Raw genomic sequence first — 88,526 nt, 5'->3', positions numbered from 1 at the left:
GAGACAACACAGCAGTGATCGAATAGTGTCAGGGATCAGCCCGGTCCAAAATGTCAGGGATCAACCCGGTCGGTCAGGGCGCTGACTTCAGTGGCGTGAACGCCGGGCGAACAGCAAGCGGCGCTATCGCCGATATCAGGGCATGGGCTTTGACTCTCATGTCGAGCATGATTCGTGGACCCCCACCCCCGACCCCTCCCCGCAAGGGGGAGGGGAGCGCACCGCCGCTGGCGTCAAGGCGAGATTCCAACGCTCGCAGATCAATCAAGCCTGCTTCATCCGCACTCAGAACGACGTGCCGCCGCCGAACCTGAACTCCTGGACGGTGTCGTATTTGCCCTTGGACAGCGGCACCGCGTAGTCGAAGCGGAGCGGGCCGAAGGGCGAGGCCCAGATCAGGCCGACGCCGACGGAGGAGCGCACCACCTTGCTGTCATCGTACAGCAGGCCGCATTTGCAGGTCGCGGTGTTGACCTCGCCGGTCGCCGCCCAGGAGGTCGGGCCCTGATAGCCCCACAGCGAACCGGCATCGGCATAGACGGCGCCCTTCAAGCCCACTTCCTTCGGCAGGAACCAGAACGGCATCTGCAGCTCCGCCGAGGCGCCCCAATATTTGGTGCCCCCGAGCGCGTCGCCAGTCGCGCCGAGGCTCGCATAAGTGATGTCGCGCGCCCCGATTCCGTTCGAGGCGAAGCCACGCACCAGGCTCGGTCCCATCTGGAAGTGGTCGAGCATCCGCAGATCCTTGTCGCCGATCTTGTTCAGCATGCCGCCCTGCAGGTGGATGATGCCGACGATATCGGCCACCAGCGGCGAGTAATACTTCGCGTCGACCGCCGACTTGAGGTAGCTGACGTTGCCGCCGACGCCGGCGAAATCCTGCTTCCAGTCGATCAGCAGACCATCCGTCGGGTTCTTGTTGTTGTCGAGCGTGTTGTAGCTGAGCGTGTAGCCGAGCGCGGAGGTCAGCGCGGCGCCGTCGCTCAGCTCCTTGCGGACCGGCAGGCTCGATTCGCCATCGCCGTAGCAGCCCCAGCCATAATAGCCCGAGCTGGTCGAATTGGTCGGATCGACGCCGCCGAGCACGCTCTTGATGTAGGCCGGGGTCGGGTTGAAGGCGAGCAGGCTGTTGGCGGCGTTGTTGTTGCAGTTCTTGTAGTAGGACGGCAGCGATATCTCCTGGCGGTAGAGCGAGTATCGCAGCTGGAGCGAGAGGTCTTCGCGCAACTGGAAGCCGAGCCGCGGGCTGAAGCCGATCGTCGTCACACCATAGCTCGTATAGCTGTTCGCCAGCTGCTGCTTGTAGTAGACATCCAGGCCGAGCGCGATCCGGTTGTCGAGCAGATAGGGCTCGACGAAGGACAGCGAGACGCCCCTGCTGTATTGGCCGTAGCTCACGGACGCCTTGGCGTACAGACCGCGGCCGAGGAAGTTGCGCTCCGAAACCGAGACCTCACCCAGCGCGCCATCGGTGGTCGAATAGCCGCCGGAAACGGAGAGGTCGCCGGTCGACTTCTCCTCCAGATTGACCACGATGATGACGCGGTCGCTCGACGACCCCGGCTCCGCGGTGATCTTCACCTCCTTGAAGAAGTCCAGATTCTTCAGCCGGCGCTCGGCGCGGTCGACCAGCGCGCGGTTGTAGGCGTCGCCCTCGGACAGATCGAACTCGCGCCGGATCACGTAGTCGCGGGTGCGGGTGTTGCCGCGGATGGTGATGCGCTCGATATAGGTGCGCGGGCCCTCGTCGACCTGGAACACGATCGCGACCGTATGCGCTTCCAGATTGCGGTCGCCGCGCGGACGCACGACGGCGAAGGCAAAGCCGCGACGCGAGGCTTCGATCTGCATCTCCTCGACCGATTTCTCGAGCTGCTCGACGTTGTAGAGCGCGCCGACATTGACGCGCGAATAGCCGCGCAGCGTGTTGGCGTCGAGCGCCGCGACGCTCGACTGGAACTGCACCGAGCTGACGCGGTATTGCTGGCCCTCCTCGATCTGGAACGTGACCAGGAAGCCCTTCTGGTCCGGGTCATATTCGCTGAGCGCCGCGACGACCTGAACGTCGGCGTAGCCGTTCTTCAGATAGAAGCGGCGGATGAGGTCGCGATCGGCCTCGACGCGGTCGGGGTCGTAGACGTCGTTGTTGCCGAGGAAGCTGAGCCAGTTCGTTGCGTGCGTCTTGATGACGTCGCGCAGGCGCGCGGCGGAATAGGTGTTGTTGCCGACGAAGCTGATCGACTTCACGCCCGTCTTGACGCCCTCTTCGATGGTGAAGACGAGGTCGACGCGGTTGTTGGGCTGCTCGATGATCTCCGGCGTGACGCGCACGTCGTAGCGGCCGGAGCGGCGATAGATCTCGGCGATGCGCTGCGCGTCCGACTGCACCATCGGACGGGACAGCGTGCCACGCGGCTTCGACTGCACTTCCGCCGTGAGCTGTTCGTCCTTGACCTTCTTGTTGCCCTCGAAGGCGACGCGGCCGATCACGGGATTCTCGACCACGCGCACGATCAGCCGGCCGCCCTGCCGGTCGATCTTCACGTCGGCGAACAGGCCGGTCTGGACCAAGGCCTTGAGGCCGTCGTCGACCTGGCCGGCATCGAGCGTGCCGGTGGGACCCGGCTTGAAATAGGAGCGGATGGTGTCGGATTCGACGCGCCTGTTACCCTCGACGGTGATCGCGCTGGCGACGGCGGGTGCCGCCGCGGCCATGCGGGGCAGCGAGGAAACGGGCATGGCCAGCAGCATCAGGGCAAGCACGCCCGGCAGTCTCAGACGCATCATCGACGCTCTTTCGAAAGTCAGAGTCCTCGGCGCGCAGACGTTCGTCGGCACGCCACCGGAATCGCTGATGCCCGTCAAAGATGGTCGCGATGCGCCGATCTCGTTTCGTGAAATGTCTGATGATGCTGGATGTGACTGAGTGTTTCCGGTCAGACAAGATTCTCGGGCCAACCGAGCGGCAGAGGGCATGAGCAGCTAATAAGTGCGTCGCCCGCGCTGCGACCAGAAAGCCACGGCTGAGACGGACATCTCCGTTAAGCAATCGGCCCGGCCGCGCCGCATTCGGTGGCTTCCGAAATCAAATTCTACAAATCTTCGGAAGTTGGCAATACGAGGGAAAAACGAGGGTGCTAATTGATCGTCATCCGAACTAAGCCCCCAAGTAGTTCGGCCAAGGCCCGGTGCGCGTAGATTCCCATTGATATTCCGGCGCACCGGGCCGCCCTTTTCCCTCGCGCGCGAGCCGATGGCCCGTAGGATGGGCGGAGGCGGTAGTGCCGCGGCTCCATCCGAGGTCGCGGCAGCGCCATGCCCACGGTCTGACCGCGGATGCGCTGCTCGGCGGTCGCCTTGCCCTCCTACGGTTCCCGCCGCCCCACCCGAATCACCACAATGTCCGCCGCTGTTGCGAAATTGCCTCTGGATCGGGCCGGAAAAACCGATCAAAACGGGCGGCAGCGCCGATGGTTAATCGCGTCTTAACCTCGCCCCACCTATGGTGACCACAAAGGCACCGGTTCATGGGCGATCGGCGGCTTCCACTGGTTTGGCGCGCGTTTTACGTATGGCAATGACCGCTTCATCCCCCGCGCCCGCTGGCGCCAGCCATTCGGAGAGCGAACGCTCGCCGTTTGCGCGGCTGAACGAGCTGCTCGCCCCCTACAAGCCGGGCAAGCCGATGATCACGCTCGCCGTTGGCGAGCCGCAGCATCCGGTGCCGGACTTCGTCGGGCCTGTATTGGCCCAGCACATCGCCGAGTTCGGCCGCTACCCGGCCGCCAAGGGCATCGAGCCGTTCCGCAAGGCGGCCGCCGGCTGGCTGGCGCGGCGATTCGCGCTGCCGCGCGCGATCGATCCCGAGCACGAGGTTCTCGTCCTGAACGGCAGCCGCGAGGGCCTGTTCTTCGCCGCCCATGCCGCGCTCCGCCATGTCGGCCCGCGCCGCGGACGATCGGCGATCCTGATGCCGAACCCGTTCTATCCGGTGTATGGCGTCGGCGCCCGTACCGCCGGCTGCGACTCCATCTATCTGCCGACCACGCGCGACAACGGCTTCCTGCCCGACCTCGATGCGATCGACGAGGCGACCTTGGCGCGCACCGTCGCCTTCTACATCGCCACGCCAGCCAACCCACAAGGCTCGGTGGCCAGCCCGGACTACATGCGCAAGCTGGTCCGGCTCGCCGACCGCTGGGGCTTTCTGATCTTCAGCGACGAGTGCTATTCGGAGATCTACACGCGACAGGCGCCCGGCAGCATGCTCGAGCATGCCGGCCCCGACTACGCCAACGTCGTCGCGTTCCAATCGCTGTCGAAGCGCTCCAACGTGCCGGGCATGCGCATCGGCTTCGCCGCCGGCGACCGCAGATTCCTCGCGGGCTTTCACGAGCTGCGCAACGTCGCGGCGCCGCAGGTGCCGGTGCCGCTGCAGCACGTGGCCGTCGCCGCCTATGGCGACGAGGCACATGTCGAGGACAACCGGCGGTTGTACCGGGCCAAGTTCGACCTCGCCGACCAGATCATCGGCAACCGTTATGGCTACAGGCGGCCCGATGGCGGCTTCTGCGTCTGGCTCGACGTCGCCGATCGCGGCGGCGACGAGGAGGTGACGCTGCGGCTGTATCGCGACGCCGGCGTGCGGGTTGTGCCCGGCAGCTACCTGGCGCGGCCGCAAGCCGACGGCTTCAATCCAGGCGTCGGCTATATCCGGCTGGCGCTGGTGGCCGATGCCGACTCCACCGGTGAGGCGTTGCACCGGCTGGTCGAGGTCCTGGGATAATCGCGGGGCTGATGCAGATGCCGGCGATCGAACGAGTCATTCCCCTGGTCAACCACCTGCCGACGTCGCTGCGCGACGCGCTGGTGCGGCGGCTGCGCGAGCTCGCGGGCCTCGCGCTGATCGGCCTGTCCGGCATCGCCGCGGCGGCGCTGATGACCTGGTCGGTGCAGGACCCGAGCCTGAGCCACGCCACCTCGCGCGCGATCCGCAACATCGTCGGCTATCCCGGCGCGATCGGCGCCGATCTCCTGATGCAGATCTTCGGCCTCGGCGCCATCATGGTCATCCTGCCGATCGCGATCCGCGGCTGGCGCATGATGACGCACCGGCCGTTCGATCGCGAGGCGCTGCGCTTCGGCGCCTGGGTGCTCGGCGCCGTCATCGCCGCCGGACTTGCCAGTTGCTGGCCGCGCTCGCACGCTTGGCCGCTGCCGACCGGTCTCGGCGGCGTGGTCGGCGACGCCCTGGTGCGCGCACCGGCCGTGGTGTTCGGTCCGCCCGGTATGATCTATCGGCTGGTGCTCGGCGCCCTTCTTCTGGTTGCGATGATCGGCTGCCTGCTGGTAGCCGGCGGCATGGGCGCGAAGGAAGCCGATCCGAGCCTGCTCGCGGATGAGGACGACGACACGCCGCTGGCCGACCCCGAGGACGACGACGACCGCAAGGCGATCCGGCTCGGCTGGGTGTTCCACGCCATCATGAGCGCCAAGGCGCAGGTCGTCTGGTTCCTGAGCACGGCCTACCGCGCACTGGTGTCATCAGGCCCGCAGCCGCGCGCCGCCGCCGCAAGCCGGCAGGAGCCGAGCCTGGGCCGCGGCCAGGGCAAGCCGACGCTCGCGCCCGAGATGGACGAGCACGGCGGCGACGAGGACGAGGCCGACGAAGGCGAGGACGAAGAAGAGGAGGAGGAGCCCGCTCCCCGCGCCCGCAAGAAGCCCGCGGCCAAGACGCCGGCGCGCAAGTCCAACGACAAATACGACCTGCCCTCGGTCTCGATGCTGGCGGCGCCGAAATCGTCCGACCGCCAGCCGCTGTCGAAGAGCGAGCTCGAGGCCAATTCGCGCGCGCTGGAAGGCGTGCTGCAGGATTTCGGCGTGCGCGGCGAGATCGTCAAGGCGCATCCCGGTCCGGTCGTCACGCTGTACGAGCTGGAGCCGGCACCGGGCATCAAATCGTCGCGCGTCATCGGCCTCGCCGACGACATCGCCCGCTCGATGAGCGCGCTGTCGGCGCGCGTCGCCGTCGTGCCCGGCCGCAATGCCATCGGCATCGAGCTGCCCAACGCGCATCGCGAGAAGGTGTATTTGCGCGAGTTGCTCGTCGCCAAGGAGGCGACCGAGAGCGTCGCCAAGCTGCCGCTGTGCCTCGGCAAGAACATCGGCGGCGAATCCATCATCATCGATCTCGCCCGCACCCCGCACATGCTGATCGCCGGCACCACCGGCTCGGGCAAATCGGTCGCCATCAACACCATGATCCTGAGCCTGGTCTACCGGCTCCGGCCGGACCAGTGCCGGCTGATCATGGTCGACCCGAAGATGCTCGAACTGTCGGTCTATGACGGCATTCCGCATCTCCTGACGCCGGTCGTGACCGATCCGAAGAAGGCCGTCGTCGCGCTGAAATGGGCCGTGCGCGAGATGGAGGAGCGCTACAAGAAGATGGCCAAGCTCGGCGTGCGCAACATCGACGGCTACAATGCCCGTCTCGGCGAAGCGCGCGCCAAGGGCGAGGAGCTGACGCGCACCGTCCATACCGGCTTCGACAAGGAGACCGGCAAGGCGATCTACGAGGAGGAGAAGCTCGACCTCGATCCCCTGCCCTACATCGTCATCATCGTCGACGAGATGGCCGACCTGATGATGGTCGCCGGCAAGGACATCGAGGGCACGGTGCAGCGCCTCGCCCAGATGGCGCGCGCCGCCGGCCTGCACGTCATCCTGGCGACGCAGCGCCCGTCGGTCGACGTCATCACCGGCACCATCAAGGCGAACTTCCCGACCCGCATCTCCTTCCAGGTCACCTCCAAGATCGACAGCCGCACCATTCTCGGCGAGATGGGCGCCGAGCAGCTGCTCGGCCAGGGCGACATGCTCTACATGGCCGGCGGCGGCCGCATCAGCCGCGTGCACGGCCCGTTCTGCTCCGACGAGGAGGTCGAGAAGGTCGTCAAGCACCTGAAGGCACAGGGCTCGCCGGAATATCTCGAGGCGGTCACCGCCGAGGAGCCGAGCGAGGAGGATGGCGCCGTGTTCGATGCCACCGGCATGGGCGGCGGCGGCGACGACCTGTTCTCCCAGGCGGTCGCGGTGGTCAAGCGCGACCGCAAGGCCTCGACCAGCTACATTCAACGCCGGCTGCAGATCGGCTATAACAAGGCCGCTTCACTGATGGAGCGGATGGAACAGGAAGGCATCGTCGGCCAGGCCAACCACGCCGGCAAGCGCGAGATCCTGGTGCCCGAGGAGGAAGGCGGATTCTGACGGCCCCGATGGCCGCAGAAACGCCGCTTCGGTGCCCGATCTTCACGCGATTACGATCACGCTGCCCGCCCGATCCGGGATAGAACGCGTAAAACTCAGGACGTCGTTTTGAAAAGCTCCTTGTTGAACAGCACGTTTTCGTATCACGCAGCTTCGCGCGGGCGCCGGATCTGCGCCTGGCTGGTCGCCTGCGCCGTGACGACATGCTCTGTCGCCGGTGCGTCCGGTCACGCCGCCGCGCAGGGCACGCCGGCTCCGAAATCAGGCCCGAAGAGCGGCTCCCAGCTCAGCGCCTCCGACCAGCAGCGCTCGGGCCAGAGCCCTTCGACCACCCAGACCGCCCCGCCCAATCCGATCATTCCCGATCCCCGGCGCAACGTGCCGGCCAGCATCTTCACCTCGTTCGACGCCAACCAGAAGGCGCAGGCGGCCAAGGTCAGCGCCTATCTGTCGTCGCTGCAGACGCTGGTCGGGAACTTCGTCCAGGTCGGCCCGGACGGCAGCAAGACCAAGGGCGATTTCTACATCCAGAAGCCGGGCAAGGTCCGCTTCGAATACGAGCCGCCGACGCCGATCGACATCATCGCCGACGGCTCCTCGCTGGTCGTGCGCGACCGCAAGCTCGCGACCCAGGACGTCTACCCGCTGTCGCAGACGCCGCTGCGCTATCTGCTGTCGGACCGCATCGACCTGCTCAAGGACACCAACGTGATCGCGGTCGCGGCCGACGACCTCTACGTCACGATCACGATCGAGGAGAAGCAGGCGCTGATCGGCACCAGCCGGCTGATGCTGATGCTCGGCGTCAAGGACGGCCAGCTCAAGCAGTGGACCGTGACCGATCCGCAGGGCTACGACACCACGATTGCCGTCTACAATCTCGATACGACCAAGAAGCTCGATCCGGCGATGTTCAAGATCGACTTCACGGCCTATCCGAGCACGCCGCCGGGCTGACGCCGCCTCTCGCGCTCGCTCAGCGCGATTCGAGGCCGCGCACCTTCCATTGCGCTTCGGACAGTGCAAGCTTCTCGAAGCGCTTGCGCGCCTCCTCGAGGTCATCGGCCGGAAGCACGTCGCAGCCGGGCCGGCCGCGCAGGATCATCGACGTCGTCGCCCAACTCAGCCGCGCCGCCTTGCAGGCCAGCAGCAGATCCGTGAGACGATCCTCCTCCAGCAGCGCTTCGATCGTCTCGATGGTGACGACGCAGAGCAGCGCCAGCGCTGCGATCACGGCAGGGAAATCGCCGGTGGCGCAGAAGCGGTTGACGGCGGAGTCGCCGAGCTTTCCGGTGCGGCTGAGGGCGGCAACCTCGGCCTTGACCTGCTGATAATCCCAGATCGCGCGCATTGCCGCGCCGGGCGAGCGGGTCGGCGTCGCCTGCAGGGTGGCGCGGGTCGCCGGCGGCGCGGCCTTGATGAAGCGGGCGCGGGCGCCCTCGCTGGCCGCGGCGACGAAGGCCCGCGACAGCTTGGCCGGCAGATCTGTGCGCAGCGCGAGCTTTTCGGCGAGATCCTCGTCGCGCTCGGCGATCTTGAACAGGCTGCGATAGCCATCCTCGGACAGCCGGGCGGAGAGGTTCTGTGCCAGCGCCATACGCACCGCCGGAAAGCCGCGTGCGATCAGCTGCGTCGTGAGGCTGTCGCCGATGCCGCGTCGGCTGGCGAGCGCGACGAGATGGGCCGGACTGCCGGTCCGGATGAATTCGGCGAAGTCGCGCTCGGTCAGCACCGCCGCCTTGGCCAGCATCGGCCCGGCGACGCGCAATTCGGGGTGAACGGCGAGCAGCCGCGCGGTGGCGTAAGGCGCGCGCTCCACGCCGGCGAGCGCCATGCTCAGCTCGGCCAGCAGCTCGGTCGCGACCTGCGGCATCAGCCGAGCGAACATCTGATCGTAGAGATCGAGCTGCTCGTCCGATGCGGGCCGCGGACCGGCCAGGAACAGGCTGGTCGTCCGGCGCAGCAAGTCGGTGGCGAGCTCGGACACCGTCCGCGCATCACCGGCGGGCGTCTTGGCGGTCGGAGCTGCCGCAGGCGCTGGAGGCATCGCACGTCCCTCGTTGGGCGCCTCCCTCGGCTTTTGACGGAGGCGCGGGTCGATCATCAATTGAGGAAGAATGCGAAGGCCGGACTAAAGGGGCGTTAAGCCCGGCGGACGGAGCTGCAACCCGCGCGGCTGTCGTTAATGGACTGCAACAGAGCGTGGCAACGACCGTGTTCCTGTATTGTTCTTGCGAACAATCCCTGCTTCCGCTAGCTTGGTCGCTGGGAGGGGCATCATGGTCCAGCGCGTTTCCACCGTCGCCTTCGAGGGGATCGAGGCCCGCGCGGTCGACGTGCAGGTCCAGGTCGCACCCGGCCTGCCGGCGTTTGCGATCGTCGGCCTGCCGGACAAGGCGGTGTCGGAAGCGCGCGAGCGGGTGCGCTCGGCGCTGATCGCCTCGGGCCTGGCGCTGCCGGCGCGGCGCATCACCGTGAACCTCGCGCCGGCCGACGTGCCGAAGGAAGGCAGCCATTACGATCTGCCGATCGCGCTGGGGCTGATGGCCGCGATCGGCGCCATTCCGCCGGATGCGCTCGGCGGCTTCACCGTGCTCGGCGAGCTCGGCCTCGACGGCTCGATCGCGCCAGTCGCCGGCGTGCTACCGGCGGCGATCGGCGCCAATGCGCGCGAGGAAGGATTGATCTGCCCGGCCGCCTGCGGCGCCGAGGCGGCATGGGCGAGCCCGGACTTGCAGATCATCGCGGCGAGCTCGCTGATCCAGATCGCCAACCATTTCAAGGGCACGCAGGTGCTGTCGCGGCCGCAGCCGAAGATCCAGGAGGCACCCGCAAGCCTGCTCGACCTGCGCGACATCAAGGGCCAGGAGAGCGGCAAGCGCGCGCTCGAGATCGCGGCCGCCGGCGGGCATCATCTGCTGATGATCGGCTCGCCCGGCGCCGGCAAGTCGATGCTGGCGGCGCGGCTGCCCTCGATCCTGCCGCCGCTGTCGCCGGCGGAGCTGCTGGAAGTCTCGATGATCGCCTCGGTCGCCGGCGAGATCGAGGGCGGCGCGCTGACGTCACGCCGGCCGTTCCGCAGCCCGCATCATTCCGCCAGCATGGCGGCGCTGACCGGCGGCGGCCTGCGCGCCCGCCCCGGCGAGATCTCGCTGGCGCATCAGGGCGTGCTGTTCCTCGACGAGCTGCCGGAGTTCGATCCACGGGTGCTGGATTCGCTGCGCCAGCCGCTGGAGAATGGCGAGGTCTCGATCTCGCGCGCCAACCACCGCGTCACCTACCCTGCCCGCTTCATGCTGGTGGCGGCGATGAATCCGTGCCGCTGCGGCAATGCCTTCGAGCCCGGCTACGCCTGCAAACGCGGCCGCATCGACCGCTGCACCGCCGACTATCAGATGCGCATCTCCGGCCCGCTGATGGACCGTATCGACCTGCGCATCGAGGTGCCCGCGGTCACCGCCGCCGACCTGATCCTGCCGCCTTCCAAGGAAGGCTCGGCCGAGGTCGCGGCCCGCGTCGCGGCCGCGCGCGACCTGCAGCGCGCCCGCTACGCCAAAGCCGGCCTGCCGCACATCCGTACCAACGCCGAGGCGCCGGCCGCCGTGCTCGACGAGATCGCCAGGCTCGATGCGCCCGGCCAGAAGCTGCTGCGCGAAGCCGCCGAGACGATGCGGCTGTCCGCCCGCGGCTATCACCGCGTGCTGCGCGTGGCGCGGACGCTCGCCGATCTCGACCACGCCGAGGCGATCGGCCGGCTGCATCTGGCCGAGGCGCTGTCGTATCGCGCGCTGGCGGAGGACAATCGCCATGCGGCGTAAAGGCGCCCCGCCCCCTCAACACTCTGGTAACGACTTCTCTTTACGCTCCGACAACCATAGGGCCCGCGTTCCGTCATCAGGCCTTCCGCGTCGGTGCGTATCATGTTGCGTTTCAAGGTCCTCGTCTCGGCCGTGCCGCTGATCGCGGCGGCGGTCATTGCCAGACTCGAATTGGCGCCCTCCCCGCAGCCCTGCATTGCCGTCGGTGCCGACAGCGTCTCGCTCGGCTCCGCGCCCTTTCACGCCGATCTCCATGTCGACTTCACCGATGATCCCGCGCGCGCAACCACGCCTCATCACCGACCGATCCGGTTCTGTGAGCCGGGCTAACGCCCGGTTCACCATCTCTGCACGGCAGAATCGCGCGTGCACGACCTTTCAAAGTCTCAGCAATACCGACGCCGCATGGTGCGGGCCGGCCATGACATTGGGATCGAAAATCGTCGGGGGTGATCGAGATGGGACCGATTTTTCACGTCAGGCTACGGCTACGCCGGTTCATGCGCCGTCATCGCACCATCTTCGCGATCCTGCGCTCGCTGATGATCTTCTCCGCTGGCTTCGGCGGCGCGTACGGCTTCATCAAGGCCAGCATCTCCGACAACTCCGGCTATAACCCACACACGTTCGCGATCGGAGCCAGCTTCCTGTTCGCGCTCGCCTGCGTCGGCCTGGCCACGCTCAGCATGCGGCTGCGCTTCGTCGCCAGGAAGATGCACAAGATTGCGCTCCACAACGAAGTGCTGGCCGACCGGAACTGGGAGCTGCAGGAAGCCGAGCAGCGCGCCCGCAATCTGTTCGAGCAGCAGGGCGATCTCATCGTCATGCGCGAGCACGGCGGCACCATCATCTTCGTCAACGACGCCTATTGCCGGATCGCCGGCCTCGATCGCGACAAGCTGCTCGGCAGCGCGTTCACCTTCGAGCTGATCGAGCAGGGCGACAGCGCGCTGGAGCCGAACGGCACGCGCGTCCACGACCAGCGCATCGAGAGCGCGATCGGGCCGCGCTGGATCGCATGGCGCGAGGCACTGGTGCGTTCCGACGCCGGCCAGCCCGCCGTGCTGCAATGTGTCGGCCGCGACGTCACCGACCGCACCGAGACCGAGCGCGCGCTGGCGGAGGCGCGCGACCAGGCCAATGCCGCGAACCGTGCCAAGTCGCGGTTCCTGGCAATGGCGAGCCACGAGATCCGTACGCCGCTGAACGGCATCCTCGGCATGAGCGGGCTGCTGCTCGAGACGCAGCTGACGCCGGAGCAGACCACCTACGCCAAGGCGGTTCGCACCTCGGGTGAAGCCTTGATGTCGCTGATCGACGAGCTGCTCGACTATTCCAAGATCGAGGCCGGCAAGCTGGCGCTGGAGGCGCAGCCCTTCTCGCTGGCGACGCTGATCGAGGAGATCACCGAGCTGCTGGCGCCGCGGGCGCAGGCCAAGCAACTGGAGATCGCGGCCTATCTCGACGAGCGGCTGCCGACCTGGGTGACCGGCGACGCCGCGCGGCTGCGCCAGGTGCTGCTCAACCTCGCCGGCAACGCCATCAAGTTCACGGCTTCGGGCGGCGTCGCGCTGATCGCCGAGCCCGGGATCTGGCCGAACGAGATCAGCTTCCAGGTGCGCGACACCGGCATCGGCATCGCAGCCGACGCGCAGGAGCGCATCTTCCGCGAATTCGAGCAGGCCGATGACAGCGTGGCGCGCAGCTTCGGCGGCACCGGCCTTGGCCTGGCGATCTCGGACCGGATCGTCAAGCGCATGGGCGGCCGCATCGCGCTGCAGAGCCGGCTCGGCGCCGGCTCGACCTTCGAGGTGTCGGTGCCGCTGCCGCCGGCGCTGGAGCGCGGCGAGCAGAACAGTTTCCGTGGCCCCGACCTCGCGGGACAGTCGATCATGCTGGTCGCGCCGGCCGGGCTGCAGGCCGAGCTGATCGAACGGCGCCTGCAGAACTGGGGCGCGCAGACCTGCCTGGTCGCCGAGGCCGAGGTGGCGGAAGCCCTGCTGCCCGAACGCGCCTGGCACGCCGTGCTGGTCGACGACGCCATCGGCAGCGACGCGTCGCTCCGTCTGGGCGGGGCCGCGCAACATCACACGACACGGCTGATCGTGCTGGTCACGCCGGCGAGCCGCCACGAGCTGACCCCAGCGGCGCCGTTCAACGGCTATCTGGTCAAGCCGCTGCGGGCCGCCTCGCTCGCCGCGCGCGTGAGCTTTGACACCGATGGAACGGTCCCGGCGCTCGCTGACGATCCGATCCCGATCGCGCCGCCGATTGCGGTTCAGGCCGGCGGGAGCCTGTCCATCCTCGTCGCCGAGGACAACGACATCAACGCGCTGCTGATGCGCTCGCTGCTGACCAAGCTCGGCCACCACGCCGACATCGCCGTGCATGGCGAAGCCGCGCTGGACTCCTGGCTCGCGGCGCGCTCGGCCGGCGCGCCCTATGATCTGATCCTGATGGATGTGCAGATGCCGAAGCTCGACGGCATTGCCGCCGCCAAGCGCATCCGCGCCATCGAGGCCAGCGAGCCGGGCCGGCGCACGCCGATCCTGGCGCTCACGGCCAATGCCCTGGTCGAGGACCGCTACGCCTGCTTCGAGGCCGGCATGGATGGCTTCCTGGTCAAGCCGATCGATCGCGACAAGCTGGACGAGGCGCTGGCGAATCTGGCGGCGGCGCGACAGGTGGCGGCGTAAGTAATTAGTTGGAGCGGATCAGTTCAGCGCTACGCTCGCGGGCCACGCTCACAACCGCCTGAGCGCCACCGTCTCGACCTCGTGGTCCGCGCCCTTCTTCAGGATCAGCGTCGCGCGCGGCCTTGTCGGCAGGATGTTGTCCTCGAGATTGGCCAGGTTGGTGCGCTCCCAGATGGCGATCGCAGTGGCGATGGCCTCCTCGTCCGACAGCAGCGCGTAGCGGTTGAAGTAGGATCGCGGATCATGGAACGCCGTGTCGCGCAGCGACAGGAAGCGCTTGACGTACCATTTGCGCAGGATCGCCTCGTCGGCATCGATGTAAACCGAGAAGTCGAAGAAGTCGGAGACGACCGGCACGGCCTTGCCGTCACGCGGCAGCGGCCCGGTCTGCAGCACGTTGACGCCTTCGACGATGAGGATGTCCGGCTGGTCGATCTCGACCCACTGATGGGGGACGATGTCGTAGGTGAGATGCGAGTAGACCGGCGCGCGCACCTGATGCCGGCCGGCCTTGATGTCGGAGAGGAAGCCGAGCAGCCGCGGCAGGTCGTAGCTTTCCGGAAAGCCCTTCTTCTGCATCAGGCCCTGCCGCTCCAGGACCGCGTTCGGATAGAGGAAACCGTCGGTGGTGATGAGATCGACCTTCGGCCGCGGCGACCAGCGCGCCAGCAGGGCCTGCAGCACGCGCGCGGTGGTGGACTTGCCGACCGACACCGAGCCGGCAACGCCGATGATGTAGGGCATCTTGCGGTCGCGGATGCCGAGGAACTGGCGCTGCGCGTAGTACAGCCGCTGCGCCGCGTCGACATACATCGACAGCAGTCGCGACAACGGCAGATAGATGTCCTCGACCTCCTTGAGATCGAGGCGATCGTGCATCGAACGCAGCTTGGAGAACTCGCCGGGCTCCAACGTCATCGGCGTGTCGTTGCGCAGCTCGGCCCATTGCTCGCGGGTGAAGACGCGGTACGGATTATATTGTTGTTCGGTGGTGCGCATATCCATGACGCTGCCCTTCGTTTCCCCGGCCGACGCGCCCTACTCCGTCTTGCGCGACGCCTTTTCTTCCAGCCCCGACTGACCGGTGCGCTTGCCGAGCGCCGCCTCGACCTCCTCGAGCCGGACGTCGCGCGACTTCAACAACACCAACAGATGAAACAGCAGATCGGCGCTTTCGGAGATCAGATGCTCGCGGTCGGTGCCAACAGCGGCGATGACCGTCTCGACCGCCTCCTCGCCCATCTTCTTGGCGCATTGCGCCGGGCCCTTGTCGAGCAGCTTGCGCGTATACGACGCCTCGCCGCCCGCCGCGGCGCGCGCGTCGATGATGGCAGCGAGATCGTGAAGCGTGAAACGGGACATCAGCCGGTACTCGGAACGCCTGCCCGAACCACGGCGGCCGGACCAGCGTTCATCTAACATTTTTGCGGCGCAATGTCGTCAGGGATCGAGCCGCATCGGCAGGCCCTGGCGCGCCATGTGCTCCTTGGCCTGCCGGATGGTAAATTCCCCGAAATGGAAGATCGAGGCGGCCAGAACCGCAGTCGCGCGGCCGTCGCGGATGCCGTCGACCAGATGGTCGAGATTGCCGACTCCGCCGGAGGCGATCACCGGCACCGGCACGCTGTCGGCGACCGCCCGGGTCAGCGGCAGGTCAAAACCCTGGCGCGTGCCGTCGCGGTCCATCGACGTCAGCAGGATCTCGCCGGCACCGAGCGCGACCACCTCCTGGGCGTATTCCAGCGCGTCGATGCCGGTCGATTTGCGTCCGCCATGGGTGAAGATCTCCCAGCGGCTGCCGCCGCCCGGCCGCGACACGGACTTGGCGTCGATCGCGACCACGATGCACTGCTCGCCGAACTTCTCGGCCGCCTCCTTGACGAATTCGCGCCTGCTCACCGCGGCCGAATTGATCGAGACCTTGTCGGCGCCGGAGCGCAGCAGGGTCTTGATGTCGTCGATGGTGCGCACGCCGCCGCCAACCGTGACCGGCATGAAGCAGGCCTCCGCCGTGCGCCGGACGACGTCCAGCATGATGCCGCGGTTCTCATGGGTGGCGGTGATGTCGAGGAAGCAGAGCTCGTCGGCGCCGGCGGCGTCATAGGCGATCGCGGCCTCGACCGGATCGCCGGCGTCGCGCAGATTGACGAAGTTGACACCCTTGACGACCCGTCCGTCCTTGACGTCGAGGCAGGGAATGACACGGACTTTGAACATCCTGTTCTCTCCTACGCGCGCGCCGCGCGGATCAGCGCCAGCGCCTCCGCCGGGTCGAGCCGGCCGTCATAGAGCGCGCGGCCAGCGATAGCGCCCTCGAGCTTTTTCGCACGCGGTGTCAGCATCGCCCTGACGTCCTCGATCGAGGCAAGGCCGCCGGAGGCGATCACGGGAATCGAGATGGCATCGCCGAGCGCGATCGTAGCGTCGAGGTTGAGGCCCTTGAGCAGGCCGTCGCGGGCGATGTCGGTGAAGATGATCGCGGCGACGCCGGCGTCCTCGAAGCGTTTGGCGATGTCGAGCGCGGTGACCTCGGACGTCTCCGCCCAGCCTTCGACCGCGACCTTGCCGTCGCGGGCATCGAGGCCGACGGCGACGCGGCCGGGAAAGGCCTTCGCAGCGGTCTTCACCAGTTCGGGATCGCGCACCGCTGCGGTGCCGATGATGACGCGGGTGATGCCCTTGCCGAGCCAGGCCTCGACCGTCTTGAGATCGCGAATGCCGCCGCCGAGCTGCACCGGCATCTTGACGACCTCCAGCATCTTCTCGACGGCCTGCGCATTGACAGGCTTGCCGGCGAAGGCACCGTCGAGGTCGACGACGTGGAGATATTCAAAGCCCTGGTCGGCGAAGCTCTTGGCCTGCGCGGCGGGATCGAGGTTGAACACGGTGGCGCGCGCCATGTCGCCCTGCTCCAGGCGCACGCACTGGCCGTTCTTCAGATCGATGGCGGGAAACAGGATCATATCAGTTGTCTTTCACGAGCGCGCCCTGTCCGCCTCTTGCGGCGAACAGGACGGAAGCGCTCACGGCTTCCATTTCAGGAAGTTGGAAATGAGGGCGAGACCGAAACGCTGGCTCTTCTCGGGATGGAATTGGGTGCCGATCGCGGTGTCCTTGCCGACGATCGCCGTGATCGGACCGCCGTAATCGGCGCGCGCCAGCACATCGTTCTCGTTGACCGCATTCAAGTGATAGGAGTGCACGAAATAGGCGTGCAAGCCCTTCGGCCCGAGCGGCAGCCGCTCCAGGACCGGATGCTCCTGCACCAGGTCGAGCGTGTTCCATCCCATGTGCGGGATCTTCAGGCTCTCGTCACGAGGGGCGATCTTCTCGACGTCGCCGGCGATCCAGTCGAAGCCGTCGGTGGTGACATGCTCCTTGCCGCGCGTTGCCATCAATTGCATGCCGACGCAGATGCCGAAGAACGGCCGCGCCTTGTGGCGGACGGCTTCGGTCATCGCCTCCAGCATGCCGTTGACGGAGTCGAGGCCGCGGCGGCAATCGGCGAAGGCGCCGACGCCGGGCAGCACGATGCGGTCGGCGCGATACACGGTGTCGGGATCACGCGTGACGACGACCTTCTGCGGATCCGCCATGCCGCGCGCCGCGCGCTCGAACGCCTTGGCGGCGGAATGCAGATTGCCGGAGCCGTAATCGATGATTGCAACACTCATCGTCCACCTCCGGGTTCGGGAAACAAGCCAATGATGCTGGCGTGCGGCAGCGGCGGCGGGTGCAGGCCATTGCCGTTGTCGCGGGTCGGCGGCGCCGCGCCGCGATCGACGGTATGATTGTCGTAGCCGAGCGTGCTGCGCCGGGCGGCCCAGCGCTCGAAGAAGCGGCGCTCGGCGGCATCGAGATCATCGGCGACGACGACGTCGAGCTGGCGCCAATTGCCGCGCGAGTAGCTCCAGCGCTTCAGGCTGGAGGCTTCGAGCCCGAGCAGGATCGCGAACAACAGATCGATGCCGGCAATCGCACCGCCGTTGACGCCGACGCGCACCAGGATCACGTCGAGCGCGATCATCAGCACGGCCCAGACGAGCATCGCAAGCCAGAGGCGATGCCAGGCCAGCCAGACGGCGCCGAGCACCGCGGCCCAGAAATGGAAGCCGTCGCGGATGAAGACGAAGCGGTCGGTCGAACGCAGATCGACCCCGGCGGCCAGGGGAGCGTGAACCGTATAGACAGGCATGTCGATGATCCCTTGAGGGAAGCGGTCAGCCGCCGAGCTGACCCTTGGTGGATGGCACTTCGCCCTGATTGCGCGGATCGATCGAAAGCGCTGTCCGCAGCGCCCGCGCCAGACCCTTGAAGCAGGATTCGGCGATATGATGGGCGTTCTCGCCGTACAGCGTCTCGACATGCAAGGTGATGCCGGCGTTCATGGCAAACGCATTGAACCACTCGCGCACCAGCTCGGTGTCGAACTCGCCGATCTTGTCGCGCGCGAAGGTCGTGCGGAACACCAGCATCGGCCGGCCCGACACGTCGATCACGACGCGCGTCAAGGTCTCGTCCATCGGCATGTGGATCGAGGCGTAGCGGGTGATGCCGGCCATGTCGCCGAGCGCCTGCCGCACCGCTTGGCCGAGCGCGATGCCGACATCCTCGGTGGTGTGGTGAAAGTCGATATGCAGGTCGCCGACCGCCTTGACCGTCATGTCGATGCGGGAATGCCGGGCAAGCAGATCCAGCATGTGATCGAAGAAGCCGATACCGGTCGCGATGTTCACGACGCCGGTCCCGTCGAGGTTCACGGACACCTCGATGTCGGTCTCTTTGGTCTTGCGCTTGATGGCCGCGCTACGCATGGGGTCAGCTTTCCCTTGAAAACGCGGCCCTTTTATCAGGCGGATGTCGGCTTAGCTACTGCGGGATAGCGCCCCGTACGCCTGATCTCGGGCCATGGTGAGCGGATTTCAAGACCGGGTCGGGCAGGGCAGGGACCCGGTAATTGTATCCCGACGCCTGAGCGCCTAAATCAGGGCATCAACCAGGGATCCCCCATGCACGCATCCTCGAACGAGCCCACCGTCTGGCACGGCACCACGATTCTGACCGTCCGCAAGGGGGGCAGGGTGGTGATCGGTGGCGACGGCCAGGTCTCGATCGGCCAGACCGTGATCAAGTCCAATGCCAAGAAGGTGCGCAAGCTCGGCAAGGGCGACGTTATCGGCGGCTTCGCCGGGGCCACCGCCGACGCCTTCACCCTGTTCGAGCGGTTGGAGAGCAAGCTGGAGCAGTATCCGGGGCAGCTGACCCGGGCGGCGGTCGAACTCGCCAAGGACTGGCGCACCGACCGCTATCTGCGGCGGCTCGAAGCCATGATGATCGTGGCCGACAAGGAGGTCTCGCTGGTGCTGACCGGGACGGGCGACGTCCTGGAACCGGAGTCCGGCGTGATGGCGATCGGCTCCGGCGGCAACTATGCGCTTGCGGCTGCGCGTGCGCTGATCGACACCGACAAGGACGCCGAGAGCATCGTCCGCCGCTCGCTCGACATCGCCGCCGACATCTGCGTCTACACCAACCGCAACATCACCATCGAAGCATTGTCGGCCGAGTAGACCATGACCGCGGACGAGATCGGCGCCCCGTCCCGGCAGTCGTCCGGACCCTGGCTCATCCCGGTGCTCTGTCTGCTTTCGCTGCAGGCCGCACTGTTGTTCGCGATGGGCCGGCTGCCGATCTGCGCCTGCGGCACCGTCAAGCTGTGGCATGGCGTGGTGCAGAGCTCGGAGAACTCCCAGCATCTCACCGACTGGTACACGTTCTCCCACATCATTCACGGCTTCTTGTTCTATGCGCTGACCATGCTGGTGGTGCCGCGGCTGCCCTGGCAGGGGCGGCTGATCCTGGCGATGCTGATCGAGGGCGCCTGGGAGCTGGTCGAGAACTCCAGCTTCATCATCGAGCGCTATCGTGCCGCCACGATCTCGCTGGACTATTTCGGCGACAGCATCGTGAACTCCGTCGGCGATACGCTGGCGATGATGACCGGCTTCCTGCTGGCGCGGGTGCTGCCGGTCTGGCTGACCGTCGTGATTGCAGTCGCGCTCGAGATCGGGGTGGGCCTGCACATCCGTGACAACCTGACCCTGAACATCTTGATGCTGATCTATCCAACCGAGGCGATCCGGCAGTGGCAGGCCGGACCGCCGCTCCTGTGACGGCGGAAATCCGGCTTGCCCTCATCCCCGTCCGACCCTAGCTAGAGCCTCATGACAGACTTTTCACCCCGCGAAATCGTCTCCGAACTCGACCGCTACATCGTCGGCCAGGCCGACGCCAAGCGGGCGGTGTCCATTGCGTTGCGCAACCGCTGGCGCCGGTTGCAGCTCGATGCAGGCCTGCGCGAGGAGGTGCTGCCGAAGAACATCCTGATGATCGGGCCGACCGGCGTCGGCAAGACCGAGATCGCGCGGCGGCTGGCCAAGCTCGCGGGCGCGCCGTTCCTGAAGGTCGAGGCGACCAAGTTCACCGAGGTCGGCTATGTCGGCCGTGACGTCGAGCAGATCATCCGCGATCTCGTCGAGGTCGCGATCGTCCAGGTGCGCGAGCGCAAGCGCAAGGACGTCGCCGCCCGGGCCCAGCTTGCCGCCGAGGAGCGCGTGCTCGATGCGCTGGTCGGCGCCAGCTCCAGCGCCGCCACCCGCGACTCGTTCCGCCGCAAGCTGCGCGCCGGCGAGCTGAACGACAAGGAGATCGAGATCGAGACGCAGTCGTCCGGCGGTGGCCTTCCGATGTTCGAGATCCCGGGCATGCCGGGGGCGCAGATGGGCGCGATCTCCATCGGCGACATCTTCGGCAAGCTCGGCGGCCGCACCAAGACGCGGCGCGTCACGGTCGAAGCCTCGCACGACATCCTGATCGCGGAAGAGTCCGACAAGCTGCTCGACAGCGACCAGCTGGTGCAGGAGGCGATCAGCGTGGTCGAGAACAACGGCATCGTGTTCCTCGACGAGATCGACAAGATCTGCGTGCGCGAGAACCGCGCAGGCGGCGACGTCTCCCGCGAGGGCGTGCAGCGCGACCTGCTGCCGCTGATCGAGGGCACCACGGTCTCGACCAAGCATGGCGCTGTGAAGACCGATCACATCCTGTTCATCGCGTCGGGCGCGTTCCACATCGCCAAGCCATCGGACCTCTTGCCGGAGTTGCAGGGCCGGCTGCCGATCCGCGTCGAGCTGCAGGCGCTGACGCGCGACGACATGCGCCGCATCCTGACCGAGCCGGAGGCGTCGCTGATCAAGCAATATGTCGCGCTGATGAAGACCGAGGGCGTGACGCTCGACATCACCGACGATGCGATCGACGCGCTCGCCGACATCGCGGTCGCGGTCAACTCCACGGTCGAGAACATCGGCGCGCGTCGGCTGCAGACCGTGATGGAGCGCGTCCTCGACGACATCTCCTTCACGGCCTCCGACCGCAGCGGCGAGACCATGCGGGTCGACGCCGCCTTCGTGCAGCAGCACATTGGCGATCTCGCCAAGAACACTGATCTCAGCCGGTTCATTTTGTAGCGGCTACCCGTATGGGTCGAGGCCGAGCTACAAATTCCGCCGTCGTCCCCGCGAAAGCGGGGATCCATAACCACCAAAGCCAATTGTGACTCTCGATGGCGGCTCCAGCCCTGCCTCAGCGTGTACAGCGGTGGCTATGGGTCCCGGCTCAAAGCCGGGACAATGTTGGATGTCGTGGCGACAGTCTCCCCGCCGGCCATCGCTCGGTCATGGCATGACCGGCGCCTACAACAAACATTGGCAGGCGATGCTCGCCGTCAACGCCGCCGTGATGCTCGGCGTGCTCCTGCACAAGATCACGCTGCCGCCCTACATCCCCTACATCCACCTGCTGGTCGACTATCACCACGGCTTCATCAAGCGCGCGCTGGTCGGTGCCATCGTCGGACTGTTCACGGCGAAGGTGCCGGTGTGGCTGGTGTTCGCAATCGGCGGCAGCGTCTGGCTGATCACGCTCGCTCTGTACCTGCAGCTGTTCCGACGCACCTTTGGTCTTGATCGCGCGCGGCTGCCGCTGTTCGTCTTCACGGCGGGCTCGCCGTTCGTCTTCAAGAACTTCCTGTTCACGCTCGGTCATTTCGACATCTATGGCTGTCTCGGCGTCATCGTCCTGTTGCTGGTCCCGGCGAGCTCACTCGGCTACGTCCTGCTCGCCACGCTCATCTCGGCGGTGCTGGTGCTGATCCATCACATCCATCTGCTGATGTATGTGCCCACCATCGTCGCCATCGTCGTGCTGCGCTACTATCTGGCCCGCCCCATCGCCCGGCTCGATCTTGCCGTGGGCGCAAGCGCGCTGCTGGGCCTCGGCATCCTGTTCCTGGCCGCGCAATTCCTCGGAACCATGCCGCTGCCCGAAGCCGATTTCGTAAGTTACTTGCAGACACGAATGGCCGATCCATCGCGCACCGAGCTGCTTCAGTTCGCCTATGTCTGGTACCAGCCGCTGTCCAAGGAAGTGCAGGACACCTGGGCGCGCATGCCGTCCAATCTGCTCGGCGTGCCCGTATATGCGCTGCTGCTCTGGCTGCATGCACCGCTATGGAGCTACTACAGAGATCTTGTCGGCGCATTGGAAGAGCGGCGCCATCGCCAGATCGTCATCGCCGCGCTGATCTTCATCAGCCTCGCCTACGTCGTGATGTTCGCGATGGTGTTCGACTATTCGCGCTGGATCTCGAGCTGGGTCGTTTGCATGGTGATGATGCTGCACGCGGTGAAGACGCTTCCCGCGACCAAGCCGATTGCACCGATTGATCCCGACGATCGCAGGACCACGATCCTGGGCTGGATCGTCACCGCCGTACCGCGCGTCGGCATCATCCGGCCGTTCTGAGCCTCAGCCTCTTGGGCGCCTGATACGGACGTAGAGCGCGCCGGCGCCGCCATGTCCGACGTGGGCCTCCTCGAAGCCGACGATCAGCGAGCGGAATTCCGGCAGGCTCAGCCAATGTGGCACTTGGCGCCGGAGCACGCCGCGTTCAGGGTCCGCGCCGATGGTGCCCTTGCCGGTGATGACGAGCACGAAGGTCAGCCCATCATGCTGCGCGCGATGCAGGAAATGATGCAGCACTTGGTGCGCCCGGCTCTGGGTCATGCCGTGCAGATCGAGCCGCGCATCGATCTCATTGCGGCCGCGCGACAGTTTCGAACGCTCCTTCCGGCCGAGCGAAACCAGCGGCGGAATCGCTGGCCGGACGGGTTTCGGCGCGGCAACCGGCGCGACCGGCCGCTGCGTCATCGCGGGTTTGTCCGGCTGCGGTTCGGACGTCGTCATCGGCGGATGCAGCCGCACCGGGCGCTGTGTCTTGCGCAGCGGCTTGACCTGGCGCGCGACCGTTTCCCACAGCGTGCGCTCGTCCTCGGAAAGGCCGCGCTTGCGACGGCCGCGCGGCGGCTCGGGATCATGCGACATGGAAACGGCTTGTCATCGGCGGTTGCGGTGGCGTCTGCCATAACGCAATCGGCGGATATTGCGATCACTTTCGAGTCGCGGTCGGGCCTCGGGCAGGGGCACTGGCTGTGGGGCCACCACGTTCTGCGCCACCGTGGTCGCGGGTTTTGCGACGGCGATCGCGGAGGTAGCCGCGACGGGAGCAGCGGCCTTTGAATCCTTGGCCGCGGAGGGCGCCGCCGCCGTCTTGGCCTGGTCCTGCTCCTTCGCTTGATCTTTGGCAGCCTCCTTCGCTGCCTGCTTCGGCAGCGCTTGCGGAAACAGCTTGGCGATCTTCTCCGACGGACGCGCATCCGGCAGCGGCATCTTGCGGCCACGCGCGACCGGATCGAGGCTCTTCGGCACCAGCATCACGAACTGGATGCTGTGCTTGAGGCGGCCGGAGACTTTGCCGGCGTCCTGTCCCGCGCCGAAGTAGAGATCGGCGCGCGCAGGTCCGACGATCGCCGAGCCCGTATCCTGGGCAATCATCAGCCGGTGGAAAGCCGTCTTCGACTTCTCGGATTCGATCGGCAACTCGCCGGTGATGAAGAACGGCGTGCCATAGACGTGCAGCGACTTGTCGACCGCGATCGAGCGGCCCGGAGTCAGCGGGATGCCCTGGGCGCCGACGGCCTCGTCCTTCTCCGACAGTTGCACCTCGCGGAAGAAGATGTAGGAGCGGTTGGTCCGCCGCAGTTCGTTGGCACCTTCCGGGTTCTGCTCCATCCAGTCGCGGATGCGCTGCATCGACATCTGCTCGCGCGGAATGATGCCGCGCTCGATCAGGACACGACCGACCGGCGTATAGGGATGGCCATTATAGGCATCGTAGTTGATGCGGACGGTCGAGCCATCGTCGAGACTGATGCGCGCGGATCCCTGGATCTGGGCAAACAGCAGGTCCGTCTGGTTCCTCAGCCACGCGATCTCCAGGCCGCGGCCCTCGATGGCGCCGTCCTCGATCTCCGCGCGGTCGTAATAGGGGACCAGCTTGCGCCGTCCGATCTTCCGGTAGACGGGACCCTTGTTGGGCAGACTCGTCGCGTCCTGCTTGAAGCCGCGAACGAACAGATTGGAGGGGCGGCGATAGACCGGAACGTTGTAGACCTCGTTCTGGGTCCGCGAGCCGTCGATCACGGGTTCGTAGTAGCCGGTGACGAAGCCGTCGGCATCGCCGAGCTTGGAGATCTTCAGCGGCTCGAAGTGCCGTTCGAAGAACGCCCTTGCCGCGGCATTGTCGGCGAGATCGGCGGCCCGGGCGTCGCGGCAAGGATCACGCAGGGAATCGCCTAGCGCCTTGGCGTCCGGCGTGACATCCGTCTTGGCGGCGATCGGCCTGCAACTGGCGCGGAACGTCCGGTACGCCGCGAGCTGATCATCGTCGTTCCAGCCGGGCACGTCGTTCCAGGCCAATGGCAGGTACTGGCTGTTGTTGATTTCGAGCGGCCAGTCGAGCTGGGGGTAGGGCAGGTGGCGCACCGATGCCGCCGGGGTCCGGTGGCGCGAGCGCACCGCCTCGGCCGCGTAAGGGGCGAGCGCCACGGCAACGACGCTCAAGGCGAGCGCCGATGTCCAGTACTTCACGCGATGAGCGGTGAAACCCCGCTTCCAAATTTCGCGAACCATGCTTGCACCATCAAAGTACCACTCAACGCGAAATTCGGAGAAAACGGGATTCTAAAAAATCGACGTCACAATTCAAGAATGCGCCTCGTCGTCCTCCTGACGCAGCCGGCCGACACCGAGAGCGGTGCCCTCCAACGTAACGCCGGCGGCGGCAACCTATTCCATCAATGGCTGCCAGTGCCGACCAGCTTCCAGTTCGGATCGCGCGAGCCGGTGTCGCGGGCGAAGGTCCAGATGTCGGTGATGTCGGCCACCTTGTCCGGATTGCCGTCGACGATGTTGCCCATCTTGTCGCGTGTCACCGAGATCATCTGCGAGACGAAGCGCACCGTGACCTGCGCGGTGCGGTCGCGCAGCTCGGCACCGACCAGCTCGGCGGTATCGATGGAGACGAAGCGGGTTTCGGTCTTCTGCTCCTGCTTCTCACGCTCCTTGATAACGGCGTCGAAGCTCTCATAGACCTCGGACGACAGCAGGTCGCGCAACGCGCGGCGATCGCCATTGGCAAACGCCAGCACGATCATCTCGTAGGCGCTGCGCGCACCGGTCAGGAAATGGCGCGGGTCAAACGAGGAGTCGTCGGCGACGATCGCGTCGAGGCCGCGCGCGAGCGGCGTGCCCGGCTCGGCCAAGCCGCGCCAGCGATCGCCCGCCGCCGGCATCTCGCCGCCGGGGACCGAAGCCGAGGGGTCGACGGGCTTGTTGGGAACCGGCATAACGTGGTTGTCCGGCGCACCCTGGACCGCGTTTCTGGCGGCGTGATCGAACGGCGTCCGCTCGCTTCCGGTGCGCTGCCCGAGCACGGCGCGCAGGCGCACGAAGATGAAGACCGCCAACGCCAGGAAGATGATGGTATAAATGTCCACGTCGTGTTCGCTTTCTGACCTGTCGAGCCGAACGCGGAGCCCGGCCACCGGACACCCGTTCTACAGGATCCAGGTAAAGACCCGTGAATCCCTCGGTCGACCCGGATGTAGTCATCGAATTGGGCCCGGCCAATGGCACATTGTGGCGTAGCGATCCTAACCCTTTTCCCTCTCAAGGGGAAATCCGATCGCCCCCTGATTGGAACGGGGTAGGCCGGTCGCTGGTTCCGTCCGGGGGTCGATGCGACAAATAGAGGCATGCCGGCCGGATCAATCCTTTGCCTCGGCCTTTTGCGGCGTCCGTGGCTCGTCCTTGTGGAACAAGCCGGCCCTATGGTAGCCACGCGCCGCAACGACCCGCCCTTTTTGCCTGGAGAACACTGCGATGACCAACGGTAACGGCGCCACTCCCGAGGCGGCTGCTCCTCCTCAACTGAACGTGCTGGCCCAATACATCAAGGATCTCTCGTTCGAGAATCCGAACGCTCCGCAGTCCCTGGCACCGCAGGGCCAGCCGCCGCAGATCAATATCCAGATCAATGTCGGCGCCAACGCGCTGAATGACACGGAATACGAGGTGACGCTGACGATCGAGGGCAAGGCCGAGAGCGGCAGCCAGGTGATGTTCAGCTTCGAGCTGGTCTATGGCGGCGTGTTCCGGCTGGTCAACATTCCGCGCGAAAACCTGTCGCCGATGCTGCTGATCGAATGCCCGCGCCTCTTGTTCCCGTTCGCCCGCGAGATCGTCGCCAACTCGGTGCGCGACGGCGGCTTCCCGCCGCTGATGCTGGACCCGGTCGATTTCGTTGGCCTGTACCGCCAGAACATGGAGCGCCAGGCAGCGGCCCAGGGCGGCCAGGTGCTGTCGAGCTGATCTGGTTCAGCTTTACGATTGATGTTTGCAGGGCGTGATCCGCTGCCGATCCGGCGGATCACGTGCCGGCGAGAAACTCCATCCAGATCGGCTTGTCGCCGAGGGTGGCGATGAAGGCGCGATGCGCCTCTCGCTCCGCATCCGTGACCCGTGGCAGAAGCGGCTGCTCGCGCTGACGGCGCGGCGTATCGCCGGCCCCCCCGATGCGGATCTCCTGGCTGTCCTGGGTCAGGATCAGCTGCGACTGCCGCGCCCCGACGAGATCGACATAGACCTCCGCCAGCAGTTCGGCGTCGAGCAACGCGCCGTGCTTGGTGCGGCGTGAGTTGTCGATCGCATAGCGTGAGCAGAGGTCGTCGAGGCGGTTCGACACGCCAGGATGCTTGCGACGTGCGAGCAGCAGCGTATCGACCAGACGATCCCTGGGAATGGCCGCGCGCTTGATCCGGTCGAGCTCGGCATTGATGAAGCCGATGTCGAACGAGGCGTTGTGGATCACCAGCGGGGCATCGCCGATGAATTCCAGGAACTCCTCCACGATCTCGTGAAACAGCGGCTTGTCCGCCAGGAACTCGCTCGACAGTCCGTGAACCGCGAACGCCTCCGCCGGCATGTCGCGTTCGGGATTGATGTAGCGGTGGTAGACTTGGCCGGTGGGCATGCGGTTGATGATCTCGACACAGCCGATCTCGACCAGGCGGTCGCCGCGCAGGGCGTCGAGGCCGGTGGTTTCGGTGTCGAGAACGATCTCACGCATCTGATCTGATCCGTCGAATTCCGCGCCGCCGGCGTTCGCGAATCAGCCCCGGCGCTGCGGCATTCTAACGACCTCCGCCAGGATGTCGCGGATGCGTGCCCGCACCAGATCGAGCCCGTGCGAGGTATCCACGACGAAATCGGCGCGCTTGCGCTTCTCGGCATCCGGCATCTGCCGTGCGAGCAGCGCATCGAGCGCTTCTTCCGTCATCGTGCCGCGCGCCAGGATGCGTTGGCGCTGGATCTCGGGCGACGTCGACACCACCACCACGGCATCGACGCGCTTGTCGCCGCCGGTCTCGAACAGCAAGGGGACATCGACGACCGCAACCGGCACGCCGGACTGCTCGGCGTCATCGAGAAACTTCTGGTGGTAGGAGCGCAGCATCGGATGCACGATCGCTTCGAGCCGGCGGATCGCGGCGGGATCGCCGACGACCTTGGCGGAGAGCCTGGCCCGATCCACCTTGCCGTCCACCGTCGTCCCAGGAAATTCGGCTTCGATCGCCGGCGCGGCTTCGCCCTCATAGACCTTATGAACGGTCGCGTCGGCGTCGTAGACCGGTACACCGGCTTCGGCGAACAGCTTTGCGGTCGTCGACTTGCCCATGCCCATCGAGCCGGTCAGACCCAGCACTCTCATCCGCGGTCACTCCCCCTTACGCGTGGCTGCGGTCGGCATCAGATCCTGAGCAGCTTCGCTTCGCGAAAATAGGCGAGCAGCGGCAACAGCGGCAGGCCGAGTATGGTGAAGTGATCGCCGTCGATCCGGTCGAACAGGTGCACACCGAGCCCTTCCAGCTGATAGGCGCCGACGCTGGATGTGACGGCTTCGCCGGCGACATCGAGATAGGCCGCGATCTCGGTTTCGGTGAGGGCGCGCATCGTCATCCAGGCAATTGCGACGTGCGAGAACAGCACCTCACCGTTGCGGACCACGGCAATGGCCGAGTGCAGCGCATGGGTGCGCCCGCCCAGCGCCAACAGTTGCTGCATGGCATGCTGGCGGCCGGCTGGCTTGTTGAACATGCGCTCACCCAATGCGAGCGTCTGATCCGCGCCCACCACATATGAATTGGGCCTGCTTGCCGAGACCGCAGCGGCCTTTGCGTTGGCAAGGTGTAACGCGATCTCGTAGGGCGCCACCAGGCCGGCTTCGGCCTGCACCGCGCGTTCGTCGATATCGGCCGGAAGGGCCTCGCACGCGAGGCCTGCGTTCGCGAGCAGCATCCGCCGCGCGCGGCTTTGCGATGCCAGAATGAGAGGCTCGTCACTGCACCAGATGGACATTGATCCGCTCACTAGTCCGGAAGCCGCTGCCGCTGCCGGTCGGTATAGAGTTTCAGGATCGCGGCCGCCGTCTCCTCGATCGAGCGCCGCGTCACGTCGAGCATGACCCAGTTGAACTTCGCACTCAGCTTGCGTGCATAGGCGACCTCGTCCGTCACCGACTGCTTGTCGACATAATTCTCATTGCCGGATTCCGCACCCATGCTGAGCAGGCGATTCTGCCGCACCTGGATCAGCCGCTCCGGGGTCGCATGCAGGCTGACGACCAGCGGCTTCTTCAATGTCTCGAGCTGATGCGGGATCGGAATGCCCGGGACCAGCGGCACGTTGGCGGTGCGCACGCCGCGGTTGGCGAGATAGATCGAGGTCGGAGTCTTCGACGTCCGGCTGACGCCCACCAGCACCACTTCGGCGTCTTCGAGGCCGTCGACCATCTGCCCGTCATCGTGGAGCATCGTGTAGTTCAGCGCATCGATGCGGGCGAAATATTCGGCATTGAGCACATGCTGCGCACCGACGCGGCCGGCGGTCGATGCGCCGAGATAGGCCTCAAACAGCTGCATCACCGGACCGATGATCGACAGGCTCGGGATGTTGATCTGCTGGCACTTGCCTTCGAGCCGGCTGACCAGGTCCTTCTCGAGCAGGGTGAACAGCACGATGCCGGGGGCTTCCTCGATCTCGTCGAGCACACGGTCGAGCTGCTTCTGGCTGCGAACCAGCGGGTACACGTGCTCGACGGGGGTCACGTTGGTGTACTGCGCGGCGACCGCTCGCGCGACCGTGATCAAGGTTTCGCCCGTCGAATCGGAAACCAGATGCAGGTGAAAGTAATTGCCGGTGGTGGGCATCAAATCCTTAACGATCTGTGAATCCCTGTGAAGGATGGGACCAAAAAGCGGCCTCGGACCGCTCCCTTTGTATAACCCCGATAGTTCTGCACATGGTCGCCGTCCGGGACGGCGCCAGGCAGCAGCGCGATGATATCGGGACGAGGTCGGTTTGTCTCTGGATAAGCTGTCGAAGGATTTCGGCAAGCGTTTGAATCACATTGAACTCTGCGGCGATCCGGCGCGTGCAGCTCACATGTTGAGGGATGTGAACAAGCTGCGGGCACACTGCGGATGACATTGCATGAGTCCAATCCACCGCTACCTAGACTCAAACCTTAAGATTCTAAAATTATTTGGTTTGGAGGGGACTGAGCGAGCGGATATGTCTCGGCACGCAAGCTGATCACCAGCCGAGAGGATCACGCGTCTCCGATGTATGAGTGGATCAAGGCCCTGCACGTCATCGCCGTCATCGCGTGGATGGCCGGCATGCTGTATCTGCCGCGGCTGTTCGTCTATCATTGCGACGCCGAGATCGGCTCGAAGCAGTCCGAGACGTTCAAGGTCATGGAGCGGCGCCTGCTCAAGGCGATCATCAATCCGGCGATGACCGTGACGTGGCTTGCCGGGCTCTATCTGGTCTGGGCCGGCCACTGGTATACCAGCGGGTGGTTTCATGCCAAATTTCTGCTGGTGCTGATCATGTCCGGAGTCCACGGACTGTTCACCCGCTGGGTCAGGGAATTCGGCGCCGACAAGAACACCCGCAGCCAGAAATTCTACCGCTACATCAATGAGGTACCAACGGTACTGATGATAGGCATCGTGATTCTCGTGATCGTCAAGCCGTTCTGACCGTTTCCCTCGGAATACCGCTGCGCTGCAGACGCCTTGCAGACGCCGGCGCGATTTTCTATATTGTAGATATCCCACCCCACGCAGGCGGATGTGGTTGCGTTCCGGCTTGACCGGCCGCCGCATCAGGTCTGGTGCCTCATCGGCGCCAACCTTGCTCAGACCTGCGGACCTCATTTTCGTCCGCCTTCCCACAGCCACCTCGCATCCCTCCCAAGTCGCTTCCACAGGACCACCCCAATGCGGGAAATCAAACTACAGGACCTCAAGTCAAAGACGCCGGCCGAGCTCGTCTCCTTCGCGGAGGAAAACGGGGTCGAGAACGCCAGCACGATGCGCAAGCAGGAGCTGATGTTCGCCATCCTCAAACAGCTTGCGATCCAGGAAATCGACATCATCGGCGAGGGCGTCGTCGAGGTGCTCTCCGATGGCTTCGGCTTCCTCCGCTCGCCCGATGCCAACTACCTGCCGGGTCCCGATGACATCTACGTCTCGCCCTCGCAGATCCGCCGCTTCGGGCTGCGCACCGGTGACACCATCGAGGGCCACATCCGCAGCCCGAAAGAGGGCGAGCGTTATTTCGCGCTGCTCAAGGTCAACACGCTGAACTTCGAGGATCCCGAGAAGTCCAAGCACAAGGTCAATTTCGACAATCTCACGCCGCTGTTTCCGGACGAGCGCTTCCGGCTCGAGCTCGAGGATCCGACCCGCAAGGATCTGTCGCCACGCGTGATCGACATCGTCGCGCCAATCGGCAAGGGGCAGCGCGCGCTGATCGTCGCGCCGCCGCGCACCGGCAAGACGGTGCTGATGCAGAACATCGCGCACTCGATCACGGCCAATCATCCCGAGTGCTACCTGATCGTGCTGCTGATCGACGAGCGTCCGGAAGAAGTCACGGACATGCAGCGCTCGGTGAAGGGCGAGGTCGTGTCCTCGACCTTCGACGAGCCGGCGGCGCGTCACGTCCAGGTCGCGGAGATGGTGATCGAGAAGGCCAAGCGCCTGGTCGAGCACGGCCGCGACGTCGTCATTCTGCTGGACTCGATCACCCGCCTCGGCCGCGCCTACAACACGGTCGTGCCGTCCTCCGGCAAGGTGCTGACCGGCGGTGTCGACGCCAACGCGTTGCAGCGGCCGAAGCGCTTCTTCGGCGCCGCCCGCAACATCGAGGAAGGCGGCTCGCTGACCATCATCGCGACCGCGCTGGTCGACACCGGTAGCCGCATGGACGAGGTCATCTTCGAGGAATTCAAGGGCACCGGCAACTCCGAGCTCATCCTCGACCGCAAGGTCGCGGACAAGCGGACCTTCCCGGCGATCGACATCGCCCGCTCCGGCACCCGCAAGGAAGAGCTCATCACCGAGCCGCAGAACCTCAAGAAGATGTACGTGCTCCGCCGCATCCTCAATCCGATGGGCACGATGGACGCGATCGACTTCCTGCTCGACAAGCTCCGCAGCACCAAGAGCAATGCCGAGTTCTTCGAATCCATGAACACCTGATCGGCCCACGGTCTTGATTTGGAAAGGGCGCTCTTTGGAGCGCCCTTTTTGTTTGACTTGTTTGTCGCTGCGCCGGGCGAGAAGTCCTCGATGCTTATCCGCCCGCCATGGTTCGTCGGCGTAAAGCATGCCGCTGCAAACCGATTGTCTTTCGCTGCCGGTGAGCCCAACTGAGGATCATGCATCCTCACGACCAGACCATCTTCGCGCTGTCCTCCGGACGCCTGCCGAGTGCGATTGCGATCGTCAGACTCTCCGGGCCTCACGCCGGCATCGCCCTTCAGATGCTTGCGGGGAAACTGCCGCTGCCGAGGATGGCGACGCGCGCCTTGCTGCGGGATGGCAATGGCGAACCAATCGACGATGCCGTCGTGCTGTGGTTTCCCGGCCCAGCCAGCGCCACCGGCGAGGATGTTGCCGAGTTGCATGTCCATGGCAGCCGCGCCGTCATCGTGGCGGTGTTCTCGGTCCTGTCGGCGATGCCGCAGATGCGCCCTGCCGAGCCGGGCGAGTTCACGCGGCGCGCGTTCGAGAATGGCAAGATCGATCTGACCGAAGCCGAAGGCCTCGACGATCTCATTCATGCCGACACGGATCGGCAGCGGCGCCAGGCGTTGCGCCAGCTCAAGGGCCTGCTTGGTGACAAGGCGCGGGGCTGGCGTGAGCAGATCATCGAAGCTACGGCGCTGATCGAGGCCGGGATCGATTTTGCCGATGAAGGCGACGTGCCAACCGAGCTGATGGCGCCGGCGCTATCGCGGAGTGAGCAGCTCCTGGCAGAGATCGAGACCGTGTTGTCGGCGCAGGGCCGGGCCGAGCGACTACGCGACGGCCTGACTGTCGTCATCGCCGGACCTCCAAACGCCGGCAAGTCGACATTGATGAACCAGCTCGCCCGGCGTGAGGTGGCGATCGTCTCGCCTCATGCCGGCACCACGCGCGACGTCATCGAGATCCAGCTCGATCTCCAGGGCTATCCCGTCACGGTGATCGATACCGCGGGGATCCGGGAGACGGACGACCCCGTGGAGCAGGAGGGGGTGCGCCGAGCCCGGGATCGGGCTGCGCAGGCCGATCTTGTGCTGTGGCTGTCCGAGGATAGTCAGCCGGAGGCAGAGCGTCGAAGCGGGGTGCCTGTCTGGCTGGTCCGGAACAAGATCGATCTGCCGAGACCGCAGGAGACAGCCACTGCGATGGTGCAGGGCGATGCTCCGGTCTTTGCGATCTCGGCCAGAACCGGAGCAGGGGTGGCCGGCCTGTTGGAGGCTCTGATAGGCTTTGCCCGTGACTTCTTCGGATCGACCGAGAACGGCCTGATCACCCGGGAGCGGCAACGAGCCCTGCTCAATGAGACCGTGGCGGCGCTTCGTCGGAGCGTTACGGCTGTTGATCTCGGTGAGGAGCTTGCCGCGGAGGAGCTGCGGATCGCCGCCCAGGCGCTTGGGCGTCTGTTGGGGCGGGTCGATGTCGAGGATGTGCTGGACGTGATCTTCCGCGAGTTCTGTATCGGAAAGTAGCAGCGTCAAGAGCCTCGCCGGACGCAGATATGCTTAATGAAATGTTGCTTGGTTAACTGATCGTCAATCGTTTCACGTGAAACAGGGGTAGAGCCCTCGTTGGACGTTTCACGTGAAACAAGTCCCAGATGGCACCGATGCTGTTTCACGTGAAACATCTCCCTGCCCGACGGTGGCGAATGTTTCACGTGAAACGTCTTCCGAGCGTTGTCCGCACGCGCTAGATAAGCCTCATGAGCGAGCATCTGACATCCTACGACGTCATCGTCATCGGTGGCGGCCACGCTGGCTGTGAAGCTGCGGCGGGCGCGGCGCGCATGGGTGCCCGAACCGCCCTGATCACGCATCAGTTCGCGACCATCGGCGCCATGTCCTGCAATCCGGCCATAGGTGGGCTGGGGAAGGGACATCTGGTTCGCGAGGTTGATGCTCTCGATGGGCTGATGGGTCGCGTCGCCGATGCCGGCGGTATCCAGTTTCGGGTTCTGAATCGTCGGAAGGGGCCGGCCGTTCGAGGTCCACGCGCCCAGGCCGACCGCAAGCTCTACGCTGCAGCGATGCAGTCGGCGATCCGGGAGACCGCGAACCTCGCCGTCATTGAAGGCGAGGCGGACGAACTGATCGTTGCCGGCGGGCGTGTAGCGGGGTTGCGGCTGGCTGATGGTCGGACCTTCATCTGTGGCGCTGTCGTCATCACGACCGGCACGTTCCTGCGTGGTCTGATCCACCTGGGTGAGAGAACCTGGCCGGCCGGCCGGGTCGGCGAAGCGCCGGCGCTGGGGCTGTCCCGGTCGCTCGAAGCCATCGGATTTCGGCTTAGCCGCCTCAAGACCGGCACGCCGCCGCGTCTGGATGGATCGACGATCGACTGGACAGCGGTCGAGATGCAGCCCGGCGACGATCCGCCGGAGCCGTTCTCCGTCCTGACCGACAGGATCACCACCCCGCAGATCCAGTGCGGGATTACCCGAACGACGATCGCGACCCATGAGGTGATCCGCGCCAACGTCCATCGCTCGCCGATGTACTCCGGCCAGATCAAGTCGACCGGGCCGCGCTACTGTCCGTCGGTTGAGGACAAGATCGTACGCTTCGGTGATCGCGACGGTCACCAGATCTTCCTGGAGCCGGAAGGGCTCGACGACACCACCGTCTACCCGAACGGTATCTCGACCTCGTTGCCCGAGGAGGTCCAGCTCGCGCTGCTGCCGACCATCCCGGGCCTCGAGCGCGTCCGGATGATCCGACCGGGCTATGCGATCGAGTACGACCACGTCGATCCACGCGAGCTGGAGCCAACGCTCCAGACCAAGCGGATGAGGGGCCTGTTCCTGGCGGGTCAGATCAACGGCACGACCGGCTACGAAGAGGCTGCCGCCCAGGGTCTGGTAGCCGGGCTCAATGCGGCGCTCGCGGCGGGCGGCGGCGAGTCGATCGTGTTCGATCGTGCCGACGGCTATCTCGGCGTGATGATTGATGACCTCGTGACGCGCGGGATCACCGAGCCCTACCGCATGTTCACCTCGCGCGCCGAGTATCGTCTCACGCTGCGGGCGGACAACGCCGATCAGCGTCTCACCGACAAGGGCATTGCGCTCGGCTGCGTCGGTGGCGATCGCGCGCGTTTCCATCGAACCAAGATGGATGCGTTGGAGGCTGCCCGTTCGATGGCGAGGTCGCTGACGATCACGCCCAACGAGGCGGCGAAGCATGGCCTCACGCTCAACAAGGATGGCCAGCGCCGCTCGGCCTTCGAGCTGATGGCCTATCCGGAGATCAGCTTCTCCGACATCAGAGCGATCTGGCCCGAGCTTGGCTCGATCGATCCGGCCATCGCCGTCCATCTGGAGATCGACGCCAAATATGATGTCTATGTCCGCCGCCAGAGCGAGGACGTCGATGCCTTCAGGCGCGACGAGGGACTGATGCTCGGCGACGTCGACTATGCGCTTGTGCCAGGGCTTTCTAACGAGGCGCGGGCGAAGCTGACAACGGCCCGGCCATGGACGATCGGGCAGGCCGGCCGGATCGATGGCATGACGCCAGCTGCGCTCGGAATTCTGGCTGCCTATCTCCGCCGTGAGGCACGGCGCAACAAGGCGACGGGCTGAGGGGGCGTTTCACGTGAAACGATCGTCGACATCCGTGGTGCCCGACGGCATCGGAGCGGACAAGGCCGCGGCGCTCGTGCTGACTCCCGTTTCACGTGAAACGGAGCAGCGCCTCGATCGCTACATTGCGCTGCTGCTGGAGTGGCAGGCGAAGACCAATCTGGTCGCGCCGTCGACCTTGCCCCATCTCTGGACGCGCCACATCGCCGACTCGTTGCAGCTTCTCGACCTCGCGCCCGACGCCAGGATCTGGATTGATCTGGGCAGCGGCGGCGGCTTTCCCGGCGTCGTGCTTGCTTGCGCTTTGGCCGATCGGCCGGGTGCACAGATTCACCTGGTCGAGCGCAACGCCAAGAAGGCAGCGTTCCTGCGCGAAGCAATTCGCGTCACCGGCGCTCCGGGGATCGTGCATTTGTCAGAGATCGGGGATATCGTGGAGAAGTGGAGCGGGCGAGTCGATTGCGTGACCGCACGCGCGCTGGCTCCACTACATCAGCTCATCGGCTTTGCGGAGCCCTTGGTGAAAAAAGGCGCGAAAGCGCTGTTTCTCAAGGGTCAAGATGTAGAAGCGGAATTGACCGAATCTACTAAGTATTGGAAAATTGAGTCGAAACTTCACTCCAGCCGGACGGGCGGGCAGGGCTGGATCGTCGCAATCGATTGCATCGAGCGACAGAGCTGAATTCCGTCAAGACGACAACCAATGGCGATCGCGCATGGCCGTAATTGATCAGATTTATCAAGAAGATAGAGCCCCGCACCCGGAGGGGCATCCGCGCATCCTGGCGCTCGCCAATCAGAAGGGCGGGGTCGGCAAGACCACGACCGCGATCAACCTCGGCACGGCGCTGGCAGCGATCGGCGAGCGGGTGCTGATCGTCGACCTCGATCCGCAGGGCAACGCCTCGACCGGGCTCGGCATCGACCGCGGCAGCCGTAACTGCTCGACCTATGACGTGCTGATCGGCGAGGCCTCGCTGCGCGACGCCATCGTTGCGACGGCCGTGCCGCGGCTGCACATCGCCTCCTCGACGATGGACTTGTCGGGTCTCGAGCTCGAGCTCGGTTCCACCGCCAACCGCGCCTTCCGTCTGCGCGATGCGATCGCCGGCCTCAACAACAACGTCTCGCCGGAGAACGACTACACCTACGTGCTGGTCGATTGTCCGCCGTCGCTGAACCTGCTGACGGTCAATGCAATGGCCGCGTCCGACGCGATCCTGGTGCCGCTGCAGTGCGAGTTCTTCGCGCTCGAAGGTCTGTCGCAGCTGCTGCAGACCGTGGAGCAGGTGCGCTCGACCCTGAACCCGAACCTCTCGATCCACGGCATCGTGCTGACGATGTTCGACTCGCGCAACAACCTGTCGAACCAGGTCGTCGCCGACGTCCGCCAGTTCATGGGATCGAAGGTCTACAACACGATGATCCCGCGCAACGTGCGCATCTCGGAAGCGCCGTCCTACGGCAAGCCGGTGCTGGTCTACGACTTGAAGTGCGTCGGCAGCGAGGCCTATCTCAAGCTCGCGACCGAAGTCATTCAGCGCGAGCGTGACCTGCGCACGAACTGACTTTGCCTCTGCTCCGGGGGACCTCGTCGCCCGGATCTCATTCGAGGACGACGGCGGGTTTCGAAATGAATCCGCTCCCTCGTTCATTGTGCCGACGGGACCGATCGGCAGCAGACGCAAGCGGAGCGTGACGTGAATCCAAAGGAGAAGGCGATGGCCGACGAGTCGCGATCGCGATTGGGCCGGGGTCTCGCAAGTCTGATCGGTGACGTCGGGCGCGAGGCGGGGGCGCCGCCGGAGCGGCCGCGCAACCAGCGCAAGGTGCCCATCGAGTTTCTGAAGCCCAACCCGCGCAATCCGCGCAAGACGTTTTCCGACGGCGAGCTCGCCGAGCTCTCGGCCTCGATCAAGCAGCATGGCGTGATCCAGCCGATCGTGGTGCGTCCGGTGAAGGGCCAGCACGACCGCTACGAGATCATCGCCGGCGAGCGGCGCTGGCGCGCCTCGCAGGCCGCCGGCCTGCACGAGGTGCCGATCGTTCCGGTCGATGTCAGCGACAGCGATGCGCTGGAGCTCGCGATCATCGAGAACGTGCAGCGCGAGGATCTCAATCCGATGGAGGAGGCGCAGGGCTATCACGCGCTCGCCAACGAGTTCAAACGCAACCAGGAAGACATCGCCAAGATCGTCGGCAAGAGCCGCAGCCACGTCGCCAACATGATGCGGCTGACCAAACTGCCGGCCGAGGTGCAGGGCTTCATCGCGACGGGACAGATCTCGGCCGGTCATGCGCGTGCGCTGATCAACCTGCCGGATCCGATGTCGGCGGCGAAGAAGATCATCGCGGAAGGATTGAACGTCCGCCAGACCGAGGCGCTCGCGCACGAGGAGGGCGTGCCGGAACGCAAGCCGCAGAAGCCACGCAGCTCTGGGGGCAGTGCGCCGGCGGAGAAGAAGGACGCCGACACCATCGCGCTGGAGAAGCGCGTCGGCGATGCACTCGGCCTTTCGGTGTCGATCAGCCACCGCGACCCCGGCGGTACGGTGCAGATCACCTACCGCAGCCTCGAGCAGCTCGACGAGGTGATGCGGCGGCTGGAGCAGGGTTAGGCCGTTAGGTCGTAATTGCTGTTCCGTTGTCGAGATACTTCCTACGAACTCCCGTCAGCTTTGTTGTGACGTCCTCACCACATCGTCATGGCCGGGCTTGACCCGGCCATCCATCTTTTAGGGGTACTCGCTCCAAGAGGATGGCTGCCCGGGTCAAGCCCGGGCACGACGAGTTACTCATTAGGCGACGGGTACGACCAGTGCTTCCTGGTCACGGTTGCCTCTGGTGATCTCGAAACTCTCCTCCGTCATTCCGGGGAGTGCGCAGCACGAACCCGGAATCCATCTCTCGGCAGATCGCTTGGCCCGATGGATTCCGGGCTCGCCGCGCTGGCGCGCGTCGCCCCGGAATGACGTCGGAGATTGGAGCAAGGCCTCGGGCCCACTCATCCCTTGCGCCGCGCGTTCACCGCGATCGACAGCAGCGTTCGCTGCGCGATGGCTGCGGCGAGGCCCGGCTGCTTGCGCATGTCGAGGGCGGCGGTGGCGAGCTGGTCGATGATCGGCAGCAGCCGCGCCGGAGAGAAATTACGCAGCGCCGTCTCGGCGCTCGGCTTTCGTGAGAAATGCAGCCGCGGAAAACCGCCTTCGAGAATGGCCGACACGGGCGTGCCGGATGCGACGGCAAGGGCCGACTTGTGCAGCCATGCCGCATGTCGCTGCGCAGCGGAGATGATGACACCGGGATAGGTGCCGGCGATCATGGCCTTGCCGAACTCGGTCTCGACCATTTCGGGCTTGCCGCCGAAGGCGCCGTCGACGATCGGGTCGAGCTTCATCTCCGAGGCGTCGGCGACCACCGCCATCACATGGTCGAGCGTCACCTCGCCCTCGCCATGAGCGAACAAGGTCAGCTTGCGCAGCTCGTTGCGCGAGGCCTGGCGGTCGCCGCCCAGCAGGGCCATCAGCGAGGCGCGAGCGTCGGGCGCGATGCGCAGGGCGGCGATGCGCAATTCGTCGTCGATCAGCTTGGCGAGATCGCGCTCGGTGTCCGGGTAGCAGCCGATCGCGACCGCCGTTTTGGCCTTCTCGCAAATCTTGCGCAGTGGCGAATCGGGGCGGATGTCGCCGGCCTCGATGACGATGCGGCAGTCCCGTACATTCATCTCGCTGAGCGTCTCGACGCCGCTGGCGAAATTGCGCGAGCCGGCGCGCACCCGGATGGCCCGCCGGCCGCCGAACAGCGGCACGGTCATGGCTTCGTCGACGAGGCGCGACGGTTCCGCGGAGAGCTCGTCACCGTCGAGCCTGACCACGGAGAAGGGATCATCGGGGTTGTCGACGGCCGACGCGATAAGGGCCTCGGCGCGCTCACGGACCAGGCCCGTATCCGGGCCGTACAACAGGATCAGCGGCCGGGCGGCGTCCGGTTTGGCCAGGAAGGCATCGATGTCTCGTCCGCGCAGCGCGACCACGGCGATGTCAGCCGAGCGTCAGGTGCCGGCGGTGAAATAGGCTGCGAGCCGCGTCTTGATCTTCTCGGCGACTTCCTCGGAGGCGCGATCCTCGGCATCACGGAAGGCGCGCTGGCGGGCGAAGCGCTGGTATGAGCCGGGGATGTCATAAGAGGTACGCGCGAAGGTCGTACCGGTCATGACCGACTTGTTGGTCGCCAGCTCGACCAGATTGTACTGCACGTCGACGCCGACATTCTCGGTCGTCGGCAGACCGGTCGTCTGCGAGACGATCAGCGAGGACCGGCTGGTCTGCAACCGCAGCACCAGCTTGTGGGTCGGGGCCGTGCCGGTCGCGGTGCCGTAGAGCTTGAATGCGAGCGCGTTGCGGATACCGACGCCAATGCGCGCCTCGGGGGAGGCGTTCGGCTTGTCGACCGGCGGCAGCTCGATGCCCATCAGCTTGTCGCGCAGGGCAGGGGTGCCGTCGGCGTGCTCCGCGTACATCGGCTGGAAGCAGCCGGCCGTCAGCCCGGCCAAGGCGGCCACGGCAACGAGGCGTGCAGCGATCCGAAACCTAGCCGACGACATTCACGATCCTCTTGGGAACAATGATCACCTTGCGAACGGCCTTGCCGTCCAGCGCTAGTTTTACTGCATCGAGGGCCAAAACGGCAGACTCAATTTCCGGATTCTGCGCGTTGCTGGCGACTGTGACTTCTCCGCGCTTCTTGCCGTTGACCTGGACGACCAGGGTCATGCTGTCCTCAACCAGCAAATCGCGTTCGATTTGCGGCCAGGAGGCCTCCGAGATCAGGCCAGTCTGGCCCAGCACCTGCCAGCATTCCTCGGCCAGATGCGGCATCATCGGCGAGATCAGCTGCACCAGGATGCCAGCGGCCTCGCGAATCGCCCAGGCCAGGTCCGGCGCCGGAGTCGCCGGCCGGCCCAGCACCTCGGCCAGCGCGTTGGCGAATTCGCGGATGTGCGCCAGGCAGACGTTGAAATGCAGCCGCTCGATGCCGCCGGTCACCTTGTCGAGAGCGCCATGCGCGGCCTTGCGCAGCGCCAGCGCGTCTGCGCCGAAGTCGGAGGGACGGGAGGAGGCGGCCTCCTGGCCTGCTGCGACCGATTCGTTGACCAGCCGCCACAGCCGCTGGACGAAGCGGGCCGCGCCCTGCACCCGTTCGTCGCTCCAGATCACGTCGCGATCCGGCGGTGAGTCCGACAGCATGAACCAGCGCGCGACGTCGGCGCCGTAGCTCTCGATGATGTCGTCGGGATCGACGGTGTTCTTCTTCGACTTCGACATCTTCTCGATCGGGCCGATCGTGATGTCCTCGCCGGTGGCGGCCAGCACCGCGCGGCGGCCGTTGCCGCCGACCTCGATCTTGACCTCGGCGGGATTGACGTAGGTGCCATCGGCCTTCTGGTAGGTCTCGTGGACCACCATGCCCTGCGTGAACATGCCGGCGAACGGCTCGTCCATGGCGACGTGGCCGGTGGCCTTCATCGCGCGGGTGAAGAATCGGCTGTAGAGCAGATGCAGGATCGCGTGCTCGACGCCGCCGATATACTGATCCACCGGCATCATCCGGTTGGCGACCGCAGGTGTCGTCGGCGAGGTCTCGTTCCACGGATCGGTGAAGCGCGCGAAGTACCAGGACGAATCGACGAAGGTGTCCATCGTGTCGGTTTCGCGGGTCGCCTTGGCCCCGCATGTCGGGCAGGTGACGTGCCTCCAGCTCGGATGGTGGTCGAGTGCGTTGCCGGGCTTGTCGAAGGTGACGTCATCAGGCAGCACGACCGGCAGGTCCTGCGCCGGCACCGGCACGACATCGCATTTGGGGCAGTGGATCACCGGGATCGGGCAGCCCCAATAGCGCTGGCGCGAGATGCCCCAGTCGCGCAGGCGGAAATTGACCTGGCGCTCGCCGACCGGCGCGCCGCCGCGCGGCTCGCTCTCGAGCCGCCTGGCGACCTCGTCCTTGGCTTGCGCGATCGTCATGCCGTCGAGGAAGCGCGAATTGATCAGGCGGCCGTCGCCGTCGAACGCGGTGTCGGTGATGACGAAGCTCGCTGGGTCCTGGCCCTCGGGGCAGACCACCGGGACATTGCCGAGGCCGTATTTGTTGACGAAGTCGAGGTCGCGCTGGTCATGCGCCGGGCAGCCGAAGATGGCGCCGGTGCCGTACTCCATCAGCACGAAATTGGCGACATAGACCGGCAAGGTCCAGCTCGGATCGAACGGGTGCACGGCGCGGATGCCGGTGTCGAAGCCCTGCTTCTCCGCAGTGTCGATCGCCTCCTGCGCGGTGCCGATCCGCTTGATCTCGGCGATGAACGCGGCGAGCTCCGGGTTCTTCGCCGCCGCGGCCTGGGCCAGCGGGTGGTCGGCCGAGATCGCCATGAACTTGGCGCCGAACAGCGTGTCCGGCCGGGTCGTGAAGATCTTCAATTCGGTCTCGCCGGCCGGCGTCGTCGCCGGATCCAGCGCAAAACGGATCAGCAGGCCTTCCGAGCGGCCGATCCAGTTGCGCTGCATCAGCCGCACCTTGTCGGGCCAGCGGTCGAGACCATCGAGCGCGTCCAGCAGCTCCTGCGAGTACTTCGTGATCTTGAACACCCACTGGTTCATCTCACGCTGTTCGACCACCGCACCGGAGCGCCAGCCGCGACCGTCGATGACCTGCTCGTTGGCGAGCACGGTCATGTCGACCGGATCCCAGTTCACCTTGCGCTTCTCGCGCTCGACCAGCCCCGCCTGCATGAAGTCGAGGAACATCTTCTGCTGGTGCTTGTAGTAGGACGGATCGCAGGTCGCGAACTCGCGCGCCCAGTCGAGCGACAGCCCGATCGAGCGCAGCTGCTTCTTCATCGCGGCGATGTTGTCGTAGGTCCACGCCTTCGGCGCCACCTTGCGCTCGATCGCGGCGTTCTCCGCCGGCAGGCCGAACGCATCCCAGCCCATCGGGTGCAGGACGTTGAAACCCTTGGCGCGCATGAAGCGGGCCAGCACGTCACCGAGCGTATAATTACGGACGTGGCCGATATGGATGCGTCCCGACGGATAGGGAAACATCTCGAGTACGTAGTATTTCGGGCGCGGATCGTCGTTCTTCGTGGCGAAGATCGCCTTCTCGTCCCACTGGCGCTGCCAGCGCGGCTCGGCTTCACGGGCGTTGTAGCGTTCGGATGTCATGGAATCGCTTATAATTTTCGAGGATTCGCGTCGTTTGAAGACGGCGGACTAGGCCACAAAAGCGGCAGCCCGGTCAATGGGGCGACAGATGATGATACCATTTTGGGCATCTGCTAAGCGACGGTAATCGTGAGTTTTTTTGCGGGCTCTGCCGGCAGTGTCGAAGGTCCGATTGAGGCACGGTTAAGACTTGAATGGGAGACTGAGTGCATACATCCAGGCATCCGCCCGCATCTGGGGTCACTCCACATCGTGTCCGGCGCTACGTTCGACGAGCTTGACTTCGAGTACGCGACGACGGTCGCGGAAAAGGCCATGAAATCCATGGCTCAACAGCGCGTGCCACCGACGCCTAACAACTTCCATCTGTGGTTCAAGTACTCACTGGGCTCGGCGTCGGACCTCAAGCGCGCCGTCGACATCCTGGTCAGCAACAAGCGCAAGTTCGACAAGACCACCAACCAGGCGCTGTTCGACACCTACATCGGCCAGCAGGGTACGGAAGCGGCCGTCGTCCACAAAGTCTCGCAGCAGTTGCATGGCGTGATGGACTCCGCCAAAAGTTATCTGACCGCCGCGATCGCCGACAACCGCACGCACATGGCGGCGATCGATGGCGTTGCCGAACGCAGCGAGCAGGGCGTCGATCCGAAGATCCTGATCGAGAACCTGGTCAGCGAGCTCGCCCAGGCGACCGCGCGTGCTGCGAAACTCGAAGTGAGCTTTGCCGAAAAGTCACGCGAGCTCGACACCATCAGGGACTCGCTCAACAAGTCCGAGCAGCGCGCGCGCACCGACACGCTGACCGGATTGCCGAACCGCCGCGCGCTCGAAGAGTTCTTCCGCCACGCGCAGATCGAGGCGATGGAGCGCGACGAGCCGCTCAGCATTCTCCTGATCGACGTCGACCACTTCAAGAAGTTCAACGACAATTACGGCCATGGCGTCGGCGATCAGGTGCTTCGCCTTGTCGCCAAAGCCTTGCGCGAGCGCGTCCGCGACAACGATCTTCCGGCGCGCTATGGCGGCGAGGAACTGATCGCGGTGCTGCCGCAGACCGACCTCGAAGGTTGCACTGTCATCGCGGAGCGGATCCGACGCACCATCGCCGACTGTCAGTTCACGCGTCGCTCGACCGGCGAGGTGTTGCCGCAGATCACGGTGTCGATCGGCGTCGGCCAGTTCCAGTTCGGCGAATCGATGGCTGATCTCATCGACCGTTGCGACCGCGCGCTGTATCTCGCCAAGAAGCTCGGTCGCAACCGCGTCGTCACCGAGCTCGAGCTCGACCGCAAGCTCGCGGTCGGCTGATTGCGGGCCGCGGCCGCAGCGCCCTATCCGGCGCGCACCACGCCGCTCCTGTCGTCAGCGAAATCCGCGAAGCCATGTGCAACCACCGTGTTGCGGCCGCGATGCTTGGCCGCATAGAGCGCGGCGTCGGCGGCTTCGATCAGGTCGGAGGGCATCAGCGATTCGTTCGGCCGCGTCGAGGCGACGCCGACGCTCACGGTGACGCATTGATGCGCCGAGGTCGCATGCGGCAGCTCGAGCTCCAGCACCGCGGCGCGCACCTGCTCGCCGATCGCGAGCGCCTCTCTGGCACCCATGCCCGGCAACAACAGGCAGAACTCCTCACCGCCATAGCGGCCGGCGAAAGCCGTCATCGCGCCGGCGATCTGCGACAGCGTCTCGCCGAGACGTGACAGGCAGGCGTCACCCTCGGGGTGACCATAGGTGTCGTTGTAGAGCTTGAAGTGGTCGACATCGATCATCAGCAGCGACAGCTCGGTGCCGGCCTGCTGCGCGCGGCTCCATTCGACGTCGATGCGGTTCTGGAAGCCGCGGCGGTTGGCGAGGCCTGAGAGCATGTCGATCGACGCCATCACCGTCAGCCGGTCATTCGCGGCGACCAGCTCGCGCTCGCGCTGGCCAAGCTTGGCGGCCATCGCATTGAAGGACTTTGCCAGCGGCACGAACTCCGACGGCAGATGCTTGGTGGTGACGCGCGCCGACCAGTGGCCATGGCCGAAGCGCTTGGCGGTCGCGGCGAGCATGCTGACGGGCTTCACGATCAGCTTCTCGGCGGCGATCAGCGCGCCGAGCAGCACGATCAGGCACACGAGGCCGGCCTGCAGATAGGCGTTGCGGATCTCGCGGTCGATGGCGGCGGTGACGCGGGTCTCATCGATGCTGACGATCAGCCGCGATCCGGTGTCGGCGATCCGGGTGAAGGTGATCGCGCGCTTGGATCCATCCGCCGCCGTGAAGCCCATCGTCTCGGTCGGCTTCCCCGAACTCAGCGCGGTCTCGGCAACGGCCGACAACAACGGCACGCTGTCGAGCGGCCGGCCGATCAGCTCGGTGCGGTCGACGGGCGCTGCCAGCACGGTTCCTTCGCTGTCGACCAGCACCGCCGTGATGCCGGGGCGGCCGCCAAGATTGTTCATGATCTTGGACATCCATTCCAGGTTCACGCTCGCCAGCATCACCGCGTCCGGCTCGCCGGTGATGGCGCCGACCGGATAGGCGGCCATGACGATCGGCACGTGCGACGGTTTCGACAGCAGGTAGTCGCTGAACACGAAATCGCGTGATTCCTGGGCGCCACGGAAATACGGCCGGTCGCTGAAATCGAGCCCGACATATTGGTTGTTGGTCGAGCACTGGATGCGGCCGTCGCGGCCGGCGATCATCAGGGTGCGGATCCAGGGCAGGGTCGCCGGCAGGCTGGCGCGCATCATGTCGCAACTGCGGCTCACGCCGGTGCTCGACGCCCGGACATAGGCGGTCGACTTCAGCACCGTCTCCACCGACATGATGACCTCGCGCTGCATGTCGGCGCTTTGCCGGGCGAGGCCGAAGAATTCCTCCGATGCGAGCGCGATCTGCCTCGTCCTGGCGCTTTCCAGGGAGCGCGCGCGTTCCAGCATCAGCGGCGCCACCAGGATCAGGGCGAGCAGCGCCAGCCGGGCGCGGATCCCCATCAGCCGGTTCAGCTTCACTCTATTGCGATTGAAGCGGATGCTTGGCATTTCTTTCCCCTACCCCGGCCGTGCAGGGTAAGGAGAAGGGCTCAAGAACCCTTTCTCGAACTCTGTAAAATTGCAGCCAAACCCGCAAATCTAACGACCGACGGACGCCATCGTGCCTGAATTGAACGCCTCATCCCCGTCCTCGCCGTCTGCGCTCGCCGCCGTCGAGCAGGAGATTCTGCGCGCCTGCCGCGATGCCGAGCGCGATCGCGCCTCGGTCACGCTGATCGCCGTGTCGAAGACCTTCGATGCCGAGGCAATCGAGCCGGTGATCGCGGCCGGACAGCGCGTGTTCGGTGAAAATCGCGTTCAGGAAGCCAAAGCCAAGTGGCCGCCACTGATGGCCGCGCATCCGGGACTCGCACTGCACCTGATCGGGCCGCTGCAATCCAACAAGGCCAAGGAGGCGGTGGCGCTGTTCGAGGCCATCCATTCGGTGGACCGGCCAAGCCTGTGCGCGGCGCTCGCCAAGGAGATTTCCGCCCAGGGCCGGCATCCGCAGCTGTTCGTCCAGATCAATACCGGCGAGGAGCCGCAGAAGGCGGGAATCGCGCCCGGCGACGCCGACGCCTTCATCGCCGCCTGCCGCAAGGACTACGGGCTCGCGATTTCAGGGCTGATGTGCATTCCGCCGGTAGAGGACGCGCCCGGTCCGCATTTCGCGCTGACCGCCAAGATCGCCGCCCGCAATGGCCTTGCGCATCTGTCGATGGGCATGAGCGCCGACTTCGCCACCGCCATCCAGTTCGGCGCCACGCATGTCCGTGTTGGCTCGGCGATCTTCGGGCATCGCTGAAGGGGGGCGCAATCGCGGCCGGCCCCTACTCGAACCGCACCGATACCTGCCCCAGATCGCCGAAATCGGCCTCCATGTGGTCCCCGCTGCCGATCGGCAGCGGCGCATGACAGGTGCCGGTCGTGACCACCTGCCCTGCCCGCGCGGGCACGCCAAGCGCGCTGAGCTCGTTGACCAGCCAGGCCAGCGCCACGCGCGGATCACCAAGCACGTTGCGGCCGTGGCCGATGAAGGTCTCGCCACGCAGCGCGATGCGCGGCCGCTCCGCGATCAGGTCGCGGCTGCGCCAGTCGGCGGTGGTGGCCTCGCCCAGCACGAACAGATGCGCGCAGGCATTGTCGGCGATCAGTTGCGCCTCGCCGGCGCTGACGAAGTCGGCGAACCGCGAATCCGGGATCTCGATCGCGGGATGCAGGGTGTCGACCGCGGCCAGCACCTCTGCGACATCATAGGGTGTCGGCCGCGGCAGCAGGTCCGCTCCCAGGCGGAACGCGAACTCCGGCTCCGCGACCCGCATCGCGTTACCGGCCATCGCTGCGGTGCCACCCGCCGGCAACACCGTCTCGGCCAGGATCCGCCCGGCCATCGGACCGGCGACATTGATATGGCGCTGGCCGGCCTCGCTGGTCGCCGCAATTTTCCAGCCGAATAGTGGCTTGGGCGAGTGGCGCTCGAGCTCGGCCTGGATGGCATAGCCCTCGGCGCGGTCCCTTGGACGCAGCTCCGGCGGCAGCGCTGCGAGCTTCCGGCCTTCGTTCCAATGCTGACGCAGAAGGCCCGCGGCGCTGGCTGGCTCATCCGGTGCGCGCATGCCGTCCTCCCCTTCTCTTGTTATTGGATGACGATCCTGGTGCGCGGGCCGATCCTTTGCAACAGACGCAGCATCGCCGGGCGGGTCATGGCCACGCAGCCTGCGGTCGGGCGGAAGTTCGGTCGCGCCAGATGCAGGAACACGGCACTGCCGCGGCCCGCGATCCGCGGCCGCGTGTTGTGGTCGATCTCGATGATGAAATCGTACAGATGGTCCTGGCGCGCCAGCCGGTCTCCGGGCCGGTCGCCGCGCAGCCGGATCGCCTGGTTGTAATGCCGGTCGGCCGGGTCCTCGCACCAGGCATCCTCCGGACCGATCGGCCGAACCGGCAGGACCGTGTGTGGGCGGGGGTGACGGTCGGCCCGCCACCACAGCCGCCGCGGCCGGAACACGCCTCGTGGCGTACCACCATCGCCTTCGCGCTTGTTGGCCAGGATGCCGCCGCGGCCGAGCGCCACCGGGATGACCTGGCCCCAGACCTGGAGCCAGCCGCGCTGCCGCGACCCGGCTTTGGTGCGAATCGAGATCCGCGATGCTGGCATGCCAAGCTTTACCTTCGATAACGACATGAAACAACGTGCCTTTTCATTGCCATGGATTGCCCGGTAATTGCCTTAATGTCGGCAAATGGTCCGCCGCGAGGGTCGAACAGGACAATCATCTCAATCCCTGCTCAATTCTGGAGTAGAGTCCCGGGCGCTTGTGAATCGGTAACAGCCCCCTACTTCAAGACGGAACAGGGCTGATGAGCCTGTTTGCCCACCGTTTGACGGCGCCACCCATCCGATCCCGCCGGCGCCACCTAGAGGATTGTACAATGGCCAATGCCCGCAAGATCCTGATCGTGGATGACGACACCGATCTGCGCGATGCCCTGATGGAGCAGCTCTCGCTGCATGACGAGTTCGAAGCCCAGGCCGTCGATACCGGCGCCAAAGGCGCCACCGCCGCAAAGGCCAATTCACCCGACCTGGTTCTGATGGACGTTGGCCTGCCCGACACCGATGGCCGCGAAGTGGTGCGGTCCCTGCGCAAGGGCGGCTTCAAGGCGCCGATCATCATGCTGACCGGGCACGATACCGATTCCGATACGATTCTCGGGCTCGAATCCGGCGCCAACGACTATGTCGCCAAGCCCTTCCGCTTCGCCGTGCTGCTGGCCCGCATCCGCGCCCAGCTTCGCCAGCACGAGGCCAGCGAGGACGCGGTGTTCTCGGTCGGCCCCTACAGCTTCCGGCCGGGCTCGAAGATGCTGACGGGCGCCAACGCCCGCAAGGTCCGTCTGACGGAGAAGGAAACGGCGATCCTGCGCTTCCTGTATCGCGCCGGCCAGCAGCCGGTGTCCCGCGAGACCCTGCTCCAGGAGGTCTGGGGCTACAATTCTGGCGTCACCACCCACACGCTGGAAACGCACATTTACCGTCTGCGGCAGAAGATCGAGAAAGATGCCGCGAATCCAGAGATTCTGGTGACGGAGGCCGGTGGCTACAAGTTGGTACCGTGATAGGTTCGGGGATGGCGGTTTCGCCATTTATGATATTGGTTCCATTCCGCCTTCCCCGGGCCCTTGATGTCGATCGAAGACGATATTGCGCTGCTGGAGCGCGTCCCAACATTGCGCCTGCTGGGAACCGACTCGCTTCGCATGATCGCCATCGGCTCCGAGCAGCGTAACATCCAGAGCGGCGAGACCCTGTTCCGCGAAGGTGACACCGCCGATTGCGGCTATGTCGTCCAGCGTGGGTCATTGCGCATCAGCGACGAGGTCGGTGCCGAGATCGTCGCCACGCCGACCATGCTGATCGGCGAGCTGGCGCTGCTGGTCGAGATGCGGCGCCCGGCGACCGCGACGGCCCTGGAATATTCGACCGTGGTGCGGATTTCGCGCAGCCTGTTTCAGCGTGTGCTCGAGAGCGACGCCATGGCTGCGCGCCGGCTGCGCGACGAGTTCGCCCACCGCGCCAGCCGAATCGCCAATGACATCATGGCGGCCGGGACCAAGCTGACGTCGTGATCTTCTTGTCCGGGCGGGTCAGCTTCGCTTTCGCTACGACACGTCCAGCGTCACCGTGACCGGCACATGATCCGACGGCCGCTCCCAGCTGCGGGCGTCGCGCAGGATCCTGAAGTCGCTGACCCGGTCCTTCAGTGCGCGTGACACCCAGATGTGGTCGAGCCTTCGGCCGCGATCACCGACGGTCCAGTCGGCGGCACGGTAGCTCCACCAGGTGTAGACCTTCTCCGACATCGGGATGCGCTCGCGGGCGACGTCGACCCATTCGCCATGGGCCTGCGCCGCCAACAGCTTCTCGCATTCGACCGGCGTGTGCGACACCACCTTCAGGAGCTGCTTGTGCGACCAGACATCGTGTTCATGCGGCGCGACGTTGAGATCGCCGACCAGGATGTGCCGGTCGTCGCCGCGCGGATGCAGCGGCTCGCACGCCTTCATCTCGTCGAGGAATTGCAGCTTGTGCTCGAATTTCGGGTTGAGCGCGGGGTCGGGAATGTCGCCGCCTGCGGGCACGTAGAAATTGTGCAGCACCAGCGGCTGCGCGAGCTGCGCCTTCTCGCCGAACGCCACCGTGATGTGGCGCGAATCCACCTTGTCGCAGAAGGTGCGGACGTTGGTCTCCTCGAACGGCCATTTCGAGATCACGGCGACGCCGTGATAGCCCTTCTGCCCGTTCAGCGCGACGTGCTCATAGCCGAGCCGCTTGAAACGCTTCAGCGGGAAAGCGTCGTCGATGCACTTGGTCTCCTGCAGGCACAGCACATCGGGCCTGACCTGCTTGATGAGCTTGGCGACGAGGTCGATGCGCAGGCGCACCGAATTGATGTTCCAGGTGGTCAGGACGAGACGCATGAGACCCGCGTCATATCATGAAATGCGTCGATGTCGGCGATTCCGCTCCGCTTCTGACGCATCGGAATGACCGCGTTGGCTGGCCTTATCCCCAGCCATGTGGGACGGTGCCCGATCAGCGCCGTTTGCTCTCGATGACGTCCCATACGCGGGCGGCGATGTCGGGGCCCCCGAGCCGCGAGATCGCGCGGATGCCGGTCGGCGAGGTCACGTTGATCTCGGTGAGGTTGCCATCGATGACGTCGATGCCGACCAGCAGCAGGCCGCGCGCGCGCAATTGCGGACCCAGCGTGTCGCAGATCTCGCGCTCACGGGCGCTGAGATCGGTGGCCTGCGCGGCGCCGCCGCGCACCATGTTGGAGCGCAGATCGTCCGCCGCCGGCACGCGGTTGACGGCGCCGGCGAACTCGCCGTCGACCAGGATGATGCGTTTGTCGCCATGCTTCACCTCGGGGAGGAAGCGCTGGATCACCCAGGGCTCCTTGAACGTCACCGAGAACATGTCGAACAGCGAGCCGAAATTCATGTCCTGCGGCATGACGCGGAACACCGCCGCGCCGCCATGGCCATGCAGCGGCTTCATCACGACAGCGCCGTGCTGATCGCGGAAGGCGTTGATCTCGTCGAGATCGCGCGAGATCAAGGTCGGCGGCATCAATTGCGGGAAGTTCATCACGAACAGCTTTTCCGGCGCGTTGCGCACGCTGGCGGGATCGTTGATCACGAGCGTCTTCGGATGGATGCGCTCGAGGAAATGCGTCGAGGTGATGTAGGCGAGATCGAACGGCGGATCCTGGCGCAGCAGCACGACGTCGAACGAGGTCAGCGCCGTCGGCTTGGGCTCGCCGAGCGTGAAGTGGTCGCCGACCAGGTCGCGCACGGTCAGCGCCTGCACCGGCGCGTACAGCTCCTCGCCGCGCAGCGACAGCTTGTCCGGCGTGTAGTAGCACAGGCCATGTCCGCGCCGCTGTGCTTCGAGCAGCATCGCAAAGGTCGAGTCGCCGCGGATGTTGATGCGCGCGATCGGATCCATCTGGACGGCGACATTCAGTTTCATGGGCAGGTCCCTGCTCTCTGCAGTCAGTTCATGTCAGGTGCTGGCGTCGAAGGCCGCCATCAGATGGCGCGGCAGGCTGCGCGGCGCAACCAGAATCGCATCGAAGCGCAGCTCGAATTCGGCATGGTCCGGATGCGCCATCAACCAGGCCTGCGCGGCATCGATGATGCGCTGCTGCTGGCGAGGCGTCACGGCATAGGCCGCATCGTCGAGCGAGGCGCGCGCCTTGACCTCGACGAAGGCGACCAGGCTGCGCTTGCGCACTATGATGTCGATCTCGCCATGGGGCGTGCGGAAGCGTTTGGCGAGGATGCGGTAGCCCTTGGCGATCAGCAGTGCTGCGGCACGGGCTTCCGCCGACAATCCAGTGCGGAAGGCGGCGACGCGCTCGGGTGCCGCCGTCTTCGCCGGCTTGTCTGGGGAGGCACGCTCAGTCTTTGCCATCGGCCTCCCCCGACCGCGCGCCCTTCGAGAGCTCGAGCGCGCGCGCATACACCTCGCGTCGCGGCCGGCGCGACAGCTCGACGGCATGCATTACGGCGTCCTTGACGCTCGATCGCTGCAACAGATCCCTGAGCACGGCGTCCAGCGCGTCCTGGGTCAGCACCTCGGCATCGCGCGGCGGCGGACCGATCACCAGCACGAATTCGCCGCGCGTTTCGAGATCGCCGGCCCGTGCAGCGAGATCGCCGATTGCCCCGCGCAGCACCTCCTCGTGCAGCTTGGTGAGCTCGCGGCAGATCGCGGCCTGACGCCCAGCCATGGCATCGGCGAGATCGGCCAGCGTCTCCTGCACCCGGCTGCCCGCCTCGAACAGAACCAGCGTCGCCTCGATCCGCGCGAGCTCCGACAGCCGCGTGCGCCGCGCCTGCTGCTTGGCCGGCAGGAATCCCTCGAAGAAGAAGCGGTCGGTCGGCAACGCCGCCACGCTCAGCGCCGCGAGCACGGCGGAAGGTCCCGGCAGCGCGGTGACGGCGTGTCCGGCCTCACAGGCCTCGCGCACCAGCTTGTAGCCGGGATCGGAGATCAGCGGCGTGCCGGCGTCCGACACCAGCGCGATGGCTGCGCCTTGGGCCAGACGTTGCAGGATCCGCGGCCTGACCGCTTCGGCATTGTGCTCATGATAGGCTGCGAGTTCCGCGCCCAGGCCGTAGCGCTCGGTCAGGCGCCGCGTGATTCGCGTGTCCTCGCAGAAGATGATGTCGGCGCCGGCGAGGGTTTCCAGTGCACGCAGCGTGATGTCGCCGAGATTGCCGATCGGCGTTGCCACCAGATGCAATCCAGGCCGTGCCTTGGGCGCCACGACGATTTGACCCGCCACCAGGTAGGTCGACGTGGTGGAAGATTTGCCGTCGTCTGGCGACGTCTTGGGGATTGCCTTCGCGCCCATCGAGGTAATTTAAAGGGCATGCCGCGGGATTGCCACAGGGGAACAGCCGCGCAGCAATTTTGAAGTTCCGATCGGCATTGGGCGCGTGGCCGTTCATCGAACCTTCAAGTCCGAAACTGCACGTCAATGGGGATGTGTACGAGCAGGGGATAGGCCGTGCAAAACGTCGAATTGATCGGCTCTGTGGCGGTGACAGCCTTTTGTTTTGCTTAACTATTCGTCGACAATATGAGTGAATCAGCACGGCTTGGCGGACGTGCGTTTGGGGAACTTCTGGCCGGTCTTGGCCGAACGAAGAGATGCCATGGTGGGCCCGCGTCATCCCAACTCTCTCGGTCCGGGACCCCATGGGGTCGCCCGGCGAACGGCGCTGGGCCTGATCGTCGGCGCGCCGCTGCTGTCGGCGTGCTCCAACGTCCAGCAGGGCTTCAATCCGTTCGAGCAGCCGACGGCGCCGGCGGGACCGCCGCAGCAGCCGGCGGTTGCCGGTAACGGCCAGGTGAAGGTCGGTCTGATTCTGCCACTGTCGGCGTCGGGCAATGCCGGCGTGGCTGCGCAATCGATGAAGAACGCGGCCGAGATGGCGCTCGCCGAGTTTCAGAACCCCAACATCCAGCTCCTGATCAAGGACGACGCCGGCAGCCCGCAAGGGGCGCAGCAGGGCGCGCAACAGGCCTGCGACGAAGGCGCCGAGATCATTCTCGGTCCGCTGTTCGCGGGCTCGGTACCGGCGACCGCCCAGGTGGCGCGCGCGCGCAACATCTCGGTCATCGCCTTCTCGACCGATTCGAGCGTGGCGGGGCGCGGCGTCTATCTGCTCAGCTTCCTGCCGGAGTCCGACGCCAGCCGCATCGTCGAATATTCCGCCAGCGTCGGCAAACGCTCGTTCGCGGCGCTGCTGCCCGACAATGCCTATGGAACCGTCGTCGAGGGTGCGTTCAAGACCGCGGTCAGCCGCCGCGGCGGACGCATCGTGGCGTTCGAGAAATATTCCGGCGACCGCGCCGGGTCTGCGCGCACGGTGGCGCAGGCGCTCGGCGGCGCCGATGCGCTGCTGCTGGCCGACGACGGCGAATCGGTCGCGGCAACCGCCGATGCGCTGACCGCGGCCGGCGCCAATCTGCGCAACATTCAGTTGCTCGGCACCGGGTTGTGGGACAATCCGCGCGTCTATGCCAGCGCCAGCCTGCAGGGTGGCCTCTATGCTGCGCCGGATCCCTCCGGCTTCCGCGCCTTCGCCGGTCGCTACCGGACGCGGTTCGGCGGCGATCCCGTGCGCACGGCAACCCTCGCCTACGATGCGGTGGCGCTCGTGGCCGCGTTGGCGCGCACCCAGGGCAACCAGCGCTTCGCGCCCGATGTCCTGACCAATGCATCGGGCTTTGCCGGCATCGATGGGCTGTTCCGGTTCCGCAGCGACGGCACCAATGAGCGCGGGCTTGCCGTGATGCGCGTCGGTTCGGGTGGCGGACAAACGGTCGCCGGCGCGCCGAAGAGCTTCAGCGCGACGTGAGTCGCAGCATCCTTCAGGCGGCGAGATCGGCGACGACCGCGTCGAGCACCGGAAAGCCATCCTGAGTCACGCGCAGCCGTCCATCCGGATCGACCGCGATGGCGCCCTCCTCGCGCAGCAGCGCGATGCGGCGCGGATCGAGCGCACGGCCGGAGATCGCGGCATACCGCCTGGGGTCGATGCCTTCGGCCAAACGCAGCCCCATCAGCAGGAATTCGTCGGCGCGCTCCTCGCGGTTGAGCTCGTCGTCGGTCATCACACCATGACCGTTGGACTCCACCCGCATCAGCCAGGCCTCCGGCCGCTTGTCGGTCGCGGTCGCATGCCTGATGCCGCCGATGTCGAGACGACCATGGGCGCCGGGGCCGATGCCGGCATATTCGTGGCCGCGCCAATAGATCAGATTGTGCCGGCACTCCGCGCCCGCGCGGGCATGATTGGAGATCTCATAGGCCGGCAGTCCGTGACGGCCACAGATCTCCTGCGTGACGTCGTACAAGGTGCGGGCCAGGCCTTCATCCGGCGTCTTCAGCTTGCCTGCGGCGTGCAGGCCGAAGAACGGCGTGCCTTCCTCGATCGTCAGTTGATACAGCGACAGGTGCTCAGCCGCCTCACCGATCGCGCGCGTCAGCTCCTCGGTCCACATCGCCGGCGTCTGGTCGGGCCGGGCGTAGATCAGATCGAACGAATAACGCTCGAACGCATTGCGCGCGATCGCCACCGCCTTCATCGCCTCCTCGGCGGTGTGCAGGCGTCCCAGCATCTTGAGCGACGCATCGTCCATCGCCTGGACGCCGAGCGAGACCCGGTTGACGCCGGCGGCGCGATAGCCGGCAAAGCGTGTCGCCTCGACGCTGGTCGGATTGGCTTCGAGCGACACCTCGACATCGCCAGCGACGTGCCAGTGCTTGCCGATCGCGTCGAGAATGGCGCCGACCGTCTGCGGCTGCATCAGCGACGGCGTGCCGCCGCCGAGAAAAATCGACGTGACGGTGCGCGGCCCGATGCGGGCGGCCGTGGTCGCGATCTCCTGCGCAAAGGCGCGGGCGAAGCGGTCCTGATCGATGGCGGCATGCCGGACATGGCTGTTGAAGTCGCAATACGGACATTTCGACAGGCAGAACGGCCAGTGCACATAGACGCCGAACGCTTCGCTGTCAGCGCTGGTCAAGGCAGATCTCCGCGAGCTTCACGAAGGCGCGCGCCCGGTGCGACAGGCCGAGCCCGAGCGGCGGCAGGCCATGCTTCTCGATGCTGGTCATCTCGCCGAAGGTCCGGTCGTGGCCCTCGGGCAGGAACATCGGGTCGTAGCCGAAGCCCGCCGTGCCGCGCGGCGGCCAGACCAGGGTGCCGTCGACCCGCGCCTCGACCTCCTCGACATGACCGTCCGGCCACGCCACGCACAGCGCCGAGACGAAATGCGCGGTGCGCTTGTCGGCACTCATCGCGCCCCGCTCCTGCAGCAGGCGCTCGATCCGCGCCATCGCGCTGGTGAAATCCTTGTCCGGTCCGGCCCAGCGCGCCGAATAGATCCCCGGCGCCCCATCGAGCGCATGAACCACGATACCGGAATCGTCGGCAAAGGCAGGAAGCTGCGCGGCCTTGGCCGCGGCGACCGCCTTGATGCGGGCGTTGGCCTGGAAGGTCTCGCCGGTCTCGTCCGGCTCGTCCAGGCCGAGATCGCCGGCCGACACCGCCTCGACGCCATGGGGGGCGAGCAGCTCGCGCATCTCGGCAAGCTTGCCGGGATTGTGGGTCGCGATGACGAGGCGCCCCGTGAGCTTGCGATGACCGCTACTCACGCGACCGCCATCTTCTGCAGGTCGACCAGTCGCGCCACGCCCTTGCGGGCCAGTGCCATCAGCGCCAGGAGCTCGGCCTCGGTGAACGGCGTCTTCTCCGCCGTGCCCTGCACCTCGATGATGCGGCCGTCGCCGGTCATGACGAAATTGGCGTCGGTCTCCGCCTCGGAATCCTCGGCGTAGTCGAGATCCAGCACCGGCGTGCCGTTGTAGATGCCGCAGGAGATCGCGGCGACGTTGGCGCGCAGCACCTCGGTCTTGATCATGTTGCGCGACTTCATCCACTTGATGCAGTCAGCCAGCGCCACCCAGGCGCCGGTGATCGACGCCGTGCGCGTGCCGCCGTCGGCCTGCAGCACGTCGCAATCGACCGTGATCTGGCGCTCGCCGAGCGCTTCCAGGTCGATCGCGGTGCGCAGCGAGCGACCGATCAGACGCTGGATCTCGACGGTGCGACCGGTCTGCTTGCCGGCGGAGGCCTCGCGCCGGGTCCGTTCCAGCGTGGCGCGCGGCAGCATGCCGTATTCAGCCGTGATCCAGCCGCGCCCCTGGCCCTTGAGCCAGGGCGGCAGCCGGTCCTCCAGCGTGGCGGTGACCAGCACATGGGTGTCGCCGAACTTCACCAGGCAGGAGCCCTCGGCGTATTTGACGACGCCGCGTTCCAGGCTCACGGCCCGCAGTTCATCCGGTGCACGGCGGCTCGGCCGCATGATTCTCTCCGTGAAAGCGCGCGAAAGACCGACTTTGACCGGCCTTGTAGGAGCCGCGACCGGCAGCGGCAAGGGCTTATCAAGGGATTATCATGGCCTCGTCGCGCCCGAGAGCACGCGACGACCGGCTTGCCACCGAGCCGCCGCATGGACACATTATAGGCAGCTGCGAGGAGAGCATCTGGTGGCCCACCACGATCCGATCAACCTGATGACACCGCCGGCCGGTCTGGCGCAGCTCAACGAGCGCTCGCGCGAGATCTTCCGGCAGATCGTCGAAAGCTATCTGGCGACCGGCGAGCCGGTCGGCTCGCGCAACATTTCGCGGCTGATCGCGGTTCCGCTGTCGCCGGCCTCGGTGCGCAACGTCATGGCCGATCTCGAGCAGCTCGGCCTGATCTACGCGCCGCACACCTCGGCCGGCCGGCTGCCGACCGAGGCCGGCCTGCGTTTCTTCGTGGACGCCCTGATGCAGGTCGGCGACATGACCGAGGCTGAGCAGCAATCGATCCAGAGCCAGCTCGCCGCGGTCGGGCGGGCGCAATCGGTCGAGGCCGCTCTGGACGAGGCGCTGACCCGGCTGTCGGGTCTGACCCGTGCCGCTGCCGTGGTGCTGACCGCAAAATCCAACACCCGGCTGAAGCACATCGAGTTCGTGCGGCTCGAGCCCGAGCGTGCGCTGGTCGTGCTGGTGGGCGAGGACGGGCAGGTCGAGAACCGGGTTCTGGTTCTGCCGCCGGGCGTGCCGTCCTCGGCGCTGACCGAGGCGTCGAATTTCCTCAATGCCCGCATCAGAGGCCGGACGCTGGCGGAAGCACGGCTCGAGCTCGAGACGGCGCTGGCGCATGATCGCGCCGAGCTCGACCTGCTGACGCAGAAGGTGATCGCCGCCGGTGTCGCGAGCTGGTCCGGAGGGGACAGCGACGAGCGGCAGCTCATCGTGCGCGGCCACGCCAACCTGCTCGAGGACCTGCATGCGCTCGAAGATCTCGAGCGCGTGCGGCGGCTGTTCGACGATCTCGAGACCAAGCGCGGCGTCGTCGATCTGCTTGGACGGGCAGAGAACGCGGAAGGTGTCCGCATCTTCATCGGCTCGGAGAACAAGCTGTTCTCGCTGTCGGGCTCGTCGACGATCGTATCGCCCTATTCCGACGCCACGGGTCGCATCGTCGGCGTGCTTGGCGTCATCGGTCCGACCCGGCTCAACTATGCCCGGGTGATCCCGACGGTCGATTATGCCGCGCGTCTGGTCAGCCGGCTGCTGGGTGGCTGACGCGTGACATGATTAACCCGCGGACAGCGCCTCCGGGCGCGATGGTCAGGCTGCGCTTGATTTTCGACGCTCAAAGCACGATATCCCGCCCCATACCCCCAAAACCCGTCAGCCGAACTTGCGAGTCTGTCCATGACCGATCCCGACCTGCATAAGAATGATCCGGAAAACCCGGCGCAGGCCAGCGACCCCGTCGTCTCCAAGCCCTACATCATGCCCGACGACCCTGAGACCGGCTCGGCCGAGGCCCTTGCCAAGGAGGCGGCCGACGCGCGCGACAAGATGCTGCGCACGCTGGCGGAGATGGAGAACCTGCGCAAGCGGACGGCCCGTGAAGTCGCCGATGCACGCATGTACGGCATTACCGGTTTCGCGCGCGACGTGCTCGACATCGCCGACAATCTGCAGCGCGCGCTCGATGCCGTGCCGGCCGAGACACGCGCCAATGCCGATGCAGGCCTCAAATCGTTGATCGAGGGCGTCGAGCTCACCGAGCGCTCGCTGCTCAACACGCTGGAGAAGAACGGCGTCAAGAAGTTCGATCCGACGGGACAGAAGTTCGACCCCAACTTCCAGCAGGCGATGTACGAGGTCCCGGATTCGTCGGTGCCGTCGGGCACCGTGGTGCAGGTCGTGCAGGCCGGCTTCATGATCGGCGAGCGCATCCTGCGTCCCGCGCTGGTCGGCGTGTCCAAGGGTGGCGCGAAGGCGGCGCCCGCGCCGAGCAACGATCAGTCGAACAGCGCCGCGTGACGGCGAGCATAGGCAGGTCTTCTCCTGCCGTCCTGTCAGTCCAACGAAGAAGCCACGGGCGGTGATGCCCGTGGCTTCTTGTTTGTCGGCGCGAGTTTGTAGTTCGTGTCGCGGCAAATGGACCGCGGCCGATGAGACCGCGGCGTCCGGATACCGAGTTGGGCTCAGCCTCTCGGCTGGATGCCGTCGCGGACGGCGCGGAAGCGCGGGAAGGCTACCGACCACTGATCGCGCGGCGCGCTGCCGATGATCCGCAGTGTATTCGGCCCGCCGAAGCGCAGCCATTGCACCACGGTCACCGGCGTATTGTCCTTGCCGCTGGTGGCTTCGAGCCGGGTCTCGTAGGCCGGCTGGCCGTCGATGCGGATCGGCTCGGACATCGTGATGCGCGCTTCGCGGACGCCCGGAATGGTGGTGGCCGCCTGCTGGGCGACACGCGCGCGGTCGCCCGCCTCCGGGGCCACCCCGGCCACGAGCCCGATCACCACGAAGGGCGCGGCTTCGAAGCCCTTGTCCTCTTCGCCGTCGGCCAGGATCAAGGCACCCGGCCCGAGCGTGCGGATGGTCTTGAACCCGGAGAGCTCGGTCACCTTGAACGGCATCATCGCGAGCTGCTCGTCGACGGGAACGTCCTTGCGGACGACGGCGGAGGCGAACATCTGACGCACGGCATCGTCGGTGTAGATCCGGCTCGCGGTCTCCGGGATCTGCACGGCCACGTAGCCGGAGAAGCCGTTGCCGGGCAGGATCATCGAGTAGCGCCGCACCGGCGTGGCGCCATCCCGACCGTTCTCAACCGTGTAGTAGGCGGTGCCGGCGGCGGTCTCGATGCTCTCCGGCTTGACGCTGCCGGTCCCGGCGGGATTGGCGGTAAACGCATTCTTCACCTCGCCATAGGCGGCCGCCGGCAGTTCGGTCAGCAGCACCTTGACGCTCTGGTCCTCGGTTTCGAAGCCGGAAAACGTCTTGGCCTTGGCGAGCCCCACCAGCGGCGCGAGCCCGATGCGGACGCCGGGCGGAAATATGGCTTCGGCGGCCATGGCGGAGTGCAGCAGCGACATCAGCAGGGTAGCCGCGGCGAAGAATCGAACGATCATCATCAAACATTGCCTCGTTGACCGAGGCCTCGCGCCGAGGCGGTCGGGGGTCCTCGCCAGCGTGGTCTTCGGCGGCACGCTTTTAGCGGCTTTGCGCCCCCCGCAACAGGCCGGGCGCGCGGTTTTGATCGCCTGCGGCGATCAGCGCGCCCTGCGGGTCGCATTTCCCAGGTCATTTCGCCTCGAAAGGCGGGCTGATGACGGTGCCGTGCTAGCCGCGCTTCAGGATTTCGACGCCATCGACGGTCTGCACCAGCACATAGGGCGCGAGCAGAGCCCTGATCTCGGGGTCGGAACGCGCCCAGTCGCCCCAGTCGCTGTTCTGATTGTCGATCAGGACGACGTCGGGCGGTTGCCTCCGGAAGTCGGCGATGATCCCGGCGCGTTCACGTTCCACATAGGGCGCGAGCCTCTGCGCAGTTTGTGAATCGATGGTTCCGTCTTGTTGCGACCGGCGAACGATTTCCCGGACCCAGAACGCCTCCTGGCGCGAGATCCAGGTGCCATCAAGGGTCCGCACCATGGGGTGCCCGATGACCGCCGCCGCGCTGAGCACCAGCATGCTCGGGCGCGGCCCGAGCCGGGCCACCTGGGCTTCGATCTGCTGGACGTCGACACTACCATTGAACCAGAAGCAGGTCTGCACGAAGAGCACGGCGCCGGCGAGAGCGGTGGCGACACGCGGCCAGCGTCGCGCGTCGCGGCTGGCGTCGATCGCCGACACGGCAAGGCCGGCGGCAAGCAGCGCCAGCGCCACCATCGGATAGGCATGGTAGCCCCAGCCCTTTTGCTGCGCGACGAATGACACCAGGAACCCGAGTGATGCGGCCAATGTGGTGAACGATGCGGCGTCGCGCTCGTGCTGCGTGCGCTGAAGAATGAGGATGATGACTGCTGCAGCCAGCCACAGGCCCATCGGCAGGGTCACGAGGATGGTCGGCACGGGCGCCTTCAGAAGCAGATAGACGTCGCGGACCAGCGGATAGATGACCGTGAAATATTCGGGAAAGAACAGGTAGATGCACGCCGCGTTGATCAGCACCAGGGCCGCGGCGATCCAGTTCTCCAGCGCGAACAGCACGCGCCAGTCGCGCGCCTGAGCCGCGGCGGCGAGTATGCAGAAGCCGACGCTGAAGGCGAAATAAGGCTTGAAGCTCATCGTGAGGCCGGCACTGAGCCCGGCGATGAGCATGGCCGCCGGGGCCACCCGCTCGCGCCTGGCGCGCAGGATGTACACCGCGATCGCCGGCAATATCGTGATCAGGGCCAGATGTTCCCGCTGGCCGAAATCATACATCGGCGCGATCAGAAGCAGGGCGGTCGTCCACGCCGCCAGCCTGCCGTCGGCGAGGCGATGGCGCAGGGCCGATGTCCGCAGCACCAGCCATACCAGCGTCAGGGATGCCGCGGTCAGCACGAAGATCAGGATATTCGTCGCTAGCTCGGGCCTGAGATGGATCGCACGCGCCAGCGCGACGGCCAGCAGATAGACCGACCCAGCCATCGGCGGGTTGGTCTCGAGGATGTCGACGTAGAGCCGCTGTCCATCGAGCATGCGCTCGCCGACGAGGAGCCACCAGCTGACATCGACATTGAGGGGAAGGACGTACCGCAGCCACGCCGCTGCAACCACGATGGCGCAGATCAGCAGTCCCGGGAACGTGGCTTGGCCGGCTTCGCGCGCGCGCTGCGGAAAGCTCCAATCGGAGTCGATGACCATGCCTCATTCCCGTCCCAGGAGTGCGGCAGGCTAGGGCCCGTGGGTTAACAACGCATTTCGGTCATTGGGGCAGATCAGCGGTACCGGATTTGTCGCACTTGCCCGCGACCGCACCTCCTATTTCGCACGGGGCCATTCGACGTGCCGGCAGGTGGATTCGCGCAGTCGCCTCCGGTCCGAGCCGCCGTTTCGCGTCGCCGCCAATTCCGATGGGCCGCTCTGATGTCTCCATGAGGTCGTTCGGCGACGGCCGTGATTTTCGTTGGGTCGAACCCCTGGTCCGGTCCTTGCGGGCCAGTCCCCCCCTCCTATATGACGCTCATCGTCGCAATATCGCGAGCATTTGATCTGAGGGGGTTTTGGATGGGGGCGCCGTCAGGGCCCCACCCAACCTGCCGCAAAAAGAAGGAATATGAGACCATGGGAAAGGTCATCGGGATCGATCTCGGCACCACGAATTCGTGCGTGGCCGTCATGGACGGCAAATCGTCGAAAGTCATCGAGAACGCCGAGGGCATGCGCACGACGCCGTCGATCGTCGCGTTCAGTGACGATGGCGAACGCCTGGTCGGCCAGCCGGCCAAGCGCCAGGCCGTGACCAACCCCGAGCGCACCTTCTTCGCGGTCAAGCGACTGATCGGCCGCCGCTACGACGACCCGATGGTCGAGAAGGACAAGAAGCTCGTCCCCTACAAGATCGTCAAAGCCGGCAACGGCGACGCCTGGGTCGAGGCCGACGGCAAGACCTATTCGCCCTCGCAGGTCTCCGCCTTCATCCTGCAGAAGATGAAGGAGACCGCGGAAGCCCATCTCGGCCAGAAGGTCGATCAGGCCGTCATCACCGTCCCCGCCTACTTCAACGACGCCCAGCGCCAGGCCACCAAGGACGCGGGCAAGATCGCGGGCCTCGAGGTTCTGCGCATCATCAACGAGCCGACCGCGGCTGCGCTCGCCTACGGCCTCGACAAGACGAAGGCCGGCACCATCGCCGTGTACGACCTCGGCGGCGGCACCTTCGACGTCTCGATCCTGGAGATCGGCGATGGCGTGTTCGAGGTGAAGTCGACCAACGGCGACACCTTCCTCGGCGGTGAAGACTTCGACATGCGTCTGGTCAGCTACCTCGCTGACGAATTCCAGAAGGAGCAGGGCATCAACCTGCGCAACGACAAGCTCGCCCTGCAGCGCCTCAAGGAAGCTGCCGAGAAGGCCAAGATCGAGCTGTCGTCGACCACGCAGACCGAGATCAACCTGCCCTTCATCACCGCGGACCAGTCCGGTCCGAAGCATCTGACGATGAAGCTGACCCGTGCCAAGTTCGAGGCGCTGGTGGCCGACCTCGTCGAGAAGACCATCGAGCCGTGCCGCAAGGCGCTGAAGGATGCCGGCCTGACCGCCGGCGAGATCGGCGAAGTGGTGCTGGTCGGCGGCATGACCCGCATGCCGAAGATCCAGGAGATGGTGAAGCAGTTCTTTGGCAAGGAGCCGCATAAGGGCGTCAACCCCGACGAGGTGGTGGCGATCGGTGCGGCGATTCAGGCCGGCGTGCTGCAGGGCGACGTCAAGGACGTGCTGCTGCTCGACGTGACGCCGCTGTCCCTCGGCATCGAAACCTTGGGCGGCGTGTTCACCCGCATCATCGACCGCAACACCACGATCCCGACCAAGAAGAGCCAGGTGTTCTCGACCGCCGAGGACAATCAGAACGCGGTCACCATCCGGGTCTTCCAGGGTGAGCGCGAGATGGCGGCCGACAACAAGATGCTCGGTCAGTTCGACCTGATGGGCATTCCGCCGGCCCCGCGCGGCATGCCGCAGATCGAGGTGACGTTCGACATCGACGCGAACGGCATCGTCAACGTCTCGGCCAAGGACAAGGCCACCGGCAAGGAGCAGCAGATCCGCATCCAGGCCTCGGGTGGTCTGTCGGAAGCCGACATCGACAAGATGGTCAAGGACGCCGAGGCCAATGCCGCGGCGGACAAGAAGCGCCGCGAGGCGGTCGACGCCAAGAACCATGCGGACGCGCTGGTGCACTCCACCGAGAAGGCGCTGGCCGAGCATGGCTCGAAGGTCGCCGACACCGAGCGCCGCGCCATCGAGGATGCCGTCAGCGATCTCAAGGAAGCGCTGAAGGGCGACGATGCCGAGGCGATCAAGGCCAAGACCAACACGCTGGCCCAGGCGTCGATGAAGCTCGGCGAGGCCATGTACAAGCAGCAGGCCGAGACCGATGCGGCCCGCGACGCCGCCAAGGATGACGTGGTCGACGCGGAGTTCACCGAGGTCGACGACGACAAGAAGAAATCTGCTTAACTGAGGCAGAGGTAGTGACCATGACCCCCATGCCAAAGAGCGCACTTTGCGGCTCGTTGGATGGGGGTCATTTTCATTGACCGGAACGCGCGCGGCGATCGCGCCAGCCGTTCCTATTGGGCGAAGTTCGGGCGGGTTTGATTGATGTCCACCAAGCGCTGCTACTACGAGACCCTGGAAGTCGAGCGCGACGCCGACGAGACCAAGCTCAAGGCCGCCTTCCGCAAGCTGGCCATGAAGTGGCATCCGGACAAGAATCCGGGCGATGCCTCCAGCGAAGTGAAATTCAAGGAAATCAACGAGGCCTACGAGGTGCTGCGCGACGCCGACAAGCGCGCCGCCTACGACCGCTATGGCCACGCCGCCTTCGAGCAGGGCGGCATGGGCGGCGCGCACGGCTTCGGCGCCGGCTTTGCCTCCTCGTTCTCTGACATCTTCGAGGACCTGTTCGGCATGGCCGGGCAGCGACGCGGCGGCACCGGGCGCGAGCGCGGCGCCGATCTGCGCTACAACATGGAAATCACCTTGGAAGAGGCGTTCCAGGGCAAGACGGCGCAGATCGAGATTCCGGTCTCGGTGACCTGCGAATCCTGCTCCGGCACCGGCGCCAAGGCCGGCACCAAGCCGAAGACCTGCTCGATGTGCGGCGGCGCCGGCCGCGTGCGGCAGGCGCAGGGCTTCTTCACCCTGGAGCGGACCTGCCCCGGCTGTCACGGCCGCGGCCAGATGATCGAGGACCCCTGTCCGTCCTGCTCCGGCTCCGGACGCGTCACCCGTGACCGCACGCTGTCCGTCAACATTCCCCAGGGCGTCGAGGACGGCACCCGCATTCGTCTTGCCGGCGAGGGCGAGGCGGGGTTGCGCGGCGGACCGCCCGGCGATCTCTACATCTTCCTGTCGCTGACCCAGCACGAGTTCTTCCAGCGCGACGGCGCCGACCTGCATTGTCGGGTGCCGATCTCGATGGTGACGGCGGCGCTTGGCGGCGAGTTCGAGGTGCCGACGATCGACAAGGGCAAGACCAAGGTGAAGATTCCCGCCGGCGCGCAGTCCGGGCGCCGGTTTCGGATCGCGGCCAAGGGCATGCCGGTGCTGCGCTCGCGCCAGACCGGCGACATGTATGTCCAGATCGTGGTCGAGACGCCGCAGAACCTGACCAAGAAGCAGCAAGAGCTGCTGGCCGAGTTCGAGAAGCTGTCCTCGGGAGCGACCCAGCCCGAGGCGGCCGGCTTCTTCACCAAGGTCAAGGATTTCTTCGGCAAGGCGGCGAGCTGAGCCGTGGGTTCAAGCAAGCACGGCTAGGTGGCCTCGCCGAATGACTTCGGGATTCATGTGTCGAGCGAATTTGCTGCTTTGCACATGCAAAAAATTATCGAATGCAACTGTAAGAGCGCGGACCCGCCAGCCTTAATCGTACGTTACGGTTCGGCTTGACCGCCCCGCCTGCGCCCTATACGTCTTTGTGACTCTTTTCTGACATCGCCGTGAAGACGGTCCCGTCTGGTACTGAGATGCCCTTGCAAACGTCCGTGCGTGCGTCGAAAAAGCCTCTCCGTCTGGACGACGAAGTGCGCTTCCTCCGCTCATGGATCGAAAAGCCGCTGCACATGGGCGCCGTCATGCCGTCGAGTCGGCTGCTGGCCCGCACGATGGCGCAGTACGTCGATCCGCACGGGACAGGCCCCGTCATCGAGCTCGGACCGGGCACCGGCGCGATCACCAATGCGCTGGTCGAACATGGGATCGATCAGAAGCGGCTGGTGCTGGTCGAGTACAATCCGAGTTTCTGCGCCCTGCTGCGCGATCGCTACCCGCAGGCCAAGGTGGTCCAGGGCGACGCCTATCGCCTTCGCGACACGCTCTGGAACGTGCTGGGCGCCCCGGCCTCCGCCGTCGTCTCCGGCCTGCCGCTCGTGACCAAGCCGATGCTGACCCGCATGAAGCTGATCCGCGATGCGTTCGCGGCGATGTCGCCGAATGCGCCGTTCGTGCAGTTCACCTATTCCGTCGTGCCGCCGATTCCGAAGTCGCTGCCCGGCGTCACCACGCAGGCGTCCGAGCGCATCTGGATGAACCTTCCGCCGGCGCGCGTCTGGGTGTATCGCAAGCCCTGACCGGCGGCCGCGATCCTTCGTGGCGGGTCGTTGACCGACCTCACGATGTCCGCGCTGAAGATCCTCATCATCCCCGGTTCGACGCGGGTCGGCTCGCACAACGCGAAGCTCGCCGCGGCAGCCGCCTATCAGTTCGTGCAGGCCGGCGCCGACATCACCCGCATCTCGCTCGCCGACTTCCCGCTGCCGATCTACGACGCCGATCTCGAGGCCCAATCGGGCATTCCACTTCACGCCGTGAATCTGACGCGCATGATCGGCGTTCATCATGCCGTGCTGCTGGTGACGCCGGAATACAACGCCTCGGTGCCGCCGCTGCTGAGCAACGCCATCACCTGGATCTCGCGCGTCGACGAGCCGCCGGGCAGTCGCGGCGCGGTGTTCCGCAGCAGGCCGTTTGCGATCGCTGCCGCCTCCGAGAATCGCTTCGGCGGCGTGCGTGCACTCTCGGCGTTGCGGCTGATGCTGACTGCCTGCAACGCGACGGTGATCCCGAGCCAGCTTGCGCTGGCCTGCGCCGACAAGGCCTACAACGACATGGACCGGCTCAAACTGCCCGCCGACATCACGGCGCTCGACGCCCTGGTGCGGGAGCTGATCGTTGTCGCGCAACATACGATGTGAGGTGACATGCCGACCGAGATTGCTCCCCGCGACCGCCTGATCGTGGCGCTCGATTTGCCGAGCGTGGCCGAGGCCGAAGCCATGATCATCAGGCTCGGCGATGCCGTGACGTTCTACAAGATCGGCATGGAGCTGACCTATGCCGGCGGCCTCGGCCTCGCCGAACGGCTTGCGGCCGAGGGCAAGCACGTGTTCATGGACCTCAAGCTGCACGACATCCCGACCACCGTCGAGCGCGCCACCCGCCAGATCGCCAGGCTCGGCGCCCGCTTCCTCACCGTGCACGGCTTCTCCCAGAGCATGAAGGCCGCGCTGGCCGGCGCCGCCGGCTCCAGCCTCGAGCTGCTCGCCGTCACCGTCATGACCTCCTACGACGATGCCGACCTCGCCGCCGCCGGCTACGCCATGGGCGTCAAGGAGCTCGTGGCGCACCGCGCCAGGCAGGCCAAGGAGATCGGCATCCACGGCCTGATCCTGTCGCCCGAGGAAACCCTGCTGGTCCGCCCGCTGGTCGGCCCCGACATGCAGCTCGTGACTCCCGGGATCCGCCCGGCGGGATCAGACGTTGGCGACCAGAAGCGGATCATGACCCCCGCGCTGGCGATCGCCGGCGGCGCCGACCGCCTCGTCGTCGGCCGTCCCGTCACCGGCGCCGCCGATCCGGCGGCGGCCGCCGAGAGCATCGTCGCCGACATCGCCAGCGCCGTCGCGCTGGTCGGCAAGACCAACCGCGCTTAAGCAAGAGCGACCGAGAGCAAGGAGACGACAGGGATGCCCAAGGCCTATTGGATCGCGCGGATCGACGTGCACGACATGGACGGCTACAAGGAATACGTCGCCCAGAACGGCGCGGTGTTCCACCAGTACGGCGCCAAATTCCTGGTTCGCGGCGGCCAGTACGAGACCCGCGAAGGCACCTCGCGCTCGCGCAACGTCGTGATCGAGTTCAAGGACTACGCCACCGCGCTGGCGTGTTACAATTCTGCCGAATACCAGCGGCTGGTGGCGATGCGCGCGCCGCATTCGCAAGGCGACCTGGTGATCATCGAGGGCTATGACGGACCGCAGCCCTGATCGCCGCCCGCCCCGGCCACCCGCGACTTGGCCTCGCTCGGTTGCCGCCGCTATCAGCCCCGGCTATAGCCCTTGAAGGGGCGGAGGAGTCGACATGTCCAAGATGCGCTTGATCGTTGCCGGAGCCGGCGGCCGCATGGGCCGCGCCTTGGTGCGTGCGATCGCCGAGACCGACGGCGCCGTGCTGGCGGGCGCGCTCGAAGCTCCGGGCTCGGAGCTGATCGGCAAGGACGCCGGCGTTCTCGCCGGCCTGCCCGCCAACGGCATCGCACTGTCGGGCGACCTCTGGACCATGTCGGCGGAGGCCGACGGCATCCTCGACTTCACCGTCCCGGCCGCGACCATCGCCAACGTCGCCATCGCCGCCGAGCGCGGCCTCGTCCACGTCGTCGGCACCACCGGCCTGTCCGCGTCCGACGACGCCGTCATCAAGAGCGTCACCAAGCGCGCCGTCGTCGTGCAGTCCGGCAATATGAGCCTCGGCGTCAACCTGCTGGCGGCGCTGGTCAAGCAGGTGGCGAAGTCGCTCGACGCCGGCTTCGACATCGAGATCCTCGAGATGCATCACAAGCACAAGGTCGACGCGCCCTCCGGCACCGCGCTGATGCTCGGCCGCGCCGCCGCCGAAGGCCGCGGTATCGCGCTCGACGAGCATTCCGCCCGTGGCCGCGACGGCATCACCGGCGAGCGCCGCAGCGGCGACATCGGCTTCGCCTCGCTGCGCGGCGGCACGGCGGCGGGCGATCACAGCGTCATCTTCGCCGGTCCCTCGGAGCGGCTGGTGCTGTCGCACCAGGCCGAGGACCGCATGATCTTCGCCCATGGCGCGCTGAAGGCGGCGCTGTGGGCGCATGGCAAGCCGCCGGGCTACTACACGATGGACGACGTGCTCGGCCTCAAGGACCTTTTCTAGTTCAACGTCGATGGAAGCGAACTGATGAGCGAACGTCTCCTGGTGCTGGTGCGCCACGGCCAGAGCGAGTGGAATCTGAAGAACCTCTTCACCGGCTGGAAGGATCCGGACCTGACCGAGCAGGGCGTGGCCGAGGCCAAGGAGGCCGGACGCAAGCTGAAGGCGCAGGGACTGGTCTTCGACGTCGCCTTCACCTCGGTGCTGACGCGCGCCCAGCACACGCTCGATCTGATCCTGACCGAGCTCGGCCAGACCGGCCTGCCGACCAGCAAAAACCTCGCGCTCAATGAGCGCGACTATGGCGACCTCTCCGGCCTCAACAAGGACGACGCCCGCGCCAAATGGGGCGAGGAGCAGGTCCACGTCTGGCGCCGCTCCTACGACGTCCCCCCGCCCGGCGGCGAAAGCCTCAAGGATACGCTGGCCCGCGCGCTGCCCTACTACGTGCAAGAAATTCTCCCCGGCGTCCTGCGCGGCCAACGCACCCTCGTCGCCGCCCACGGCAACTCGCTCCGCGCGCTGATCATGGTGCTGGAGAAGCTGACGCCCGAAGGCATCCTGAAGCGCGAGCTGGCGACGGGCGTGCCGATCATCTACCGCCTGAACGCAGACTCGACGGTGGAGTCGAAGCTGGACCTGGCGGGCTGATCGGCGGCGCGGCCGCGCACAAGCTGATAAGTTCGCTCGTCATGCCCGGGCTTGACCCGGGCATCCATCCCCTTCAACGGAAGGTCGTCAAAGAAGATGGATGGCCGGGTCAAGCCCGGCCATGACGGTTTGAGCGACTTTGCAGTGGCCTCGCCCTGAGATCGCGCAGTTCGCGGACACGCGTCTATGCCCGCTCCGCTTGACGAGGCCGCGCGATCGCCCCTTCCCTGATTCACATCTCAAACAACTGAAGACACGGCCCCACGATCTCGCGGCGCATCCCGCCCGAGTCCTGCTTCGACCATGTCCCTCCGAACATCGAGAGGGCGCGGGGAATGCCGGATGCTGGCCGCACCCATGGCCCGCCTGCAGAAAAAAAGCAGGCGGCAGTCACCACAGGTCCAGCCGGAACAACCGGCATTCCCCGCGCGACGGTCTTCACGCTTATACGCAGTCTCCCTGGTGCGCCGGGCTTGTTGGCCACCATCACCACGCGGCGCGCTCTGGCGCCCTCGCGGCTTGATACCAGCATCGGGGTATCAGGACCCTGCGACTTCACGTCCGCAGCCAGCCGTTCGTCGGCGCGTCCGAAGACACGCTGCGGCAGATCGCGGCCATCGCTCCCCGCCTCGCGTGTCGTGACGATCGCGCGCAACGCCCCTCTCGTCGAGGCGGGATGGGCGGAGATAATCATAAATTCTGTAAAAGCGCAATAGGATTATTTTTATCCGAAGTTGTCGCCATGCCAGTCCGTGTTTGACCGCCCCGATTACTTTCGCCGCGTTCGCTCGGCCTTTCCGTCAGGGTGCGTTGCGAGTAGGGCCGACGTCGTATCAATGGACAGCCTCACCAACCGATGAGGTTACTAGATGCAACTCGCCCCTTGGTTAACCGCCCTGTCGACTGTCCAGAACGGTTGGTCGTTCGCCGCGTTTCTCGTCCTGCTAGCCATCTGGCTTGCATTACGTCGGACCTGACGGCGGTGGCCGCCGCGTCTTCTGACGTCAGATTCCGGGGCTCGTACGTCCGCCTTCGCTCTTCGAGCTACGGTGGACGCGGCGTGTGCCCCGGAATGACGGTGGATGTGACGCAGGAGGACTACCCCATCCCCACCTGCCCAGCCTCCCACCCAAGCATCGCCTGCTTGCGTGTCAGCCCCCAGTGATAGCCCGTCAGCGCTCCGCTCTTGCCGAGCGCGCGATGGCACGGCACGACGAACGAGATCGGGTTCTTGCCGACCGCGGCGCCCACGGCGCGCGAGGCCTTCGGGGACTCCAGTCGCGTCGCGATGTCGGAGTAGCAGACGGCGCGGCCCATGGGGATCTTGAGCAGGGTCTCCCAGACGCGGACCTCGAAATCGGTGCCGATCAGCACGACGCGGAGCGGCTGGTCGGGGCGCCACAGGCTCTTGTCGAAGATACGCTGGGCCAGCGCGGCCGTGCCGGCGACGTCCTCGACGTAAGCCGCGCGGGGCCAGCGGCTCTTCATGTCGGCGAGCGCGGAGGCCTCCTCGCCGGGATCGGCGAAGGCGAGGCCGGCGAGGCCGCGCGGGGTGGCCATCACCAGCGCGATGCCGAACGGGCAGGGGTGGAAGCCGTAACGAAGCGTGGTGCCGGCGCCGCCGGTCTTCCATTCGCCGGGCGACATCGCTTCGTGGGTGACGAACAGGTCGTGCAGGCGGCCGGGGCCTGAGAGGCCCGAGTCGAGCGCGGCGTCGAGCACGCTGGCCGAGCCCTTGAGCAGGCCCTTGGCGTGGTCGAGCGTCAGCGCCTGCATGAACGCCTTCGGCGTCAGCCCGGCCCAGCGGCGGAACAGATGGTGCAGCTCGTCGGGCGTCAGGCTGGCGGCGTCGGCCATGTCCTCGATGGCCGGCTGCCGGCGCCAATGCTCGGAGATGAAGGCGATGGCGCGGCGCACCGCGTCGTAGTCGCGCAGCGCCGCCGTCTGTTGCGGGCCCGGCTTGGCCAGGGCGGAATCGTGAATGGCGAGGGTCATCATGGGCTTGGATGTAGGGCGGCCGGGGCGGGTACTCCACCCGATTTCTGATCGGGGGGCTATGGCGAATGTGATCGGCTGGGCTGATCGTTTCGGGCCTCATGGTTCGAGACGCGCCGCTTGGGCGGCGCTCCTCACCATGAGGGTCAAGCGCCGCAAACGGCCGCTGCACACAAAACCACGAACACGCCGACAGCGTGTTCATGGCGAGGGAATGGACCACTGCTTCATCTTATCGCCTTGGGGCCTCTTTGCGGGCGAAGGTCTTCCCCCCGAAAGCCGTTCTGCGCGCTGAGAGAGCCTGCAGCGCATCGAGATCGCCGCGGATCAAGGCCTCTTTCTTGGCGCGACTCCATTTTCTTCAGGCGGCGTTCGCTTTCGATGGCATCCGTGATCCGCTCGAACCACTGCGAGTAGAGCAGTTTGACGGGACGCCGGGTCAACGTGTACCCGCCGAAGGTCCCGTCATTATGCTGGGCGACCCTCAGCTCCAGCGATGTCCTCGTGGTTCCGACGTACAGGCGTCCGTCGGCGCAGAGCACGATGTAGAGATACGCGCCTTCGGTCATGACGATCCTCGTGCCCTGTCTCTCCTCACCCTGAGGAGCCCGCCGAAGGCGGGCGTCTCGAAGGGCGAGGCCCGTGCTGTGGCCTCATGGTGCGAGACCCAAGGACGGCCGCGGGGTTGCTCCTCGTTCCCCAGGGGAGTGCTGGCCGAGATAACGCCCTATAGCGGATTATACACCGGCCCGCGTTTCGCGGCCTGCAGCCCCGCCGTCAGCGCCTTGGCGAAGCTGGCCTTTTCCTCCGGGCCCAGGAAGCTCGCGATCGCCACGCGCTGGCCGCGGGCGACGAGGTAGAGGCGCTCGATGCCGAACTCCTCGTGGGTTTCCTGGTCGAGCCGCACCCAGAGCGGGTTGAAGCGCCATTCCATGACGTGGCCCTTGTGGCTGACGCGGCGCAGGCGCAGCTCGGTCAGGGTGATCGAGACGTCCTCATAGGCGTTGGCGCGGCGGAAGTTGACCTTGAAGGCCCAGTAGATCGCCAGCGCATCCAGGCCGAAGAAGCCCAGCACGGGCCAAGCGCCCATCAGCAGCGAGGCGAGGCCGCCGATGAAGCTGATGGCGCAGACCACGACCATCAGCACCAGAAACCCGGTGCGGTTGAGCGAGCGATGCGGCGTCAGCCGAGCCGCGAACAGCTCGGGATCAGCGGCGTCGGTGCCGGTCTGCTGATACGCAAAAGCATTGCCTGGCGTCATGGGGCCTCAGTATACCCGGATCATGGCCAAAATCACCCGCCCCCAACGCGCCAAGCCGGCGCCGGTTCGCAGCCCCTTGAAGAAGGCCGCTCCCAAGGCCGCTCCCAAGTCAGCCCCTAAGGCCGAATCGAAACGGGCCGCCAAGAAGGCTCCGACGGCCAAGCCGAAGAGCCCTGCCCGGCCAGTCAAGAAAGCGTTGAGCGCGACCAGGCCCTGGACCCCGGCCGAGATCCGCGAGGCCTTCAGCCGCTTCGCTCAGGCCAATCCGGAGCCGAAGGGCGAGCTCGAGCACCTCAACCCCTACACCCTGCTGGTGGCCGTGGTGCTGTCGGCGCAGGCGACCGACGCCGGCGTCAACAAGGCGACGCGGCCGCTGTTCGCCGTCGCCGACACGCCGCAAAAGATGATCGCGCTCGGCGAGGACAAGCTCCGCGACACCATCAAGACCGTCGGCCTCTACCGCACCAAGGCCAGGAACGTGATCGCGCTGTCGCAGAAGCTGATCAGCGAATTCGGCGGCGAGGTGCCGCGCACGCGCGCTGAACTGGAATCGCTGCCGGGCGCCGGCCGCAAGACCGCGAACGTCGTGCTCAACATGGCGTTCGGCGAGCACACGATGGCGGTCGACACCCATGTGTTCCGCGTCGGCAACCGCACCGGCTTGGCCCCCGGCAAGACGCCGCTGGAGGTCGAGCTCGGGTTGGAGAAGGTGATCCCGGCCGAGTTCATGCTGCACGCGCATCACTGGCTGATCCTGCACGGCCGCTACACGTGTCTGGCGCGCAAGCCGCGCTGCGAGCTGTGCCTGATCAAGGACCTCTGCCGCTGGCCCGAGAAGACGGCCTGATACGTTGTGCGTGACGAACGGTTTCGCCTGAGAACGCGTTTGACAGTCACTATTGTGTCACGGCGCGACGCCGTCTCACCATGGCCGGGCCACATCGCCGCCCGCATTGGACATAAGATGACACCCATAATCCGGGGCGATGTGAGTGGCGCGTGACGATTCCCGCGTTCTCGGACCTTTCTGCGCCGGGACGTTGAAGGATCAGCCGCATGGACCATACCGCCGCACTCGTGTCGCTCGCGACCTCGGTGCCACCGCATCAGTTCCGCCAGAACGTGGTGATGGAGGCCGCCCGCGTGGTGCTGTCGCCGCGCTTTCCGCAGTTCGACACGATGGCGAGCCTGTTCGCCAACACCGGCATCCGCCAGCGCTACGGCGTCAAGCCGATCGAATGGTACATGGAGCGCCGCGGCTGGCCTGAGCGCACCGAGGCCTATCTCGAAGGTGCCGAGGCGCTGTTCATCGATGCGACCAACAAGGCCCTGGCGCAGGCCGATCTCGCAGCCGCCAACATCGACACCATCGTCACCGTGAGCTCGACGGGCATCGCGACGCCGACGCTGGAAGCGCGTGTCGCCGGCCGCCTGGGTTTCCGCGCGGACGTGTCGCGCGTGCCGGTGTTCGGGCTTGGCTGCGCCGGCGGCGTCTCGGGCCTGTCGATCGCTGCGCGGCTGGCGCAGGCCCGGCCCGGCACCAATGTGCTGTTGGTGACCTTCGAATTGTGCACGCTGGCTGTGCGCCATGATGAGTTGACGAAAGCCAACATCGTCGCGCTGAGCCTGTTCGGCGATGGTGCCGCAGCGGCGATCCTGCGCGCCGGCGATGGCGGCGCTATCAGGGTCGAGGCGACCGGCGAGAAGCTGTGGCCGGATACGCTGGATATCATGGGCTGGAGCGTCGATCCCGAAGGCTTCGGCGTGATCTTCCAGCGCACCATTCCTGACTTCGTTACCGAGAACATGGGCCCGGCCGTCAACGAGATCCTGGACCGGATGAAGCTCGCGCCGTCCGACGTCGATCGCTTCGTCTGCCATCCCGGCGGCGCCAAGGTGATCACGGCGCTGGAGCGCGCGCTGTCGCTCGGCCAGGGCACGCTGGATCATGAGCGCGAGATCATCGCCGACTACGGCAACATGTCCGCGCCGACCGTGCTGTTCGTGCTGGAGCGCGCCCGCGCCCGGGGCTTGCCGCCGCGCTCGGTGCTGACGGCGCTCGGACCTGGGTTCACCGCAAGCTGCGTATCATTGAGGAACGCCGCATGACCTTCGCCGCCTTCGTCCTCGCCCTCGTCACCATGCAACGGCTCGGCGAGCTCGTGCTCGCCCGCCACAACACCAAGCGCCTGCGCGCCATGGGCGCGGTCGAGGTCGGGGCGGATCATTATCCGCTGATGATCTCGATGCATGCGGCCTGGCTGGTGTCGCTGTGGCTGCTCGGTGCCGACCAGGAGGTCGACCCGTGGCTGCTGTCGGGCTTCGTGCTGCTGCAGGGGCTGCGCTGGTGGGTGCTGGCGACGCTCGGCCCGCGCTGGACGACGCGCATCATCATCCTGCCCGGTGCGCCGCTGGTGACCGATGGTCCCTATCGTTACATCTCGCATCCGAACTATCTGGTGGTCGCAGCCGAGATCGCGCTGCTGCCGCTGGCGCTGCATCTGCCGCTGATCGCGCTGATCTTCTCAGGCCTGAATGCGGCGGTGCTGTTCATCCGCATCCGCGCCGAATCGGAAGCACTCACCGGCATCGGCGGCGGCCAGACCGCATGAGCGCATCGGCCGCGCCGCTGGATCGTCCGAGCCTCGCCACCTGGCTCGGCTTCATCCTGATGTGCGTCGGCATGTTCATGGCGATCCTCGACATCCAGGTGGTGGCGACGTCGCTGCCGACCATCCAGGAGGCGCTCGGCATCACGCCGGAGGCGATGAGCTGGATCCAGACGGCGTATCTGATCGCCGAGATCATCGCCATTCCGCTCACCGGGCTGCTCACGCGGGTGTTCACGTTGCGCTGGCTGTTCGTCGGCGCCGTCGGCATCTTCACCGCCGCCTCGCTCGGCTGCGCGTTCAGCGGCGATTTTCATACGCTGCTGGCGTTCCGCGTGCTGCAGGGCTTCTTCGGGGGTCTCCTGATCCCCGTCGTGTTCTCCGCCGTGTTCCTGCTGTTTCCACCGCGCCTGCACGCGGTCGCGACGACGATCGGCGGCGTGGTCGCGGTGCTCGCACCGACCATCGGCCCGGTCGTCGGCGGCTTCATCACCAACACCTGGTCGTGGCCCTGGCTGTTCCTGATCAACATCGTGCCCGGCATCATCGCCGCGTTGATGACGCCAAGCCTGCTGCCGAAGCAGCGCATGGATCTCGCGGAGCTCGACAAGCTCGACCTGGTTGCGCTGTTGCTGCTCGCGGTGTCCCTGGCCAGCCTCGAGCTCGGGCTGAAGGAGGCCCCGAAGGGCGGCTGGCTGTCGTCGAACTGCATTGCGTTCCTGGTGCTGAGCGCGTCATGCCTCACTTTGCTGATCCAGCGCCTGCTGGCCTCGCCGCATCCGATCCTGCGGCTCGGCAGCTTTCAGCGGCGGTCGTTCACGCTCGGCTGCCTGTCGAGCTTCTGTCTGGGCATCGGGCTGTTCGGCTCGGTCTATCTGATGCCGGTGTTCCTCGCCTTCGTGCGCGGCCACGATGCGTTCGAGATCGGCAAGGTCATGCTGGTCACCGGCGTAGCGCAACTGATCGCCGCTCCGCTGGTGACGGCGCTGGACGGCAAGGTCGACGCGCGTCTCCTGACGGCGTTCGGCTTCGTGCTGTTCGGCTTCGGTCTGGCAGCGAGCGCGTTCCAGCCGCCGACCGCGGACTATCAGGAGATGTTCTGGCCGCAGGTGGTGCGCGGCGTCGGCATCATGTTCTGCCTGCTGCCGCCGACGCGGATCGCGCTCGGCGACCTGCCGCAGGCCGATGTCGCCGATGCCAGCGGGCTGTTCAACCTGATGCGCAATCTCGGCGGCGCCATCGGCATCGCGCTGATCGACACCATCATCTATGGCCGCGTCGCCATACATGCCCAGGCGTTTCGCGACCGCCTGCTGGCCGGCGATACCGCGGCGGCCAAGGCGATCGGGCTCGCGCCGGAGTTGCTGCGCAACCGGCCGCGCGGCGTCTCGGAGGAGCAGGCGATCGCCTATGTCCGGCCGCTGGTCGAGAAGGCCTCGCTGGCGCTGTGCGTCAACGAGGCGTGGTCGCTGCTCGCCGGCGTCGCGCTGCTCGGCTTCCTGCTGATCCCCTTCGCCCGCAGCAAGGCGGCGAGCCTGTCGCCGCGGATGATGGCGCTAGAGGCTGCGCAGCCGGCGCTCCGACGACGGCTCGATCAGTTCGGGCCGCGGTCCGGATAGGCGCTTGTGCAGGTGGACCATGAAGGCCATGCCGAACAGCGGCGTCGCCAGGTTCACGATCGGGATGGTGACGAAGGCCGCGATGATCAGCCCCGCGGTGAACACGGTCACCGCATTGTCGCGCCGCATGGCCTTCGCCTCCGCCGGTGGCCGGAATCGCATCGCGGCCAGCTCGAAATATTCGCGGCCGAGCAGCCACGCCGTGGCGAGGAAGAAGATCACGAAGCCGGCGCCGGCCAGGAACACGAAGGGCAGGGCGACCAGATAGATCAGGATGGTGAGGCCGGCGGCCTTGAGGCCCTCGATGATGGCGACGCCGAAGGGCAGGGCGACGCCGGGGCGCTCGGCCGGATAATGCTCGCGCTCGACGAGGTCCGCGACGTCGTCGACGAACAGGCTCGCGATCACCGAGGTGATCGCCGGCATCAGCATGATGCCGCCGAACACGACGCCGAAGCCGGCGGCGATCGAGATGATCCAGGTGAGCACCTCCAGGGTGCCGTGCGAGTTCGGCCCGAGCATGGCCTCCGCCCAGCCCTCGCCGGCGGTCGCGAGCCAGGTCAAGAGCCGCTGCAGCCCGATCGCCAGCACCGTGACCAGCACCAGCGCAAGCCCGATCGCGCGCCACAGGATCGAGCGCATCGGCGGCGACAAAATCTGCGAAATCGCCTTGATGGCGGCGTCGATCATGGCGGGGTCCCTCGCTGCAAAGCCCGCGGCAGAGGTAGACATGCCGGCGGGCTTCGGCAAGTCCGCCGGCATCGTATCAAAGTTCGGTCGCCCGCAGTCGCAGCGCGTTGCCGACCACGCTGACCGACGACAGCGACATCGCGGCGGCGGCGATGATCGGCGACAGCAGGATGCCGAACAGGGGATAGAGGACGCCCGCGGCGATCGGGATGCCGGCGGCGTTGTAGATGAACGCGAAGAACAGGTTCTGGCGGATGTTGCGCATCGTCGCCGCCGACAGCTTTCGCGCCCGCGCAATACCGCCGAGGTCGCCCTGGAGAAGCGTAATGCCGGCGCTCTCCATGGCGACGTCGGTGCCGGTGCCCATGGCGATGCCGACGTCGGCCGCGGCGAGCGCCGGCGCATCGTTGACGCCGTCGCCGGCCATCGCGACGATCTTGCCGCTGGCGCGCAGACGCGCGACCACCGCGCTCTTCTGCTCGGGCAGCACCTCGGCCTCGACCTCGGTGATGCCGATCTTGCGCGCGACCGCGGTGGCCGTGGTGCGGTTGTCGCCGGTCAGCATGATCACCTTGATGCCGTCGGCCGCGAGGGCCTTCAGCGCCTCCGGCGTCGAGGCCTTGACCGGATCGGCGATCGCAAACAGCGCAGCTGGCTTGCCGTCGACGGCCATCGTGATCACGGTGGCGCCTTCGCTGCGCAGCCGCTTGCTCTCGACGCCCAGCGTATCGGTGATGATGCCGAGTGAGGCCAGGTAGGTGGCGGTGCCGAGCACGATGGCTTTGCCTTCGACCTCGCCGCGGGCGCCCTTGCCGGTCGGCGCGTCGAAGCCCTTGACGTCGGCGAGCTTGATGTTGCGCTCGGTGGCATGACGGACGACGGCCGCGGCGAGCGGATGTTCGCTGGCGCGCTCTACGCTTGCCGCGAGCCGCAGCGCCTCTGTCTCATCGAAGCCATCGGCGGTGATAATTGCCGTCACCTTCGGCTTGCCCTCGGTCAAGGTGCCGGTCTTGTCGACGACCAGCGTATCGACCTTCTCCATCCGCTCCAGCGCCTCGGCGCTCTTGATCAGCACGCCGGCCTGGGCGCCGCGACCGACGCCGACCATGATCGACATCGGCGTCGCGAGACCGAGTGCGCAGGGACAGGCGATGATCAGCACGCTCACGGCGGCGACGAGGCCGAAGGCGAAGCGCGGCTCGGGACCGAACGCGTACCACGCGACGAAGGCGGCAATGGCAGCAGCGATCACCATCGGCACGAACCAGCCCGCGACCTGGTCGGCGAGGCGCTGGATCGGCGCGCGCGAGCGCTGCGCGTCGGCGACCATCTGCACGATCTGCGACAGCAGGGTCTCGCGGCCGACCTTGTCGGCGCGCATCACGAAGCTGCCGGTCTGGTTCAAGGTGCCGGCGATGACGCGCTCGCTTTCGGCCTTGGTCACGGGCATCGACTCGCCCGTCACCAGCGATTCGTCGAGCGAGGAGCGGCCTTCGAGAATGATGCCGTCGACCGGCACCTTCTCGCCGGGACGCACGCGCAGGCGATCGCCGACCGCGAGCTCGGCGATCTCCACCTCGTGGTCGTTGCCGTCGGTGTCGAGCCGCCGCGCCGTCTTCGGCGCCAGCTGCAGCAGCGCCTTGATCGCGCCCGACGTCGCGTCGCGCGCGCGCAGCTCCAGCACCTGGCCGAGCAGGACGAGAACGGTGATCACGGCGGCCGCCTCGAAATACACCGCGACCGCGCCGCCGTGGCCGCGGAACGCCGGCGGAAACGCCTGCGGCGCCAGGGTCGCGACCACGCTGTAGACATAGGCGACGCCCGTGCCCATGGCGATCAGGGTGAACATGTTGAGATTGCGGGTCTGGACCGATTGCCAGCCGCGGACGAAGAACGGCCAGCCGGCCCACAGCACGACTGGTGTCGCCAACGCGAGCTGGATCCAGTTCGACAACATCGGATCGACAAAGCCATGGCCGCCGACGAGGTGGCCGCCCATCTCGAGTACGACGACGGGAGCGGCGAGCAAGGTGCCGATCCAGAATCGCCGCGTCATGTCGGCGAGCTCGGGATTGGGCGCGTCGTCGAGGCTGATGACGTCGGGCTCCAGCGCCATGCCGCAGATCGGGCAGGTGCCCGGGCCCACCTGCCGGATCTCGGGATGCATCGGGCAGGTGTAGATCGTGCCTGCCGGCATCGCGGGCGGCGACTCGCGTTCGCCGCGATATTTGTCGGGATCAGCCGCGAACTTGGTGCGGCAGCCGGCCGAGCAGAAATGGAAGGTGTGACCCTCGTGCTCGAGGCGATGCTTCGAGGTCGCGGGATCGACGCTCATGCCGCAGACGGGGTCGATGACCTTTGCCTGGTCATGCTGATGCGCATGGTGCTCATGACCGCCACAGCACGACTGCGCGGCTGCCGGTGCAGCGGCGGCTGCGAGATACTTGGCGGGATCAGCCGCGAACTTGGTGCGGCAGCCGGCCGAGCAGAAATGGAAGGTGTGTCCCTGATGCTCGAAGCGATGCGTAGAGGTCGCGGGATCGACCGACATGCCGCAGACCGGATCCGTCACCTTCGCCGGTTCAGGCGCAGCGTGGTCCGAGCCGCCGCAGCAGGCCCCCGAATCGCCGTCAGGCGCCGCGCCGGCACGATCGCTGCAACAGTTGTCCGCGGATGCTTGGTTGTGTCCGGTTTCCACCGCGCGCGCGTGCGATCCACAGCCGCATCCGCCCTCGCCGGCGGCCGCGCCACCATGCTCGTGTTTGGTTTCCGACATCGCCCAAGCCTCTTGAAACCTATACCCTGTAGGGGTATATAGGCCCCATGCGCGAGGACATCAAGACATCCTGTCAGAAACGTTTGAGCCGGATCGAAGGGCAGGTCAGGGGCTTGTCGAAGATGGTCGAGGACAACCGCTACTGCATCGACATCGTGACCCAGATCTCCGCCGTGAGGGCGGCGCTGCGCCGGGTCGAGGAGGAGATCCTGCGCGACCACGTCGCGCATTGCGTCGAGCACGCGATCGCCTCCGGCGACAAGGCCGATCAGCGGCAGAAGATCGCGGAGCTGATGGACGTGATCGGCCGGTCGGATCGCTGAGCAGAATGGATGACGATCAAACCGCGACCTTGTGCCGTCGGGCAGCCGCGCGCGGCGCGACCTGCCGCACCGGCTCGGCGACGAGGTAATGCTCGTTGACGACGAGCCGTTCGCTGACTTCCTCGATCATCATTTCCTCAGCCGGAACCGGCTGCGCCGCCTCTTCGTCAGCCGCCTCAGGAACGAGCGGCGGCGCTGTGACGGAGCCTGGAAACACGGCGAACTCGCCCGCTACCTCCGCGAGCGGCTTCTGCTTGTCGGCCCAGTGCAGCGTCGTGTAGTCGAATCCATTGACGATGGTCGGCTTGATGATCTCGAAATAGGGCGAGATGTCGAAGTCGCGCGGCATGTAGAGCGACGAATCGCGGATGTGCAGGATCTCGCGCTTGGCACGCCGTGAGGGGGCCCGCGTGATCTTCGGCAGGATCGGATAGCGGACCGCGTCGAACGCCTGCGCGATCAGCGCCGAGCAGATCATCTTGGTCGGATCGCCCGAACCCAGCGCGATCATGCGCCGCCGCCAGCGTTGCGGAACCGGCATCGGGATCAGATAGCGCATCAGGTCGATGATGTTCTTGGTGTCGTAGCCGAAGCCGATGCGATTGATGGCGTAGCGGCACACCGTGTGCCGGTCCTCATAGGTCAGGCCGACCGGACGGCACACGCGGGTATGATAGGCGAAGTATTTCGACAGCGGCGCCGAGATCACGCCGTCGCCGACATAGGCCTCGACCAGCACATGCGGCTCCCCGTCGGGCTCGACGGCGCCATCGATGGGGCCGACATAGAGCGCGGCGTGCGACCAGGTCGACTGCGTGAGATATTTGATGATGCCGGAGATGCGGCTGTTGCCCTCGACCAGCAGCACGTCGCCGGGCTGGACGTCCTTGCGCAGGTAGTCCGGATCGCTCGGCGTGAACGGCTCATAGCCGGGGATCTCCTTCTGGAGATAGGCGGCAATCAGCTTGCCGATCTGGTCGAGCACGATACCCATAACGCTCCCCAGGCGACCTTGGCCGGTCGCCGGCTTTTCCCTTCTTCCATGATGGTCGATTGCGGTTGCAATTTGGTTCATAGTCGAAGCAGTCCGCACGGTATCGCGTTTACCATCCCGGTTGCCGCAGCGCGGCAGATACGGCAAATTCGGTCGGTATTCGTTTCGTTCAAAGCTTTCGGAAACCATGTCATGAACTTCACGCGCCGCGGCTTCCTCTCCGCTTCCGCGGCGCTGGCCGCGCTGCCCATCTCAGGCGGCGCCGCGCAGGCGGCTGTTCCGCGCGAGGCTGACATTGTCGTGATCGGGGCGGGTGCGGCGGGAATCGCCGCGGCCCGCCGGATCGTGGCCGCCAACCGCAAGGTCGTGGTGCTGGAGGCCGCGCCGCAGATCGGCGGCCGCTGCAGCACGGATGTCGCCACGTTCGGCGTGCCGTTCGATCGCGGCGCACGCTGGCTGCTCAGCGCCGACAGCAATCCCATCGGAAGGCTCGCGCGCGGCGTCGGACTCGATCTCGTCGCGGCTCCCGTCGGGCAGAAGATCCGGGTCGGCCGGCGCAATGCGCGGCCCGGCGAGACCGAGCAGTTCCTGGCCGGGCTGGTGCGCGCCAATCGCGCCATCGACGAGGCGGCGCGCGGCAAGCTCGATACCTCCTGCGCCGCGGCGCTGCCGAAAGATCTGGGCGACTGGACCAGCACCACCGCGTTCGTGCTCGGCGCCAGCGCGACCGGAAAGGATCTCGCCGATCTCTCCGCGATGGACAAGGCGCGCGCACAGGGTCGCAGCGCTCCGCTGGCCTGCCGGCAGGGGCTGGGCACGTTCCTCGCCAAGCTCGGCGAATCGTTGCCGTCATCGCTGTCGACTCCGGCAACGCGCGTCGTGTGGACCAACCGCGACGTCGCGGTGGAAACGCCGGCGGGGCGAATCGCGACGCGCGCCATCATCCTCACGGTGTCGACCAACGTGCTGACATCAGGCGCCATCAAGTTCGTGCCCGAGCTGCCGAAGCGGCAGCTCGACGCCGCCGCCAAGCTCAGCCTCGGCAGCTATGATCACATTGCGCTGATGCTGGCGGGCAATCCGCTCGGCCTGTCGCGGGACGAGGTCATCATCGAGCAGAGCAATTCCAACCGCACGGGTCTGCTGCTTGCCAATATCGGTGGATCGTCGCTTTGTACCGTCGATGTTGCCGGCGCCTTCGGCCGCGAACTATCAGCGCAGGGCGAGGCGGCGATGGCCGACTTCGCCCGGGAGTGGATCGGCAAGCTGTTTGGAAGTGAAGCCGCCGCAGCGGTGAAGTCGTCCGCAGCCACGCGCTGGAACCAGGTGCCGGGCGTGCTCGGCGCGATGTCGGCGGCCACGCCCGGCAGCCAGGGCGCCCGCAAAATTCTCGGCGAACCGTTGGGCCCGCTGTTCCTGGCCGGCGAGGCCACGCACGAAACGCTGTGGGGCACGGTCGACGGCGCCTGGGACTCCGGCGAGCGCGCCGCCGAAGCCGCGCTGCGCCGGATCGGCGCGATCAAGGACGCCGAGCCGGAGCCGAGCAGTGAGCGGCAACGACCGCGCCGTCGCGGCAAGGTGCGCTCGGCCTCGCCGGAGGATTGACCGTCGATCCGCAAACTCATCAGCAAGATGGTGGGCACGGCGCAACTGCGATCTCAAGCGTTGAAACGGCACGGCTGCGCCTTTGCCCACCCTACGGCTGATGCAGGCGAGCTGCCGATTGAAGCACGCCCAGCCTTGGCTACACAGGCAGCTTCAATTCCATCAGGTCTTTCGCGACCACGATGCGGCCCGTGTAGTTCTTCTTCACGTCCCGCGTCCAGTCCTCGTCCGTCACTTCGGGATCATCACCGGGTACGAAGTGGCTGAGCGCCAGCACTTTCACGCCTGCAGCCGCGGCGATGCGTCCGACGTCTTCCGTGGTCGTGTGACTGTCGAGCAGGTGCTTCTTCAGCGTCGAGCCGTTCTTCGTCTTGGCGACCAGCCGATCGACCGCGGGCACATAGAGGCATTCATGCACGAGCACATCGGCGCCCTTGGCAAACTCTGCAAGCTTCGGATTATAGGCCGTGTCGCTCGAGAACACGATTGTGCCGTCGGGCGTCTCGAACTTGTACGCGAAGTTGTCGGTGATCGGCGGATGTGGCGTGCGGAACGCGGTTACCGTCACGTTCGCCGTCTTCAGCACGACGCCGTCCGCGTCGATATCCTTCGCGACCAGGAGTGGCCGCGGATCTGGCCGGCCTTCGTCCGCGATGCGGGTGTCGACGTCGAACTTGTTAGTTTCCCAGAAGCTCCTGGTCATCGCCTCCAGGCCCCTCGGTCCGAACGACTGGATCGGCGTCGACAATCCTGCGGCCCAGGCGTTGTAGAACAGATTGCCGTATTCGAGATTGTGATCGGAATGGTGATGGCTGATCAGGATGTACTTGATCGATGGGATCGGAACCCCAGCACTGACGAGCTGACGGCTGACGCCCATGCCGCAATCGATCACGAACGGCGTGCCGTTGACGACGACGAGGTTGGCCGGATTTGAAGCGCCCACGCCGACGCGTGGGCCGCCCTTGGTGCCGAGGAAGACGATGCGCGTGCCCGTCTTCGCGCCTTGCGCGAACGCCGCGGGCGCCGCGATGGCGCCGGCCGTTCCCAGCGCGAGCTTGAGCATTGTTCGCCGATGGATCACGGTGGCCCCCCTGTCTGCTTCGTTGCAGGAAGGCTAACCCCGCCCGAGCACGCCGTCGAGGGCCGGCAGGCCGGCGATCACGGCGATTGCGATCAGCGCATAGCAGATGGCGCGAAACACCTGCTCGCTGGCACGGCCGAACAGCGACGCGCCGAACGCGACACCAAGCGCGTAGACCGGACCGATCAGCAGCGAAAGCTTCAGCGAATCCCAGGTGATCAGCCCGCTCATTGCGTAGCTCACCATCGCGAAGAAGTCCGATGCGCCGAAGAACAGCACGATATTCGCTCGCGCGATCTTTGGCGGGATCGGGCGTCCCAGCCAGTAGCCGACGATCGGCGGGCCCCCGGTCTGCGCCAGTCCGCTGCAGAATCCGGAGATATAGCCGACAGCGACCGACAGCGCGGTGTACTCCCTGCCGCGATAGCGCCAGCCGGACAGCAGCAGCGCAAGCAGCGCGATCACGAAACCGGTGATGATCCAGCGTACGGTGACAGGGTCCAGCCGGCTGAGGAAATAGGTGCCCACGGGCACGCCGACCAACGCACCCGCGACGATCACGGCGGTGGCCTTGCGGTCGGCCTCACGCCAGGCCGGCGCCACCATTGGGGCCATCGATACGAAGTCGATCACGAGAAGCAGGGGCGCGACCAGGCGCGGCGTCGCAAAACTGCTCGCGAGCGGCATGAAGATCAGCGCCGCGCCGAAGCCGGAGAAGCCGCGCGCGGTCGCGGCGATGAAAGCGACGATCGCCAGCGCGATCGTCGCGAACGGGCTGAGATCGGCAGGGATGAGCCCGGACAGGCTCATCCGCGCAACGTGCCGCCGGTCTTCTTGGCGACGTCCGCGGTGATCTTCGCCGCCACGGCATCGATCTCCTCGTCCGTCATCGTCTTGTCGCGCGGCTGCAGGGTGACGGCGATCGCCACCGACTTCTTGCCGTCCTCGATGCCCTTGCCCTCGTAGACGTCGAACACGGCGACATCGGTGATCAGCTTCTTGTCGACGCCCTGCGCGGCGCGCACGATATCGCCGGCCTTGACCTTGCGGTCGACGATGAAGGCGAAGTCGCGCGACACCGGCTGGAATGCGGACAGCTCCAGCACCGGCTTGGCGCGCGTCGGCTTCGCCTTGGCGGCCGGAATGCGATCGAGGATCACCTCGAAGGCGACGAGCGGCCCGTCGGCTTTCAACGCCTCCAGCGTGCGCGGATGCAGCTCGCCGAAATGGCCGAGCACGTTCTGCGGTCCCATCTGGATCGTGCCGGAGCGTCCCGGATGCATCCAGGCGGGGCCGCCGGCGACGATCTGCAGCGACGCCATCGGCGCGCCAGCGGCCGCGAGCACGGCGAGCGCGTCGGCCTTCGCGTCGTAAGCGCTCGCCGCCTGCGATCCCGTCCAATGTCGGCCGAGACCCTTCGCCGACGCGACGCCACGGCGGATGCCGCTCGCCGCCATGAGCTGGTCCGCGGGGCCATCGCCCTTGAAGATCTGCCCGACCTCGAAGATCGCGGCATCGCCGAAGCCACGATCGGCGTTGGCCTGCACGGTTGCGATCAGTCCCGGCAGCAGGCTCGGCCGCATGTCGGAGAGATCGGCGGCAATCGGGTTCGCAAGCGCGAGCTCGGCCTTGCCGCCGCCGAACAGCTCGGCCGCCGGCTTGGAAATGAACGACCAGGTCACGGCCTCGACCATGCCGCGCGCCGCCAGCGCGCGCTTGGCGCGCCGGGTGCGCAGCTGGATCGGCGTCAGCACCGGCTTGCGCGGGGCATCGCCGCGCTCGAACGGCGTCATCGGCACCTTGTCGACGCCGATGATGCGCACGACCTCCTCGACGATGTCGGCCTTGCCATGCACGTCGCTGCGCCAGGAGGGCACCGCGACCTTCACGACCGGGCCGTTGCCGGCGACCACGAAGCCGAGATGCGTCAGGATCCGCCGCATCTCGGTCAGCGGCACCTCGATGCCCGCCAGCCGCTTCACCTCGGTCAGTGGGAAATCGATGATACGGTCATCACCAAACGGATTGCCGACGACGACGGTCTCCGACGGCGTGCCGCCGCAAAGCTCGAGCACGAGCCTGGTCGCCATCTCCAGGCCCGGCACCATGAAGGCCGGATCGACGCCGCGCTCGAAGCGGTAGCGCGCGTCGGAATTGATGCCGAGCTTGCGGCCGGTCTGGGCGATGTTGATCTCGTTCCACAGCGCCGATTCGATCAGCACGTCGGTGGTGCCTTCGTCGCAGCCGGAGGCTTCGCCGCCCATGATGCCGGCGAGCGATTCGACGCCGGAATCGTCGGCGATGACGCACATCGAATGGTCGAGCGTGTAGGTCCGGCCGTCGAGCGCGAGCAGGGTCTCGCCGTCACGCGCGCGGCGGACGACCAGATTGCCCTTCACCTTCTTGGCGTCGAACACGTGCAGCGGACGCGCGCGGTCGAAGGTCATGTAGTTGGTGATGTCGACCAGCGCGTTGATCGGGCGCAGGCCGATCGATGTGAGGCGCTGCTGCAGCCACTTCGGCGACGGGCCGTTCTTGACGCCGCGCACCAGTCGCAGCGCGAAGCCCGGACAAAGCTTCTCGTCCTCGACCGTGACCTTCACCGGGCAGGGGAGCTCGCCCTTCGCCGGCTTGATGCCGGGGTCCTTCAGCTTGCCCATGTCGGCGGCGGCGAGGTCGCGGGCGATGCCGTGCACGCCGGTGCAGTCCTGGCGGTTCGGCGTCAGGTTGATCTCGAACATGGGATCGCCGAGGCCGGCCCACTCCGCGTAAGGAGTGCCGATCGGCGCATCCTCCGGCAGCTCCATGATGCCGTCGTGATCGTCGGAAATCTGCAGCTCGGCCGCGGAGCACAGCATGCCACGGCTCTCGACGCCGCGGATCGTGCCGACCGAGAGCGTGATGTTCTTGCCGGGGATGTAGGTGCCGGGTGGCGAGAACACCGAGACCAGACCCGCGCGCGCGTTCGGCGCACCGCACACCACCTGCACCGGCGCGCCACCGTCACCGGTGTCGACCATGCAGACGCGTAAGCGGTCGGCGTTCGGGTGCTGCTCGGCGGAAACGACGCGCGCGATTCTGTAAGGCGCGAGCAGCTTCGCTTTGTCCTCGAGATGCTCGACCTCGAGGCCGATCATCGTGAGCTTGTTGGCGAGCGTCTCGACCGACTCGTCTGTGTCGAGATGGTCCTTCAGCCAGGACAAGGTGAATTTCATGGCAGCGTTCCTGCGAAGTCAGTCCTGTTCCCTCCCCCGCTTGCGGGGGAGGGTCAGGGTGGGGGCTCTCGCCGCAACGGCAGCGGCAACGGTTTCAAGAACGCCGGCGCGATTGGCCAGTACGTCGTTGTTGGCAAAGCGCAGGACATGAAATCCTTTGGCTTCGATCACAGCTGAGCGCGCAGCGTCGCGCTGCTCGCCCTCTGTCGAGAAATGCTGTCCGCCATCGAGCTCGATCACCAGACGTGCCGCGTGGCAGACAAAGTCGACGATGTAGCGGTCGATCGGTGCCTGACGACGAAAGCCTGCGCCGAGCAGGCGATGGCCGCGCAGCTCCGACCACAAGATGCGCTCGGCATCCGTCGCGTTCTGGCGGAGGGCCCGTGCGTTTGATCGAAGCTTCGGCGCGACTGTCCAGGTGGGCTTGTCGTCGTCCATCGACGCCTCCTGCGCGGAGAGACCCCCGCCCCAGCCCTCCCCCGCAAGCGGGAGAGGGAGTCCGACCACCCGTGCGGAGAGGTCGAGACGGATCACGCGCTCAGCCCTCCCGCCAAGGTCGGCACATCGAGCGGCTTGAAGCCGTAATGGGACAGCCAACGGACGTCGCCTTCGAACAATTGGCGCAGGTCGCTCATGCCGTATTTCAGCATCGCGATGCGGTCGATGCCCATGCCCCAGGCAAAACCCTGGTACTCGTCGGGATCGATGCCACAGGCGCGCAGCACGTTCGGGTGCACCATGCCGCAGCCGAGAATCTCCAGCCAGTCCTCGCCCTCGCCGAAGCGGATCTCGCCCTTGTCGCGGCGGCACTGGATATCGACCTCGAGCGACGGCTCGGTGAACGGGAAGAACGACGGCCGGAATTTCATGTTGATGTGGTCGACCTCGAAGAACGCCTTGCAGAACTCATGCAGGATCCATTTGAGGTGGCCGAGATGTGAGCCCTTGTCGATGACGAGGCCTTCGACCTGGTGGAATTGCGGCGTGTGGGTCGCGTCCGAATCGATGCGGTAGGTGCGGCCCGGGCAGATCACGCGGATCGGCGGCTTCTGGCTCAGCATGGTCCGCACCTGCACCGGCGAGGTGTGGGTCCGCAGCAGCATGCGCGAGCCGTCCGGCTTCGGATTGAAGAAGAACGTGTCGTGCATCT

82 protein-coding genes and 1 pseudogene (1 of these 83 cut by a window edge) are annotated in these 88,526 nt (G+C 66.2%); 40 read left to right on the top strand and 43 right to left on the bottom strand.

Annotation, left to right across the window (positions count from 1 at the left end; translation table 11 throughout):
- Positions 1-285: 285 nt before the first annotated feature.
- Complete coding sequence (gene bamA, locus QX126_RS27535; RefSeq protein ID WP_315785035.1) at positions 286-2,787, bottom strand: outer membrane protein assembly factor BamA; 2,502 nt, start codon at positions 2,785-2,787, stop codon at positions 286-288.
- On the opposite strand from bamA, the gene QX126_RS27530 reads away from it, so the two are divergent.
- The 4 genes from QX126_RS27530 (at position 2,738) to QX126_RS27515 (ending at position 8,226) form a co-directional block, all read left to right on the top strand.
- A complete protein-coding gene (locus QX126_RS27530) occupies positions 2,738-2,926 on the top strand; it encodes a hypothetical protein (protein WP_315716967.1) in 189 nt (62 codons plus the stop codon). The genes bamA and QX126_RS27530 overlap by 50 nt on opposite strands.
- Before the next feature lie 645 nt (positions 2,927-3,571).
- A complete protein-coding gene (locus tag QX126_RS27525; protein WP_315785033.1) occupies positions 3,572-4,786 on the top strand; it encodes an aminotransferase class I/II-fold pyridoxal phosphate-dependent enzyme in 1,215 nt (404 codons plus the stop codon).
- 11 nt (positions 4,787-4,797) lie between these two features.
- Complete coding sequence (locus QX126_RS27520) at positions 4,798-7,269, top strand: DNA translocase FtsK (RefSeq protein WP_315785030.1); 2,472 nt, start codon at positions 4,798-4,800, stop codon at positions 7,267-7,269.
- Positions 7,270-7,392: 123 nt separating this feature from the next.
- Positions 7,393-8,226, top strand: a complete 834-nt coding sequence (locus tag QX126_RS27515; protein WP_409999129.1) for an outer membrane lipoprotein carrier protein LolA — start codon at positions 7,393-7,395, stop codon at positions 8,224-8,226.
- Between the two features lie 19 nt (positions 8,227-8,245).
- On the opposite strand, the gene QX126_RS27510 is transcribed toward QX126_RS27515, so the two are convergent.
- Complete coding sequence (locus tag QX126_RS27510) at positions 8,246-9,316, bottom strand: DUF2336 domain-containing protein (protein ID WP_315785028.1); 1,071 nt, start codon at positions 9,314-9,316, stop codon at positions 8,246-8,248.
- A gap of 232 nt (positions 9,317-9,548) precedes the next feature.
- Here QX126_RS27510 and QX126_RS27505 point away from each other — a divergent pair, with 232 nt between their 5' ends.
- The 3 genes from QX126_RS27505 (at position 9,549) to QX126_RS27495 (ending at position 13,783) form a co-directional block, all read left to right on the top strand.
- Positions 9,549-11,087 (top strand): YifB family Mg chelatase-like AAA ATPase, encoded by a 1,539-nt coding sequence (locus QX126_RS27505; RefSeq protein ID WP_315785025.1) that lies wholly within the window; start codon positions 9,549-9,551, stop codon positions 11,085-11,087.
- 102 nt (positions 11,088-11,189) lie between these two features.
- Complete coding sequence (locus QX126_RS27500; protein ID WP_315785023.1) at positions 11,190-11,417, top strand: hypothetical protein; 228 nt, start codon at positions 11,190-11,192, stop codon at positions 11,415-11,417.
- A 128-nt stretch (positions 11,418-11,545) separates the two neighbouring features.
- On the top strand, positions 11,546-13,783 hold the full coding sequence (locus tag QX126_RS27495) for a PAS domain-containing hybrid sensor histidine kinase/response regulator (protein ID WP_315785020.1): 2,238 nt from the start codon (positions 11,546-11,548) through the stop codon (positions 13,781-13,783).
- A gap of 48 nt (positions 13,784-13,831) precedes the next feature.
- On the opposite strand, the gene coaA is transcribed toward QX126_RS27495, so the two are convergent.
- From coaA to hisB, 7 genes are all read right to left on the bottom strand, one after another.
- Complete coding sequence (coaA, locus tag QX126_RS27490; RefSeq protein WP_315740433.1) at positions 13,832-14,788, bottom strand: type I pantothenate kinase; 957 nt, start codon at positions 14,786-14,788, stop codon at positions 13,832-13,834.
- Positions 14,789-14,821: 33 nt separating this feature from the next.
- On the bottom strand, positions 14,822-15,145 hold the full coding sequence (locus tag QX126_RS27485) for a phosphoribosyl-ATP diphosphatase (protein WP_257167618.1): 324 nt from the start codon (positions 15,143-15,145) through the stop codon (positions 14,822-14,824).
- Positions 15,146-15,223: 78 nt separating this feature from the next.
- Positions 15,224-16,000 (bottom strand): imidazole glycerol phosphate synthase subunit HisF, encoded by a 777-nt coding sequence (gene hisF, locus QX126_RS27480; RefSeq protein ID WP_315785017.1) that lies wholly within the window; start codon positions 15,998-16,000, stop codon positions 15,224-15,226.
- Between the two features lie 11 nt (positions 16,001-16,011).
- Positions 16,012-16,746, bottom strand: coding sequence for a 1-(5-phosphoribosyl)-5-[(5-phosphoribosylamino)methylideneamino]imidazole-4-carboxamide isomerase (gene hisA, locus QX126_RS27475; RefSeq protein ID WP_315785014.1), 735 nt, complete (start codon positions 16,744-16,746; stop codon positions 16,012-16,014).
- A 60-nt stretch (positions 16,747-16,806) separates the two neighbouring features.
- Positions 16,807-17,457 carry an imidazole glycerol phosphate synthase subunit HisH gene (gene hisH / locus QX126_RS27470; protein WP_315740430.1) on the bottom strand — a complete coding sequence of 217 codons (651 nt, stop codon included), beginning with the start codon at positions 17,455-17,457 and terminating at the stop codon, positions 16,807-16,809.
- A complete protein-coding gene (locus QX126_RS27465; protein WP_315740429.1) occupies positions 17,454-17,978 on the bottom strand; it encodes a DUF2628 domain-containing protein in 525 nt (174 codons plus the stop codon). The genes hisH and QX126_RS27465 overlap by 4 nt, the downstream gene beginning before the upstream one ends.
- Before the next feature lie 25 nt (positions 17,979-18,003).
- On the bottom strand, positions 18,004-18,597 hold the full coding sequence (gene hisB, locus QX126_RS27460; protein ID WP_315785012.1) for an imidazoleglycerol-phosphate dehydratase HisB: 594 nt from the start codon (positions 18,595-18,597) through the stop codon (positions 18,004-18,006).
- Positions 18,598-18,792: 195 nt separating this feature from the next.
- On the opposite strand from hisB, the gene hslV reads away from it, so the two are divergent.
- The 4 genes from hslV (at position 18,793) to QX126_RS27440 (ending at position 22,648) form a co-directional block, all read left to right on the top strand.
- Positions 18,793-19,353, top strand: coding sequence for an ATP-dependent protease subunit HslV (gene hslV, locus QX126_RS27455; protein ID WP_315778162.1), 561 nt, complete (start codon positions 18,793-18,795; stop codon positions 19,351-19,353).
- A 3-nt stretch (positions 19,354-19,356) separates the two neighbouring features.
- On the top strand, positions 19,357-19,956 hold the full coding sequence (locus QX126_RS27450; RefSeq protein WP_315785010.1) for a DUF2585 domain-containing protein: 600 nt from the start codon (positions 19,357-19,359) through the stop codon (positions 19,954-19,956).
- A 51-nt stretch (positions 19,957-20,007) separates the two neighbouring features.
- Positions 20,008-21,312, top strand: a complete 1,305-nt coding sequence (gene hslU, locus QX126_RS27445) for an ATP-dependent protease ATPase subunit HslU (RefSeq protein ID WP_315740425.1) — start codon at positions 20,008-20,010, stop codon at positions 21,310-21,312.
- A gap of 214 nt (positions 21,313-21,526) precedes the next feature.
- The gene (locus tag QX126_RS27440) at positions 21,527-22,648 is read left to right on the top strand and encodes a hypothetical protein (protein ID WP_315785047.1); all 1,122 of its coding nucleotides are present in this window, start codon (positions 21,527-21,529) and stop codon (positions 22,646-22,648) included.
- 3 nt (positions 22,649-22,651) lie between these two features.
- Here the strand turns inward: QX126_RS27440 and QX126_RS27435 are convergent, their stop codons facing one another.
- From QX126_RS27435 to QX126_RS27425, 3 genes are all read right to left on the bottom strand, one after another.
- On the bottom strand, positions 22,652-23,227 hold the full coding sequence (locus tag QX126_RS27435; RefSeq protein WP_315785007.1) for a Smr/MutS family protein: 576 nt from the start codon (positions 23,225-23,227) through the stop codon (positions 22,652-22,654).
- A 12-nt stretch (positions 23,228-23,239) separates the two neighbouring features.
- The gene (locus QX126_RS27430; RefSeq protein ID WP_315785004.1) at positions 23,240-24,874 is read right to left on the bottom strand and encodes a murein transglycosylase A; all 1,635 of its coding nucleotides are present in this window, start codon (positions 24,872-24,874) and stop codon (positions 23,240-23,242) included.
- Between the two features lie 164 nt (positions 24,875-25,038).
- Positions 25,039-25,740: a Tim44/TimA family putative adaptor protein gene (locus tag QX126_RS27425; RefSeq protein WP_315740421.1), complete on the bottom strand. Its 702-nt coding sequence runs from the start codon at positions 25,738-25,740 to the stop codon at positions 25,039-25,041.
- 385 nt (positions 25,741-26,125) lie between these two features.
- On the opposite strand from QX126_RS27425, the gene secB reads away from it, so the two are divergent.
- Positions 26,126-26,614, top strand: a complete 489-nt coding sequence (secB, locus tag QX126_RS27420) for a protein-export chaperone SecB (RefSeq protein WP_315740420.1) — start codon at positions 26,126-26,128, stop codon at positions 26,612-26,614.
- Between the two features lie 58 nt (positions 26,615-26,672).
- Here secB and dnaQ read toward each other — a convergent pair whose 3' ends face one another.
- From dnaQ to QX126_RS27400, 4 genes are read right to left on the bottom strand one after another with little or no spacing between them, the layout of a single operon-like run.
- Positions 26,673-27,371: a DNA polymerase III subunit epsilon gene (gene dnaQ, locus QX126_RS27415; protein ID WP_315740419.1), complete on the bottom strand. Its 699-nt coding sequence runs from the start codon at positions 27,369-27,371 to the stop codon at positions 26,673-26,675.
- A gap of 42 nt (positions 27,372-27,413) precedes the next feature.
- Positions 27,414-28,013, bottom strand: coding sequence for a dephospho-CoA kinase (gene coaE, locus QX126_RS27410; RefSeq protein WP_315785001.1), 600 nt, complete (start codon positions 28,011-28,013; stop codon positions 27,414-27,416).
- A gap of 38 nt (positions 28,014-28,051) precedes the next feature.
- On the bottom strand, positions 28,052-28,660 hold the full coding sequence (locus tag QX126_RS27405; RefSeq protein WP_315740417.1) for a Maf family protein: 609 nt from the start codon (positions 28,658-28,660) through the stop codon (positions 28,052-28,054).
- Between the two features lie 11 nt (positions 28,661-28,671).
- On the bottom strand, positions 28,672-29,511 hold the full coding sequence (locus QX126_RS27400; protein WP_315740416.1) for a pyruvate, water dikinase regulatory protein: 840 nt from the start codon (positions 29,509-29,511) through the stop codon (positions 28,672-28,674).
- A 414-nt stretch (positions 29,512-29,925) separates the two neighbouring features.
- On the opposite strand from QX126_RS27400, the gene hemJ reads away from it, so the two are divergent.
- The 7 genes from hemJ (at position 29,926) to QX126_RS27365 (ending at position 38,100) form a co-directional block, all read left to right on the top strand.
- Entirely contained in the window at positions 29,926-30,348 is a 423-nt protein-coding gene (gene hemJ / locus QX126_RS27395) for a protoporphyrinogen oxidase HemJ (protein ID WP_315740415.1), read from the top strand.
- A 240-nt stretch (positions 30,349-30,588) separates the two neighbouring features.
- The gene (gene rho, locus QX126_RS27390; protein WP_315740414.1) at positions 30,589-31,854 is read left to right on the top strand and encodes a transcription termination factor Rho; all 1,266 of its coding nucleotides are present in this window, start codon (positions 30,589-30,591) and stop codon (positions 31,852-31,854) included.
- 179 nt (positions 31,855-32,033) lie between these two features.
- Positions 32,034-33,371, top strand: coding sequence for a tRNA uridine-5-carboxymethylaminomethyl(34) synthesis GTPase MnmE (mnmE, locus tag QX126_RS27385; RefSeq protein WP_315784998.1), 1,338 nt, complete (start codon positions 32,034-32,036; stop codon positions 33,369-33,371).
- 233 nt (positions 33,372-33,604) lie between these two features.
- Positions 33,605-35,482 (top strand): tRNA uridine-5-carboxymethylaminomethyl(34) synthesis enzyme MnmG, encoded by a 1,878-nt coding sequence (gene mnmG / locus QX126_RS27380; protein WP_315784996.1) that lies wholly within the window; start codon positions 33,605-33,607, stop codon positions 35,480-35,482.
- Positions 35,483-35,495: 13 nt separating this feature from the next.
- Positions 35,496-36,164 (top strand): 16S rRNA (guanine(527)-N(7))-methyltransferase RsmG, encoded by a 669-nt coding sequence (rsmG, locus tag QX126_RS27375; protein ID WP_315784992.1) that lies wholly within the window; start codon positions 35,496-35,498, stop codon positions 36,162-36,164.
- A 34-nt stretch (positions 36,165-36,198) separates the two neighbouring features.
- A complete protein-coding gene (locus QX126_RS27370; protein ID WP_315759087.1) occupies positions 36,199-37,050 on the top strand; it encodes a ParA family protein in 852 nt (283 codons plus the stop codon).
- Positions 37,051-37,203: 153 nt separating this feature from the next.
- Positions 37,204-38,100 (top strand): ParB/RepB/Spo0J family partition protein, encoded by an 897-nt coding sequence (locus QX126_RS27365; protein ID WP_315740410.1) that lies wholly within the window; start codon positions 37,204-37,206, stop codon positions 38,098-38,100.
- A 386-nt stretch (positions 38,101-38,486) separates the two neighbouring features.
- Here the strand turns inward: QX126_RS27365 and holA are convergent, their stop codons facing one another.
- Genes holA through leuS form a run of 3 tightly spaced genes read right to left on the bottom strand, consistent with a single transcriptional unit; the run spans position 38,487 to position 42,696 of the window.
- A complete protein-coding gene (gene holA / locus QX126_RS27360) occupies positions 38,487-39,515 on the bottom strand; it encodes a DNA polymerase III subunit delta (protein ID WP_315740409.1) in 1,029 nt (342 codons plus the stop codon).
- Positions 39,516-39,533: 18 nt separating this feature from the next.
- The gene (gene lptE, locus QX126_RS27355; RefSeq protein WP_315740408.1) at positions 39,534-40,085 is read right to left on the bottom strand and encodes an LPS assembly lipoprotein LptE; all 552 of its coding nucleotides are present in this window, start codon (positions 40,083-40,085) and stop codon (positions 39,534-39,536) included.
- Complete coding sequence (gene leuS, locus QX126_RS27350; protein WP_315784989.1) at positions 40,072-42,696, bottom strand: leucine--tRNA ligase; 2,625 nt, start codon at positions 42,694-42,696, stop codon at positions 40,072-40,074. Before leuS ends, lptE begins: the two co-directional genes overlap by 14 nt.
- 324 nt (positions 42,697-43,020) lie before the next feature.
- Here leuS and QX126_RS27345 point away from each other — a divergent pair, with 324 nt between their 5' ends.
- The gene (locus QX126_RS27345) at positions 43,021-44,007 is read left to right on the top strand and encodes a GGDEF domain-containing protein (protein ID WP_315740505.1); all 987 of its coding nucleotides are present in this window, start codon (positions 43,021-43,023) and stop codon (positions 44,005-44,007) included.
- Positions 44,008-44,030: 23 nt separating this feature from the next.
- Here the strand turns inward: QX126_RS27345 and QX126_RS27340 are convergent, their stop codons facing one another.
- Positions 44,031-45,728 (bottom strand): diguanylate cyclase domain-containing protein, encoded by a 1,698-nt coding sequence (locus QX126_RS27340; protein WP_315740406.1) that lies wholly within the window; start codon positions 45,726-45,728, stop codon positions 44,031-44,033.
- A gap of 112 nt (positions 45,729-45,840) precedes the next feature.
- Here QX126_RS27340 and QX126_RS27335 point away from each other — a divergent pair, with 112 nt between their 5' ends.
- Positions 45,841-46,524: a YggS family pyridoxal phosphate-dependent enzyme gene (locus QX126_RS27335; protein WP_315759092.1), complete on the top strand. Its 684-nt coding sequence runs from the start codon at positions 45,841-45,843 to the stop codon at positions 46,522-46,524.
- A 25-nt stretch (positions 46,525-46,549) separates the two neighbouring features.
- Here QX126_RS27335 and QX126_RS27330 read toward each other — a convergent pair whose 3' ends face one another.
- Both QX126_RS27330 and QX126_RS27325 read right to left on the bottom strand, forming a co-directional pair.
- The gene (locus tag QX126_RS27330) at positions 46,550-47,335 is read right to left on the bottom strand and encodes a hydratase (RefSeq protein ID WP_315784986.1); all 786 of its coding nucleotides are present in this window, start codon (positions 47,333-47,335) and stop codon (positions 46,550-46,552) included.
- Positions 47,336-47,355: 20 nt separating this feature from the next.
- Positions 47,356-47,877 carry a L,D-transpeptidase gene (locus tag QX126_RS27325; protein ID WP_315770623.1) on the bottom strand — a complete coding sequence of 174 codons (522 nt, stop codon included), beginning with the start codon at positions 47,875-47,877 and terminating at the stop codon, positions 47,356-47,358.
- Positions 47,878-48,152: 275 nt separating this feature from the next.
- Here QX126_RS27325 and QX126_RS27320 point away from each other — a divergent pair, with 275 nt between their 5' ends.
- Together QX126_RS27320 and QX126_RS27315 are read left to right on the top strand one after the other, a co-directional pair.
- Positions 48,153-48,839 (top strand): response regulator transcription factor, encoded by a 687-nt coding sequence (locus QX126_RS27320; RefSeq protein WP_315716813.1) that lies wholly within the window; start codon positions 48,153-48,155, stop codon positions 48,837-48,839.
- Positions 48,840-48,905: 66 nt separating this feature from the next.
- On the top strand, positions 48,906-49,349 hold the full coding sequence (locus QX126_RS27315; protein ID WP_315784983.1) for a cyclic nucleotide-binding domain-containing protein: 444 nt from the start codon (positions 48,906-48,908) through the stop codon (positions 49,347-49,349).
- 33 nt (positions 49,350-49,382) lie between these two features.
- On the opposite strand, the gene QX126_RS27310 is transcribed toward QX126_RS27315, so the two are convergent.
- From QX126_RS27310 to rsmI, 4 genes are all read right to left on the bottom strand, one after another.
- Positions 49,383-50,201 (bottom strand): exodeoxyribonuclease III, encoded by an 819-nt coding sequence (locus tag QX126_RS27310; protein WP_315784980.1) that lies wholly within the window; start codon positions 50,199-50,201, stop codon positions 49,383-49,385.
- 115 nt (positions 50,202-50,316) lie between these two features.
- Complete coding sequence (gene gshB / locus QX126_RS27305) at positions 50,317-51,258, bottom strand: glutathione synthase (RefSeq protein ID WP_315784977.1); 942 nt, start codon at positions 51,256-51,258, stop codon at positions 50,317-50,319.
- A 33-nt stretch (positions 51,259-51,291) separates the two neighbouring features.
- Positions 51,292-51,702: a YraN family protein gene (locus tag QX126_RS27300; RefSeq protein ID WP_315740399.1), complete on the bottom strand. Its 411-nt coding sequence runs from the start codon at positions 51,700-51,702 to the stop codon at positions 51,292-51,294.
- Positions 51,689-52,648, bottom strand: a complete 960-nt coding sequence (gene rsmI, locus QX126_RS27295) for a 16S rRNA (cytidine(1402)-2'-O)-methyltransferase (RefSeq protein ID WP_315770628.1) — start codon at positions 52,646-52,648, stop codon at positions 51,689-51,691. Before rsmI ends, QX126_RS27300 begins: the two co-directional genes overlap by 14 nt.
- A 304-nt stretch (positions 52,649-52,952) precedes the next feature.
- On the opposite strand from rsmI, the gene QX126_RS27290 reads away from it, so the two are divergent.
- Positions 52,953-54,161 carry a penicillin-binding protein activator gene (locus tag QX126_RS27290; RefSeq protein ID WP_315784974.1) on the top strand — a complete coding sequence of 403 codons (1,209 nt, stop codon included), beginning with the start codon at positions 52,953-52,955 and terminating at the stop codon, positions 54,159-54,161.
- A gap of 13 nt (positions 54,162-54,174) precedes the next feature.
- Here QX126_RS27290 and hemW read toward each other — a convergent pair whose 3' ends face one another.
- From hemW to rph, 3 genes are read right to left on the bottom strand one after another with little or no spacing between them, the layout of a single operon-like run.
- Positions 54,175-55,332 carry a radical SAM family heme chaperone HemW gene (gene hemW / locus QX126_RS27285; protein ID WP_315784971.1) on the bottom strand — a complete coding sequence of 386 codons (1,158 nt, stop codon included), beginning with the start codon at positions 55,330-55,332 and terminating at the stop codon, positions 54,175-54,177.
- On the bottom strand, positions 55,319-55,963 hold the full coding sequence (rdgB, locus tag QX126_RS27280; RefSeq protein WP_315784968.1) for an RdgB/HAM1 family non-canonical purine NTP pyrophosphatase: 645 nt from the start codon (positions 55,961-55,963) through the stop codon (positions 55,319-55,321). The genes hemW and rdgB overlap by 14 nt, the downstream gene beginning before the upstream one ends.
- Positions 55,960-56,673, bottom strand: coding sequence for a ribonuclease PH (gene rph / locus QX126_RS27275; RefSeq protein ID WP_315759102.1), 714 nt, complete (start codon positions 56,671-56,673; stop codon positions 55,960-55,962). The genes rdgB and rph overlap by 4 nt, the downstream gene beginning before the upstream one ends.
- 184 nt (positions 56,674-56,857) lie before the next feature.
- Between rph and hrcA the strand changes: the two genes are divergently transcribed.
- Both hrcA and grpE read left to right on the top strand, forming a co-directional pair.
- Positions 56,858-57,946 (top strand): heat-inducible transcriptional repressor HrcA, encoded by a 1,089-nt coding sequence (gene hrcA / locus QX126_RS27270; protein WP_315784965.1) that lies wholly within the window; start codon positions 56,858-56,860, stop codon positions 57,944-57,946.
- A gap of 132 nt (positions 57,947-58,078) precedes the next feature.
- Positions 58,079-58,699 carry a nucleotide exchange factor GrpE gene (gene grpE / locus QX126_RS27265; protein WP_315740392.1) on the top strand — a complete coding sequence of 207 codons (621 nt, stop codon included), beginning with the start codon at positions 58,079-58,081 and terminating at the stop codon, positions 58,697-58,699.
- Between the two features lie 164 nt (positions 58,700-58,863).
- Here grpE and QX126_RS27260 read toward each other — a convergent pair whose 3' ends face one another.
- Complete coding sequence (locus tag QX126_RS27260) at positions 58,864-59,799, bottom strand: hypothetical protein (RefSeq protein ID WP_315778145.1); 936 nt, start codon at positions 59,797-59,799, stop codon at positions 58,864-58,866.
- 208 nt (positions 59,800-60,007) lie between these two features.
- On the bottom strand, positions 60,008-61,516 hold the full coding sequence (locus QX126_RS27255; protein WP_315784961.1) for a hypothetical protein: 1,509 nt from the start codon (positions 61,514-61,516) through the stop codon (positions 60,008-60,010).
- 420 nt (positions 61,517-61,936) lie between these two features.
- Between QX126_RS27255 and dnaK the strand changes: the two genes are divergently transcribed.
- The 8 genes from dnaK (at position 61,937) to QX126_RS27215 (ending at position 69,205) form a co-directional block, all read left to right on the top strand.
- Positions 61,937-63,832 carry a molecular chaperone DnaK gene (gene dnaK / locus QX126_RS27250; RefSeq protein ID WP_315740389.1) on the top strand — a complete coding sequence of 632 codons (1,896 nt, stop codon included), beginning with the start codon at positions 61,937-61,939 and terminating at the stop codon, positions 63,830-63,832.
- Positions 63,833-63,976: 144 nt separating this feature from the next.
- Complete coding sequence (gene dnaJ, locus QX126_RS27245; RefSeq protein ID WP_315740388.1) at positions 63,977-65,107, top strand: molecular chaperone DnaJ; 1,131 nt, start codon at positions 63,977-63,979, stop codon at positions 65,105-65,107.
- A 236-nt stretch (positions 65,108-65,343) separates the two neighbouring features.
- Complete coding sequence (locus QX126_RS27240) at positions 65,344-65,946, top strand: class I SAM-dependent methyltransferase (protein ID WP_315740387.1); 603 nt, start codon at positions 65,344-65,346, stop codon at positions 65,944-65,946.
- Between the two features lie 45 nt (positions 65,947-65,991).
- Positions 65,992-66,570, top strand: coding sequence for an NAD(P)H-dependent oxidoreductase (locus QX126_RS27235; RefSeq protein ID WP_315784958.1), 579 nt, complete (start codon positions 65,992-65,994; stop codon positions 66,568-66,570).
- Between the two features lie 6 nt (positions 66,571-66,576).
- On the top strand, positions 66,577-67,308 hold the full coding sequence (pyrF, locus tag QX126_RS27230; RefSeq protein ID WP_315784955.1) for an orotidine-5'-phosphate decarboxylase: 732 nt from the start codon (positions 66,577-66,579) through the stop codon (positions 67,306-67,308).
- Positions 67,309-67,341: 33 nt separating this feature from the next.
- A complete protein-coding gene (locus QX126_RS27225) occupies positions 67,342-67,644 on the top strand; it encodes a DUF1330 domain-containing protein (RefSeq protein WP_315784952.1) in 303 nt (100 codons plus the stop codon).
- Between the two features lie 94 nt (positions 67,645-67,738).
- Entirely contained in the window at positions 67,739-68,557 is an 819-nt protein-coding gene (gene dapB / locus QX126_RS27220; protein ID WP_315784949.1) for a 4-hydroxy-tetrahydrodipicolinate reductase, read from the top strand.
- Between the two features lie 24 nt (positions 68,558-68,581).
- Entirely contained in the window at positions 68,582-69,205 is a 624-nt protein-coding gene (locus QX126_RS27215) for a 2,3-bisphosphoglycerate-dependent phosphoglycerate mutase (RefSeq protein WP_315778141.1), read from the top strand.
- A gap of 232 nt (positions 69,206-69,437) precedes the next feature.
- On the opposite strand, the gene QX126_RS27210 is transcribed toward QX126_RS27215, so the two are convergent.
- The 4 genes and pseudogenes from QX126_RS27210 to QX126_RS27195 all read right to left on the bottom strand — a co-directional run bounded on the left by QX126_RS27210 (position 69,438) and on the right by QX126_RS27195 (position 72,461).
- The gene (locus QX126_RS27210; RefSeq protein WP_315784946.1) at positions 69,438-69,860 is read right to left on the bottom strand and encodes a hypothetical protein; all 423 of its coding nucleotides are present in this window, start codon (positions 69,858-69,860) and stop codon (positions 69,438-69,440) included.
- Between the two features lie 443 nt (positions 69,861-70,303).
- Entirely contained in the window at positions 70,304-71,203 is a 900-nt protein-coding gene (locus QX126_RS27205) for a bifunctional helix-turn-helix domain-containing protein/methylated-DNA--[protein]-cysteine S-methyltransferase (RefSeq protein WP_315740381.1), read from the bottom strand.
- 229 nt (positions 71,204-71,432) lie between these two features.
- A pseudogene (locus tag QX126_RS27200) lies at positions 71,433-71,769 on the bottom strand (GIY-YIG nuclease family protein).
- A gap of 158 nt (positions 71,770-71,927) precedes the next feature.
- Positions 71,928-72,461, bottom strand: coding sequence for a DUF2244 domain-containing protein (locus QX126_RS27195; RefSeq protein WP_315784943.1), 534 nt, complete (start codon positions 72,459-72,461; stop codon positions 71,928-71,930).
- Between the two features lie 22 nt (positions 72,462-72,483).
- Here QX126_RS27195 and nth point away from each other — a divergent pair, with 22 nt between their 5' ends.
- From nth to QX126_RS27175, 4 genes are all read left to right on the top strand, one after another.
- Positions 72,484-73,308, top strand: coding sequence for an endonuclease III (gene nth / locus QX126_RS27190; protein WP_315740379.1), 825 nt, complete (start codon positions 72,484-72,486; stop codon positions 73,306-73,308).
- A gap of 209 nt (positions 73,309-73,517) precedes the next feature.
- Positions 73,518-74,570, top strand: coding sequence for a type III polyketide synthase (locus tag QX126_RS27185; RefSeq protein ID WP_315784941.1), 1,053 nt, complete (start codon positions 73,518-73,520; stop codon positions 74,568-74,570).
- A complete protein-coding gene (locus QX126_RS27180; RefSeq protein ID WP_315716838.1) occupies positions 74,567-75,073 on the top strand; it encodes an isoprenylcysteine carboxyl methyltransferase family protein in 507 nt (168 codons plus the stop codon). The genes QX126_RS27185 and QX126_RS27180 overlap by 4 nt, the downstream gene beginning before the upstream one ends.
- Positions 75,070-76,689, top strand: coding sequence for a DHA2 family efflux MFS transporter permease subunit (locus QX126_RS27175; protein ID WP_315784938.1), 1,620 nt, complete (start codon positions 75,070-75,072; stop codon positions 76,687-76,689). Before QX126_RS27180 ends, QX126_RS27175 begins: the two co-directional genes overlap by 4 nt.
- On the opposite strand, the gene QX126_RS27170 is transcribed toward QX126_RS27175, so the two are convergent.
- Positions 76,627-77,379, bottom strand: coding sequence for a sulfate transporter family protein (locus QX126_RS27170; RefSeq protein WP_315784936.1), 753 nt, complete (start codon positions 77,377-77,379; stop codon positions 76,627-76,629). The genes QX126_RS27175 and QX126_RS27170 overlap by 63 nt on opposite strands.
- Before the next feature lie 76 nt (positions 77,380-77,455).
- Positions 77,456-80,155, bottom strand: coding sequence for a heavy metal translocating P-type ATPase (locus QX126_RS27165; protein WP_315784934.1), 2,700 nt, complete (start codon positions 80,153-80,155; stop codon positions 77,456-77,458).
- A gap of 47 nt (positions 80,156-80,202) precedes the next feature.
- Between QX126_RS27165 and QX126_RS27160 the strand changes: the two genes are divergently transcribed.
- On the top strand, positions 80,203-80,478 hold the full coding sequence (locus QX126_RS27160; protein WP_315716843.1) for a metal-sensitive transcriptional regulator: 276 nt from the start codon (positions 80,203-80,205) through the stop codon (positions 80,476-80,478).
- 16 nt (positions 80,479-80,494) lie between these two features.
- Here the strand turns inward: QX126_RS27160 and QX126_RS27155 are convergent, their stop codons facing one another.
- Positions 80,495-81,472, bottom strand: a complete 978-nt coding sequence (locus tag QX126_RS27155) for a YiiX/YebB-like N1pC/P60 family cysteine hydrolase (protein ID WP_315784932.1) — start codon at positions 81,470-81,472, stop codon at positions 80,495-80,497.
- Between the two features lie 192 nt (positions 81,473-81,664).
- Between QX126_RS27155 and QX126_RS27150 the strand changes: the two genes are divergently transcribed.
- Entirely contained in the window at positions 81,665-83,077 is a 1,413-nt protein-coding gene (locus QX126_RS27150; RefSeq protein ID WP_315784930.1) for a flavin monoamine oxidase family protein, read from the top strand.
- Between the two features lie 139 nt (positions 83,078-83,216).
- Here QX126_RS27150 and QX126_RS27145 read toward each other — a convergent pair whose 3' ends face one another.
- From QX126_RS27145 to pheS, 5 genes are all read right to left on the bottom strand, one after another.
- Positions 83,217-84,161: an MBL fold metallo-hydrolase gene (locus QX126_RS27145; protein WP_315740371.1), complete on the bottom strand. Its 945-nt coding sequence runs from the start codon at positions 84,159-84,161 to the stop codon at positions 83,217-83,219.
- 33 nt (positions 84,162-84,194) lie between these two features.
- Complete coding sequence (locus QX126_RS27140; RefSeq protein WP_315784929.1) at positions 84,195-84,971, bottom strand: sulfite exporter TauE/SafE family protein; 777 nt, start codon at positions 84,969-84,971, stop codon at positions 84,195-84,197.
- Positions 84,968-87,376, bottom strand: a complete 2,409-nt coding sequence (gene pheT / locus QX126_RS27135) for a phenylalanine--tRNA ligase subunit beta (RefSeq protein ID WP_315784927.1) — start codon at positions 87,374-87,376, stop codon at positions 84,968-84,970. The genes QX126_RS27140 and pheT overlap by 4 nt, the downstream gene beginning before the upstream one ends.
- Positions 87,377-87,394: 18 nt before the next feature.
- Entirely contained in the window at positions 87,395-87,814 is a 420-nt protein-coding gene (locus QX126_RS27130) for an endonuclease domain-containing protein (RefSeq protein ID WP_315784924.1), read from the bottom strand.
- A 92-nt stretch (positions 87,815-87,906) separates the two neighbouring features.
- A protein-coding gene (gene pheS, locus QX126_RS27125; protein ID WP_315778125.1) for a phenylalanine--tRNA ligase subunit alpha crosses the window boundary here: on the bottom strand, positions 87,907-88,526 show its 3' portion. 463 nt of this gene lie beyond the right edge of the window; the window shows 620 of its 1,083 coding nt (coding positions 464-1,083); its start codon lies beyond the right edge, outside the window; it ends in the stop codon at positions 87,907-87,909.

The organism is Bradyrhizobium sp. SZCCHNPS1003 (assembly GCF_032381555.1).
Taxonomy (GTDB): domain Bacteria; phylum Pseudomonadota; class Alphaproteobacteria; order Rhizobiales; family Xanthobacteraceae; genus Bradyrhizobium.
The sequence above is the reverse complement of the archived record's forward strand: the minus strand, read 5'-3'. Positions and strand labels throughout refer to the sequence as shown.

Coding starts and splice junctions, on each gene's coding strand:
- QX126_RS27165 (WP_315784934.1), bottom strand. CDS start 80,155: ATGTCGGAAACCAAACACGAGCATGGTGGCGCGGCCGCCGGCGAGGGC.
- QX126_RS27240 (WP_315740387.1), top strand. CDS start 65,344: ATGCCCTTGCAAACGTCCGTGCGTGCGTCGAAAAAGCCTCTCCGTCTG.
- hemJ (WP_315740415.1), top strand. CDS start 29,926: ATGTATGAGTGGATCAAGGCCCTGCACGTCATCGCCGTCATCGCGTGG.
- rho (WP_315740414.1), top strand. CDS start 30,589: ATGCGGGAAATCAAACTACAGGACCTCAAGTCAAAGACGCCGGCCGAG.
- pheT (WP_315784927.1), bottom strand. CDS start 87,376: ATGAAATTCACCTTGTCCTGGCTGAAGGACCATCTCGACACAGACGAG.
- QX126_RS27130 (WP_315784924.1), bottom strand. CDS start 87,814: ATGGACGACGACAAGCCCACCTGGACAGTCGCGCCGAAGCTTCGATCA.
- QX126_RS27520 (WP_315785030.1), top strand. CDS start 4,798: ATGCAGATGCCGGCGATCGAACGAGTCATTCCCCTGGTCAACCACCTG.
- mnmG (WP_315784996.1), top strand. CDS start 33,605: ATGAGCGAGCATCTGACATCCTACGACGTCATCGTCATCGGTGGCGGC.
- QX126_RS27465 (WP_315740429.1), bottom strand. CDS start 17,978: ATGCCTGTCTATACGGTTCACGCTCCCCTGGCCGCCGGGGTCGATCTG.
- QX126_RS27505 (WP_315785025.1), top strand. CDS start 9,549: ATGGTCCAGCGCGTTTCCACCGTCGCCTTCGAGGGGATCGAGGCCCGC.
- dnaK (WP_315740389.1), top strand. CDS start 61,937: ATGGGAAAGGTCATCGGGATCGATCTCGGCACCACGAATTCGTGCGTG.
- pyrF (WP_315784955.1), top strand. CDS start 66,577: ATGCCGACCGAGATTGCTCCCCGCGACCGCCTGATCGTGGCGCTCGAT.
- QX126_RS27260 (WP_315778145.1), bottom strand. CDS start 59,799: ATGATGATCGTTCGATTCTTCGCCGCGGCTACCCTGCTGATGTCGCTG.
- QX126_RS27495 (WP_315785020.1), top strand. CDS start 11,546: ATGGGACCGATTTTTCACGTCAGGCTACGGCTACGCCGGTTCATGCGC.
- mnmE (WP_315784998.1), top strand. CDS start 32,034: ATGCATCCTCACGACCAGACCATCTTCGCGCTGTCCTCCGGACGCCTG.
- QX126_RS27195 (WP_315784943.1), bottom strand. CDS start 72,461: ATGACGCCAGGCAATGCTTTTGCGTATCAGCAGACCGGCACCGACGCC.
- nth (WP_315740379.1), top strand. CDS start 72,484: ATGGCCAAAATCACCCGCCCCCAACGCGCCAAGCCGGCGCCGGTTCGC.
- QX126_RS27255 (WP_315784961.1), bottom strand. CDS start 61,516: ATGGTCATCGACTCCGATTGGAGCTTTCCGCAGCGCGCGCGCGAAGCC.
- QX126_RS27205 (WP_315740381.1), bottom strand. CDS start 71,203: ATGATGACCCTCGCCATTCACGATTCCGCCCTGGCCAAGCCGGGCCCG.
- QX126_RS27180 (WP_315716838.1), top strand. CDS start 74,567: ATGACCTTCGCCGCCTTCGTCCTCGCCCTCGTCACCATGCAACGGCTC.
- QX126_RS27370 (WP_315759087.1), top strand. CDS start 36,199: ATGGCCGTAATTGATCAGATTTATCAAGAAGATAGAGCCCCGCACCCG.
- coaA (WP_315740433.1), bottom strand. CDS start 14,788: ATGGATATGCGCACCACCGAACAACAATATAATCCGTACCGCGTCTTC.
- QX126_RS27140 (WP_315784929.1), bottom strand. CDS start 84,971: ATGAGCCTGTCCGGGCTCATCCCTGCCGATCTCAGCCCGTTCGCGACG.
- QX126_RS27315 (WP_315784983.1), top strand. CDS start 48,906: ATGTCGATCGAAGACGATATTGCGCTGCTGGAGCGCGTCCCAACATTG.
- QX126_RS27175 (WP_315784938.1), top strand. CDS start 75,070: ATGAGCGCATCGGCCGCGCCGCTGGATCGTCCGAGCCTCGCCACCTGG.
- hisH (WP_315740430.1), bottom strand. CDS start 17,457: ATGAGTGTTGCAATCATCGATTACGGCTCCGGCAATCTGCATTCCGCC.
- QX126_RS27225 (WP_315784952.1), top strand. CDS start 67,342: ATGCCCAAGGCCTATTGGATCGCGCGGATCGACGTGCACGACATGGAC.
- bamA (WP_315785035.1), bottom strand. CDS start 2,787: ATGATGCGTCTGAGACTGCCGGGCGTGCTTGCCCTGATGCTGCTGGCC.
- QX126_RS27330 (WP_315784986.1), bottom strand. CDS start 47,335: ATGCGCGCACCGGATGAGCCAGCCAGCGCCGCGGGCCTTCTGCGTCAG.
- gshB (WP_315784977.1), bottom strand. CDS start 51,258: ATGAAACTGAATGTCGCCGTCCAGATGGATCCGATCGCGCGCATCAAC.
- QX126_RS27400 (WP_315740416.1), bottom strand. CDS start 29,511: ATGCCCACCACCGGCAATTACTTTCACCTGCATCTGGTTTCCGATTCG.
- QX126_RS27345 (WP_315740505.1), top strand. CDS start 43,021: ATGGCTCAACAGCGCGTGCCACCGACGCCTAACAACTTCCATCTGTGG.
- QX126_RS27510 (WP_315785028.1), bottom strand. CDS start 9,316: ATGCCTCCAGCGCCTGCGGCAGCTCCGACCGCCAAGACGCCCGCCGGT.
- QX126_RS27215 (WP_315778141.1), top strand. CDS start 68,582: ATGAGCGAACGTCTCCTGGTGCTGGTGCGCCACGGCCAGAGCGAGTGG.
- leuS (WP_315784989.1), bottom strand. CDS start 42,696: ATGACATCCGAACGCTACAACGCCCGTGAAGCCGAGCCGCGCTGGCAG.
- hslV (WP_315778162.1), top strand. CDS start 18,793: ATGCACGCATCCTCGAACGAGCCCACCGTCTGGCACGGCACCACGATT.
- QX126_RS27160 (WP_315716843.1), top strand. CDS start 80,203: ATGCGCGAGGACATCAAGACATCCTGTCAGAAACGTTTGAGCCGGATC.
- QX126_RS27530 (WP_315716967.1), top strand. CDS start 2,738: ATGGCCAGCAGCATCAGGGCAAGCACGCCCGGCAGTCTCAGACGCATC.
- QX126_RS27155 (WP_315784932.1), bottom strand. CDS start 81,472: ATGGGTATCGTGCTCGACCAGATCGGCAAGCTGATTGCCGCCTATCTC.
- QX126_RS27440 (WP_315785047.1), top strand. CDS start 21,527: ATGACCGGCGCCTACAACAAACATTGGCAGGCGATGCTCGCCGTCAAC.
- QX126_RS27150 (WP_315784930.1), top strand. CDS start 81,665: ATGAACTTCACGCGCCGCGGCTTCCTCTCCGCTTCCGCGGCGCTGGCC.
- rph (WP_315759102.1), bottom strand. CDS start 56,673: ATGCGGCCGAGCCGCCGTGCACCGGATGAACTGCGGGCCGTGAGCCTG.
- QX126_RS27365 (WP_315740410.1), top strand. CDS start 37,204: ATGGCCGACGAGTCGCGATCGCGATTGGGCCGGGGTCTCGCAAGTCTG.
- grpE (WP_315740392.1), top strand. CDS start 58,079: ATGACCGATCCCGACCTGCATAAGAATGATCCGGAAAACCCGGCGCAG.
- QX126_RS27290 (WP_315784974.1), top strand. CDS start 52,953: ATGGTGGGCCCGCGTCATCCCAACTCTCTCGGTCCGGGACCCCATGGG.
- hisB (WP_315785012.1), bottom strand. CDS start 18,597: ATGCGTAGCGCGGCCATCAAGCGCAAGACCAAAGAGACCGACATCGAG.
- hisF (WP_315785017.1), bottom strand. CDS start 16,000: ATGTTCAAAGTCCGTGTCATTCCCTGCCTCGACGTCAAGGACGGACGG.
- hslU (WP_315740425.1), top strand. CDS start 20,008: ATGACAGACTTTTCACCCCGCGAAATCGTCTCCGAACTCGACCGCTAC.
- QX126_RS27500 (WP_315785023.1), top strand. CDS start 11,190: ATGTTGCGTTTCAAGGTCCTCGTCTCGGCCGTGCCGCTGATCGCGGCG.
- QX126_RS27485 (WP_257167618.1), bottom strand. CDS start 15,145: ATGTCCCGTTTCACGCTTCACGATCTCGCTGCCATCATCGACGCGCGC.
- QX126_RS27450 (WP_315785010.1), top strand. CDS start 19,357: ATGACCGCGGACGAGATCGGCGCCCCGTCCCGGCAGTCGTCCGGACCC.
- QX126_RS27430 (WP_315785004.1), bottom strand. CDS start 24,874: ATGGTTCGCGAAATTTGGAAGCGGGGTTTCACCGCTCATCGCGTGAAG.
- dnaQ (WP_315740419.1), bottom strand. CDS start 27,371: ATGCGTGAGATCGTTCTCGACACCGAAACCACCGGCCTCGACGCCCTG.
- dapB (WP_315784949.1), top strand. CDS start 67,739: ATGTCCAAGATGCGCTTGATCGTTGCCGGAGCCGGCGGCCGCATGGGC.
- QX126_RS27300 (WP_315740399.1), bottom strand. CDS start 51,702: ATGGCAAAGACTGAGCGTGCCTCCCCAGACAAGCCGGCGAAGACGGCG.
- secB (WP_315740420.1), top strand. CDS start 26,126: ATGACCAACGGTAACGGCGCCACTCCCGAGGCGGCTGCTCCTCCTCAA.
- rsmI (WP_315770628.1), bottom strand. CDS start 52,648: ATGGGCGCGAAGGCAATCCCCAAGACGTCGCCAGACGACGGCAAATCT.
- QX126_RS27405 (WP_315740417.1), bottom strand. CDS start 28,660: ATGTCCATCTGGTGCAGTGACGAGCCTCTCATTCTGGCATCGCAAAGC.
- lptE (WP_315740408.1), bottom strand. CDS start 40,085: ATGTCGTCGGCTAGGTTTCGGATCGCTGCACGCCTCGTTGCCGTGGCC.
- QX126_RS27185 (WP_315784941.1), top strand. CDS start 73,518: ATGGACCATACCGCCGCACTCGTGTCGCTCGCGACCTCGGTGCCACCG.
- QX126_RS27170 (WP_315784936.1), bottom strand. CDS start 77,379: ATGATCGACGCCGCCATCAAGGCGATTTCGCAGATTTTGTCGCCGCCG.
- QX126_RS27320 (WP_315716813.1), top strand. CDS start 48,153: ATGGCCAATGCCCGCAAGATCCTGATCGTGGATGACGACACCGATCTG.
- coaE (WP_315785001.1), bottom strand. CDS start 28,013: ATGAGAGTGCTGGGTCTGACCGGCTCGATGGGCATGGGCAAGTCGACG.
- QX126_RS27340 (WP_315740406.1), bottom strand. CDS start 45,728: ATGCCAAGCATCCGCTTCAATCGCAATAGAGTGAAGCTGAACCGGCTG.
- QX126_RS27525 (WP_315785033.1), top strand. CDS start 3,572: ATGGCAATGACCGCTTCATCCCCCGCGCCCGCTGGCGCCAGCCATTCG.
- QX126_RS27435 (WP_315785007.1), bottom strand. CDS start 23,227: ATGTCGCATGATCCCGAGCCGCCGCGCGGCCGTCGCAAGCGCGGCCTT.
- QX126_RS27325 (WP_315770623.1), bottom strand. CDS start 47,877: ATGCCAGCATCGCGGATCTCGATTCGCACCAAAGCCGGGTCGCGGCAG.
- QX126_RS27235 (WP_315784958.1), top strand. CDS start 65,992: ATGTCCGCGCTGAAGATCCTCATCATCCCCGGTTCGACGCGGGTCGGC.
- hisA (WP_315785014.1), bottom strand. CDS start 16,746: ATGATCCTGTTTCCCGCCATCGATCTGAAGAACGGCCAGTGCGTGCGC.
- dnaJ (WP_315740388.1), top strand. CDS start 63,977: ATGTCCACCAAGCGCTGCTACTACGAGACCCTGGAAGTCGAGCGCGAC.
- QX126_RS27310 (WP_315784980.1), bottom strand. CDS start 50,201: ATGCGTCTCGTCCTGACCACCTGGAACATCAATTCGGTGCGCCTGCGC.